Genomic DNA, 115,343 nt, shown 5'->3' on the forward strand with positions numbered 1-115,343 from the left:
CCGATCCACGACCCCCCGCGTCACATAACTCCACTTCGCATCCCCAAACTGCTGCATCACTCCGCCCTCCCCGAGGCACTGAACAAGATCTCCGTCCACACGGACCGAGGGTCCGCGCTCATCTCCGTACTCATCTGTCAGGCGGTAAAACCATCAGACCAGCGCCAGTCACGAGCCATACCGCCGAACGCCCGGACCAGGTCCGTTGCCGAGTAATCACGGCAACGACAGGTGAAATGTGGTGGAGGCGGCACGCTGACTACGTGCGCGCAGAAACCCGGTACAGGCAGGACACGATGTCCTTTTCATCATCTACTTCTTGTCGATGGGCGATGGCGTGAACCACCGCGAGCCGACCGTCGTGAGCAGCAGGTTCAGCGAGACCCGAAGGCCGGCCCGAGTAGGCGGAAAGCGGAGGGGGCCGAGTTCACTCCGACCAGCCCCCTGCGCCCCGGACTCCCCGACCGGAGCGGTCCCCACCAAGCATCTGGCGGTCTTGTCGCCGAATCCTCATGAACTCAGCCGACGGTCCTGCAACGGTGCTCGAGTCGGCCCCGTCGCCCGGTGCGCTCACGACCGGGCAGAGCGATCACGCGGTAGCCGCCGAACGAACTCGCCGAGCAAGCAGAGCACAGGGCGAACGATCCGACACCGATGATCTCCGTTTTCGGTGCAATCTCACACGGCTCGCTCCGTGCGATCGACTGGCAAGGCGGGGGCTGACATCCATGTCGTTCATTCCAACTGAGGGCGGGACGGAACCGCCGCAGTGTGGCGCGGGCGGTTTGCTGACACATCGCCCTCGCACACTACCTGCCCCCGAGTCAGCCGGATGCAAAGTCGAAGTATACGGAAATCAATGTCGAGAATCATAAGTTGCAATCAGTGGCACTTTTCTGCACAAACATCCCGACGATCGACCACGAATGGCAGTTCCGACCGATACCGGGTGCTCCGCATATCGGGAACGGAGGATCTTCGTCATGAGAGTCGGCCCACCGCAGTGTTAGCACCACCACCAAGGCGCCGGCACTCGACCATCGGAACGCCGGTCGACTCCGGAGCACAACCAGCGGATCCCCCTCGGCAGGGTCGGCGGCGTGGCCCAAAGCTCCGTACCGGAGGTGACGCGCCGAGCGGCCGCGCAAGCACAGCACCGCCCTCGGGCCCGCTACAGCGAGCGGCGCGCAGCACCCGTGCAGCCGCGAATGGAGGGCTCGGGGTCCTCCGGGTGCCGCTGCCCTGTCACGCACCGACGGGCCCCCTCCACGTGCGGCGGAGCGCTCACTACCCCGGTCAGCGGGTTTCCGGTCGGCGGCCTGCCGGTAACCCTCCTGACGTGCTCAAATGAGGCACGGAGGTGCGCAACGCAGGGGGCGCCATGGACGGAGAACCTGGCCGAGGCAAGACGCGTCGCGCCGAGCGGGGGCATCAGGTCCGAGCACGAAGACCCTCCCTCCCGCCTGTCTGAGCCGGGCGGCGGGAAGTACTCGATCCACCTCGAAAACGGGCGGGGGCGTGCATCTCCACGCCCACGACCAACAGTGACGTCTCGAGTCCGAGGGTGGTAGGGCGATGGTGAGAGCCGGTTCGGGTCGACGTGAGGCATCCCGGAAAGACTTTCGCCCCTGGCTGTGGCGAGACGCGGGCGAGCAGCCCGCCGGCGAAACCGGCACCGATACCGACGCGGACACCGACGCCGACGCGACGACGGAGCCCGAACCCGTCGCGCCGGATGCGGGCCTGGGTCTCGCGCGGCTGCTCTCCATCGCGCGCCTGACGCCCGTCCAAGCCGTCGCCCTGGCCACCGACGTATTCACCGAACTGGAGAAACGCCACGATGAACGTGGCGATGCAGGACCGATCCCGCTCCGGATCGAGTCCGTGCACGTCGGCGCAGACGGACGTGCCTATCTGGCCGAGGACGATGTGCCCGTTCCCGTGAAGGACTCCACCGCCGACGCGGTGCTCGAGGAGCTCACGGCGGCCGCATGGCGAACGACGACGGATTCGGAACGACCGACCACGGGCCCCATCGCAACCCTCGACCGGGCCACCGCTGAGGCACGCCGCCCCGACGCAAGCCTCGCAGCCGTCGCATCTCTTCTCCGGGAAGCGGACACGGCGAGCGGCACCGAGGCACGGACCGAGCTCGCCCGGATGGTGTCGGCGGTCAACGGCGGTGCGCTCGCACCACCGCATCCCCCGCTCACCAGCGCACCCCCGATCGCCCCCCGCCCACCGGACCCGGAGCGCCCACCCCGGTCGCTCGCGCGAGTCCTCGCGGGTCGCACCTGGAAGTGGGTGCTCTCCATCGTCGTGCTGGTCACGGTCGTCGTGATCGAGGTCGCCCTCCTGCGCGACACCATCGCCCGCGACATCGACGCCGTGCTCGAGGCCGGCCGCGCGGGGTCGGCGGCGCCGACCAGCACGCAGGTCTTCCTGCCCATAGCACCCGTGGCCCCCACGGCCGCGGGCACGGTGACCGGAGTGGATCTCCGCGCGGTCAACCAGTGCACACCCGACGCGGAGTGCGCGGTCCGGCTGCAGGTGGCGCTGCAGCCGACTGCCGCACCCCAGACCGTGACGTGGGGTTTCCAGGTCTTCGACCGCTGCACGGGCGCGACCACGACCGTTCCCGGTGGCGAAGTCACCGTACCGGCGGACGGCGACCGGGCCGTCGCCGTCGTCAGCGTCGCGCTGCCGCCCGGCGAGGCCCTGGCCGTGCTGGCCCGGACCGATCTTCCCTCCACCGCTGCGAGCGCGCCGGTGTTCGTTCCGTCCGATGCGAGTTGCGGGACCCCCGCGGCTGAACCGTCCGGCTGACCGAAGATGAGGAGGCTACGGCGTGCTGATCGTTGAGCATGGTGACAACCCGGCCGCAGACGAGCCGAACAACGGCCGCAAGCCGGCACGGCGGAAGGACAAGGGCGGCGTCACCTTCGACGTGCTGGCCATCATCGCCGCGCTCGTCCTGGTCGTCATCGGCCTGGCCAACCTCTGGGCCGTCGACGGTTTCGAGTTCGCCGCACGGCAGGCGGCGATCGCGGTCGCGGGTGTCGTGCTGCTGGCAGCCTTCTGGCGGTTCCGGGGCGCACTGCTCACGGCCTTGGGCTGGGTGACCTACCTCGGTGCCGTAGTCCTCCTGGCGGTGGTGCACGTCGCAGGCGAGACCTTCAACGGTGCGACCCGGTGGATCGGGATCGGCGACTTCACGTTCCAGCCCTCCGAGCTCGCGAAGCTCGGGGTGCTGCTCGTGCTCGCCGCGGTGCTCGGCTCACAGCGACCCTCGTGGCAACGCTTCGCCCTCGGGGTCGGGCTCGCCGTGGTACCGATCACCTTCACCGCGTTGCAACCGGACCTCAGCACCACGATGCTGCTGCTGGTTCTCACCGTCTCGATGCTGATCATCGGCCGGATCCCGGCACGCATCATCCTTCCCCTGTTCGCGGGCGTCATCGTCGTGGCGCCCCTGGTGGTCGGGTCGCTGCGGCCCTACCAGCTGCAGCGGCTCGGCAGCTTCCTCGTCGGCTCGCACGAGTCACCCACCGGCGCAGGCTGGGCGATCCGACAGGCGCACATCGCCGTCGGCTCGGGCTCGCTCTTCGGCCGCTCGGGCGACCCGCTGTCGGGCCTGCAAGCCCAGTACCTCCCCGAGAAGGAGACCGACCTCGCCCTGGCCAGCGTCGTCGGGCAGTTCGGGCTCGTCGCCGGCGGCGTGGTGATCATCGCGGCGATCGTGCTGGTATGGCGGCTCGCCCTCGCCAGCCGGGTGCCTCGGAGCCCGCACGGCGCCCTGGTCGCGGGCGGTCTCGCGATCCTGATCGGCGTCGAGATCGTCGTCTCGGTCGGCGGCAACCTGGGCCTGCTCCCGCTGGCCGGTGTGCCGTTCCCGCTGCTCAGCTTCGGCGGCACGGCGTTGCTGGTGCACCTCGCCGCGCTCGGCGTCGCCCTCGGCGTCCGGCGTCAGGGAGCACGTCGACGGCTGTGGACCATGCCCGGCTGGCGCAATCGCCGGCCGCGGCTCATGCGGACGATCGCACTCGCTTCGAGCGCGCTGCTCGTGCTGTTCGGGCTCTACGGGTGGAACCTGCAGATGACCCGCGGCCCCGAGCTTGCGGCGGCCGGGCACGAGCAGATGACACGGTGCATCCGGCTCCCCGCCCCCCGGGGGGCCATCACCGACCGGCACGGCGCACCGCTCGCGGTGAGTGCGTCGACGGCGGAGAACGCAATGGACCAGGTCCTCGCTGTGCCGGCCCTCGTGCGTTCCCGGCCCGACGACGTCGCCAAGCTCGCCTCTCTCATCGGCCAGCCCGTGGACGCCGTACGCACCAGCCTCGACAACGCGCCGGCGACCACGCTCTCCCTACCGCTGGCGGACGTCCCACGAGTGGCGGGCGACGCGGTCACGGCGGCCGGGATCACGGGGGTGATCGTCGTTCCGCAAGGCAGGCGGAGCTATCCCACCGGGGCCCTTCTCGGCCCCGTCCTCGGATTCGCGGGCATCGCGACCCCGACCGACATCGAGCGGTGGCCGGATCTGCCTGCAGGCGAGATCGTCGGGAGGGCCGGGCTGGAACAGCAGTACGACTCGGTGCTGCGCGGTGTGAACGGACGCCAGTGCGTGTACGTGTCCCCGCCCGGGATCCCGGTCGCGATGGGTGAGCGGGTGGAGCCGGTGCGCGGAGCCGACCTGCGGCTGTCGCTGGACCTCGGGCTGCAGGAGCGGCTCTCGGCCGGTCTCGTGAACGCGTTGCGGGGCCAGCGCAAGAGCCACGTCGGCGCCGCCCTGGCGATGGACCCCCGCAACGGCCAGATCCTCGCGCTCGCGAGCGCCCCGTCCTACGACAACAACGTGTACGGCCCGCCGGTCGACGTCGCCGGCGTGCAGGCAGCCGCGAACGCGCCGGGCCACCCCATGCTCGAGCACGCGACCCAGGCCGCACTACCGCCCGGTTCGACGTTCAAGCTGGTGGTGGCCGCGGCCCAGATGGTGAACCCGGTGATCCCGCCCGAGAAGGTCATCCCGACGGGCGGAAGCTACACGCTCGGCGGCCACACCTTCGGCAACTGGAAACCGATGGGACCCATGGACCTGGTCCAGTCCATCGCGTGGTCCAACGACGTGTACTTCTACAAGCTCGCCAACGCTCTCGGACCGGAGCCGATCATCGACGCGGCCCACGCCCTCGGGGTGGGCAAACGGACCGGGATCGACCTGCCCGGTGAGTCGCCCGGCTACATCGGCACTCCCGAGAGCGTGGCTGCGAACGGCGGCACCTGGTACGGCGGGTCGACCGTGATCCTCGGCATCGGGCAGGGCTATCTGACGGTCACGCCCCTGCAGAACGCCCTCTTCACCGCCGGTGTGGCCACCGGCCAGCTCGTCACACCGCGGCTGGGCCTGGCGACGGGGACGAACGGGGGCATCTTCACGACGCTGCCCACCCCGGCTCCGACGCCGGTGCCGTTCTCCGACAAGCTCGGCCCGGTCCGGGACGGGATGCGCGCCGTGGTGACCGGGGGTACCGCTACCGGGCTCTCCGGCCTGCCCTTCCCGGTGGGAGCCAAGACGGGCACGGCGCAGGACGGCAGCCTCTCCGACGTCCACTACGACAACTGGCTGTCGGCCGCGGCACCGATGCCCGACCCGAGGATCGTCATGACCGCGGTCGTGCAGGGTCCGGGCTCCGGAGGCAACAACGTGAAGACCCTGATCGCCGACGGCCTGCGCTACTTCCACGACAACGAGGCCCGCGTGATGTCCACCGACCCGATGCAGGACCCCGCCAGCGGGCGGTGACCGAACCCCACCGTCCTACGCGCCTGCCGCCGCGCGCGCTCGGCGCCCACGGGCCGAGATCGGCGAGTGGCGGCTCGGTTGTCCCCATGATCACCGGTTCGGGGTCGAGAACCGGGCCATGCCCTGCTCCGGGGCCTGCAGTGATGATCATGAACTCTCCGGCCACATCTCGGGCCGGACGACGACTGCCGGCTCCGTATCCCCTGCGGACGACGGGTCGCCGCCGATTTCTGACGGGCCGGGGCAGCGGGTTGCGCATGATCATCAGTTGGGGGCTGGGAGCCGGGTCATGCCCTGCCGCAGGGCCCGGAAAATTGATCAACGCCTGGGGCAGGCCGGCGAGAAGCCAGGTCCAGCGGCAATCGTCGCCTCCGCAGCACCCCGAGCAACGGAGGGCCGCCGAGTCCGGGACTCGACCGCCGAGGCCGAGGCCGGGGCCGGGGTCGGGGTCGGGGTCGGGGTCGGGGTCAGGGCGCCGGATTCCACATGATCACCGGTTCGGAACCAGCAGCCGGGCCATGCCCTGCCGCAAGGCCCGAAATGTCGATCAACGCCTGTGGCAGGCCGGCGAGAAGCCGGGTCCAGGAGCAATCGTCGCCTCCGCATCTCCCCGGGCAACGAAGGCCCGCCGATTCCGGACGCTCGACCGCCGAGGCCGGGATCGGGGTCGGGGTCGGGGCGCCGGATTCCACATGATCATCGGTCCGGAACCGGCAGCCGGGTCATGTCCTGCTGCGGGGCCTGAAACGTCGATCAACGCCGGCAGGGCGACCAGATGTCGGGGCCGGGGGCGAAGATCGGCTCGGACAACCGGTTGCCGCCGATTCAGGACGCTCGACCGCCGAGGCCGGGGTCAGGGACTGGCTTCCACATGATCACCGGTTCGGAACCGGTACCCGGGTCATGTCCTGCCGCAGGGCCCCGACCTCGTCGCCCGACCGTCGCGGTGCTTGCTCGCGATGGACGAACGCGGGTGGGGCCGCAGTTGTTACGGGACTTCGGTCAGCTCCAGCCGTAGGCATCGGTGACGCCCGGCGTGCGCAGGCAGCGCGCCGCGCCCTCGGCCACACATGTCAGCGGGTTCTCGGCCACCTTCACGGGGAAGCCGAAGGCCCGTTCGAGCCGCTGGCTGAACCCGCGGGTCAACGAGGCCCCGCCGAAGAGGTGGATGCCCTCGCCCAGCACGTCCCCCGCCGCCTCCGGCGGCAGGTCGTCGAGGCACGCCGCGAGCGTCTCGACGATCGAGTCCGTGATGGGCTCGACGACCTTGACGATCTCCGAGACCGGCACCGTCGCCAGCCGCGCGTGGCCGCTCGCGGCGTCGCGCCCCGGCACGACCGTGCTGGACTCGGTGGTGTGACCGATGCGGATCTTGAGGTCCTCCGCGGTCTGCTCACCCACGATGAGCTGGTGGTGCTCGCGGATGTGGCGGTAGATCGCCACGGTCATCTCGTCGCCTGCCACACGGCAGGACCGGGCCGTGAGCACCCCGCCGTAGCAGAACGCCGTGACCTCGGCCGTGCCACCGCCGACGTCGACGACCATGTGCACGCGGCGCTCCATGGGGTCGATACCGCACCCGACGGCACCGGCGATCGACTCGTCGATCGCGGTGGCGCTCTTGATGCCGGCCTCGTCCGCCGCCTCGAGCAGCGCCTGCCGTTCGAGATGCGTCGCCCCGGACGGAACGCCGATGGCGACCTTCGCGTAGCCGCGCTGCCACGAGCGCCGGACGGAACGCCGCACCACCGCACGCAGATAGGTGCGGGCCGTCTCCAGGTCGGTGATGACACCGTCCTGGAGCGGGCGCAGCGCCGTCATCCCTGCCGGGACGCGCCCGAGCAGGTCGAAGGCCTCACGGCCGATCGCTACGAGTCGAGTGCGGCGTCGTGCGGAATTTCGCCGCAACAACACCGACGGTTCGTCAAAGACGATGCCGCGCGTCTCGTCGCACACCACCGTATTCGCAGTACCGAGATCGATTCCGAACTGAGCCACGGACCCTCCCCGGGTGAGCGGCCCCCCTGTCATTGAGTCTGCGACCCCGCGCTCATCCGGTCCAGCCACCTATTGGCTGCGTTCGACGACACACTCCGTATCGATTCGACCGGGTAGCCCACGACCGAGCACCACTCCTGGTTCCGAGCGCTCGGATGGACCCGTGAGCCCGTACTCAAACCTCGTTAGGACAGGCAATCTTCTCGGAGAACGGGGCGGTCAGACAGTCGCCGGACCGGTGGCACGGGCCGGCCGCCCCTCCACGTTCGGCGCGAGGTCCGTGACCCCCCGACGGGGCATCAGCAGCAGTGCGACGAAGGAGACGACGCAGCAACCGATGATGTAGATGGAGATCCAGGTACTCGATCCGGTGCTCTGGAGGATTGCCGCCGCGATCAGAGGCGCTGGTCCACCCGCGATGACGGACGCGAGTTGGTAGCCGATGCCCGCACCGCTGTAGCGGATGTTGGCTCCGAAGCTCTCGGCGATCAATGCGGCCTGCGGCCCGTACTGCATGTCATGGAAGATCAACGACACGACGATCGCGAGCAGCACGAGACCCGCCACGCGCGTGTTCAGCAGCCCGAAATAGGGGAACGCGAACACGGCGGTGCACACGATGCCGATTCCGTACATCATCCGGCGCCCGATCAGATCGGACAGGTGGCCGAACAGCGGAACGCTCACGAATCCGACCGCCGCGGCGATGAGCGTGTCGTTGAGCAGCCCTGTGCGCGACAGCTGGAGCTGCTGGGTGCCGTAGGTGAGCACGAAGGTCACGAACAGATAGAACGGCGCTTGCTCCGACATCCGGACGAACGCGGACGTCAGGATCTCCCGCCACTGGTGCCGGAACGCCTCGAGCACCGGGACGCGCAGTACGGCCTGGGTCTTCTTCACCTCGGTGAAGGCCGGGCTCTCCAGCACCTTCAGCCGCACATAGAGCCCGATCCCGACGAGCACGATGCTGACCAGGAACGGCACCCGCCAGCCCCAGGTCAGGAAGCCATCGCCCGTCGTGGCCGACATCAGTTGGACCATGGCCGTGGAGAGCAGCAGCCCGATCGGGACGCCGAGCTGCGGCCAGCTCGCCATGAACCCCCGCCGCTTGTCCGATCCCCACTCCATGGACAGCAGCACCGAACCGCCCCACTCCCCACCGACCGCGACCCCCTGGAGCAGGCGCAGCACGGTCAGCAGGATCGGTGCAGCGATGCCGATCGACGCGAACCCCGGAAGGACACCGATGAGCGTGGTGCCCACGCCCATGATCATCAACGTGGTGATCAGCGTGGCCTTCCGGCCGATCCGGTCGCCGTAGTGGCCGAAGATGGCGGCGCCGATCGGCCGGGCCGCGAAACCGACGAACTGGGTGCCGAACGAGGCGATCACACCGGCATACGGTGTGGATCCCGGAAAGAAGACGTGTGGGAACACCAGTGCAGCGGCAGTACCGTAGAGGAAGAAGTCGTACCATTCGATCGAAGTGCCGACCGTACTGGCGACAACGGCGCGGCGCCGTTGCGACCGAAACAGCACCTCTGATTGCCCGGTGTTCATCACGCACTCCTATGGACGGTCGAACCGCGGCTCGATCGGCGGCGCCACCCGATCCCCGGGGCGGCCCACCGATCACCGAGAATGCTGCGATCCCACGGTTCAGGTGTCAAATCGCAAAAGTGACGAACAGAACAAAACAGATATTTCGGCCCAGTCGACACCGACTGATCAGTAAACCCGACGGTTTGTCCTCGCTATGCGCACAGGGCTGCGGGCGGTCGGCAATGCCCGGCCGATCGTTCCCGGGCCGGCCGTGCAGAGACGGTTCGGTCCGCCGCACGCATCCTGACTTATCCATGGAAAGTGGCGGGGTGCGGAGGTTTTCGGCGGGCAGTCTGGGTGTGGTCGATCCATTTCGGTGGAACGAACTCCGGGATCCCGTTGCGGATGTGGACCTGCCAGCCGGATTCGCGATGCAGCAGCCGATGGTGGAAGCGGCAGAGCATCACGCAGTTGTGCACTGCGGTCTCTCCACCCTTCTCCCAGGCCTCCAGGTGGTGGATCTCGCACCACGACGCGGGACGTCCGCAGCCTGGTTTGGCGCAACCACGATCGCGGGCAGCGATCGCCCGGCGAAGCACGTCGGGAATGGTGCGCCGGGCGCGTCCGACATCCAAGGGTTGCCCGGCCCCGCCGAACACCACCGGCACCACCCGGGCGTCGCAGGCCAGCATCCGGAGATCCGCCGGCTGCAGCCGGGCGCCGAAGTCCAGGCTCGCCGTTCGCGCTCGCTGTTCCAGTTCGGCGAGCGGGATGATGACGTTCAGGTGCGGGCGCTCCCCGCCGCACTGGGGCAACTGCCCGGAGTCCAACACGCGAGCGCAGATCTCGCCCAGGGCATCGGCTCGTCGCTGCCCGGCGGTGCGTTCGTCTTCCGGACCGCGGGGCAGGCACAAGGAGTCCAGAGCGGTGGCCAACGCTTCTCGGGTGAGTCCGTCGAGCCGGCCCTTCACCTTCCCCGTGCGCATCGACAGGTGGAGCTCGTTGACCTGCTCCGGCTCGTCCTCGCGTTCCCCGGGCCCGTCCTGGTCCAGCACGCTGATCAGGTCGTGGGCGAACACCGCCAGCTCCGCAGGACGATAGGAGGCCGCTTGCTCGGCCAGCTTCTCCTCCGCGGCCGCCCATACCTGCGGACCGAGCCGCCGCGCCGCGGGCGAGCGCAGCGCCTCGGAGATCACCTCGACATGCCGCAAGCCGATCTCGCCTGCTGCGAACACCGCCGCGGTGGCGGGAAGCCGCGCCGGCAATGTGCGCCCATCCAGCGATCTACCGGGGCAGGCGTCCTCGGCGACTCGGATCCGACGCCGCGCAATCGCGGTGTCACACCCGAGCAGGTCGGCTACCGCCTGCACCGGGCTGCGGTAGCCGCGGGCGGTGAACACCCCGTCGCGCACGAGGCCGGCGACCAGCTCGATCTGCAGGTGCTCCAATTGTCGGGACAGCGACTCGCACACGCTCACCGCGGCGACCCGCTGTTCTTCCGGCGCGCGGGAATCCGCGGCGGCGCGCAGCGATCCGACCCCGCGCTGCAGGGTTCGGCTCGCCAGCGCGACCGCGTTCTCCGACACACGAGAATCGTCCCCGGTGGCACCGACAGAATCGGCGGCTGAGGTTGTAGCGATGGCAAATAGTTCGCCAGACCCGCTACCCGGCCATCATTGCCGGCGGCAATACCGCATCACACCGAATTCCGCGATCGCGCGGCGGTTGGGTTCGTCGTAGAGCCTGCAGCTTTGCGAGGGTGCGGCACGGCGCGCAGCCCGCTCGCTCGATCTCGGCGTGACCGCAGTCCCGCGCGCCTATTCGTGGAGTCTTTCCAGCCAGTCTCCGGGCCGGAGCCTGGCCGTGCGATCCCCAGGATCGGCGGGGCATCCCCGGCCGGCCCGGTGCCCGCCAACACTCGTGAGGTGCGACCTGCACACGACGCCCGAGAAGGAGCCGACATGACTACGAGGACCCCCGGCGGCACCGTGACGCTCGCCGAGAACCTCACCCTCAGCCGGATGGGCTACGGCGCGATGCAACTCGCCGGGCCCGAGGCGTTCGGCCCACCGAAGGACCATGACGAAGCCGTCGCCGTGCTGCGCACAGCGGTGGAGATGGGCATCACCCACATCGACACCAGCGACTTCTACGGCCCGGCGAGCGTCAACGAGCTCATCAAGGAAGCCCTGCACCCCTACCCCGCCGGCCTGCACATCGTCACCAAGGTCGGTGCGCGGCGCGGCGCGAACGCCTCCTGGAAGGCGGCGCTGGAACCCGAGGATCTGAAGGCCCAGGTACGGGAGAACCTGCAGCACCTCGGCCTGGACGTGCTCGACGTGGTGAACCTGCGGGTCGGCTCGGCGATGGGCACGGGCGACGGATCGATCGCGGCGCAGTTCGGCGCCCTGGCCGAGCTGCGGGAGCAGGGTCTGATCCGCCACCTGGGGCTGAGCGGCGTCTCCTCGGCCCAGCTCACCGAGGCGCAGGCCATCGCGCCGGTCGTCACCGTGCAGAATCTCTACAACCTTGCGAACCGCCAGGACGACGCGCTGGTAGCGCGGTGCGCCGAGGACGGCATCGCTTTCGCGCCGTTCTTCCCGCTCGGCGGGTTCACGCGGCTGCAGTCCGATGAGCTCGACTCGGTCGCCGCACGCCTCGGGGCATCGCCTCAGCAGACCGCGCTCGCCTGGCTGTTGCAGCGATCGGAGACCATGACCCCGATCCCCGGCACGTCCTCCGTGGCCCACCTGCGGGAGAACGTCGCCGCCGCCGACCTCGCCCTCCCCCAGGACGCCGTGAAGGAGCTCGACGCCATCGCCGGCTGATCGACGCGCGACACCACGGGCCTCAGGCGTTGACAGCTTCGAGCCGCCGGCCCGTCGTGCGCGGCCCGAGCACCGACACGTCGACGGCCACCACGACCATCGCCACGCACATGATCGCGAGGAGCGGGGCGGCACCGTCGTCCTTCAGCACGGGGACGAGGACGAACGGCATGATCGCGATGACCAGGCGGGAAAGCGCGTAGGTCCCGCTCGCCCCGGTCGAACGCAAGGGCGTCGGGAAGATCTCGGCCTGGTAGATGTGGTACGCGTTCGAGAACACGTTGCTGACGGCGGTGTAGAGGAAGCCCCACGCGACGATCAGCAACATCGTGTTCGAGAAGCCGAACGCAAGCCCGAACGCCGCCATCGCCAAGCCCGACGAGACCACGAGGGTCTTGCGTTCGACGGCCTCCACGAGCGGCAGGGACAACGCCGATCCGATGGGGTAGCCGAGATAGGTCAAACCGGCGTACAGGAGCGACTCCGATATCGGATATCCCTTCGCCGTGAGCACCACCGGCACCATCGTGCCGAACCCGTAGTACCCGACGGTCTGGAACACGTGGAAGACGACCATCATGCCCGTGCGTTTGTTGTAGGGACGCGCGAACAGCGCGCCCATGCCCGTTCGCACGGCCGGAGCGGCCGGAGCCGGTACTGCCGCCGGGACGCGGTCCGGGATGGCGCGGGCAGGTTCGGGCGGCATGTCGTGTGCCTCGTCCTCGAGCCTGGCAGCGATCGCTTCCGCCTCCTCGGTACGCCCGACCGACTCGAGCCACCGCGGCGACTCCGGCAGGCCACGGCGCAGCAGCAACACGATGAACGCGCCGAGTGATCCGATCACGAACATCCATCGCCAGCCCGGTACGCCGACGAAACTCGTCGCGGTGATCCAGCGGGCGACGAAGCCCACCACGGGCACCCCCATGAATCCGACGGTGTAGGCACGGGCGATGTAGCGACCGCGATGGCGTGCCGGCAGCAGGTCGGTGAGGTACGTGTCGGCCAGCGGCAGCTCGGCCCCGAGCCCGACCCCGGCCATGAACCGGATGGCCACGAGCCACGCCGCGTTCATGCTGAACGCTCCGAGTAGCGAGAACGTCGAGTACACGGCCAGGTTGAGCAGGAACGCACTACGCCGGCCCAGACGGTCGGCGAGCGGGCCGAGGACCAGCGCGCCGACGAACATCCCGATGAACGTCGAGGCCAGCACAAGCGCGAGCTCCGCCTTCGTGAGCCCGAACTCCCCCAGGAGCACACTGCTGAGCACACCGGTCAGGAACAGCTCGTACAGCTCGAAGAACAGGCCGAGCCCCACGACGACAGTGGCCCGCCGGTGGGTGCGGGTCACCGGGAGCCTGTCGATCCGCTCGGCGACCCGCCGTGGCGGCGTCGGCCGTGGATCTGGGGGCTCCTCACCTGTCTCTGACACCCCATGCTCCTTAGAGATGGTCAGAAGGTCTGACAATCAATGTCGACAGGAGTCCACGGTGAAGATTCGGAGGTCGAGGCGCGAGGAAAGATGAGTGCTGTCACAAGATCGGACCGGACAGAGCAGACGAGCTGGTCAGAGCATCAGCGACACGGGCCGGGGCGTCGGGTCACGGGCCGCTTCGAGTCCGCGCGAATGTTTCGAAGGACTGGTGATTCTGCCTATCAGGGGCGTCGGCCCGGCAGCATCTCCCGCAGCTTGGTCTTCGCGCCCTGGACGGCGAGGTGCAGCGCGTCGGGATCTCCCTTGAGCACGGCCTGCACCACCGACTCGGCCTGCTCGAACGTGGCGTGCGGCGGGATCGGTGGCACCTCCGGGTCGCAGTGGACGTCGAGTACGGCGGGGCACTCGGCCGCGAGCGCCTGCTCCCATGCCGGGCCCAGCTCGTCGGGGGACGTGACGGTGAACGCCTCGAATCCCAGGCCGCGAGCGAAGTCGGCGTACGAGACGTCGGGCAGACTCTGCGACTCCACGAACTTCGGCGCCCCGCCCATCGCGCGCAGCTCCCAGGTCACCTGGTTGAGGTCGTTGTTGTGCAGCACGCAGACGATGCAGCGGGGGTCGGACCAGCGATCGGCGTAGCGGGCGACGGTGAGCAGTTCCGCCATGCCGTTCATCTGCATGGCGCCGTCGCCCGTGAGCGCGATCGCGGGCCGGTCGGGGTGGGCGAACTTGGCGCCGATCGCGTAGGGCACCGCCGAGCCCATGGTGGCGAGGCCACCTGACAACGACCCGCGGACATCTCCGCGGATACGCAGGTGCCGCGCGTACCAGTTGGCGACGGAACCGGAGTCGGCAGAGACGATCGCGTTCAGCGGGAGCAGTTCGGACAGCTCCCAGACGATCCGCATGGGGTTGACCGGGTTCGCGTCCAGCATCGCCTGGCGCTCCATGGTGCGCCACCAGCGGGCGACGTTCTCCTCGATCTTCTCCCGCCATGCGCGGTCCGTCGGGCCCGACAACATCGGCAGCAGGGCCTGCAACGTGCTACGGGCGTCGCCGAGGAGGTTCACCTCCGTCGGATAACGCATCCCGACCATGGCGCCGTCGATGTCGATCTGCACGCCCCTGGCCTGCCCGAACTCCGGCAGGAACTGGCTGTACGGGAAGTTGGAGCCGACGATGAGCAGGGTGTCGCAGCCGCGCATCAGCTCATAGCTCGGACGGGTGCCGAGGAGGCCGACCGCACCGGTCACGAACGGCAGCTCGTCGGACATCACGTCCTTGCCGACCAGAGCCTTGGCCACTCCGGCGCCGAGTATGTCGGCGACCTGCTCGACCTCCGCCGCGGCGCCCCGCGCGCCCTGCCCGATGAGGATCGCCACCCGCTGCCCGCGGTTGAGCACCTCGGCGGCACGCAGCAGCTCGGCCTCGTCCGGCACCACCACGGGCGCCACCAGGCCCGGCGGGCTGGACGGCACCTGCTTGAAGGCATGGGCGGGCGGTGAGTAGTCCTCGGTCTGGAGGTCGCTGGGGATGATGAGCGCTGTCGGGGCGCGTCGCGTGAGCGCAGTGCGGAACGCACGGTCGAGCGCGTTCGGCAGCTGCTCGGGGACGTTGACCTCGACGAGGTAGTCGCTCGCCACGTCCTTGAACAGGCTCTGGAGGTCCACCTCCTGCTGGTAGGACCCACCCATCGCGCTGCGCTCGGTCTGCCCGACGATCGCCACCACCGGCACATGGTCGAGCTTCGCGTCGTACAACCCGTTGAGCAGGTGGATCGCGCCAGGACCCGATGTGGCCATACAGACGCCCACCCGGCCGGAGAACTTCGCGTATCCGACGGCCTCGAAGGCCGCCATCTCCTCGTGCCGCGCCTGGATGAACCGCGGCCGGTCACCGGCCTTCTCGAAGGCCACGATGAGCCCGTTGATCCCGTCACCGGGATAACCGAAGACTTCTTCGACCCCCCACTCCTGCAACCTGCGCAGGACGTGGTCGCCCACCGTCTTCGCCACCCGCACGCACCTCCGCCGCCCGTCACTCCTGCCCGGCCTCCGGCTACCCGAACCAGGTGCGGAGCACCGACGGACTCCTATCTGTCACCCATCCGGTGCACACTCGGACGGTTACCCCGCGAGGAGGTGCCTCATGACGCGAGACGTCGACGACGTCAACTCCGACTCGAGTTGGAACCGTGATGCCCGCGACGAGGCCCCGATCGAGCGGCTGGACCGCAACTGGGGCGACCTCCTCCAGGAGCTGCGCGTGGTGCAGACCGGCGTGCAGCTGCTCACCGGCCTGCTGCTCACCGTGCCGTTCCAGTCGCGGTTCGACGATCTCTCCGGCTCGCAGCGCGTGCTGTACCTGGTGACTCTGTCGCTCTCGGCTGCAGCCACGGGCATGCTGATCGCGCCGGTTGCGATGCACCGCGTGCTGTTTCGCCAGCACGCCCGCGCGGAGCTGGTGGGGGCGGGTCAGCGCTTCGCGATCGGAGGACTGACGCTGCTGGGCCTCGCCGTCACGGGTGTCATCGTGCTCATCTTCGACGTCGTGGCCGGGACGACGGCTGCGATCATCGCGGGTGCGGTGTGCCTCGTGGTGTTCGGGCTGCTCTGGGCAGCGATTCCGCTGATCCTGCGCGCCAGAACCTGACCGTCACGTCACATGTCACGTCAGGTGGGCAGGGGTGGGGTCACCGGGGTCAGCGCCCCACCCGGGAGCCATGGGGCCGTGGTGCGATGGTCCGTCCCGCCGACCGCCGCCGGTATCACCGCGACCTGCACGGCGGTGAAGATCCGGGGACCGGCGATCGCCTCATCCCGATCGGTCGGCGCCGACCATTCGCGGAACCCGGCAGGCGAGGCGAGCAACGTCACCCCGGCCGCCCGCAGGTCGGCGAGGTAGCGCTGGGCGGGAACGGCCCGCGGGTCGAAGTCCAGGGTGGTGACGGCGCTGGTCCGGCGGCCCAGCACAGACCCCGTGGCCAGCCATGGCGCGGTGTAGGTGCCGCCGACGGTGGAGCGGCCGAACAGCTCATCGGTGAGCCTGCGCCGCCCGCCCTCCCAGCCGGCGACGACGACCACCGCGTCCGCGGGGTTCAGCCGGTCATCGACCCTGAGTCCGTGCGCAGCCGCCGCGTCCCTGACGACCGTCGCGGCCGCCTTCGACCGGCCCGACCCGTCGGAGACGAGGTACAGCGCCACGTCACGGTCGGCGAGGAACCGCACGGTGGCCCGCAGCGCAACGGCGTCCTGCGCGGATAGCTTGTCGGCCGGACACGCGGCCGGCAGGTCGCTGACCCCGCCGACCATGGCGCCCACCACGGCACTCAGGCACTCCGGCCCGTCCGGTCCCGCGAGTCCTGCCACCAGTGCGGGCGGCGCGGGATCGGATCCGAGGTCCAGGCGCAGCGGGACCTGTTCCCCGTCGGCCTCGACCGTGAGCACGTCCGTGCCGGCGGGGAGGTCGACCATAGCCCAGCCGCCGGGTGCGCCGGCCCGTTCGTCGGCGGACACACCGCCGACCAGCGCCCCGGGGACGCCGACATGGACGAGGTTGCGGCCGGGGCGCTGCGGGACGACCACCACCGGCACGTCCTGGCCTGCGAGCGCCACCGTCCGCAGGAGCGGGCGGCCGGTATCGGCAGGAACCGGGGCCGGGGTCTGCACAGCGATCACCGTGCCCGCGGTGAAGACCAGCCCTGCGGCGACCGCCACGACACGGCCCCCGATCGCACCGGGCCTGCACAACCCCGTGCTGATCGCCACGGTCATGCCCAGCGCCTGGACGATGACGAGCTGGCCCGTCAGCGATCCGAAGGTCACGCCGTCGAAACGCATCCCCTTGGCGACGGCCTCCAGCGCGGCAGCCGCGACCGCCACGGTGGCGGATATGGCGAAGACCAGGGTGTGGCGCCGCAGGACGGTGAAACGAGCACCACACGCGGGCGTGGCGACCGACACGGCGGAGCCGAGCCAGGTCACCGCGGCCACCATGTGCACAGCGGCGAGCCCCACATGCCAGCCGACGTGCCCGATCGTCGCGTTGTAGCCCAATGCACCGATGAGCAGCAGGCCTATCACCGCGGAGGAGGTCTGGCACCCGCGGGCGAACATCACCGCTGCCAGGAGAACCCCAGCTGCCTGCGGAAACGCGGCGAGCGCGGTGAGGCCTCCGATCAGCCAGTTGATCACCAGCACGGGCACCGCGACGGCGGCCCCGCCCTGGACGACGAGCACCGATCGGCGCGAGGGCGGGCTGAGGAAGCCCAGCGTCGCCGTCCCTGCCACCACGGCGCTGGCCACGACCGCCACGATGCCCAGCGAGATGGTCAGCGGATTCGTGAGGACGGCGCCGGCCGCCTCTCCGGTCCTGCCGTATCCACTCCCTGGGGTCTGCGCCCACGCGGGCACCGCAACGGCTAGGAACAGCACCGGGACCGCAAGGGCCGGTACGGCTGTGGCCGGTGTGACGAAGCGGCGGCGCCCGCGTGGGGTACGCAAGGCGTGGGGCGAGGACACGGTTCTCCTGACAAGCGATCTGGGTGGGGGGCCGATCGGCCGCGCGCACGGGTCACGCGGCCCAGCTACACCCCTGTGAGAACTGCCCGGCCCGGCGTCCGGTCCAGAACGGTTCGAGCACGCCGGACGGCCGGGACGGCGCGCTGTGGGAGAAGGGGGCCACGGGAGCTCCGGGATCCAGGGCTGGACGCGTTGCGCGCCCGGCGGGTCGGGGGACCGCATGCCGGTGGGTGGCCCGTGGGCCGCGGCGATCGGTCAGGGGAGAGCGGATGTCCCCGGACAGGACTGGTCGAAATCGTTCCGGCGCCGGGTCGGCCAGAACGACTCGAGGTCGACGATCAACACGAATGTGACTATGGCGACGGACCGTGTCGAGGATCAACCCATCCGTGGCGGATTGTGACGGGACTCACTGTAACACTAGTTGCACAGTCACCCTCCGTGATGTAGAGGCTTCAACGAAGTCAAGCCGGAGGACCGCTGGCCCATCCGGCTTCACCATACTGCGCTGATCGGCCTAACGGTTGGACGGAAGATCCGTTACGACCGACCGTCGCTTCACCCGGGTTCGCCCAGGCCCGGCCGGCTCGCTGCAACCACGGAGTTCGGGACCGCCAGGATGATGCCGGACAATCGCCACGTACCAGACCCCATCAATCGGCCGGACATTCTTTCCCGCCGCTGGAGCGCAGCCCTCGGAAATGTACTGACAATGGGGTGCGAATTACGCGAGATTCGCATCACAACAGCCCATGACATTTGATTTGCGGGAGCTGATGTCTATACCGTCGGCTTATTCGGGCGATCGCACCTCGGGCCGCCCGGCGACCGGCGGAAGGAGACGACGTGGAGCACAGCCGCGTCGACCCGTTCTACCGCCTGCGTCGTGCTGACGGCGGGACCGACGTGCTGTCCGTCGTCCGGCCCTTGCTGCTCGTTCGCCGCCGCTGCGTCGACCTGCTGAAGGTCGCCACCTGCCTCTGTCGCGGCTGAGTCCGCCGGCAGTCACCCGCGTAAGCAGGCGACGGTCGATGCCTCTCCCCTCTTTCGTCAGCGGCCGCCGCCCGGCGCGCGGTCCGCCCTTTCCGCGCCGAAAGGCAGCTTTCATATGTCCGAACCAGCCCGTCGGATGCATCTCGGTCTCACGATCTGGCCCACCGGTTTCCATCCAGGAGCCTGGCGCCTGCCCGGATCCCGCGATGACGGCAACTCCAACCCGCGCCTGCTGCAACACGCCGCCCGCACGGCCGAGCGCGGTCGTTTCGACTTCTTCTTCATCGGTGACCGGCTGGTCGGGCTCACCGCCTCCCAGTTCGCGGCACCCAACGAGGTGCTGCGACCCGAGGCGCTGACCCTCGCCGCGAACATCGCGGGGATCACCGAACACATCGGGCTGATCACCACGGTCAACACCACCTACTCCGACCCGTACAACGTCGCCCGGGCGGCGGCCACGATCGACCACCTCAGCGGCGGGCGCGTGGGCCTCAACATCGTCACCGGCAAGAACGTCGAGGCGGCGCGCAACTTCGGTCGTGAGCAGCACTGGGACAACGAGCACCGCTACGACTGGGCCACCGAGTACATCCAGGTCCTGCAACTGCTCTGGGACAGCTGGGAGGACGACGCTCGCGTCGCCGACCAGGTGACCGGCCAGTTCGTCGACCCGGACCGCGTGCACCACATCGACTTCGAGGGGAAGTTCTTCTCGGTGCGCGGGCCGCTGAACGTCGAGCGGCCGGTCCAGGGGCAGATCCCGATCATCAACGCAGGGGCCTCCGAACGCTCCCGCGACCTCGGTGCGCAGTACTCCGACCTGCGGTTCACCAACTCCTCGACCCTCGGTCTCGACGGGGCGCGGGAGTACTACGCCGACCTCAAGAACCGGCTTCCGCACTACGGGCGCTCGGCGTCCGACCAACTCGTCGTGCCAGGCATGGCGGTGTACGTCGAGGAGTCGCAGCGGGCGGCGCACGAGGCCTACGCGACCCTGCAGGGACTGCTCGAAACCAGCCCGGTGCACCGGGCGCGGCTCTCCGAAGCGCTCGGCGTCGCCGTCGTCGACGCGGCGCCGGACGCCCCCCTCGCCGAGGTGGCCGACCTCGCGCAGCTGTCGGAGGACGGGCGCCGGATCACCGACTCCGCCCGCGAGCTCTACGGACGCGAGCGCGTGACCGTTGCCGAGGTCAACGCCTCCTTCATCCGCGGCGGGATGTTCAAGGAGGTCGTCGGGTCGCCCTCCCGGGTGGCCGACGTGCTCGAGGAGTGGTTCTCCACGGGCGCCGCGGACGGATTCATGATCTTCCCGCCGACCGTGCCGCACGGGGTGGAGGCGTTCGTCGACCTCGTCGTCCCCGAGTTGCAGCGCCGTGGCCTGCACCACCGCGAGTACGCCGGGACGACCCTGCGCGAGCACTTCGGCCTTCCCCGACCACTCAGCCGGTTCGCCACAGCCGCGGCAACGGTGGGGAGCGGGCGATGACCGCACCCACGGTTCCGGTCTTCGTCGGCGTCGCGGAGCTCGACAAGTGGCTGCACGACAGCCCGGAGCAGATCCGCCTGCTGGAGATCCGCTACGACCAGAAGGGAACCGGAGGGGACCACGGCAGCGCAGGGCACCTGCCCGGAGCGGTGATCGTGGACCTCCCCACCGAGCTGTCCCGCACCGACGCGGCCCCGGCCGACGGGCGACGGCCCCTGCCGCACCCCGCCGACCTGCAGCGATCCGCCCGGCGGTGGGGCCTGCGCACGGACTCCACCGTGGTCGTCTACGACACGAGATCCGGGCTGTCCGCCGCGCGGGCCTGGTGGGTGCTGCGATGGGCGGGGCTGTCACGGGTGAGCATCCTCGATGGAGGGTTGCAGGCCTGGAGCGCGGCAGGCCACCCGCTCGATACCGACGAGCCGGACGTCGCGCCGGGCGACGTGGAACTCGGCTCGGGCGGCATGCCCGAACTCGACGCCGACGCGGCCGCGGCCCTCGCCGAGCGTGGCCTGCTCGTCGACGCCCGGGACGCGGCCGCGTACCGCGACGGGCACATCCCCGGCGCCCGCAACGTCCCGTCGCAGGGTGTGCTGGGTGCCGACGGGACTCTCGGCGACCGCGACGAGGTGCGCGCGCACTACGGGGTCACCACCGCGAATGCGCCCGTTCCCGGGCTCTCCTGCGGCGGCGGCGTGGCAGGTGCCTTCGCCGTGGCCGCCCTCGCCCACACCGGGGTGACCGCGCCCCTCTACGTCGGGTCGTTCTCGGCGTGGAGCGCCGACCCCGAACGGCCGGTCGCCACGGGAGCCGAGCCGGGAACCGCCGGGGAATCCCGGTGACGGAGAGCCTGTCGCTCTCGCGCGAGGGCCGGGCCGGGCGCGTGCCCGGCGACGAGGACGCCCGGCGTCCCTCCGATGCCGGGAGCGCACTGCTGGAGCAGGACCGCCGCGAGGCCATCCGCTTCCGGCGGGCCGTCCTGATCGGCCGCGTGGCCGTGGCGGTCGTCGTGCTCGGCGCCTGGCAGCTCGCCTCCGGCAGGCTCGTGTCGGAGTTCTTCGTCTCCTCCCCCAGCGACATCGTCGTCAGGCTGGTGCAGCTCGTCGCCACCGGGGAGCTGTGGCCGCACCTGACGCAGACGCTCGTCGAGGTGGGAGCCGGGCTCCTCATCGGTGTGCCGCTCGGGATCGCCCTCGGTGTGGCGCTCGGGACGTCACAGCTGCTCAGCGGATGGCTGCTCCCCTACGTGATGGCCCTCTACAGCCTGCCCCGGGTGGCGCTGGCGCCGCTGTTCATCGTCTGGTTCGGGATCGGGCTGCTCTCGAAGATCACCATGGTCGTGACGATGGTGATCTTCGTCATCTTCTACAACGTCTACCAGGGCGTTCGCGACATCGAGCAGGACCTGCTCGACGTGGCCCGCTCGTTCCGGGCGAGCCGCCTGCAGACCCTGCGCTGGATCGTGCTGCCGTCGCTGACCCCCTGGCTGGTCACCGCCCTGCGGCTGTCGATCGGCATCGCCCTCATCGGCGCGGTGATCGCCGAACTGATCGCCGCGAGCTCCGGCCTCGGCTACTACATCAAGCTCTCGTCCAACCTGCTCGACGTCACCGGCGTCTTCGCCGGTCTCGCCGTCATCACCGCCGTGGCGATCGTCCTCGACCAGGTACTGGGGCACGTTGAGCGCCGGGTCGTGCGGCACCACTGAGAACGTCTGCACCGGAGAAACGAGGACCTCGACCCCATGTCCCTTCCTCTACGCGCGCCACGGCGGTGGGCCGCCGCCCTGGTGCTGGCCGCGCTGCTCGCCGCCGGCTGCTCCTCCGAACCCGGCCCGCCGACGATCCGTGTCGGCCTCGTCTGCGGCGGTGTGGGCCTCGCCGCGCTCACGATCGACTCCGGCGGGCTCCCCGCCGGCCTGAACGCACAGAAGGTGTGCTTCGACAGCGGCTCCGACGCCGTGCAGGCACTGGTGGGCGGCAGCATCGACGCCTTCGTCGGCGCGGGCGAGCACGTGATCGACAACCGAGCCAAGGGTCTCGACGTCAAGGGCTACGCGGTCATCAGCGAAGCCCCGCCCTACTCCCTGGTGAGCGCCGCAGGCTCCGGCGTGCACACCGTGGGAGACCTCGCCGGCAAATCCGTGGCCGTCACCGCGCCGGGCAGCCTGTCGGACACCGAGCTCCAGAAGGCGACGGCCGAGGCGAACGTGCCGTACTCGGGCCTGCGTGTGGTGGGCGCGGGCACCGGCGCCACCATGCAGGCCGCGATCGAGAAGGGCGGCGCCGCGGCGGGGATGGTCAGTGACCCGTTGCTCACCACGATGCTGCAGTCCGGCGCCTTCACCCTCACCTGGAAGCCGGACTTCCGTTACATCGCGCTGGTCGTCATCGCGAAGCCGGACTGGGTGAACGACAACAAGCCCGCGATGCAGGCGTTCCTGCAGGCCCTGCGCGCCACGCAGGACCGGGCGAACGCCGACGTCGCGAGTGTGCTCACCGCCGCCAAGCAGCAGGCTCCGACGCTGGACCCGGCCACGCTGCGCACCGTGGTGACGGCGACGATGGCCCAGGCCCCACCGAAACTGACGATCGACGAGGGCCCCTACCGGGACACCACCCAGGTGCTCACGCAGGTCGGGCAGGTCCAGCCGGCCAAGGTCCCGTCGTTCACCGACTCGTTCGACTTCAGCCTGCTGGGGACGTCATGACCGCCGACGTGCTCCTTCCCGCGGAGGCGGCGTCGTGACCGCGAAGGTGGCGGTGCGCGATCTCCGGGTCGCCTATCGCACGCAGAAGGGGCGCCACCTCGCGCTCGACGGGGCCGACCTCCGCATCGGCCATGGGGAGTTCGTGGCGCTCGTCGGGCCCAGCGGCTGTGGCAAGTCGACGTTGCTCAAGGTCGTCGCCGGGCTGGTCGAGCGCTCCGGCGGCGAGGCGCTGATCGACGGCCGGCCGATCGACGGCACCCCCGCCGGAGTCGGGATGCTCTTCCAGAATGACGCCCTGCTCCCCTGGCGCACCGTGCACGAGAACGTCCGTCTCCCGCTTCAGGTGGCCGGAGGGGACCGCGCGGAGCAGGACGCCCGGATCACCGAACTGCTCGCCACGGTCGGGCTCGACGGGTTCGCGGGCTACCTGCCGCGCCAGCTCTCCGGGGGCATGCGCAAGCGCGTGGCGCTCGCGCGCACCCTCGCCTCCGACCCGGACCTCTTCCTGATGGACGAGCCCTTCGGTCCGCTCGACGCGCTCACCCGGCGTCGGATCGGGGCGGAGTTCCTGTCGCTCTGGGAGACCCTCGGGACGAGCGTGCTTTTCGTGACGCACGACGTCGACGAGGCCATCACGCTGGCCGACCGCGTGGTGGTGATGAGCGCGGCGCCCGGGCGCGTGCTCGACGAGTTCCCGGTGGCCCTCGACCGGCCCCGCGACGTGCGGGAGCTGCGCTTCACCCCCGCCTTTCGCGACCTGCACGACGCGATCTCCGACGCGCTGGTTGCGCAGGCGCATGTGCCCTGACGCCGGCCGCGCACGGCGTCACCAGGTGACGGGCAGCTCCGACACCCCACCGGTGATGCGGTCGGTGCGCACCACCAGGTCGTCCACTCCCACGGCGAGGCGCAGGCCGGGGAACCGGCGGAACAGGGCGGAGAAGACGGCCGTGAGCTCCGTGCGCGCGAGGCTCGCGCCGATGCAGAAGTGCGCGCCGTGGCCGAACGACAGGTGCGGGTTGGGGCTGCGGCTCGGGTCGAACTCGGTGGCGTCGGCGAACGCCGAGGGGTCGCGGTTCGCCGCGGCGGTGGAGAGCATCACCGCGTCGCCGCGGGCGATCGTGACGCCGCCGATCTCGATGTCCTCGTGGGCGTAGCGGAGCAGGCCGAGGCTCCCGGGCGCCGAGAGCCGCAGGATCTCCTCGACCGTGCGCTGCACCTGGCCGTCGGGGTCGGCGACGAAGGCATCACGCCGGTCGAGGTCGACCAGCAGCATGAGCACGCCCATGTCGATGCGGCCCACGGTGGTCTCGTGCCCGGCGAACAGCAGCCCCGCGGCCAGGCGGGCCAGCATCGCGTCGGTGAACCGGGGGTCGGCCTCCTGGGCCCGCACCAGGTCGGACACGACGTCCTCCTGGGGATCCGCGCGCTTGGCCGCGGCCAGCCCGCCCATGTACCGCTCGAACTCCACCATGGCCTCGGCCGCGTCGCCGCCGGTACCCATCCGCCCGACCCGGTCGGACAGCCCGTGGAAGTACTCCCGATCGCCGAACGGCACACCGAGCAGCTCGCAGATCACCAGCACCGGGAGCGGGAAGGCCAGCGTGGCGTGCAGGTCGACGGGCGCCTCCGGGTCGCGGGCCTTCGCCGCCTCCATCGCGTCGAGGCACCCGTCGACGAGCTCCCGCACGTGGTCGCCGAGCAGGCGCATCCGCTTGGCGGAGAACGCCGGGACGAGCATCGCCCGCATCCTGGCGTGGTCGGTCTGCTCGGTCTCGTAGTCACCGGAGGGGCCGTTGAGGATGGCGGCGTCGGACACCGTGGCGGCTTCTGCCGGGTTCGGGTGCGAGCGGCCCAGCCGGGAATCGCCGAAGAGCGCGCGCACCTCCTCGTACCGGGTGACCAGCCAGGCGGGATCTCCCGCGGGCGTCCGCACCGGGGTGATCGGCGCCTCGGCCCGCAGCACCGCGAGGAGCGGCGCGACCTCGAGCACGTTGGGGCGGTCGAAAGGGAGCTGCGGCGCTGGGGCGGTGGTGGTCATCGGGCGTCCTCCTCGGATGGCGGGGGCGAGCAGGCAGGTGGGGCGGTCGGCGCGGTGACGGCGCTGCCACGCACGGTGGCGATCCAGTGCGCCTCGGCATGAGAGCGGCGCAGGAGCTCGTCGAGCACGAGCAGACCCCAGCGGTTGCGCGACGCGTCTGCGGCGGACCGGGCCAGGGCCTGGATGCGGGCCCGGCGTGCGGTGATCGCGCGCTCCCGGGCGTCGAGCACGCCGAACCGCTCGGCAGGGGTGAGCCGCTCGAAATGGCCGACGCGGGACAGGAACTCCGCCTCGTCGGCCGCGAGTTCGTCGGGGAGCTCGGCCAGCATGTCGTGCAGCAGTTCCCGGCCCACGTCGGTGATCGCGTAGACATGCCGCGCCGGAGCGCCCTGGCTCTCCACGGCGGTCCGCGTCACCGCCCCGGCGTCGTAGAAGCGGCGCAGTGCTGGATACAGGGAGTTGTTCGACAGTGCGTAGCCGCTGTTCTGCTCGACCCGCCGGCGCAGCTCATAGCCGTGGGCGGGCTGCGCGGTGAGGTTCGCGAGCAGCAACAGGTCGACCCACACCTATGTCACGTTAACTTATTTGATAGCCCACGCCTACCGCGGCAAACCGGGCGAATCGGGCTATATGGGAGAATATCCGCAGTTGGGTGGCGTTCCGCGGAGAGGAATGGCAAGGGCTTTAGCCACACCAGGGGTTAAACTCTTTCAGGCACACTTCTTATAATTTACTGCCGGAGGACTCATGACCGTCGACAGTCGGTCCGAGAAAACCCGGCCGGACCGGGCCGCCGCCACCCGCGATCGCATCCTCGACGCCGCGGAACGACTCTTCGCCGAGCGTGGAGTGCTGGCGGTGTCGAACCGGCAGATCGGCGAAGCGGCGGGTCAGGGGAACAACTCCGTGGTCGGTTACCACTTCGGCGGCCGGTCCGAGCTGGTACTCGCCATCCTGCGGCGACACGCGGTGGCCGTGGAGCGGTTGCGTACGGATCTACTCACCCGCGTCGGCCCCGGATCCGCTCTGCACGACTGGGTCGGGTGCATCGTCCGGCCGCTCCCCGCCCATCTGGCAGAGCTGGGTGACCAGAGCTGGCATGCACGGTTCCTCGCCCAGGCGTCCAACGAGCCCACCTTGCGTGCGGTGATCCGGGCCGACGCCAAGGCGTCACTCAGCCTGAGACAGGCGCGGGAAGGGATGTTCCGGCTGCTCCCCGCCTTGCCGGCCGAGGTCCGCGCCGAGCGCGGCGAGATGAGCCGCCTGGTCGTCGTGCACATGTGTGCCGAATACGAACGGGCGCTGCAGAACGGCGCCGCGTCCCCGAACCGCACCTGGGAGATGGCCGCGGCCCGCCTCGTCGACGCCGTCGTCGGGCTCTGGCTGGCGCCCGTGACGCCTGCCGTGCTCGATCCCGACGCCGCTCACCGGTACCGGCAGCTGAGCGGGTGAAACGCAGCATCCACACCTCGACCACGCCGTCGAGGGGTGGGAGCGTGTCCTGTGGCGCCCGTGGAGGTGCCGGTTCCTTGAGCGACCCGCGGGGAAACCCTCACGCCTTCATGGGATGTGTCAGCCCCGGGCAGCCTGGACTCTGCTCTCGTTCGCCTCATCAAGCTACGAACGGTGATCCCGATGTGCCACCACAGCCTTGACGTGCTCCTCTTCGTCTTCCACGACGCTCGTCGCGCCGCCTCGGTACTGAGGCGAGCCCGCCGACTGCCCGAGATGCGCCACGTCGCGGTTGTCGCCCGCTCCGCGGACGGGGAGATCCGTGTCGAGGATCGAAGAGCGACGGGCGCGCGCCAGGAAGTGCTGACCCGGGTCATCGATGCGCTCAGCCGGCCGCTGCGTGACCTCGTGCCCTTCGGGAGCGACGGCGCCACGGCGGGACCGCCGATGACACTGCCCGACACCGGTCCCGGGCTCGCCGCGTTCGCCCGCCTCATCCAGCCCGGCCAGCCCGTGCTGCTCGTCGCGAGCTGCGCCGGCCTCGACAAGACCATGGACGAGGTCGCCCAGTATCTCGGAGCGGCGCTCTACCGGGTGCCGGCCGGGATGCTTCCCGGCTCCCGGTCCTACCGCATCCCGACGACCCCCTGGATGGCCTGACCACAGGTGACGCCGGCCGCACCGCCGGCGGATCGGAGAGCGAGATGACCGGAACGACGGCAGGGCGCGGCCGCCCCACCTCGTTGACCGGCGCGGACAACGCCCGATCCGAGCGGATCGCCCGGACCTGCGCCCTGGGCGATCCGCTTGCCGACACCGTCGCCGCCGAGCTGCACGACCGTGGGCGAACCGCCCGCCGGTCCCTCGCCGGGTTGCTGGCGGCAGGCGACACGGCCGGGACGCTGACGCATGCGCAGGCCGACCTGTGGCACGACGTGCAGGCCGCAGGGGTCGAGGACCTGCTCGGCCGCGGCGCGCTCGTCCACCACCGCGCCGACCCGGAGTTGGTCCGGATCGTGCACGGGGCCAGCTCCGTCGCCCATGTCGGGGCGGCGTCCGACAGCCCCTGGTCGACGAGCCGGCTGGTCCGCGACGGGCGACTGCGTCCCGTCGCGCACCGGCGTGTGGCAGACACCGTGCACTGGGCGGTGAGCGCGCTCGAACCGGGCAGCCTGCTCACCGGTGGCCCCGGCCATCGGGCCACCCTGCGGCTGCGCCTACGGGCCGCCGTTCTCCGCCACGCCCAGCTGCACGGGCTCGCGGCCCACGCCGACCCGGTGCTGCCCGGGACACCCATCACCCAGGTCGACCTCCTGCGCTGCTGGCTCGCCGCCACCGCACGCGCCCGCGCACTCCTCACCGAGTCGCGTGCCGCGGCAGCGCCCGTCCCTGCCGAGCTGCGCCGGATCTGGCAGCACCTGGGACGCCTGCTCGGGGTACACGCCGAGTTGCTGGACGCGCCGGGCCACCTCCTCGAACTCGCGGCGCCCGGCGGCGTCGACGTCCGGCGGGGCTGCACGCCCGCGCTCACCTCAGCCGTAGCCGTCGCTGTCGTCGACGCGCTCACCGGCGAGCAGCCGCTCGTCCGGTCCCCTCGCGAGCGCATCCTGCGCACCGTCAGGACGGTGCACAGGCGTGCGCAGAAACATCCGGAGGCGTTCGCAGGCTGAGCCACGTCCTCTCCCCGCAGCGCGCTCCACGTCACACAGTGAGCGGGGCGGAGAGAGTCATCTGACCGATGCCCACACTCGTCTCACCGTCAGACGATGTGGTGCAACGGGACGTTTGCGCGCCATCGGTGCCTGCGCATCGGGGTCCCCAGGCGGACATCGCGGCGTCTGCGATGCGCATGTGATCGGAGAAGACCATGGTTGCGAGTCACGGCGAGGTTCCCCTCCGCGGGCGGGCCGCGGAGCTGGCCGACGTCCGTGAGAGCCTCGAGGCGGTGCGCAGCGAAGGCGGTTCGATACTCGTCGTTCGCGGTGCAGCAGGCGCCGGCCGCTCCCGTCTCCTCGCCGAGGCCCGCCGGATGGCGGACGCCATGGGAATCCGGTCCCTGTCCGGGGCGGCCGACCCGCACTCACGGGCGGTGCCGCTCGCCCCGATCATGGAAGCGCTGCTGAACGGTCCGGACCCCGTCCTGGAACCCGATGCGCTGCCGGCGGCCCTTTTCACCAGCGCCGATCATCGTTTTCTGCTCCTGCAGACGATGCGCCAGCAGCTGGAGCAGGCATCCCTGCAGGTGCCGCTGCTCCTGACCTTCGACGACCTGCAATGGGCCGATGCCGCCACCCTGCTGGCGATGCGCAGCCTGCCCCGCCGGCTCGCGCAGCGCCCGTTGGTCTGGATGGTCGCGGTGCGCGACGGGGTGATGACCGATGCCCTGCGCACCACGCTCGACCAGCTCGCAGCCGCCGGAGCGCACACCATCACCTTGAAGCCGCTCGAAACCTCGTCGGTCGAGGCCATCACTCACGACGTTCTGGGGGACGACGTCGACGAGTCGGTGAGACGCCTGGCCGAACGTGCGGCGGACCGGCCGTTGCTGCTCGTCGAACTCCTGCGCGGGGTCGCCGAGCACACGGCCGGTCCGACAGGGGACGGCCACGACTCGCTCGGGGGGCTGCCGGAGCGGTTCCGCGACCTCGTGGCCCGCACGGTGGAGCGGCTGCCCGACCGGGTGCGCCGGACCGTGCAGATCGCGGCGGTGGTCGGGCCGCGCTTCACCGTCCGTCAGCTCGAGGCCCTGCTCGACGAGCCCGCGTCGGCGCTGCTCGAGCCACTGCGTTCGGCCATCGCCGAGGACCTGATCGTCGCGCACGCCGACCACTTCACCTTCCGTCACGATCTCGTGCGCGAGGCGATCGTGGCGAACCTGCCTGCCGACCTGGTCCGCGGGCTACGCCGGCAGGTGGTGGACGCCGACCTGCGGGCAGGACGGCCACTGCCCGAAGCGGCCACCCTCCTCGCCGCCGTGGCGCTGCCCGGCGACGCCGAGGCGGTCTCGCTGCTGCGGGAGGCCGCGCTGATGGTGGCGCCGTCCGACCCCGCGGCCGCGGCCGACCTGAGCGTGCGTGCCCTGGAGCTCACCTCGCCGAGGGCAGCCGACTGGGCCGACCTCGTCACCGAGACCATCCAGCTGCTGCTCGCCGCCGGGCGCGCGGGTCCTGCCGCCGCGCTCGCCGAGCAGTCCCTCGAGGTCCCGCTGGGTCCGGAGGCCGAAGCCCGGGTCCGCCTGGGCGGGGCGCTGGTCGGCCTGCAGTTCGCCTTCGTCGACGCGGTGCGGCACTGCCGCACGGCTCTCGAGCTGCGCAACTTGTCGCCGTCGCTGCGGGCCGACCTCCTCGCCGTGCTCGCCCTCGCAACGGCGCTCGACGGGGACCCGGAGGCTGCGGGTGAGTTCATCGCGCCGGCGATGTCCGCGGCGCGGGCGTGCGACAACACGCGGGCCGAGGCGGTCACCGTGTGCGTCGGATCCATCGTCGATCTCCATCGGGGCGACTGGCGCACGGCACTGGCCGGCGCCGACGCCGCGGTCGACCTGAGCAAGCGGGTGGAGGTTGCACACCGCCTGTGCGACCCGGAGATCTGGCGGGCGATGGCACTGGCCGGCGTGGGCCGGCTCGACGACGCACTGGCCGTCACGGAGACACAGCAGCGTCAGGCCGGTGTGGGGGCCGGCCTGGCGGAGACACGCCTCTGGAGCGCCACCCGCTCACGGCTGCTGCTCGAAGCCGGCCGACCGGCCGAGGCACGCGCCGCCGCCGAGGAGGCGCTCGCCATGGTCGACGAGATCGGCCACGGTGACTTCGCCGCAGTGACCGCGATCTGCGCTCTGGGCCGGGTGGCAGTGCTCACCGGCGACGAGGAGGCACTCGCCACCGCGGAACGCAACGCCCACGTCATGCAGGCGAGCAAGTCGACGTCCGTGCGCAACGCAGGAGCCTGGCTCGCCGCCCTCGTCGCCGCATCCGACGGCGATCCGGGCCGGGCGATCGCGAGCCTGACCGACGGGTCCGCCCGCTACAGCGACGCCGGACCATGGCGCTGCCACCCGCTCGACGTCGCCGAGGTGCCCTGGTTCGTGCGGGTCGCGCTCCAGGCCGGGCAGCACGACTTCGCCGAACGGGCGGCCGCCGCCGCGGAACGCCGGTCCGAGGCGAACCCGGACATGCCACTGTTCTGCGCCATCGACGCGCACGCCCGCGGGTTGCTCCTGCGGGACCACGAGGAGTTGGCCAGGGCGGCCTCGCTGTACGAGGCGGCGGGGCGGCCGCTGGCCCGTGCGGCCGCTCTGGAGGACGCCGGCAACGCAGCGACCCGTCACGACCGCGCGGAGGCCGTCCGGTTGCTCGAGACGGCGATGCGCATCGCGGACGAAGCGGGCGCGCAACGTGACGCGGCACGCGTCCGGTCCGCGTTGCGCGAGCTGGGCGTGTACCGGCGGCGCAGCACGCGGCCCTGCACGGGCCAGGGCTGGCAGGCGCTGACACCGAGCGAGCTGGAGGTCGTGCGGCTCATCGCCCGCGGGGCGACCAACAGGGCCGCCGCCGAGCGGCTCTACGTCTCGCCGCACACGGTGAGCACCCATCTCAAGCACGCGTTCACCAAGCTCGGCGTCACGTCGCGGCTCGAGCTGGCCCGCATCGCGTTGACCCGTGCGCAGTCGAACGTCGTTCCTTGACCTGATGGGCGCCAGGAGGTGCATCCGATGACCGGAGGCCGTGAGGCCGGCAGCTTCCGGCGCAGCAGATGGTGGGCGGGCGCAGGTGCCGCTGCCCTCACGGCGACCGCGCTCCTGGCAACGGCCTGCAGCACCGAGGACGCCACGTCGCCCGCAGCGCTGGCGCAGTCTCCGCCGCACGTGAAGGCGATGCCCCTGCCGGAGGCCGACGGCGCGCTGGTCGGGCCGCAACCCACCACCAACCTGGGCACGGTTCTCGTGGACGGAGAGGGCCGCACGCTCTACGAGTACGCGGGCGACACGGAGAACAAATCGGCCTGCACCGGGAACTGCGCGCAGAGCTGGCGGTTCGTCCCGGCGCCCTCCCCCTTACCCGCGTCCATGCCCGGGGTGATGGGCGCGCTCGGCAGCGCTGCCCGCCCCGAGGGCGGGCAGCAGCTCACGATCGCCGGTCATCCCGTCTACACGTTCGCCGGTGACGTCGCGCCCGGCCAGACCAACGGGCAGGGCAAAGTCGTCGACGGAAACGTGTGGTCGGCCGTGTCCGCCACCGGCACGCCCGTGCAGAGCTCTCCGGCGGCGGCAGGCCCGGTGACCACCTCGCTCGTCGGTATCCCGTACTGACCGACCGACCGGTCCCCCCTCCGGACGGCCGCTCACGGGTGACTCAGCAGTCGGTGAAGAAGCGGTCCATCCCCTCCAGGTCGTCGAGGTAGGTCTCCACCTGCACGATCCTGCCCGCCCGCACGGTGCAGACCGTGGCGATGTGCTCGTCGAGCACACGGTCGCCGCGGCGGGCCGTGGCGTGCAACCCGAGCGCGATGTTGTCGCGGCTCACGAGCACGCGCTCGAGCGTCGAGGTCATCCGGTACGTGCCGATCAGCTGTGCGCGCGCGATGACGTCGTCGATTCCGGCCGCGGTGCCCGAGATGGCGTTGTGGCCCGGCAGGCTCCACGTGGCGTCAGGACTCATGATCTCGCGGAGCAGCGCCCAGTTCTTCGTGCGCAACGCCCAGAAGAACGCCGTGCCGAGATCGACCTGGGGTGACGCGGTCATGGTCATCAGCTGCCTCCAAGGGGGGGTGGCACCTCATCTTCGAACCATGGTCAGGCCTACGCCGCATACACCACATCACGTGTTGATGGGAGGTCACTCGTCGACGCAATGGTGAGCCGGGGCGAAATCGGAGGATCATCCGGTGCGTGTCCCCTGCCGGGGAAGCTCGGTATCCAGTGGTACGGCGGCCGAGCGCACGAGCCCGAGCTGCACGGTCTGGCGGCCCGCGGCGACGTCGAGGATCCAGTCGACCGCGGTGCGCAGCCGGTTGCCCGGCATGCTGAGAAGGTGGTAGCCGCGGGTCACGGCCTTTGCCGGCAGCCCGGAGAGCGGAATGCGCAGCGGGTTGGCCGCCGCCTGCGTGCCACCGAGGTCGACCACGAAACCGAGGTCGTGGTGCTTGTAGCGGCGCATCCGCCCGTGGCCGAGCGACGCGGCCACGTTTCGCCCCGCGAGCTTGCCCTGGCGGGTCGCATGCTGGGCGGTCATCGCCGTCACCTCGCCGCGCCTGGTCAGGTCGGGAACCGCGGCGGCATCACCACAGGCGAAGACGTCGGGGTGACCGGGCACCACCAGCGTCGGGTCCACCACGAGCCGGCCCTTGACGGTGCGCAGGCCGGTTTCCTCGACCAGTGGGTCGGGACGGACCCCGACACACCAGACGAGGGTCCGCGTCGGGACGAACTCGCCGGTGGTGAGGTGCACGCCCTCGCAGGTCGCCTCCCGGACGGAGACGCCCGTCCCCACCTCGACACCCCGATGCCGCAGCACCCGGTCCGCCGCCCGGGACAGGCGTGGGTCCAGCTCGGGGAGCACCTTCGGCGCGAGGTCGAGCAGCAGCCAGCGCACCTTCTGATGGCGCAGGTGTGGGTGGCGCTCGACGATCCTGTCGGTGAACAGGGGGCCCTGCGCCGCCACCTCGGTGCCGGTGTAGCCGGCTCCCACCACGACGAAGGTGCACCGGGCGGTGCGCTCATCGGGGTCGTCGGTGGCGTCGGCGAGCTCGATCTGCCGGATGATGTGGTCGCGCAGGTAGAGCGCTTCGGCCACGTTGCGGAAGCCGTGGGCGTGCTCGGCGACCCCCGGGATCGGCAGCAGCTTGTTCACGCTCCCCGCGGCGAGGATCAGCCGGTCGTAGCCGAGGCCGTGCGCGCCACCCTCGGGATCTGTGTAGTGGACGGTCCGCTCGTCGAGCGACACCGAACGCACCTCGCCCAGAACGAGGCGCACCCCGGGCAGCGTCGCCGGGAGCGACACCGTGATCCGCCGCGGATCGATCACCGCCGCGGCCACCTCGGGCAGCAGCGGCAGGTACAGGAAGTAGTCCATCGGATTCACCAGCACGATCTCCACGCCGGAGTCCGGCGGGAGCGCCTTCGTGAGCGAGCGCGCGGCCTCGTACCCCGCGAAGCCTGCGCCGACGATCACCACGCGCTTAGGCGTCACATGAGGCGTGCGTCCGTCGGACCCGTCCGGCTGTTCCGCGCGCCCCGTCTGCGTTTCGCGCACCTGCGCCTCCTCGTACCGTCCCGCGGCTCGGATGACCCCCTACCGAAGTCTGCCTGCACATCGGGGGCTACCCGTGGTGGAATCGACACACACGACGCACGGGGGATACGACATGTGGCTGGTCAGCGGAATAGACGAGGAGCACCGGTTTCCGCAGTGGACCGATGCCGTCGAGTTCTACCGGCAGATCGTCGGCGACTGGGTGGCCGCCCACGGTGATCCGGACGCCGCAGCGGCCCGCGCCCTGACCACCTCCATCGCCGACCTGCCCATGGGTCAGCCCCACCAGGTGGGCTTCCCGGCGAATGGTGGCGACGCGGTCCATTTCGAGCTGACCTGGGAAGTTCCGTCCGTTGGGATGGATCACTTCACGGCGTGCTGAATGCGATGTCACCCACCGAAAGGTGGGCTTGCGGCTTGTGCCGCTGATCACGCTAGTCTCTTCGGCGCAAGCATCGGACGGGACTCGGCCGCTGGTGACCGGCCCCGCGAAGGAGGATCCGTGTCGGGTGGTCACTCCGGGTCCGGGCCGGACGGCCAGGGCGCGCGTAGCGGTGCGCGCCGCGACCTGAACTTCCGGAGGCCGTCGATCGCCCGCGTCTACGACTACGTGCTCGGCGGGCGCGACCACTTCGAGATCGACCGCAAGGCCGCCCACAGCTTCCTCAACGTGGTGCCGGAGGCGGGGCAGCTCGCCAAGGACAACCGCCACTTCATGCGCCGCAGCGTGCGCTTCATGGTTGCCGAGGCCGGCATCCGGCAGATCATCGACATCGGCTCCGGGCTGCCGACCGCAGGCAATGTGCACCAGGTGGCGCACGAGATCGACCCCTCGGTGCGCGTGGTCTACGTCGACAACGACCCGATGGTGCTGGCGCACGCCAGGGCGATGCTCGACGACAGCACCACCACGGTGATCACTTCCGACCTCCGCACGCCCGAGGCGATCTTCGACGACCCGGAGACCCACAAGCTCATCGACACGAGCCAGCCGTTCGGCGTGCTCATCGCGGGCATCCTGCACCACCTCTCCGACGAGGACGACCCCGCCGGCATCGCAACCGAGATCAGGGAGCGGCTCAGCCCGGGCAGCTACCTGGCGATATGCAACTTCCTCGGCGAGGAGCCACGAGCCAGAGACCTGGAGCGCGGGTTCCTGGACGGTCTCGGATCCGGGCGCTTCCGCACGTGGGAGGAGAACCGCGGCTACTTCGACGGGCTCGAGTTGGTGCCACCGGGCCTGGTGTACGCCAACAAATGGCGGCCGGACGAGGACACAGCCAAGGACCATCCGGTGGAGACCCTCTACGTCGGCGGGGTCGGCCGCAAACCCTGACGCGCGGTGCGGCGCTCCTCCACCCGGCCGAGCAGAGGTTCGACCACCCTGTTCAGCAACGAGCTGAACACGAGCAGCAGCAGCGCGAAGTAGGACGCCCCCGGGACCAGGGCCGTCAGCACGAACGCCACCACGAGGATCGCGGTGGTGGTCACCGCACCTGATGCGCCGACCGGCCCATGGATCATGAACGCCAGCACGGTCAGGCAGACGCTGCTCGCGAGGATCGTCCCGACGTAGAAGACGGCCGTGAACCACTCGTCGCCGTATCCGCCGATCATCTCGGTCGGGAAGGGCAGCACGACGATCGTGAGCAGCCACGCCATGCTCCAGAACAGCAGCGGCGTGGAGTCGGCCACCACCTTCTCGAACATGCGCCGGTGCACGATCCAGAGGCGCGCGATGACCGCGAAGCTGAGCAGGAAGCTGTAGATCTGCGGCTGGTGCTCGGTGATCACCTCGACCGGAGGCACCCGCGCAGCGACCGACTCTCCGACGGCATCGACCAGTGGCAGCACCAGCAGCGTGATCGCGATCGCGACCACCGCATCGGTGAAGGTGACAAGTCGGTCCAACGGTTTCAGCGCGCTCACGCGGACAAACGTAAAGCACCAGCCGTCACTCTCAGCTCACCTTCAGCTTCCTGGGCGCTTCTCAGCGTCACCACAGGGGCGCCTCCCTAGCGTTCGTTCCATGCCCACCGCACTTGTGACAGGCGCCAGCCGGGGTCTCGGAGCCGTCTTCGCCGACCGGCTCGCCCGACGCGGCATCGACCTCGTCCTCGTCGCCCGCGACCGCGACGGGCTGGAGCGCACCGCGGCGACGGTCCGCGGACACGGCGCGGTGGCCGAGGTCCTCGTCGCGGACCTCGCCGACCCCGACGCCAGAGCCTCGGTCGAGCTCCGGCTCTCCGATGCGGACCGGCCCGTCGACATGCTGGTGAACAACGCCGGCTTCGAGGTCAGCGACGAGTTCGTGAACAGCGAGCTCCGCGACCTGCAGACCCAGATCGACACGAACATCACTGCGGTCATGTCGCTGACCCATTCCGCGCTCCCGGGCATGATCGCGCGCGGCAGCGGATCGGTGATCAACGTCGCGAGCTTCGCCGGCTACCTCCCCTCGCCGGGCAGCTCCTACGCCTCGACCAAGGCGTGGGTGCTCGCGTTCACCGACACGATGGCAGCGTCACTCGCGGGCAGCGGTGTCGGCATGATCGCCCTGTGCCCGGGGCGGATGCTCACCGGCAAGCACAAGGCCCCGGACTCGCCCTCGCCGCTGTGGCTGGAGCCCGCCGCGGTGGTGGAGCAGTGCCTGCGCGACCTCGAGCGGGGCCGAACGCTCTGCACGCCCGGCTGGATCTACCGCACCGTGGTCGGCACGCTGGAGATGCCGCGCCGCTCGCTGCGTGCTGCCGCGAAGCTCGCAGGCCGCGGGCGCACGCAGGGACGCCGCCCGAAGGCCGGCACACAGCACGACACCCAGTCGCTCACCCGGTCACCCTCGCTCAACGGCGCCGCCTGACTGCGCGTCAGGCTCCGGCGGCCGGCTGGTCGTCGCGCCACATCCCGAGCGCCTGCAAGGCCGGCCGGTTGCTGTAGGAGAAGACGAACGTGTCCTCCGCGGTCGGGTTGACCAGCCGGTAGGGCTGCCAGCCGGGCAGCGCGAGCACGTCCTTGGGGCCGAAGTCGAAGCGCTCCTCGCCGATCTCGACATACCCATGGCCCTGCACGACGTGCAGGACGGCGCTCGCGGTGGTGCGGCGGGGCTGCCCGTGGAAATGCGGGCGCAACCGGCTGATCCGGCAGTCCATGGTCGGCAGTACCGAGCCTCCGGTCCACGGGTTCGTGTACTCCAGCACGATCCCTTCCGACTCGCTGCCCTCGGCGTCGTCGGCGATGGCCGCGAAGGCCCGCTCGGTCTCGCGCCACGGGTAGTTGCCCACCGGCGAGGACAACCGCTCGGGCTGCTCCCAGGCCGGGTTGAGCCTGCCGTGGATGAACCGGCGGCTCGACAGGTCGTCAGGCACGAGCGACTTCTGCACACGGTCCCCGAACAGCTCGAAGAATCCTGCTTCGAAAGCGTTCGTGAGCGGGAAGTCGAGACCATCCAGCCACATCATCGGGTCGTTTCCCTCGTGCCGGTGGTCGTGCCAGTGCCAGCCGGGGGTCAGCAACAGATCACCCGGATTCATGTGCAGTCGTTCACCGTCGACCGTGGTGTATGCCGAGGCACCCTCGATGATGAAGCGGAAAGCGTTGGCAGTGTGCCGGTGCGCCTGCGCCGTCTCGCCGGGAAGGATGATCTGAATCCCGGCGAACAGGCTGTTCACAGTGGCGGGCGGATCCTGCATGCCGGGATTGACCAGCATCAGCACCCGTCGCTCTGCCTCGTCGAGCGAGAGCGTGCGGGTGAAGTGCAACATCAACGGGCGCAGGGCGGCATAGTCCCACCGATGCGGCACGGCGACGCTGCGCGGTTCGGGCGAGAAGAGCGACCCGTAGTGCCTCCACAACGGTGCGGCCGCAAGTTCGTCGAGCGTCCGATATGCGGCTTCCGATGATTCGACGGTCAACTTCAGCTCCTTTACCGATAAGTGTTGCTCAGTACACTGAGCATCTATTCGAACTCTAGGTCGGGGCATAGCGCGGCGCAAGGACCGGCCGATCCACCGCACGGCCTCTAGACTCGCGGTATGTCCTCACGGGCCGACCACCAGCCCCCTGATGTGGACGAGGACGCGTTCGAGCTACGGACCGCCCCCGGCCACCTCCTACGCAGGCTGCAGCAGGTGCATCGGGAGATCTGGGCGCGGGAAGCGCCCCCAGAGCTCACCTCGGTGCAGTTCGCCGTGCTGAACATCCTCGCCGACAAACCCGGAATCGATCAGCGGATGCTCGGCGAACTCGGCGGAATGGACCGTTCGACCACCGCGGAGATCGTGCGGAGGCTCACAGCGAGGCGGTTGCTCGCCCGCTTCCCGGACGCTGCCGACGCCCGCCGCAACCTGCTGCGCCTGACCCCCGCAGGCCGCGAAGCGCGACGCGCTGCGCTTCCCTCTGCCGCCCGGGTGAGCGAGCAACTGACCCACGCCCTCGACAGCCAGGAACGCAAGGAGCTCGTCCGACTGCTCAACCTCGTGGTCGACAGCCACGACGAACCGTTCGACCGATGCCCACCCTCCGCGAGTCGCCCGAGATAAGCCCGCCGGTCGGGGCGCGGGGCGATCAGTCGGTGGTGGGCGTTCTGTCGTCGAATTGCTTCGTCATCCGGGCGACCTCGTGCTCGAGTTCGGTGATCCGTGCCCGGGCCGTGTCGAGATCGTCCTGTAATTCGACGACCCGGACGGCGGCATCGAGGGTGAACCCCTCATCGAACAGGGCCCGCATCCGCGCGGCCAGCACCAGCTGGCGGCGTGAATAGCGCCGGTGTCCGCCACTCGACCGTTGCGGCTTCAGCACGCCGGCCGCGTCCAGGCTGCGCAGGAAGGCCGGCTGGACCTCGAGCAGTTCGGCGGCCTGACCCATCGCGACAGCGGGATAGTCCTCGTCGTCGAGGCGGCCCACCCCCATGGCTTCCCTCCGCAGATGTGAAGTCAGTGGTGCAGATCCTATCAATCCGTCGCCACAAATTGCAGCGTCGGCGCTGGTCGGCGCCGTTGCGGCGCTGCTCGTCGCCGACTTAGGATCGATTCCTCGGTTGAGCGCACAGCCGGCCATTTCCTGTACGGCCGGCTGTCGCACAGGAAGACCTCCGCGGAGGGAGCACCCGTGACCGAGCTGGGCAACAGGCCCCCGACCACCCGGTGCGCCTGCGCGCCACCTCTGCACGTCGATCTCGTGTCCACGGGCACCGACACCGGGCTGCGAGTCGATGTCCGGCTCGACGGTGAGCTCGACCTCGCCACTGTCGATCTTGTGACCGATGCGCTCGCCTGTCTGCGCGACGAGCGGCCCGAGCTGGTCGTGATCGATCTCTCCGCTCTGCGTTTCGTCGACGCGCACGGGCTGCGCGTGGTCGACAGCATCCACCGCGAGCTGTGCGGCGCCGGGGGCCGCCTCGTCCTCGCCATGCCGAGCCCGCGCGTCGCCCGGGTCCTCGCCGTCGCCGAGCTCGACCCACAGATCTCCGTGTGGAGCCGCGGCGGGTGAGACCCCGCGTGGCGCAGCGATCGACGTCCCGGACATCCCGCGTGTGTAAACGGCGCCGCGATCGGCAAAACCTGGTCGGTGACGGTTTACGCAGGAGACGACGGTGCGCGCTCCGGCCGGACGGTCCGGTGGGCGGGGGCTGCCGCACCCGTTGTCGACACGCTCACGATGCACATGCTCGCCGAGCCGACCACGCCGTCGGTCGTGCGCGCCCGATTTCGCAAGTGGCTGGAGGGTCACGGCTGGCCCGCCGACGCCGTCGATGACGTCATCCTCTCCGTGCACGAGGCCGTGGCGAACGTGATCGACCACGCCTACCCGGCCGGATACACGGGCGACGTGGCCGTGACCGCGACCCTCCTTGCCGAGGCGGGCCGCCGGCGGGTCCGCATCGTCGTCCGGGACCGGGGCCGATGGCGCTCGCCGCCGACCGACCCGGGCTATCGCGGGCGCGGCCTCCAGATGGTGCGCAGCTGCATGGAGGACGTCGAGATCCTCCCGGGCGTGCACAGCCGGGACGGCACGGAGATCACGATGCTCAGTGCACCGGTCACACCGGCTGCGGGAGTCGGACGCAGCTCCCCAGCGCCCAGGAGCACCACCTGCCGTCCGCGGTCCATCGTCGCCACGCCCGGCGGCAAGGCGCGGTCGTGGGCGATCACCTGGCGCTGCCCACCCGTTCCCCCTGCACCCTGACGAGCTCGACCGTCACGGCGTCGATGCCAGCAGCACGTCGACCTCCGCACGGCCGGGGGCGGTCGCCGGCCCGCGGCGGGTGACCGCGAGCGCGGCGGCCGCGTTGGCGCGCACCGCGGCGGTGTGCAGGTCCGCACCGCGCAGCAGTTCGGCGGCGAACACCCCGCAGTGCGCGTCGCCTGCTCCCGTGGTGTCGACGGCCACGACGGGAAATCCGGGGATGTGTTCGGTGTGGCCGTCGCGAGTGAGCAGGCACCCGGCCGCTCCGTCGCGCACGACGACCACTCCTGGCTCGGCGAGCCGGCGCTTGAGCACCCGAGCGGCGGTGCGCAGGTCGTCGGCACCCGAGAGGGTGCGCGCCTCGGGGGCGCTGGCGCTGAGCATCGTGGTGCGCGCGAGCAGCCTGTCCCAGACCGGGCCGTCGACCTGGCCCGCGAGTGGCCCCGGGTCGACCAGCACGCCCGCGCCGTCGACCACATCGAGCCGATCCAGCACAGCACGGCCCTTCGCCTCCACGAGCAAGCTGTACCCACTCACGTAGACGAGATCCGCGCTGGTCACGGGCACAGCGGCGAGCGCTGCGGGATCGACCTCCGTCTCGATTCCGCTGCCGGTGACGAACGTCCGCTCGCCGGAGTCGTCGACGAGCACGACGCAGACGCCGGTGTCGCCATCGGCCGACGCCGGCAGCGCGGCGACGATGCCTTCGGCGGCCAGCGCGGCACGGACCATGTCGCCGAACCGGCCTGCGCCGTGCCCGCCGACGTAGACGACGGGTGCGCCCGCGCGAGCCGCGGCGGCCATCACGTTGAACCCGCCGCCGGGAAGCAGGTCCACGGCGGAAGCGACCACGTCACCACCGACGGGCGGCAACCCCGGCACCCGCATCACCAGGTCCAGCACGACCTGGCCGGTGTGCAGGAGCCGGCCGGGGCCGCCCCGATCAGGACCGTCGGCCACCGTCGCCCCCCGCACGGCGACGCAGCTCCAGCAGGCCGTCGGCCACAGGCGCCAGGTCGAGGCTGTTCACCCGGCAGACCGTGGCGACCAGGTCGGCGGGCAGACCGGCCACGCCGTGGTGCGCGCCCAGCACGGCGCCGCAGATCGCGGCGACCGTGTCGGTGTCACCGCCGAGTTCCGCCGCGAGCGTGAGTGCGTCGAGCGGTTCCGTTCCCAGGGCTTCCACCAGCGCGAACGCCGCAACCACCGACTCCTGCGCCGCGACCGAGGTGCCCACCACGTCGGCGACGGCGCCGGCGAGCGCCGCCCGGCCCATCCCTCGCACCCAGCCGCGCACCCAGCTGATCCGGGCGCCGACATCGCCGCCCGCCCTCCAGTGGCCCCGCCGCGCGCCGGCGGCAGCGGCCCCCTCGGCCGCGTCCAGGGCGTCGGCGAGACCTGCTCCCGCGACGCCGGCCGAGACCGCTGCTGCCACGGCGGCGGCAGCAGCGATCGCAATGCCCGTGTTGTGGGTGACCCTGCTGGCTGCCACCACCGCGTCCACCAGGGCAGCCGGGTCGGTGACCGGCACGGCGATCCCGACGGGCGTGATCCGCATCGCGGCGCCGTTGGTGGTGCCGTCGCGGCCGGTCTCGTCGGGCGACTCGCCGTCGTGGAGACGCTGGATCGCCCGTTTCGTCGACGGGCCGAGCAGATCGGCGGAGCCGCGCCGCACCATGTCGGCCTCCCACCGGCTGAGTGCGCAGGCGAACGCGACCGCGTCGATCTCGCCCGCGCCGTCGATGAGCAGGTGGGCGAGCAGCAAGGCCTGCTCGGTGTCGTCGGTGACCGTCCCGGCGGGCAGGCCAGGCGCGATCGGCTGGTCCGGGCCGGCGGCGCGGAGGCCGGTGATCAGCCCGTAGCGCTCGGCGATCCGCTCACGGGACATCGACTGCGTCGGCATCCCCAGCGCGTCACCGAGTGCCAGGCCGGCCAGAGCGCCGATCGCGCGGTCCCGGATCCCGTTCATGACCACCCGACGCTACTGCCCGCGCTCAGAGCTCCGGCAACCGCTGGGGCCGTCCGATCAACGGGGCCAACGGGTCGCCCTCACGCCGCATCCGGTCGATCACGGTCCGGATCGTCCAGCGGTCGGGTCGCAGGCCGGGGTCGTCCAGCTCGTCCCACCGAATGGGCACCGAGACCGGAGCCGCGGGGGCGGGTCGCGCGCTGAACGGCGCGATCAGCGTCTTGTTGATGGCGTTCTGCGTGTAGTCGAGCCGCGCGAGGCCGTCCCGCCGGTCCTTGTGCCACTCCCAGCTCACGAGGTCGGGCACGGTCCGCCCGACAGCCCGCGACAGCTTCTCCACCCATCCCCTGGTGTCCGCGAAGGTGTAGCCGAGCCCGACGGGCACCCAGATCTGGATCCCCCGCTTGCCGGTGACCTTCGGGGCGGCCGTGACCCCGAGATGCTCGAGCGCGGCGCGGTAAAGGCGGGCGAGCACGACCACGTCCGCGAAGTCCGTGCGGTCGCCGGGGTCGATGTCGATCATCGCCCAGGTGGGTTCGTGCACGTCGGGCAGCCGGGACGTCCAGGGGTTCAGCTCCACCGCCGCGAAGTTCGCCATCCAGACGAGCGACGCCGGCTTGTCGACCACGGCGTAGCACTCCGTCTCGCCCCGATCCGCCTCCGTGTTGCGCCATCGGGTCAGCCACTCCGGCGCGTGGGCCGGCACCTCCTTGTGCCAGAAGCCCGGCTTCTCGACCCCTTCGGGGTAGCGGTGCAGGTTCACGGGCCGGTCGCAGAGGTACGGGAGCATGTACGGCGCGATCAGCGCGTGGTAGCGGATGACGTCGCGCTTCGTCACCGGGCTCTCCCCCTTGTCGGCGGGGAACAGCACCTTGTCCAGGTTGGTGAGCCGGACCTCGACGCCCTGCACCTGCCACCGGCCCTGTCGCCCGAGCGCGTCGAGTGCGGCGAGCTCGTCCTCCGTGGGTGGGTCCCATGACGGGGGCACCCGGCGCTCCAGTGGGACGGCGGCCTCGGCCGGGGGCAGGTCGCTGCGCCAGAGCGTGTCGGGGGCGGCCGCCACCTCGTCGTTCGTGCGGCCGCTCTTCACCGACAGCGGGTGCTGTTCGGGATCCCACCCCGGCCGCGCGTGGTCGTCGTTCTTGTGGACGAGGATCCACTGTTCCTTGCCGGGTCGACCGGGCCCGCCGCGGCGGACCAGCGCGAAGCGTCCGGCCAGCTTCTCACCGTGCAGATCGAAGTGCAGCTCACCGTCCGCGACGGCCCGCAGGGGGTCGTCGGTGCCGGACGGTTCCCACGTCCCCCGGTCCCACACGATGACGTCGCCCCCGCCGTACTCGCCGCGCGGGATGACACCCTCGAAGTCGACGTAGTCGACCGGGTGGTCCTCGACGTGCACGGCCATCTGCCGGGCCTTCGGGTCGAGCGTCGGGCCCCTGGGCACCGCCCAGCTCGCCAGCACGCCGGCAACCTCGAGGCGCAGGTCGTAGTGCAGGCGGCGGGCTCGGTGCCGCTGCACCACGAACCTCCGCGAACCGATCGCGGGCTCCGATCCGGCGGGCTCCGGCGTGGCCGTGAAGTCACGCTTGGCCCGGTAGGTCGCGAGCCGCTCCTGCTGGTCGGACATGCGGCGGGGGTACCACCGCGGCCGGTTCGCGACTCGCCGTGCAGCGGGTCACTCGCAGGCGGTGCCGTCGTCGTCGCTGTCCAGGTCGTAGATGTCGGTGCCGGTCACACGCACGGGACCGCTCGCGTACGCCGGGCCGTTGCCGGAGCCTCCTTCGCAGTCGACGTCGCTGGCGATCGGCACGCACCCGCTGTAGTTCGGATCGCAGTCGTTCCTCGCCGGTGCGGGCTGCGGCTTCGCCACCGGCTTGGGTTCGGGCTTCGGCTCGGGCTTGGGTTCGGGCTTCGCTGGGGCTTGGACCAGTGGCCGGGGCTGTTGCTGGACCGCGGGCTGCGGAACCGACACCTGCTGCCGGACGACGGGCGCCGCCGCCACCGTGGTGGGGGTCGTGCTGGTCGGCGGTGCCGTGGTGGTGGGCGTGGCGACCGGCGCGGTGGTGCTGGTCTGCGCCGCGGCCAGGGGCTGCGCGGGAGGAGCGGCGGCCCCGCCGCAACCGGTGGCCATGAACAGGGTGGCGGCAGCGGCAGCGATCAAGTAGAGCCTGGCGCGACGGAACCGTCGTGTCTTCTCGCGGTCCGGACGGGACAGGGGCGGCGGGACGGCCATGTGATCTCCAGTGTGGCGTTGGGCACTGGGAGATCGTGAGCTTTCAACCATCGTTACCGGTTTCGGCGTGTCGTCCCCTGTCGTGACGCCGCCGATGCGTGGCGCACCAGGTCAGGCCGCCGCCTCGCAGTGGTTCTTGAGGCTGACGCCGAGCGTCTCGCCCCACGCGCAGTTGCAGAACGCGTACCACCGGGCGTCGCTCGACCAGCCCTCCTGACGGAACTCCAGCACCGTGAACTCCTCACCCCTCACGAGCGGCTCGAGAAGCGAGCCGACCCGGTCCCTCCGCACGGTGCGCAGGGCGAAGGTGAAGCGGTGGCCGAGCCAGTCGGATGCCGGGTTCGTGGGGTCCTGGAAGTCGGAGAGGCAGCGCCACTCCACCCACTCGCCCGGCACGAGGTCGACGATCCGCATGCGCAGCAGGTCGCCGAGACCGTGGTCGAACTCGACGACCGACCCGATCTCCGGCGCAGCCGTCAGCACCGTCCCCCACCAGGCGTCGAGGCCGTCCTTGCTGGTGATCGCCTCGAAGACCGCCTTGCGGTCCGCGTTGATCCACACCTCGTGATGGATGGTGCCCACAGTTCCTCCTCCGGCCCGGCTCATTGGTAGGTGTAAGCTTACGTAGGCGATCACCAACTCTTCAAGGCCTGCGCCCGCATGTCACCCGGCCAGGAACCGGGCGAGCACTGGGGCGAGGACCTCAGGGAGCAGCAGGGTAGGTCTCGACGTCACCTCCAACCGGTATCGTCGCGATTCTCGAATCCCTTCTTTCCCCGTGGCAGAACCGGAGCGCACCCATGACGGTGTCCCGCGCTGCGGGCACCGGTCCGGTGCTGGCCCGCGCGTTGCGGATCCTCGGCGCGTTCTCGGCCGACCACCCGGCCATGACGCTCAGCGAGCTGGCGCGCCGTACCCGCCTCCCGGTCTCGACGGTGCACCGCCTGCTCGCCGGCCTCGTGGAGTGGGGCGCCCTGGAACGCGGCGACGACGGGTACTACCGCGTCGGGCTGCGCCTGTGGGAGGTGGGCGCCCTCGCCCCGCGAGGCCAAGGCCTGCGCGAGCGGGCGCTCCCGTTCCTCGAGGACCTCTCCCAGATCACGCGGGAGAACGTGCAGCTCGCGGTGCGCGAGGGCAGCGAACTCGTGTTCGTCGAGCGGATCGCCGGCACGGGGGCGGTGCCGGTGCTCACCCGCGTCGGTTCCCGGTTCGCGCTCACCCTCACCGGCGTCGGGCTGGTGCTGCTCGCCCACGCCCCCGTCGAGCTGCAGGAGGAGGTGCTGGCTGCGCCGATCGACCGCTTCACCCCGTGCACCGTCACCGACCCCGCCACGTTGCGGCATATGCTCGCCGACGTCCGCAGGTCCGGCTTCGCGGTGAGCGACCGGCAGGTCACGATGGACGCGCTGTCGGTGGCCGTTCCCGTGCAGGACGGCCGTGGCACCGTCGTCGCGGCGGTGTCGCTCGTCGTCCGGCACGGAAGCGTTCAGCCGCACTCACTGGTGCCGCTGCTCCGCACCAGCGCGAGAGCCATCTCCCGATCCCTGGCACAGTCCTTCTGACCGCGGGCCCGCCGCGACATGGACACATGTCGCTCTTCCGGGAGCGCTCATTCCGCCTCAGGTGACCATGTCGCGCACATCGCCACCGAACGCCGGAACTACCGCTCGCGATCGGCCGGCTCGGCGAAGCGCAGGAGCGACCAGGAGGCGGCAGGCAGCTCCACCTGCACCACGCCGTCCCGCATCGCGGGCAGCTCCTGGTAGCGGACGCGCACGGCGTCGGGATCAGCGGCGCTGTTGACGCGCGGCTCGCCTGCGGCGATACCGAGGTGGCCCACAGGCACCCACCGGCCCCGCGGCAGCCGCACGGACGTGCGCAGCGGGGCATCGGGCGAGCGGTTGACGAGGAAGACCGACAGCGCTGCGCCCGCCGGGTCGGGAACGGCGGGGTCGAGGCTGGGGTCCGGAGCCGGCGCGAGGGTGGCGGTGGCATCGAGTTGGGCGACGTCCCCGTACCGACCCGTCGGCAGCATCGGCGAGGTGACAGCGGCCTGCAGCACGTCGCCGCGGGCGTGACGTGCGGTCAGCGCGAACGGATCGAAGATGCTCTGCCGCCAGGCCGGGCCGCCCGGCTCCGTGCGGATCGGTGCGATCACGTTCACCAGCTGTGCCTGGCAGGCGATGGCCACCCGATCGGAGTGCCGCAGCAGCGCCAGCAGCAGGTTGCCGACGACGACGGCGTCGAGTGCGCTGTAGTCGTCCTCGATCAGGGCGCGGGTGTCGGCGAACTCCAGGGAGTCCTCGCCGCCGAACCGGGACTGGTACCACACGTTCCACTCGTCGAACGACAGCTTGATCTTCTTGCGGCTGCGCCGGCGGGCACCCACGGCATCGGCGGTCGCGACGACGGCGTCGATCATGTGGTCCATGTCGACGGCGCTGGCCAGGAAGCTCGCGGCGTCACCGTCGTGCTCCTGGTAGTAGGCGTGCAGGGACACGTAGTCGACGAGGTCGTAGGTGTGCTCGAGGACCTCCGCCTCCCACGCACCGAAGGTCGGCATCCTGCTGTGCGAGCTGCCGCAGGCCACCAGCTCGATCCGAGGGTCCAGCCTGCGCATCCCCCGCGCCGCCTCGGCCGCGACCCGCCCGTACTCGGCAGCGGTCTTGTGCCCCATCTGCCACGGGCCGTCCATCTCGTTGCCCAGACACCAGAGCCGGACGTCGTGCGGCTCGCGGGCGCCGTTGCGGATCCGCAGGTCCGACCAGGCCGTCCCACCCGGGTGGTTGCAGTACTCGAGCAGCTCGCAGGCCTCCTGCATCCCCCGCGTCCCGAGGTTCACCGCGAGCATCGGCTCGGCACCGAGCCTGCGCACCCAGCGCAGGAACTCGTCAGTGCCCACCTGGTTGGTCTCCACGGCCTTCCACGCCCGGTCCAGCCGCACCGGCCGGTCACCGCGGGGCCCGACGCCGTCCTCCCAGCGGTAGCCGGAGACGAAGTTGCCCCCCGGATAGCGGACGACGGACGCACCCAGCTCGCCGGCCAGCTCCAGAACGTCTCGGCGGAAGCCGTCCTCGTCGGCCGTCCCGTGCCCTGGTTCGTGGATGCCGCCGTAGACACACCGCCCCATGTGCTCGACGAACGAACCGAAGAGCCTGCGCGGTACCGGTCCGACACGGAACGCCTCGTCCAGAACGACCTCGGCGGCGGCGTCGGTGAGCGGCATCGGCAGAACCTCGTTCCTCGGGGGCGGGACGAACCGTGTCGCCGTCCATCGTGATGCCGCCCCGGCACACCCCCGACGCGGGGGGCCACCCCCGCGCGTGCGCGCACCCGGACACGCGCACGTCCGCCCTCTCGCTCAGGCCGTGGCAACCGGCCTCTCGGGCCGGGCGACGCGCCCGACGTCCGTGGTCAGAGGCGGACACGGTAGAACGAAGCGACCGCGCGACTTACCTGCGGTCGTCGCGACCGGCACGCGGACGGCAAGCTCGCGTTCGGCGTGTTCGACCGTCGCGAACATCGAGAACCGGGCGAGTGCAGCGCGGATCCCGGAAGGCAGCAGGGCCTCCCGCCCGGCCAGCCCGCAGAGATGCAGCCGCAGTCCTACGGCGGCAGCCGCGTCCTCCACCGCGACCAGCGCGGTGAAGTCGTCGGTACCGAAGAATCGCACTTCGCCCAGGTCGATCACCACGTGCCCGGTGCACAGCCCCAGCTGCGCCCCTGCCACGTTCGACACTCTGGTGATCGTCGCGGGGTCGAGCACCCCCGCCAGCCGGACCACACGCAACCGCGACCCCCGGACCTCCACCGACACCTGCGCCCCATCGAAAGGCACCCGACACCTCCTGACCTCGACCCGAGTGATCGGGTCTGCCACTTCCGGCGCTGGGTCGATACCCGTTTCCGGGAACCGAAACCTCTCGAGGGACCGCCGTCACACTTTCTCGTGGTCCCCGAAGAGTGGCGTCGCCACTTCCTGTGCAAGCACGAGGTCGTGGGGATAGGTGATCTTGAAGTTACGGGCATCGCCCGCAACCCATCGGATCGGCACAGCCGGGGCGAACCGCTGCATGCAGGACGCCGTGTCGGTGCCGGCGAAGCCCTCCCGGGCGGCCTGCTCGTAGGCCGCCAGAAGCGGCGCGGCCGAGAACCCCTGAGGCGTCTGTACGGCCACGAGACCCTCCGGTGCCGGACCGGCGAGCCCGCTTCCACCTGGTCCCGCGGCAGCGAGATCGTCACGGGGCAGGCCCGGCACCGCGCCCCCGCACTCCCGCGCCACCCGCAGCACCTCGCGGACGAGCGGGCGGCCGGCGAACGGTCGGGCGCCGTCGTGGATGAGCACCGTGTCGATGCGCCCGTCACGGATGCGGTCCGCCAACTGTCGCAGACCGGCGAGCTCGGACTCCTGACGGGTCGAGCCCCCGGTCACGACCTCCACGGCGGCGTCCACCTCACGGTCGATCACCCGATCGGCGAGCTCACGGTCCTCGGCGCGCACGACGAGAACGAGCGGGCCGATCTCGGGCAGCGCCGCGAACGTGTTCAGCGAGATGCCGATCATGATGCGCCCCGCGACGGGCAGATAGACCTTGTTGCTCTCGCCTCCGACGCGCGTGCCGCTGCCGCCGGCGAGGACGACAGCCGCCGCGCGCCCGACGTGCCCGGCCACAACCCCACCGCGCTCGCCGGTGGCCGCATCCCCCTGCTGACCTGCGGCTGTATCGCCGCACCTGCCGGCGGGCGCACCGCCCCGCTGATCGGGCGCTGCGCGGCTGCGCTGATCGGGCACGCGGTCAGTGGAGCGCCAGTGGGGCCACCGGGTCAAGCGGGTCACGACGTGCGATAATTCTCAACTCGCACCGAATGACGCGCACTCTGACGGCCCCGCCGGCCACAGGTGCCGGGTTGCGGCTCGGGCTTTCGGCCCGCCCGCCCGGGAACCACGGCGGGGGTCCGAACGTCTCACCGGAATGGGGTACCAGCTGGTCGAATTTCCTCCCACCGAGGTGCGCCGTGGAGCTACTTGTCACGGGCAGTAGGCTCCGGCGGGCTCACCGCCGAGTCCTGGTTGTTCCCCTATTCGTTCGGATGCAGGGAGTGGGCACGGTGAACGATGAAAGCCGGCGCTCTCCCCGTGGCGGCGGTCAACCCCTGCCCCCGCAGCAGCCATGGCCGCGGCGCAGCGAGCGCGAACAGCGCCCCGCACCCCACCACGCCGAGCCTCCGCCGCGGCGTGCGCCGAGGTCCGCAGACGCCCCGCCCCGGCCCATGCCGCCCCGGCGCGTCGACCGCGCCAACGACTCCGAGATGCCGACGCGGCCTCAGCCCCGACTGGCCCACGAGCGCAAGTCGTCGGCGACGCCGCACCCCGGCAGCACCGCCCCGCCCAGGCCGAAGAGCCCTGGCACCAGGACCTCCGCTCCACGGACACACTCGGCGCGCTCGGGCGGCACGACGATCGGGCGGGCGACCCCCACCACGAAGTCCGACACAACGATGATCCCGGCCGCGAAGGGGTCCGGCGCCACGCGCTCCGCGGCGAAGGCGACGCCCACGTCGACGAGGAGCGGGTCCTCCCGGGTGGGTCCGAAACGTGCGTCCTCCGCGGACGGCTCGACCGCCGCGAGCGCCACCACGTCGCGGAGTGCCCGGCGCCGCAGCGGCACCGGCCGCCCTCGCCGCACGCTCGGCCGGGCGCTACTCGCCACCGCAGCGTCCACAGTGGCCCCGGGCTCGGGCCACCTGATGCTCCGCCGGCAACGCACCGGCGCACTGATCCTCGGCGTGTTCCTGCTGACCCTCGTCTTCCTCGTGGCGCTCGGTGTCAGTGCACGCCGGTCGGCCATCCTCGAGAACCTGCTGTCCACGCGCGTCCTCACGATCATCGCGATCGGCTGTGTGCTCGCCGCGCTGGCCTGGATGGCCGTGATCGTCCGCACGTACATGCTGGCCCGGCCGTCGCGACTGGCCGCAGGCCAGCAGGCACTCGGCGTCGGTGTGGTGGTTGTGCTCTGCCTCGTGGTCGCAGCGCCGCTCGGGTTCGGCGCCAACCTCGCCAACTCGCAGCGCTCCCTGCTCGACTCGCTGTTCACCGGCGGGGGCGGCACCGCTGTGGCCGAGGCCATCGCCAAGCCGCGGCTCAACATCCTGATGGTCGGGAGCGACGCGGGGCCGGACCGCAAGGGCACCCGCACCGACACGATGATGGTGGCGAGCATCGACACCAGAACGAGCCGCACCACGCTCTTCGCGCTCCCCCGCAACATCGGCCACGCCCAGTTCCCGCCCGGGTCGCCGATGGAGGAGAAGTTCCCCGACGGTTTCTACGACGAGTCCGATCCCCTGTCGGGCAACTACCTGCTCAACGCCGTGTACGCCTACGGGCTCGAGTACCCGGCGCTCGCACCGTCGGGGCCCACCGCCGATCCAGGGTTGAACCTGCTGCACCAGACCGTCTCGTACATGCTCGGCGTGCAGTTGGACTACTACGTCGAGGTCAACATGGCGGGCTTCGCGTCGATCATCGACGCGCTCGGCGGCCTGACCGTCGACGTCGGACCCAACCGGCTCCCGGTCGGCGGCATCACCCCGAGCGGCCAGCACGTGGCGCCCGACTACTACATCCCGGCGGGCGTGCAGAACCTCAACGGCGAGCAGGCACTCGCGTTCGCCCGCTCCCGCACCGGTTCCGACGACTACACGCGGATGGGCCGCCAGCGCTGCCTGCTCCAGTACATCCTCGAGCAGAAGAGCCCCGCCGACCTCCTGACGAACTTCCAGGGCGTCGCAAAGGCCACCACGAACAGCGTGGCGACGAACCTCCCGCAGCAGGTGCTGCCCCAGCTGGTGTCGCTCGCAGGCAACGGCAACCTGACGCTGGAGAGCGTGTCGTTCGACCCCAACCTGCCCGACCCCAATGAGGACGACGGCAAGTTCAACACACTGTGGCCGGACTTCGAGTACATGCGCGAGGTCGTGCAGAACTCGATCAACAAGCCGCCGCCACCGCCTGCCGCTACTGCGGCGCCGAACCCCTCGGCCGACCCGGGTACCGCACCGACCACCACCAAGGGCAGGTCGGGCAGCACAGCCACCACCAAGGCCGCCCCGGACTCGACCGAATCCCCGGACGCCTCGCAGCCACAGTCGCTCGCCGCGTCCTGCAACTGAGCGGCGGGGCGGGCAGCGCCACCGGTCAGGGCACCGCGCCACCGGGCGCTGCTCGCCCTCCGGGCACTCCCGCAGCCCGCCACCGGTACTCCACCTGTGGACGGCCGGTGCTCCCGTACCGGGAGTGCCGCTCGGCGAGCCCCGCCTCCGCCAGGTACTCGAGGTAGCGCCGAGCCGTCACGCGGGACGCCCCGAGGCCCTCGGCCACCTCGGCGGCGGTGAGCCCGGTATCCCCGGCCGCGGCCAGTCTGCGCGCCACGGCGTCGAGGGACTCGCGGCTCACGCCCTTCGGGAGGCCGCCGGCGGGAGCGGGCGCACGCAGGGTGTGGAACAGGCCGTCGACGTCCTCCTGCGCGACCATGGGGCCAGCGCCGAGCCGCGACCGGTACTCCAGGAAGCCCTCCAGCTTCGTGCGCACCGCACTGAACGTGAACGGCTTGACCAGGTACTGCGTGGCGCCGAAGGAGATCGCCGCCTGGACCACGGCGAGATCGCGCGCCCGCGTCACCATGATGACGTCGGTGGTGTGGCCCGCGGCCCGCATCCGGCGCAGCACCTCGAGCCCGCTGGTGTCGGGCAGGTGAACGTCGAGCAGGACGAGTTCCACCGTGCGGCTGTCGAGCAGCCGCAGCGCCTCGGCCCCCGATCCCGCGCTCCCCACCACCTCGAAGCCGCGCACGCGCCCGACGTAGCTGGCGTGGGCGGCGGCCGCGATGGGGTCGTCCTCGACGATCAGGGTGCGGATCATGCCCTCACCAGCGGAAGGTGCACAGCGAACTCGGCGCCCCGCGCGCGGTCCCCATCGGATCGGTCCACATCGGCACCGTCCGTTTCGGATGATCCCCGCTCGACCCCGTTCCGGCCGGGGGCGTCCCCATCGGACGTACGGAGCCGCACCCACCCGCCATGGCGCTGCGCCGCCTGCCGCGCCAGTGCCAGCCCCAGACCGCGGCCCAGCCCGTCGTGCGGCTTCGTGCTCCAACCCCGCTCGAAGGCGCGCTCGGCGTCGTCGGCCGCGATCCCGGGACCGCTGTCGGTCACGCACAGCTCCACGGCGTCGCCGGTGACGCGGGCGCTGATCCGGACCCAGCGAGGCGCAGGGGCGTCCTCGGCGGCGTCGATCGCGTTGTCGAGCAGGTTGCCCACGATCGTGACGAGGTCGCGGGGGTCGGCGATCCCGGCCGGCACCCGGGTGCCCTCGGCCACCTGCAGAGTGACGCCCCGCTCCCCTGCCGCAGCCGCCTTCCCGACCACGAGCGCCGCCAACTCGGGCACGGCGATCCCGGCCAGCACGGCGTCGGTGAGCTGCTGGGACACGGCGAGTTCGGACGCCGCGAACTCCAGCGCGTCGTCCGGGCGGCCGAGCTCGATCAGCGAGATCACGGTGTGCAGCTGGTTGGCCGCCTCATGGGCCTGGGCGCCCAGCGAGTCGGCGAAACCGCGGATCGTCTGCAGCTCGCTGACCAGGGCACGCAGCTCCGTGTGGTCGCGCAGCGTCACCACGGTGCCGAGGTGCCGCCCCGCCCACCGCGCAGCCCCTTGACTGACCACCACGATCCGGTCGGCCGTCAGATGGATCTCGTCCTCGCGCGCCTCACCGGCGGCGAGCGCGGCCCCCAGCTCGACCGGCAGCCCGATCTCGTCGACGCGGCGGCCCTGCGCGTCGGGGGGCAGCGCCAGCAGCCGCTGGGCCTCGTCGTTGACCAGCTGCACCCGCCCGGAGCGATCGAGCAGCAGCAGTCCCTCCCGCACGGCGTGCAGCACCGCGTCGTAGTACTCGTACATGCGCGCCAGCTCGGCCGGCCCGAGGTCATGGGTGCTGCGCCGCAGCCACCGGCTCACCAGCCACGAGCCGGCCGCGGCGAGCAGCAGCGCCACGCCCGCGGCCCCGAGCACCAGCGGCATCTCGCGCTGCAGCTCCCGTGACACCTTCGCGACCGTGCGCCCGACCGACACGAGCGCCACGACGTTCCCATGGTCGAGCACCGGGACGACGGCGCGCACCGACGGACCGAGGGTGCCGGTGTAGGTCTCCGTGAACTGCTGATCCCCGTGCTTGGCCGGCTCGATCGTGCCCTGGAAGACCTGCCCGATCTGGGCCGGGTTCGGGTGCGAGAGGCGGATGCCGTCCAGCCGCATGACGACGACGAAGTCGGTGGCGGTGTCGATCCGGATCTGCTCTGCGAGGGGCTGCAGCACGGCCACCGGGTCGCGCTCGCCGAGCGCGGCGCGCACGTCCGGCGAGGCGGCGAGGGTGTGCGCGATACCGAGCATCTCCTCCGCGGTCGCGTCGCGGTTGGTCTCGTCGAACTGGACGTACGTGGCCGCCGCGACCCCCGTCAGCACGATCACCACTATCGCCGCCTGGAGTGCGAAGAGCTGGCCTGCGAGGCTCCACCGGCTCCGTCGCCTGGCCACCGTCGTCACCGCCCGTCGTACGAAATGAACGAAATGGTGACGACCACCACATCGCGCCGCATAGTCGCCGCGATAGTTGCCGGTACACGGGTGCCGGCGCAACGCCCGACGTTGCCGTCGGCTCCCCGGAGGACACGTGTCAACCACCGCTACACCGCCCAAGAAGGACCGGACCCACTACCTCTACATCGCCGTGATCGCCGCGGTGGTACTGGGCGTCGTCATCGGTCTCGTCTCGCCCGCACTGGGCAAGGACCTCAAGCCCCTCGGCACTGCGTTCGTCAACCTGATCAAGATGATGATCTCCCCGGTCATCTTCTGCACGATCGTCCTCGGCATCGGATCGATCCGGAAGGCCGCCACGGTCGGCCGCGTCGGCGGCCTGGCTCTCGCCTACTTCATCGGCATGTCCACGTTCGCGCTGGCGATCGGGCTCGTCGTCGGCAACGTCCTCCAGCCCGGCACCGGGCTGCAGCTCGCCGAGGCCGCGCACTACAACGCGCCCGAGGCCGAGTCGCTGTCGGACTTCCTCGTCGGGATCATCCCGAACACGCTCTTCTCCCCGCTGGTCGGCGACAGCGTGCTCTCGACGCTCTTCGTCGCGCTGCTGGTCGGCTTCGGTGTGCAGGCCCTCGGGCGCTCGGGCGAGCCGATCCTGCGCGGCGTGAAGCACATCGAGCGGCTCGTCTTCCGGGTGCTCGCGATGGTCATGTGGGCGGCCCCGATCGGCGCGTTCGGCGCGATCGCTGCGGTGGTCGGCGAGACCGGCTGGTCCGCGGTGATCGCACTGTTCCAGATGATGGCCGCCTTCTACCTGACCTGCGCGATCTTCGTGTTCGTGGTGCTCGGGCTCGTGCTGCGGCTCGGCGCCGGGATCAACATCTTCTCGCTGCTGCGCTACCTGAGCAGGGAGTTCCTGCTCATCGTCTCCACCTCGTCGTCCGAGTCGGCGCTGCCGCGGCTGATCGCCAAGATGGAGCACGTCGGCATCTCCCGTCCCGTCGTCGGAATCACGGTCCCGACCGGCTACTCGTTCAACCTCGACGGCACCGCGATCTACCTGACGATGGCGTCGATCTTCATCGCCGACGCGCTCGGCAGGCCCATGTCGATCGGTGAGCAGATCGCCCTCCTGCTCTTCATGATCATCGCCTCCAAGGGCGCTGCCGGCGTTTCCGGCGCCGGGCTCGCCACGCTCGCGGGCGGGCTGGCCTCGCACCGTCCGGACCTCGTCGACGGCGTCGGCCTCATCGTCGGGATCGACCGGTTCATGTCGGAGGCCCGCGCGGTCACGAACTTCGCAGGCAACGCCGTCGCCACCGTCCTGATCGGCAACTGGGTCGGCGAGTTCGACCGCGAGCGCGCCGACCGCGTCCTGAGCGGTGCCGAGCCGTTCGACGAGGCCACGATGCTCGACGACGACCACGGCTCGGCCGAGCCCGCCGCCCGGGACGCGGAGACCGCCGCGCCGACGCCGCAGAAGCGAGCCGAGGACGCCACGGTCTGACCCGAACGGACGTATCTCCCGGGCCGGGACGTACCCGCAGGCGTTTCGCCGAGGTCAGGGCGGGTACTCCCGGCGGCCTCCACCGTCGACGCGGACGGCGAGGTGTGGGTCGCGCGCCACGTGGCTCCACCCCCTCTCGTACCTGGGCCGGTACGCCCGTTCGAGTGACACACGAGGGCCCGCCGCGAGGGGTGGTTGTGCGTGGCGTTGCACGGTTCTGTCAGGCTGAGCAGTGAAGATGACCTGCGGACATCCGATTCGCGGTGTCCGCACGGAGAGGAGAACCACGACATGGCACTGCCCACGCTTACGCCAGAGCAGCGCGCTGAGGCCCTGAAGAAGGCCGCCGCTGCCCGCACTGCCCGCAAGGAGCTGCGCGACGCGATCGCCCGCGGGGAGCAGACCATCCCGGCGGTGCTCGACCGCGCGAAGTCCGACACGGTCGTCGGGAAGACGAAGGTGGCCGACCTGCTCAAGAGCCTCCCGGGCTACGGGCCGGCCAAGGTCTCCGCGCTGCTCGAGCAGACCGGCATCGACGCCTCCCGCCGCGCCGCCGGGCTCGGCGAGCGCCAGCGCCAGGCGCTGCTCGACGCCCTGAAGTAGACCCGCACCACCACCTGCGTCAGGTGCCGTGAGAGCGGCCCCGACGCTTCGGCCCGTGACTGGTACCCGGCGTTCGCGCCGGGACCGGCCACGGCGGGCGAGCTCGTCTGCGCTCCGGATCGACACGCACCACTGCCGACCGGCAGGCTGTGCGCGTGGAACGCTACGTCGATGTCGCCCCGGGGGTCCGGCTCTGGGCGGAGGACATCCCTTCGACAGGCCCGCAACCCGCTGAGCCGCTGCTGCTCGTGATGGGAGCCGGTTCGTCCGGCGTGGCCTGGCCAGACGCCCTGATCGAACTGCTCGCCGAACACCACCGGGTCATTCGCTACGACCATCGCGACACCGGCCGCTCCTCCGCCATGTTCGAGGAGGAGCCCTACGGCATCACCGATCTCGCGAGTGACGCCGTCGCCGTCCTCGACGCCTTCGAGGTTCCACGTGCCCACGTCGTGGGCATGTCGATGGGTGGCCTGCTCGTGCAGCTGATGCTGCTCGACCACCCCGAGCGGCTCGCCTCCGCCACCCTGTTCTGCACCGGCGCCCTGGCGATGCAGGGCGCGCCGGAGCTCCCCGAGCCCGATACCGCCCTGCTGCGGCTGTGGGGAGAGCTCGACGACCCCCGCGACGCCGAGGGCGAGCTTCGCTGGCGTGTGGAGCACTGGCGGCTGCTCAACGGCTCCGGTACCCCGTTCGACCCTGCCGAGTTCCGTGCGCTCGAGGAGCGCGTCGTCGAGCACGCCGGCCGGACCGAGGCCGTTGTCGCCCACGCCCGCATGGACACCAGCGGGCTGGACCGCGGGGCCGAGCTCGCCACCGTCACGGTGCCGACGCTTGTCATCGAGGCACCGGAGGACCCCGCGTACCCGCCGCCGCACTCCGGTCACCTCGCCCGGACCCTCGGCCAGGCCCGGCTGGTCCGGATTCCGGGAATGGGCCATGCCATCAACCACACGGTCGTCTCGCCACTCGCCGCGGCGATCCTCACCCAGACCACCCAGACCGCCACTCCGGCAGCCTGACCGGCCGCCCCGCCCCGACGACCGAGACGACGAGAGGTACGGAGCATGGGAATCGAGGATCCGGACGCCGACGTGGCCGAGCAGCACCAGCCCGTCGATGACGACGACAGAGCCGACATCGTCGAGGACCCCGACAGCCTGCCGCTGGAGGCCGACCCGGCCGACGTCGCCGAGCAGCGCGAGATCGTGCCCGAGTACGACGACGACGCGAGGTAACGCCCGGGCGACAGGTTCCGATGTATGACGCCGAGCCGGTCACCGGGCGTCCCTGGTGTCACAGGAGACCCGACTGCCGCCCGCTCGATCCCATACGGTGGACAGCCACTGTCATCCGACCGGGTGGTTTATCGAAGGTTCCCATCGGCGTGGATGGCCGGACACGCCGGTCGACCCCTCGGCTCGGGCCCGCTCGGCGATGCGGAACGACAGGTACCGCCACCCGGTTCGGGCGTCCTCTCCTTCGTTTCTCACACCCGCGCGACGGCGAACCGATCGACGGCGAGGAGCGCCTCCGATCCACACCGTAGCCGTGTGATCACCCAGTGCTTCCGCGACGAGAGTTGCTGATGTTGCTCCCGATCATCGCCACCGACCCGGACGGCACGCCCGTACGGGAGCAACGGGCCTCTCACCTGCACCTCCGGCAGAAGCCGGGCACGTCGAGCAACTCCGGCGACGAGCGCTCGCGAAGCGATGGCGCTCCGGCGCGTCGGACCGCCCCCCGATCGGTTCGCAACGTCCGTCCGTAGCGCACCACAGCGCCGTGGAACGCGAGCGCGATTTCGCGTCAGAACGACACTCCTGCGCGCGGCCCCGCCCGGCCCCCCAACAGCCCGTCGTCGCCCACCGAATGGGTTACACGACACGCAGTGACCTAGGAGCGGGGCGGTTCGGGCCATATGGCATCGTTCCCGCCGCGTGACGCGGGGAGGAGAACGGTGAAGGTCATCTCGATCATCAACCACAAAGGCGGAGTGGGTAAAACCACCCTCACCGCCAACCTCGGCGCCGGGCTCGCAGCCCGGGGTCAGAAGGTGCTGCTCGTCGATCTGGACGCACAGGCCAGCCTGACGGTCTCGTTCTTCACCCAGAGCGAGTGGACGGCCGACCTGCTGCCGAGCAGGACCATCAAGCACTGGTTCGACGGCATCGGCACGACGGAGGCGATGGCAGATCCATCGTCCCTCGTCTCGTCGCCGCCGCGTGTCCACGACAAGCTCGCTCGCAGCAGCGGGACGCTCAGCCTGATCGCCGCGCACCGCGACCTCTCCGACGTCGAGACCGAGCTGGCCGCGGAGCTCCTGGGCGAGCCCAAGCGCTTCGCGGAACTGCACGGGCGGCTGCGCGACGGCCTCGTCCACCCGGCCTTCGCCGACTACGACGTCGTACTGATCGACTGCGCGCCGAACTTCGGCCTCATCGCGAAGAACGCCGTGGCGGCGAGCGACCTGCTGTTGATCCCCACCAAGCCGGACTACCTGTCGACCAACGGCATCGACTCGCTCGGACTGAAGATCCGGTCCTTCATCGAGGAGTACAACGACTACTCCCCGGTGCCTGTCGAGCGCCCCGCAGCCGCGGTCGTCTTCACCATGGTCCAGAACCACGACGGAGCGCCCATCGAGGCCCAGCGCAGCGTCATCAGCCGCATCGTTGCTCGCGAGGTCCCGACCTTCGCCACGACCATGCGGGACAGCAAGTCGGTCTACGGGCCCGCGCCCGAGCACGGGGTGCCGGTGATCCTCGGCGGCACCGGCCGCGCCCAGACGCGCGAGCTGCGCGACATGGTTTCCGAGCTCTCAGGCCGCCTCGAAGGGATCGCTGCATGACAGGCACGACCACCACCCCCCCACTCACCGCGGCCCTTCAGCAGGCCACTGAGATGGTCAGGACGCTCAGCCCGCAGCAGCTCGACGACCTCGCCGCCGGACGCGGTGAGCTCGTCTTCCGTCGCGCCCCGCACGCCGCCAGCACCCGTTCCGGCACCCCCACCCGCAGGCCCCGCCCCGAGGTGGACGTCAGCGCGGACGTGGCGGAGATCAACCGCCTCGGCACGCCCGGCGAGGTGGACGACTACCTGCACCAGCACGACGCCCGGTTCACCGTGCCCGTCCTGAGGCAGATCGCCAGGGCGCTCGGCCCGACGGTCCTGACCACGGGACGCACCAAGGCCGAGATCCGGCGCGACATCGTCGCGGGTACCGCAGGCTTCCGCACGCGGTCGGCCGCGATGTCCGGCGGAGCCTGGGCCAAGTAGAACAGCGCGAGAAAACTGCGAGCCGCACCTCAGCGCCCTCGGCGGGGCGTTGACGTGCGGCTCGCAGTGGTCACAGGGCCGATACGCGGCTACGCGCGATCTGGCCGCAGCGGGCTGCGCTCCCCCGCCTCCACGGCCACCGGCAGCACATTGCCTGCGGGTGGCAGCGGGCAGGTGGCGAAGTCCGTGAACGCGCACGGCAGGTTGACCACCCGGTTCAGATCCAGGGTCAGCGTGCCGTCGGCTGCCGGGTTGTCCGTGCGCACGACCCGGCCGCCCGGGTAGGTGGAGTCGCCCGAGGTGGCATCGCGGAAGTGCAGCGACAGGCCACCGGCCTTCCCCGCCATCGCGACGAGCACGTGCTCCTGCCCGTAGAGCTCGAAGCGCACCTCACCCACGGCCGCCAGGTAGTGATGGAGCCCCTCCACCACGGCGTCCACGGTGACCGGGCGCGGATCGGCGTAGGGCTCGAACCGTGCGTCCAGCACCCAGCACTCGTCCACGGGGAACGTCGGCACGCCCGTGAAGGCCGTGCGCGTGATCGCCTCGGGGTCACGCACGCGGATCGCGTGGGAGTCGGTGCGGCGGACGACCTCGATGACGGCGTCGCCCCTCTCGACGAGGGAGCCGGGCAGGCCGTCCACGGGGTGCAGGGTGACGGTGCCGTCGATCCGGCGGGGCTCCCGTACCGAGCGGACCACGAGCCCGTCGGCGGCGGCGGCCGTGACCACCACGCCATCCGGAGTGGCGCTCCACAGGCCCGGGATCCCGTCGAAGCCTGCGGGCTCCGGCGTGAGCCAGTGCAGGGCGGTGAGGCTCAGCCAACCGTGCGGAGCGCGCAGCTCCTCCTCGCGCTCGCGGTGCCAGCTGCTCCAGCCGCGCACCAGGTCCGGCAACGTGCTCGTCATACCGGTTCCAACGCCCGTCGATCTCGGTTCATGCCAGGATCATGCCTCCTCATCCAGTGGCCCAGGCCTTCGCGAGCAGCTCGTAGCTGCGCACCCGGTCGGTGTGCTCGGTGGTGATCGTGGTGACGATCAGCTCGTCGGCCCCGGTCACCCGCGCCAGCGTCCACAGCTTCTCCACCACCGTGGACGGCGAGCCGACGATCTGTGTGGACACCCGGTCGGCCACCGCGGCCCGTTCCTCGTCCGTCCACACACGCGCTCTCGCCTGCTCCGGCGTCACGTACGGCTCGGCGCCCATGCCCCTCCGGATGCCGAGAACCCACTGCCCGTAGGGCGCCGCGAGCTCCTCGGCGGTGGCGTCGTCATCTGCCACCACGACGTCGGCCGAGACGGCGACGTAGGGCCGTTCCAGGCGGCGCGGACCCGTCCCGGGCCGGAACGCCGCGCGGTACGCCTCGACCGTGTCCAGCACGGTCGACGGCACGACGTGGTACGCGGCAGCGAGCGGCAGGCCGGCCGCACCCGCCGTCGTCGCGCTGTCGCCACTGCCGGCCGCGAGCACCCAGACCTCGAGATCCGCTCCCTCGGCCACGGCCACGTGCAGCGGGAGGCCGTCGGCGGCGATCGCCGTGCCGTCCAGGTAGGACAGGATGTCGGTCACCTGCTGCGCGTAGTCGGCCGATGCGGTGTCGAAGCTGATGCCGAGCAGGGGTGCGAGCACGGTCACCCGCGCCGGGAGCCCGCCGCCGGGGGCCGGGGCCGGGATCAGGAGGCCGTCGACGACACGGTCCTGCGGCGGGTTGCCTCCCGAAGCGGGAGAAGCCGCCTGCGCAGCGGGCGGCCGGCGCCGGGACGGCCCGGTGCGCCCGAGGCCCAGGTCGATCCGTCCGGGGTGCAGGGCGGCGATCTCCCCCATCTGCTCGGCGGCCACCATCGGCAGTGCGGGAGGCATCAGCACCGCGCCGGAACCGACCCGGATCCGCTCGGTCGCCCCGGCGATCATCGCGACCAGCACCGGCGCCGACGACGACGCGACTCCGGTGACCCCGTGATGCTCGGCCACCCAGAACCGGTTGTAGCCCGCTCGATCTGCGGCCCTGGCGAGGTCGATCGAGTTGCGGATCGCGTCGGCCGCGGTGCCGCCCGCGGGCACCGGCGCGAGGTCCAGGATCGACAGGGGAAGCTCCGGGTGACTCGTCATCCCAGCGTCTCCTCCCGGGAGGTCGTGCGGCCGGGATGGATCGCGGTGCGCTCCACGGCTCGCGTCGGAACGGTCGTCACAGTCGTCATGTGCCCACTTCCAGGGTCGGTGCGCCGCGGCGCCGCCCGGCGATGGCGGCGAGCAACTCTCGGGTGTAGTCCTCACCCGGGGCGTCGAACAGCTCAGCGGTCGGGCGCAGCTCCACGAGCCGCCCGTCCTGCATGACGCCCACGCGATGCGCGACCCTGCGCACCACGGCGAGATCGTGGGAGATGAACAGGTACGCCAAGCCGGCACCTGCCTGTAGCTCCGTGAGCAGGTCGAGCACCTGTGCCTGCACCGAGACGTCGAGCGCCGACACCGGCTCGTCACAGACTACGAGGTCGGGTGAGAGCGCGAGCGCTCTCGCGATCGCGACACGCTGGCGCTGGCCGCCGGAGAGCTCGACGGGCCTGCGCACCAGCACCGACGCCGGCAACGCCACCTTCTCCACCAGCTCGGCGGCTCGTCGCCGCTGCTCGGTGGCCGATCCGACCCGGAAGGCCCGCAGGGGCTCGGTGACGACGTCCTCGACGCTGAATCTCGGGTCCAGCGAGGCGTAGGGGTTCTGGTAGACCAGCTGTGCGCGCCGGCGCAGCTCCCGCCAGTCCTTCCCCTTCGCTCTCGTGATGTCCGTCCCGTCGAAGATCACCTCTCCGGCCGTCGGGTCGGCGAGCCGCAGCACGAGCCGCGCCGTGGTCGACTTGCCCGACCCCGACTCGCCCACCAGCGCGAGCGTCTCCCCGCGGGTGATGGTGAAGCTGACGTCGTCGACGGCGCGCAGCACGCCTCGGCTGCCGTTCACCCGGGGCAGCGGGAAGTCCTTGACCAGGTTGCGCACCTCGACGAGCGGCTCGCCCGCGGGGGCCGGTGCCGGGGCCGTGGAGGCGGGTCGCAGGCCGGGTGCGCTCGCCAGCAGCGTGCGCGTGTACGGGTCGGACGGGGCGGCGAGTATCGAGCCGACCGGCCCTTCCTCGACGATCCTGCCGCCCGACATCACGAGGATCCGGTCCGCCCGGTCGGCGGCGACCCCCAGGTCGTGGGTGATGAGCAGCACCGCGGTGCCGGACTCGCGGGTGAGCTCCTCGAGGTGGTCGAGGATGCGGCGCTGCACGGTCGCGTCGAGCGCGCTGGTCGGTTCGTCGGCGATGAGGAGCCCGGGGTTCGCCGCCACCGCGATCGCGATCAGCACCCGCTGCCGCATCCCACCGGACAGCTCGTGCGGGTACTGCCCGGCCCGAACCCGCGGGTCGGGCAGCCCGGCCCTGGCCAGGAGCTCGACCGCGTCGATCGCCGCCCGCCGCCGGTCGGCCAGCCCATGAACGCGCAGCGCCTCGGCCACCTGCGTGCCGATCTTCTGCACGGGGTTCAGCGACACCGTCGGGTCCTGCGGGACGAGCCCGATCCGGCGTCCCCTGATCGACCGCATCGCCTTCTCCGGCAAGCCCGCCAGCTCCTCGACCGGCCCATGTCCGGTGGCGAGCCGAATGCTTCCCCGCGCCACCGTTCCGTTGGGTGGCAACAACCCGATCACGGCCTGGGCCAGCGTGGACTTGCCCGATCCCGACTCCCCCACGACCGCCACCACCTCGCCGGGCGCCACGGTCAACGACGCACCGCGAACGGCGTGCAGCAGCCCGCCGCCCGTCCGGTAGGAGACGTCGAGGCCCTCGACCCGCAGCAACGGCTCGGCTGACGCGGAGCGTTCGGTCGACCCGCTCATGACGCCCGGCTCCATTCCCCGTCCAGGGCGCGGGAGATCCGGTTGACCGACAGCACGGTCGCGGCGATCGCGAACCCCGGCATCGCGCACAGCCACCAGGAGGCGGCGATGTAGTTGCGGCCCTCCGCGATGAGCGACCCCCATTCCGGAGCCGGCGGCGGCGCCCCGTAGCCGAGGAAGCTCAGCGACGACACCGCGAGAATCGCCAGGCCGAACTCCAGCACCGCGAGCACCAGCACGGGCCCGGCCGCGTTGGGCAGCACGTGGCGCACCAGTGTGACGTGCCACCGCGTCCCCACCGAGCGCGCCGCCTCCACGTAGGTCGACTGCCGGATCCGCAGCGTCTCCGCCCGCATCACCCTGGCGAAGTTCGCCACGCTCGCGATGCCGACGGCGATCGCCACCTTGATCGTGCCGTAGCCCAGCGCCGTGATCAGGGCCAGCGACAGCAGGATCGCCGGGATCGCCATCAGCACGTCGACCACGCGCATCAGGCCCTCGTCGACCCACCGCCCGACGAACCCGGCGAGCAGGCCGATGAGTCCACCCACCACCAGCGCCACGGCGACCGCGATCACCGTGGCCTGCAACGAGAGCGCCGCCCCGTGGACGACCCTGGTGTAGACGTCGCGGCCCAGGTAGTCGGTGCCGAACACGTGGGCGGCGCTGGGCGGCTGGAGCTTGTCCGCCGGCACGCCCGCTGCCGGGTCGCCGCCGGCCAGCACCGTGGGCGCGAACGCCGCGATCAGCACCAGCACGACGAACACGATCGACACGACGAGCCCGGGCCTGCGCACGAAGAAGCGCAGCGCACGGGCCACCCGCTCCCGCGGCGTCGCGGCGACGGGCTGTGCGGTGGTCGAACCCGGGGGGATCTCGCCCAGGGGTTCTGTGATCAGCAGTTGGGTCATACCGCCGCTCCCGTCGCGATCCTGGGGTCGAGCACCGGATAGATGAGGTCGACGAGCAGGTTGACCGCGACGAACACCGCGGCGGCGAAGACGACGATCCCCTGCACCAGCGGGATGTCCTGGACGCTCACGGCCGAGACCGTCAGCCTGCCCAGCCCTGGCCGGGTGAACACCGTCTCCACCACCACCGAGCCGGCCAGCAGGTTGCCGACCACGTACCCGAGCACGGTGAGCGCCGGGAGTGCCGCGTTGCGCAGCGCGTGCCGCAGGTGGATCGCCACGCGTCCGGCGCCCTTGGCCCGTGCGGTGACGACGTAGGGCTCGTCGAGGGCGGCCGAGAGGCTCTTCGCGAGCACCTGCGCCACGAGCGCGCCGGTCGGCAGGCCGAGTGTGATCGCCGGGAGCACCAGCGACTCCAGCCCCTTCGCCCCCACCGAGGGCAACAGCCGCAGCTGGAAGGAGAAGACCTGCACCAGCATCAGCCCGACCCAGAACACCGGCAGCGACACGGCCAGCGACGGCAGGGCCATGAGCAGCTGCCGCAGCCAGCGGGCCGACGTGTAGGTCGCGACGAGCACCACCGCCCCGCCGAAGACGATCGCGAAGGCCAGGCCGGCCACCGAGATCTGGATCGTCGGTGGCAGGGCCTCCCGGATCGCTTCCCCGACGTCCTTGCCCGACTGGATGGACGTGCCGAAGTCGCCGTGCAGGGCGTCCCACAGGCGGGTGCCGTACTGCACGATCAACGGCTGGTCGAGGCCGTAGCGGGCGCGCAGCGCGTCGAGCGCCTCCGGGGTGAGCGGCTCGCCGTCGAGCCCGCCGCTGGCCATGGTGGCCACCGGGTCGCCGGGCAGCAGGTAGAGGACGACGAACGAGACCGTGAACGCCGCCCAGAGCACCCCGATCGCGAGTGCGACGCGTCTGACGAGATAGATCGCCATCGCGCTACTCCGCCTTCCAGGCATCGTGCAGGACGATCCGCGACGACGCGTCGAACGTGACGTCGTGGGTGTTCTCCGCGACGCCGAGCACCGTGGTCAGCTCCACCACCGGCACCGCGTAGTCGCGCTGCAACAGCAGGCCCTGTGCCTGGCCGACGAGCCCGGCTCGCTCGGCCGCGTCGGGCTGCGCTGCCTGCGCGGCCAGCACCTGGTCGAGCGGCCCCGGCGGGAGCCGGTAGAAGTTGGCGCTCTGCGTGGAGTAGGAGGTACGCAGGACGTCCGGGTCGGGGCGGGTCGTGTTGCCCCAGGTCGCCTCGAAGTCACCGCTCTGCTGCACCGGCGTCAGGTCGGAGATCGGCCGCTCCCGCAGCCGCAGGTCGATCCCGACCTTCCTGACCTGTTGCTGGATGAGCTCCAGCGCAGGCTTGTTCGTGGCCGCATTGGCGAAGAACGTCAGCTCGATCGAGAGCGGCTCCCCCGCCTTGGCCCGGATGCCGTCCGGCCCGGGGACCCAGCCCGCCGCATCGAGGGTGGTGGCCGCCTCCGCCGCGTTGAACCCGAGCTGCGCCGACGCGTCGGCGTACGACGGCGTGCTGGATGCCAGCACACCGGTCGCCGGCCTGGTCTGGGAGGTGTAGACCGCGGCGGCCACCTCCGGCCGGTCGATCGCGAGCGACAACGCGTCCCGCACGGCCGGGTCCGACACGATCGGCTTCTGCAGGTTGAAGAAGATCCCGAAGGGGATGCCGGGGTTCGCCCTGGCCAGCAGCTTGACTCCCACCGCCGTGAGCGGGGCCTCGTCCTGGGGGCCGATGCTACTGATCGCGTCGACCTCGCCGGACTGCAGGCTCCCGGTCCGGACGCCCGACTCGGGGACGACGCGGAACTCGATGCTGTCCAGGTAGGCCTCGCCGGGGTGCTTCCACAGTGCGGAGCCCCAGTCGTAGGCGGCCCGCTTGGTGAGCACCGTCGACTGGTTCATGGTGTAGCTCTCGAGCACGAACGGACCCGACCCCACCACCCCCGCGCAGCGCTCGTCATCGCTCTGGGCGACCGAGGCGGGCGAGAGGATCCCGAGGCTGAACGTCGAGGTGCCCTGCAGGAACTGCACGTTGGGGTGGCTGAAGGACACCGTGAACGTCGTCGGGCTGGTCACGGTCGTGGCCTGGTAGCTCGCCAGATAGCTCTTCGCCAGCGGGGCACGGGCACCCAGGTGCGGCACCCTGTCGAGGTTGGCCGCCACGGCGTCGGCGTCCAGCGGGGTGCCGTCGCTGAAGGTCACCCCCTCGCGCAGCGTGAACGTGTACGAGGTGGCGTCAGCGCTGATCTGCCAGGCGGTGGCGAGCCACGGCTTGATCTCCCCCGTCACGGGGTCCTGGTCGGTGAGCGAGTCGACGATCTGGCGCATCGGGTAGATCGAGTCGTTGCTGGTCACCTGCTGCGGATCGACGCAGCCCTGGTCACTGCCCACCGCGAAGCGCAGCGTGCCGCCGGGCTGTGGTGGCCCCGCGGCGGCAGGGCCGCCGGGCGCCGCGCCACCGCTCCCGCACGCGGCCAGCACGAGCGCCGCGACCGCACCGAGCACGGGCATGGCGAGCCGGCGGCGGGGAGCAGGCCGGGAGATCGATGTCGTCGGGGAAGAACTGACGTCCGATGCGGACATGAGGGTGTGCCACTTTCCGCGGCGACGGCCGCGACAGTCGGGGAGAGAGCAGAGGGGCCGGGCGGGCTCAGGCCCGACAGCAGGCTCCGGCGACGCGCAGCAGGTCGATGTGCAAGCGGTGGCGGCAGCCGGTCCCGCGGTAGAACGAGCTCACGTGCCCCCCTCGACTCCGGCCAGGGCACCCGATCGCAGGGCGAGGGTGCTACGGCGCCGTCGAACCACGTCTCTCGGACGGATGGATCGGACGGTACGTAATGGCTCGCGGACGATCAACCCGGCAGAACGAGCCGCTCCTGTGACGTGGAGCGCTTCCGGCGCACGACATCGCTCGCCGGGTGCACCGCAGCCGGGTGTCACGGTCCTCAGCCGGCCACCTCGCGGTCGAGCACGGCGGCGACCCGTCCGGCCCACCGCTCGTGCGCGGACTGCCGGGTGACACCGGCGGCGTGCGCGATCTCCTCCCAGGTGGCGCCGTGACGCCGCAACCCGATGAGCACGGGCAGCGGGTCCATCCCCGCTCCGAGCCCGATGCGCAGCTGCAGCAGTTGCCAGGCCCGCTCGCGCCGGAGGGGAATGTCGGTGCCCTCCTCCGCATGCCATTCCACGCTGCCTGGCAAGGGCGGCTCCCCGAGAAGCGCGTCGGCCTGCCGGCCCGCCTCGGTGACCGCCGCGACCTGCACCGCGCCTGCCGCTGCCGTGACGTCGACGGTGAGGGCGATGGCCACGGGATCGTCCGCGTCGAGATCGAACATCGCGTCAGGATGATCCTGACAAATCACGCTGTCAACCACCTGGGGCGTTGCGTTGGCCCCGGACACGATCCTTGGTGTACCAATGGGCTATGAGCGCGCCGCCCAGCGAGACCGACAAACAAAGGCGGCTGCGCGCGCACCTGGGCGAGCTGATCGCCGCCATGGCGCCCGGTGAACCACTCCCGGCCGAGCGCGACCTGGCACGCGACCTGGGCGTCGCCCGGATGACGCTGCGCCGCGCGGTCGACGGAATGGTCGCCGACTCACTCCTGGTGCGCCGCCAAGGTGCGGGCACGTTCGTCGCTCCGGCGAAGGTGGCCCACCGCCTCTCGGCCAACTCGTTCTCCGCCGACATGCGCGCCAGGGGCCTGCGCCCGGGCAGCCGCACGCTCTCGAGCAGCCGCGAACCCGCCGGCGTCATGCTGGCTGCGCTGCTGGAGGTGCCCGCGGGCTCCCCGGTGCTGCACGTCCGCAGGCTCCGGCTCGCCGACGACGAACCCATGGCCGTGGAGGACCTGCACGTCCCGGGCGACCTCGTGCCGGGCCTCACCGGTGCCGATCTCGAGGACCGCTCCTACTACGAACTGCTCGCGCAGCGCTTCGGCCACCGCATCGTCTCGGGCACGCAGACCGCCGAGGCGGCACTGACCGGCGCGGAGGACGCCGCCGCGCTCGGCATCGCGCCGGGTGCTCCGGCCTTCTGCTTCGAACGCACCTGCCGCGTGGACGGCGGGCGCGTGGCGGAGTTCGTGCGATCGGTCTACCGCGGCGACCGCTACCGGATCATGGTCGACATCTTCCCGTCCTGACCCCCGGCCCGCGCCCGCGATTCGCCCGGGAACCGAGCGCGCCCGCCGTGGCCTGCGGTGTCATCCGATCTTCGCCCTCATGATTGCCCAGCGCGGTCTTGACGCCGCAGGGGTGACGAGCGCTACAGTTCCGGACATTTAGACCTCTGGTCTCAATGAGCGGTCTGCTCTGCTGCACCCATCGGAAGGGGAACCCATGTGGTCGATGCCCGGATCCCGGGGGGCGCGGCGTAGCACCGTCCGCGTCGCCGCCCTCCTCGCCGCCTCGGCGCTGGCCCTCACCGCCTGCGGCGGTTCAGGGGGCGGCGAGGCTGCCGACGCGGGCGGCGATCGCACCCTCACCGTCTGGATCATGGAAGGCACCAACCCCGACGCCCGTCCCTTCTTCGACGAGCTGGCCACCGCCTTCCGCAACCAGACCGGCGCCGCGCTCGACGTTCAGTACGTGCCGTGGGCGTCGGCCCACGACAAGTTCGTCACCGCGATCGCCGGAGGCACCACGCCCGACGTGGCCGAGGTGGGCACCACCTGGACCGGCGAGTTCGGCGACGCGGGCGCGCTGGCCGACCTCACCGCGCGGGTCCAGCAGGCGGGCCTGTCCGACGGCCTGGTCACGGGCCTGACCGAGGCAGGCACCGTCGGCGACGCCCTCTACGGGATGCCCTGGTACGCGGGCGTCCGCTCGATCGTCTACCGCACCGACGTCTTCACCGAGGCCGGCGTCACCCCGCCCACCACGTGGGACGAGCTGGCTGCGGTGGGAGAGAAGATCAAGGCCGCCCGCCCGGACATGATCCCGTTCCCGGTCGCGGGCGACAACGAGTACGGCGTCTACCCGTTCATCTGGGGAGCGGGCGGTGAGATCGCCACCCAGAACGGCGGCAACTGGACGAGCGCCCTCGACACCCCCCAGGCGCGCCAGGGCATCCAGGCCTACGCCGACCTCGCGCTGAAGCACGGGCTCTCCACTCCTGCCGCGGCCACCTGGAAGGAGACCGACCTGCAGGACGCGTTCGCCAAGGGCCAGGCCGCGATGATCATCTCGGGGAGCTGGACGCCGAAGGCGATCATCGAGGCGGCGCCGGACCTCCAGGGCAAGATCGGCGCGTTCCCGATCCCCGGCCCGACCGGCGGCCTCGCCCCGTCGTTCCTGGGCGGCTCACACCTGTCGATCTTCGAGGCCAGCCCGAACCAGGATCTCGCCTGGCAGCTCGTGCAGCTGATGAGCACCGGTGACTTCGCCGAGAAGTGGGGCACGGAGTCGAGCTTCTTCCCCGGCACCACCGCGCTGCTGCAGGAGGCCGCGCAGTCGTCCGATCCGCTCGTGGCACCGTTCGCGAAGCAGATGGTGGAGGCCGGCCGCAGCGTGCCGGTGACTCCGCTCTACGGGCAGGTCCAGGGCAAGAAGACGGTCCAGGCGATGATGGCCGCCATCCTCAACGGCACGCCCGTCGACCAGGCCACCTCGTCCGCCGCCGCGGAGATGAACCAGATCTTCGCCGGCGGAGCGTGACCGACGTCGTGACGACGCTCCGGGAGCGCACCCGTCCGGGACGCGGGACGGCCACCGCCGGCCCGCGCCCCCGACGCTCCCGCCACACCGGGGCCCGGGCTGCCCGGCCCTGGCTGCTGCTCGCGCCCGCTCTGCTCGTGATGGGCGGGCTGCTGCTCTACCCGCTGGTGCAGGTCGTGGTGATCTCGCTGCAGGACTTCGGCCTGCGGCAGCTCGTGTCCGGCCGCACCAGCTGGGTGGGCTTCGACAACTACGTCGAGCTACTCGGCGACGGCGACCTGTGGCGCACGGTCCTGCCCAACACGGTCGTGTTCGCGGTGGTGGCGGTGGCGCTGACGGTGGTGGTCGGCACCCTCGTGGCGCTGCTGCTTGCGCGGCTGCGCCCGTTCACCCGTGGCGTCGTCACCACGGCGATCATGCTGGCCTGGGCCGTGCCAGCCGTCACCGGAACCTACGTCTGGGTCTTCCTGTTCACCCCGGGCGACGGGCTCGCGGTGCAGGTCCTCGACGCACTCGGCCTGGCCGACGCCGCCACCACCAACCCGTTCGCCTCCCGCTTCTCCTTCTACACGGTGGCCGCCCTCAACGTCGTGCACCACGGCTTCCCGTTCGTAGCGCTCACCGTGCTGGCCGGGCTGCTCACCGTGCCGCAGGAGGTGACCGAGGCCGCGATCGTGGACGGCGCCGGCGCGTGGCGGCGCTTCTGGTCGGTCACCTTCCCGATGCTGCGGCCGGTGTTCGCCGTGGTGACGGTGCTGTCGACGATCTGGGACTTCAAGGTGTTCACCCAGATCTACCTGATGCCCGGCGGCGACGGCGTCAACCGCGACGTGCTGAACCTCGGCACGTGGTCCTACGTCGAGTCGTTCGCACAGAACCGCTACGGGCTCGGCGCGGCGATCGCCGTGGTGCTCACCGCGCTGCTGCTGATCATCACCGTGGGCTATCTGCGGCTGCTGTTCCGTGAGGAGGAGCTGTGACGGGTCATGCCTCGCCGACGAGACGCGCACTGCGCGGGCTCGGGGTGGCCGCGGTGCTCGTCTTCACGCTCTTCCCGGTCTGGCTCATGGTCGCAACGGCGCTCAACGGGCGGGCGAACGCGGGGTCGCGTTCACTGTGGCCGCAGGAGTGGACGCTCGAGAACTTCACGTTCGTGATCGGTGAGGGCGGCTTCGGCCGGTATCTCATGAACTCGCTGCTCGTGGGGCTCGGCACCGTGCTCGCCGGCGCCCTGCTCGCGCTGCTGGCGGCCGTTGCCGTCTCCCGGTTCCGCTTCCGGTTCCGCACATCGGTGCTGGTGATGATCCTGATCATCCAGATGGTGCCGGTGGAGGCGCTGGTCATCCCGCTCTTCATCCAGGCACGGAGCCTCGGGGCGCTCGACACGCTGCTCGGGCTCGTCGTCGTCTACCTCGCGTTCTCCCTGCCGTTCGCGATCTGGACGCTGCGCGGGTTCGTCGCCGCGGTGCCCGTGGAGCTGGAGGAAGCGGCCTACCTCGACGGGGCGTCGTGGGGCCGGATGTTCTGGTCCGTTCTGCTGCCGCTGGTGGCCCCGGGCCTCGTGGCCACCAGCGTGTTCTCCTTCATCACGGCGTGGAACGAGTTCATCTTCGCCCTGACGTTCATGGCCAACCAGGACAACTACACCGTCGCCGTCGGGCTGCGCCGCTTCTTCGGGCAGTACGGCACCGACTGGGGCGCGGTGATGGCGGCCTCCACGCTGATCACGGTTCCGGTCATGGTGTTCTTCGTGATCGCACAGAAGCGGCTGACCGACGGGCTCGTGGCCGGGGCGGTGAAGGGGTGACCCCCGACGCGGCCGGCGCGGACGGGCGGCTGGTCGACGCCGTGCTGCTGCCCGGATTCAGCGGCGAGACGGTGCCCGACTGGCTCGCGCGAGCCGTCGACGGCGGGCTCGCGGGTGTGTGCGTCTTCGCCTCGAACGTCGGACCGGCGTTCACCGAGCTCACCGCCGCTCTGCACGACCGGCGCGCCGGGATGCTCATCGCGTCCGACGAGGAGGGCGGGGCCGTCACCCGGCTCGAGCACCTCGGCGGTTCGTCCTGGCCGGGCGCCGTCGCGCTGGGCCGCCTCGACGACGTCGGCGTGACGGAGGCGGTCGCCGCGGCGATGGGGCGTCAGTGCCGGGCGGCGGGCGTGGACATCGCACTCGCGCCGGTGGTCGACGTCAACGCCGAGCCGGAGAACCCGGTGATCGGCATCCGGTCCTTCGGAGCCACCCCGGACCTCGTGGCACGGCACACCGGGGCGTTCGTGCGGGGGCTGCAGGGCGCCGGCACGGCGGCCACGGCGAAGCACTTTCCCGGCCACGGCTCCACAACCGTCGACTCGCACCGGGCGCTCCCCGTGGTCGACGCCGACCTGGCGACGCTGCGGTCGCGCGACCTGCCCCCGTTCGCAGCGGCCGTCGAGGCCGGGGTGCGCTGCGTGCTCACTGCACATGTGCTCTTCCCGGCCCTGGACGACCGACCGGCCACGATGAGCGCGGCATTGCTCGGGCTGCTGCGCCGCGAACTCGGTTTCGACGGCGTGGTGATCAGCGACGCCGTCGACATGGAGGCGATCGCCGGCACCGTCGGACGCGGGCCGGGTGCGGTCGCCGCGGTGGCGGCGGGCGTCGACCTCGTGTGCATCGGCAACCCCGCCAACGGCTACGACGACGAAGCCGTCTACCTCGAGGTACGCCACGCCCTGCTCACCGCGCTGGCCGACGGCACGCTCACCCGCCACCGCCTCGCCGATGCCGGGCGGCGGGTGGCGCAGCTGGCGGAGTGGGTGCGCGGGGCGGCGGTCTCGGCGGACGGACCCGCCGACGGCCTCGGCAGGCAGATCGTCCGGCGCGTCGTGGAGGTGCGCGGGGACGTGCGGGTCGGGGCGGCCCCGTATCTGCTCGATCTCACGGGTCCGGCGAACGTGGCGGCCGGGCGGCGCCGGGAGCCGTGGCTGGCTGCGGCTTTGCGCCGACACGACCCGGGGACCACCGCGGGCGGGCGGGACCTTCCCGAAGCCGGGAGGCCACTCGTCGCCGTCGTCGCCGGCCCGTCGGCGACGCTGGACGCCGTGCGCGACGCCCGGCCCGACGCGGTGGTCGTCCATGTCGGGATGCCGGACCGCTGGCGACCCCCGGCCCCATCCGTGACGGTGTGGGGCGACGGGCGCGCGCAGGCCGATGTCGCTGCAGAACTGCTGATGGGAAGGTGAGGAGAGCAGGGGTGACCGGCAGGATTTTCGTGCGGTTTCCCAGACACTCCTCAGGCAGTTCCCAGGTTCCGGGCGCATCGTCGTTCTCATGAGCGACGAGCAGAGGGAGCAGGGCCGGGACGCGAGCGCCTCGACCGATGGCCCCCGCACCGACCAGCACCCCGCGCAGTCGTACGCGCCCGGTCCGGAGAACACCGTACCTGCCATGGGCCCGAGCCCCGCGGGAGCGAGCGGAATGGGATCGAACTACGCGGGCGCGGGGCAGCCGGCGGGCAACCCGTATCAGCACTCCACGGCCGCATACCCGCCGCCGACCGGTGGCTTCCCGTACGGACCGCCGCCGCCCACGCCGGGACACCAGCCGCGCAAGCCGCGCGCGATGGTCGGCATCGTCGCGGCCGCGCTGATCGCCGGACTCGTCGGTGGCGGGGCCGCCTTCGGCGGGGCCTACGCCCTGACGGGCAACCAGCCGGTCAACACCGTCCTCACCTCCTCCCCCGCCAGCCCCGCGTCCACCAACGCCACACCGGGCACGGTGGCGGCGGCCGCCCAGAAGGCCATGCCCAGCACGGTCGACATCCGCGTCGAGCTTCCTCAGGGTTCGGCCGAGGGCAGCGGCGTGATCCTCACCGCCGACGGCGACGTGCTCACGAACAACCACGTCGTGGCGGGCTCCACCGGGCAGATCGTCGTGACGCTCGCCGACGGCAGCCAGCACAACGCCACGGTGGTCGGCACCGCGCCGAGCTACGACCTCGCCGTGATCAAGCTGCAGGGCGTCTCCGGTCTCACGCCGGCCACGCTGGGCCAGAGTTCGAGCCTGCAGGTGGGCCAGCAGGTCGTCGCGATCGGGTCGCCGCAGGGCCTGACCGGCACCGTCACCACCGGCATCGTCAGCGCCTTCAACCGCACCGTCCAGGTTCAGGGCGAGAACGGCACCGGCGTCGTCTACAACGGCCTACAGACCGACGCCCCGATCAACCCGGGCAACTCCGGCGGCCCGCTCGTGAACCTCGACGGCCAGGTCATCGGCATCAACTCCGCCATCGCGACCGGCGGCGGGCAGAGCGAGGGCAGCGTCGGCCTGGGCTTCGCGATCCCGGTCGACCAGGCCAAGCGCGTGGCGCAGGAGCTCATCAACACCGGCACGGCGACCAAGCCGGTGCTCGGCGTGCAGGGCAACGCGTCGGCCACGGCGTCGGACGCCAGCGGGGGCGCACCGATCGCCGCCGTGCAGGCCGACTCACCGGCCGCACAGGCAGGGCTCGCCGCCGGCGACGTCGTCACCAAGGTCGGCAACGCCCAGGTCCAGGACTTCGCCGACCTCATCGCCCGGATCGGCTCCTACGCCCCCGGCCAGCAGGTGCCCCTCACGATCTCCAACGGCAGCGGCAACACCCGCACCGTCAACGTGACTCTGGGCAGCCAGCCCGACAAGAGCCCCACCACCGCCGGCGGGCAGAACGAGGGCGGCAACCAGAACCCCTTCGGCGGCCAGAACCCCTTCGGCGGCCAGAACCCCTTCGGCGGCAACCCCTTCGGCGGCAACGGCGGCGGGAACGGCAACGGCGGCGGCGGCAACGGCGGGGGTAACGACAACCCCTTCGGCAACTGACCGGCGCACCCCACACACGGCGACGCCACCTTCACGCAGCTGCGTGGAGGTGGCGTCGCCGTGTGTGGGGTGTCAGGAGTCGCCGAGCAGCCAGTCGCGGATCTCGGCCCCGTGTTCGCCGAGCGCGGGTGGCGGCAGGCGGTAGGACGGTGGGGTGGCGGAGTACGTCACCGGGTTGCGGACGCTCGGCACGCCTCCGGGTGCGACCACGGGGTCGAGTCCGAGCCGCTCGGCAAGCGCCAGCCCGTCGTCGATGGTGTTGATCGGGCCACACGGCACCCCGGCAGGCGCGAGGATGTCGAACCACTCCTGCGCCGACTTGGTGGCGAGGCGGGCCAGCAGCAACGGACGTAGCTCGTCGCGGTGGGCGTTGCGCTCCCCCATCGACCCGAAGCGGGGGTCCTCGAGCAGCTCGGGTGCACCGATCGCGATCGCGAGCCTGCGGAACTGACCGTCGTTCGCCGCGATGACGATCAGCTCCCCGTCGCCGGTGGGAAGCGGCTCGTAGGGGAACAGGCTCAGGTGGGCGTTGCCGAGCCGTCCGGGCACGACGTCGCCGGTCAGCACGGCCGACGTCTGGTTGACCAGCCCCGACAGCGCGGCGGAGAGCAGGTTCGTCTCCAGCTTCTGCCCCTCGCCGGTGCGCTCGCGGTGTTGCAGCGCGGCGAGGATCGCGACGGCTGCGTGCAGCCCTGTGATCACGTCGAACACGGCCACGCCGGCGCGGTAGGGCGGACCGTCGGCAGCTCCCGTGAGACTCATCAGCCCGGACGTGGCCTGCACGAGCAGGTCGTAGCCCGGCAGCGCGGCCCCGGCAGCGGTGCCGAAGCCGGAGATCGAGCAGTAGATGATCCGCGGGTTCCCCGCCGCCACGGTCTCGTGGTCGAGCCCGAACCGCGCCAGACCGCCCGGTTTGAAGTTCTCGATCATCACGTCGGCGCGCGCGGCGAGCCGCTGTGCCACGTCGATGTCGGCAGGGTCGGCGAGGTCGAGCACGATGGAGCGCTTGCCCCGGTTGATCGCCAGGTAGTAGGTGGCCGTGCCGTCCGCCGACCTGGGTGGCACCCACGTCCGCGTGTCGTCGCCCGTGCCGGGGCCCTCCACCTTGATCACCGTGGCACCGAGGTCGGCGAGCAGCATCGTGGCGTAGGGCCCGGCGAGAATGCGGGAGAAGTCGGCGACGACCACGCCGGCCAGGGGTCCGGTTGCCGGGTGGTCCTCATCGAGCACGCACCGACCCTATGCCAGCCACGCGGCGTGCCCTCGCCGTCACACCGAGAAGCCGGTGACCTTGCGCGGTGTCACGCGGACGATCAGCCGGCGCACGGTGTCGGGCTCGGCAGGCGGGTCCTCACCGAGGTACTTCTGCGAGAGCCTGCGTGGCAGCGCCTTCCCCGGATCCTCGACGAGCTCCGCTGTGCCTGCGATGTCGATGGACCGGTAGGGGTTCGCGGTGTCGAAGACGGTGAGGCTGATCCGCGGGTCGCGGGCGAGGTTGCGTGCCTTCCGGCGCGCCGCCGTGACGGAGAACAGCACGGTGTCGCCGTCCCTCATGATCCAGACCACCGACGTGTGCGGATCGCCGTCCGCGTTCAGCGTCGCGACCGTGGCGAAGTTCCGGCCGTCCAGCAATGCGCGCGTCTCGTCGTCGAACGTCATGGGAACGACCTCACTTCCTGTTCAGCACGGTCAGTGCGATCAGCGCGGAGACGGCCACGGAGGCCGCGGCGGCCGCGAAGGCCAAGTGGTAGCCGGCCGCGAGAGCCTCCTGCAGCGGCGCACCGGCGGCCGTCGCCCCGTCGGTACGGGCGGTGGCGAGCGCGGCCAGCGCCGCGATGCCGAGCGCACCGCCCACCTGCTGGCTGGTGTTGGCGAGCCCCGAGGCCAGCCCGGCGTCGGCGGGCGTGGCGTCGGACATCATCACGGTCGTCACGGCCGGGAGGCTGAGCCCGGCGCCGACACCGAGCACCAGCATCGACGGCAGCACGTCCGTCACGTAGCTGCCGACCGGATCACGGGTCAGCAGCAGCAGGCCCGCGACGAGAAGCACCTCGCCGGTGAGCAGCACCGTGCGCGGCCCGAACCGCCCGATCAGCCGTCCCGACCAGGCGAGCGAGACCACCGCGATCGTCACCGGGATCGGCAGGATCGCCATGCCGGTCTGCGCCGGTGGGTAGCCGAGGGCGCGCTGCAGGTACAGCGTCGCCGTGAACTGGAAGCCGAGCATGCCGGCGACCATGAGCATCTGGACGAGGTTGCCGCCGGACACCGCGCGCGAACCGAAGATGCCGAGCCGCACGAGTGGCTCCGCGGCCACCCGCTGGCGGACGACGAACCCGGCGAGCAGGGCCGCTGCCAGCACGCCGAGCCCGAGCCGCATCCCGGACCCCGACTCGTCGACGATCGCGAACACCGCGAGCATCAGCCCGGCCGTGACGAGCGCACCCCCGAGCACGTCGGGCCGCGCGGCACCGCCGAGTGGGCGGTCCCGCTCGATGAGGCGCATCGACAGCAGCGCGGCGACCACCCCGATCGGGACGTTGACCAGGAAGATCCAGCGCCAGCCGACCGTCTCGGTGAGCACGCCACCGAGCAGCGTGCCGATCGACGCCCCGGCCGCGCCCACGAACGCGTACACGCCCATCGCCTTCGCCCGCTCCGCCGGCTCGGGAAAGAGCCCGACGATCATGCCGAGCACCACGGCCGACGCCATCGCCGCGGCCACCCCTTGCAGGAACCGGGCCGCGACGAGCATCCCGGCGCCGGTGGCGAGCCCGCAGAGCAGCGAGGCGAGGACGAAGAGCACGAGGCCGGAGACGAGCATCCGGCGCCTGCCCAGGAGGTCGCCGAGCTTGCCGGCGAGCAGGAGCAGCCCGCCCAGGGGAACGAGGTAGGCGTTGACGGTCCAGGCCAGGCCGGAGGCGGTGAAGCCCAGGTCGGCCTGGACCGCCGGAAGCGCCACGCTGACGATGGTGCCGTCGAGAATGATCATGAGCATGCCCGCGCACAGGACCGTGAGGGCGGCCCAGCGGGAGCGGGTCGTGCGTTCGGCGCGTTGCGTGCCGAGTGACGTCATGTCGGGAACCTCCTGGATCGTGAACCAGGAGGGACCGTAACAGATAGTTTTTTTCTAGACTATCTAGATCGGCATCATGCGCTTCGGGATGAACGCTGGGACCGCCGCCGGGGCGCGTTCGGGGTGGGCTCCACGGCGGACAGGGGGCCGCCGGCCCCGACCAGCGCGACCAAGGCGTCCAGGAAGGCGGCGCGCTGCTTCTCGGGCAGGACGGCGAGCACGTCCTCGTAGACCCCGTCGATCACCGTGCGAGCCTTGTCGACGACCTCCCGGCCCTCGTCGGTGGTCTGCACGATCCGCGCCCTGCGGTCCTCGGGGGAGGGCGTGCGCCGGGCCAGGCCGGCACCCTCGAGGTTGTCCATCGTGACGACCATGGTCGTCTTGTCGAGCAGCGCGATCTCGGCCAACTCGCCCTGGGTCAGCTCGCCCGGCGCCGCCTTGGTGAGCACGCAGTAGTCCCGCGGCGTGATGTCGAGACCGGCGAGCGCAGTGGTCATGCGAGCGGCGAGCGCCTGGCTCGCCTTGTCGAAGAGGTAGCTGAGGTCGCCACGGATCTCGTCGTTGCTGCGCTGGACCATGCGGTCATGGTATCGACGTTCTGTGGCGGGATCATCCCGCAGCGGAACGATCCAGAACCGAAGCAGTGGTCAGCGGAGCAGCTCGGCCGCCGTCGCCTCCGGGGCCATGATCATGGCGTCGTGCCCGGTGGCGAGCTCCCGCCACTCCCAGCCCGCCCGGCGCACGATCGCGTGGCCCGAGCGCAGCGCGAGATAGGGCGGGTCGGTGCAGCAGATGTAGGTGACCGGCACGCCGTTGCCCAGCGGGTCGCGGAGCCCGAACGACTCGGTGTAGGACCGCAGCGGGTGCGGGGTGAGCCGCCGGTCCACCCACGCCAGGTCGTCCGGATCGGACAGACCGAACACGGTGGCGGACGACGGCCCGAACGCCAACCCGGTCGGGGACGCCTTCGCCGACGCGACGCGCTCCTCGATCACGTCGGGAGGCACACCGTCGAACCCGGACGCGCCCGGTTCCACCACCAGCCCGTCGAGCAGGACGATCCGGCGCAGCCGATGCGGCACCCGGTCGGCGACGCCCAGCGCAACCAGCGCGCCGAAGCTGTGCCCGACCAGCACGACGTCGCGCAGTTCCTCGTTCTCCAGCACCGCGACGACGTCCTGCACCATCGTGGCCGGGCCGACGTCCTCGGTCAGGAGGTGGGCCCGCTCGCCCAGGCCCGTGAGCGTCGGCGTGAAGACCTCGTGGCCCGCCGCGCGGAGCAGGCGCGCGACCCGCACCCAGCACCATCCGCCGTGGCCTGCGCCGTGCACCAGCACGAAGGGATCGCGATGTGCAGCCTGATCGCCCGCGGCCTCGCTCATGACCGACAGTCTGTCAGGGAACCTGCGAGCCACGTGTGACGTCGTTCACGGGCACGCCGCGCGTCGCCGGCACGCCGACCGCGGGCTCCGGATGCCCGAGGTGGGTCAGCCAGCCGCGCAGCACCCGGTGCAGCGCCTCCGCGCCCACGATCTCCCCGGGCGCCGGGAGGTCCGCTGGATGGATCAGGAAACCCCTCGACTGCGGGCCGCCCATCCCCCCGTGCGAGCCGACGTGCGGTTCGAACGGTGAGGCGTCGCCCGTGACGGGGTCGTAGCGACTGTTGATCATGATGTCGGGGCAGTGGTCGAACTCGTCCACGCGCCGGACGAGGTCGGCGGCGTGCGGCCCGTAGCCATCGAGCGGGTCCTCGCCGATCACCCGTCCTGTGGCCAGCCGGTGCAGTCCGTCGCGGCCGAGCACCACCGGCCCGAACTCCGCGCTGCGCACCAGCAGGAAGCCGACCCCCGGGTGGTCGACGAGGGACGGCAGCAGGTCGGGGAACTCACGCTCGATCGTCTCCAGCCCGACCCGGCCCTCGTGCTCGGTGAACGACACCATCGCCACGTGGCCCGACGCGACCACGACCACGCCGGGCGCGACGCGGGTGACCGCACCGGGCGCACCGCTCACGGTCCGCGGCCGGTCGGCCTCCGAGCCCGTCTGTTCCACGCGCGCCCGGAGCCTCCGTGCGATCGGCCCGCTGCCCGTGGACGCCGCGGCCAGGGCGGCCCCCACCTGCCAGCCCTCCGCAGGCCTGCGGGCATCCGAGTTCACGCCGCGGCGCGGCTCCGGCTGGGGAGCCCCGCACAGGCGCCCGACCAGCGCCTCGACCGACTCCCCGAACCGGTGCGTGAACGCCCAGCCCTGCGTCTGGCCGTGGTCCGACAGCGCCACGATGTGATACCGCCGCGGTGCGAGCTGGGTGGCCCGGAACAGCCTGCCGATCTGCTGGTCGATCGCGCGAAGCACCGCGAGCGCGTCGAACCGCTCCACACCCGAGTGGTGGGCCACCTCGTCGTACCCGAGGAAGTCGGCGTAGACCACGGCCCGGCCGGCGAGCATGTCCTCGATGATCGCCGAGACGACCACATCGCGGACGATCACCGTGGTGGCGCTGCGCGCGAACGGATAGAAACCACCCCGGTTCACGCGCGGCAACACGCCCGCGCGCCGCTGCCGGGTGGACGCGGAGATCTCGCGGACGACGTCGACCAGCGCACCGGCGAGCGTCCGGAGCGTGTTGGCCGGGTTGGCGAAGTAGGTGTAGTAACCGGCCCCCACCCCGTCCGACCCGCGGTGCCGGCGGGCGGCCCCGGCCAGGAGCGGCAGCGCGCTCATCGTCAGGCTCACGTGCTCGGCGTCGCCGGTGAAGAGGTTGCCGTGGCCCGCGCCGTCGACACTGAGCAGCCCACCGCCGTCGGAGTGACGCCGCTCGATCTCGGCGGCGTCCTCGGGATGCGAGCACGCCATGACATGGTCGCGGTCCTTCTCGTACCAGCGGAACCCGAGGATGTCGGAGTTGTCGCCGTGCAGGATGCCGCAGACGCTCGCGCCGGTCTGGGAGCTCCAATCCGTGTGCCAGTCGGTGAGCCGGTGGCTCCCGTCGGCCAGCCAGCGCGCGAAGGTCGGCATGTCCCCGTCACGCACCGCGCGGCGAACCGTGTCCATGCCCAGCCCGTCGACCTGCAGGAACAGCACACCGGGCGGCATCTCGGCGTCCCCGCCCGTACCCCGGCGCGCCCTGCGCCGCGCGGCCCGGCGGAAGAACAGCTCGTCCTCGTCGAGTGCCAGCAGGCTCGACCCGAGCGCTCCGAGCGCGGACACCGCGACCGCGACGACCACCGCCGTCTCGAAGTCGGCGATCACCACACCCGGCACGGCGAAGGAGATCGCCAGCACCCCGGCGCCGAGCAGCAGGAACGACCCGATCCCGAGCGTGAACACCGCGATCGGCAGCGCGACCCGCAGGATCAGCGGCCACACCACCCCGCTGAGCACCCCGAACAGCAGCGCGCACACCGTCGGCTGCCACCAGTCCGCCATCGAGAAGCCCGACAGCCACACGTCGAGCAGCCGCAACGCCGCCGCCGCCAGCACCCAGACGAGAAGCACCCGCGCGGCGACACGCCCGCCCCGCAGCAGCCGTCCGGCACCGTTCCGCGGCCCGGTCCGTGCTCCCCCGCTCATCGCTCGCCCTCGCTGCGCTCGGTCGGCGCTGCGCGAAGGCGCTCTATCGATGATTCACTCGCAAGCTCGCTCATCGGTCCGCCTCATGGCGCCGGCGCCGTACGTACGTGGCCACCAGCGAGCTGAGGCCGCCGACCACCAGCACGAGCAGCGCGGCCAGGAGCGTCGCGATCAACGGGTTGTCGAACAGCCCGCCGCTGACGATCCCCAGCGCGGCGTACGCAATGGCCCACAGCAGGCACGCCGCCACCGCGGCCGGCACCAGCCGGCGCCACGGGTAGCCCAGCGTGCCCGCGGCGAGCAGCACCGGGATCCGGCCTGCCGGCACGAGCCTGCCCACCACGACGAGCTGCCAGCCCCGTGTGGCGAACCGCGTGCGGGCGGCGGCGAGCCGCTCCGGCGGCTGGCCCCGTGCCACCCAACGCAGCGCAGCGTCGCTGCCGACCCTGGCCACGCCGAACGTCGTCAGATCACCGAGCAACGCCCCCACCGTGGCCAGCAGCACGACGATCGGAAGCGACAGGTGATCCGTGGTCGTCGCGATCGCGGCCGCGGCTCCGACCACCGCGCCGGTCGGCACGACGGGCACCAGCGAGCCGAGCAGAACGCCGCCGAAGACGGCGGGATAGCCGATCGTGGAAGGGTCCGTGAAACTGCCCGCCAGTGCGATCACCGCGCATCCGGTGCCGGCGGCGTGCCGGACAGCGACGACGGGTGCGGAAGGGCGACCGTGGCGCCCGGCTCGGTGATCGCCACGCAGGTTGCCTCGCCCGTGGCCGTCACCGCGGCGGCGAACGTCCTCGGCGGCTCCACGAGCAGCCTGCGCATCCGCGCACCGGCGCGCCCGGGGGCACCCACCAGCCCGGCGATCGCAAGGGTGCCCCAGTGCACCGGCACCGCCACGCGAGGACGCAGCAACTGCACCGCCGCGGCGGCACGAGCCGGGTCGAGGTGGCCGGGACCGAGCGTCGGCCCCCATCCCCACACCGGCAGCAGCGCGACGTCCAACGTGGGCCCGGCGAGCTCGGCCATGCCGGGGAACAGATCCGTGTCGCCCGCCGCGTAGACCCGCACGTCCCGGCTCGTCAGCAGATGGCCCATGGCCAGGGCCTGCGGACCACGCGTGGAACGGGGCCCCCAGCGGTGCCCGCTGTGCACGGCCGGCACGCCGGTCACCCGCAGGTCGCCGTCCTCGAGGTCCTCGCCGGGAGCGAGCTCCTCGACCCGGGCGATCCCGCGCCCGCGCAGCCAGTCGCCGGCACCCCGCGGGACCACCACCCGCGCGCTGCGCGGCAACCGGCGAAGCGACGGCAGGTGCAGGTGGTCGCCGTGCAGGTGGGAGATCAGGACGAGGTCGACGTCGTCCTGGTCGCCCGGTGCCGGGGTCGGCCCTCCGACCCGGCGCAGCGGCCCGATCCCCGACGTCAGGACGGGGTCGGTGAGCACCACCCGGCCGGCCAGCTCCATCCTCACCGTGGAGTGACCGAGGAACCGCATAGCCAGGCCGCGCACCGGATCAGTATCGCGGGCGAGCCGCCGGCTCCGCCTCGCGAGGTGAAGATCGTCGCGAGATCAGGGTTTGCGCCCCCGCCGACGCGGGGGCCGATCCCCGGATCTCGCGGCGATCATGACGCTCAGCCGAAGCGGACGGGTTGCCCCGTGGACTCCAGCACCGCCATCCACAGGTCGCCGTGGGGGTCGACCTGGTTGCGCCGGCTCACCGCCACCCCCATCGGGATGTGGACGAACCGGCGCCGGTAGCGGCCCACCACCATCGCCGTGCGCCCCGACATCGCCGCGTGCACGGCCGCCTGGGAGAGGCGCACGCAGTAGACGGAGTCGTAGGGATTGGCCGGCACGCTGCGGATGGCGTAGCTCGGGTCGATGTAGCGGATGGAGGTCTCCACCCCGGCGTCGGCGAAGTGGTCGCCGATCCGCCGCCGCAGGTAGGGCCCGATGTCCTGCAGGCGGGCGTTGCCGGAGGCGTCGCTCCCCGCGCCCGCGTCCGGGAGCAGTTCCTGCCCCGCCCCCTCGGCCACCACCACGACGGCGTGCCCCCGCTCCGCGACGCGGCGGCGCAGGTGCGCGAGCAGTCCCTCCTCGCCGTCGAGCGCGAAGGGCACCTCGGGGATCAGGACGGCGTCGGCACCGCTTCTGGCGAGCGCGGCGTAGCAGGCGATGAAGCCGGAGTGCCGGCCCATGAGCTTGACCAGCCCGATCCCGTTGGCCGTGGACTTCGCCTCCACCTGAGCGGCGCGGATCGCGTCGCTCGCGAGGCTGAAGGCGGTCTGGAAGCCGAAGCTCTGGTCGATGTAGGGGATGTCGTTGTCGATGGTCTTCGGGATGCCCACCACGGCGATCAGCAGGCCGCGCTCGGCCACGGTGCGCGCGATCTCCATCGCCCCGCGCATCGAGCCGTCCCCGCCCACGACGAACAGCACGTTGATGTGCAGCCGCTCCAGGCAGTCGACGATCTCCTCGGGGTCCTGCGGCCCGCGGGACGTGCCGAGCACCGTGCCGCCGTCGGTGGCGATGTCCCGCACGGACTCCGGGGTCAGCTCGACGACGTCGTGCCCGTAGCCGGCGACGAAGCCCTGGTAGCCGTTGCGGATGCCCACCACGCGGCGCACGCGGTAGTGGTAGGTCAGCGTGCGGACGAGCCCGGCGATCACGTCGTTCAGGCCGGGACACAGGCCCCCGCACGTGACGATCGCGGCCCGGGTCTTCGACGGGTCGAAGAAGATCTTCCGCCGTGGCCCGCAGGGCTCCATCCCGGGCAGCTCAGTGGCAGGCACCCCGCGGGAGCTGATGCCCGCGAGGGTGTCGTCGAGCAGCACGCGGTCCAGTTCGTCGACGTAGTGCTCGGTGGTCTGGCGGGCGTCCAGCAGCGGCGCCATCGGCGAGGTGATCCGGCACGCGCCGAGGCTCGTGATGGACAGGTCGGGTGTGGGACGGATGCGCGACAGCTCGACGACGGTGCCCTGCTGGTCGCCGGAGGAGGAGAAGGCAGTGCTCACGAGCGCTCCCCTGATCGACGGGACGACCACGCCGCGGCACCGGGGACGCTGGTCTTCTTGACCGTTCCAGGATGCCGGGTCCTCCCGGGCGGTGGCTAGTCGGTACCGGTGCTACCGGCACTTCGGCGGGGACGATCCGGACTGTCCTGCATCGACGTGATGTTCCTCCCGGATCGGGGCAAAAAGCTTGCTTATGGCAACGATCGCGTGCTCATGTGGAGAGGTGGTCACACCGTCAGCCCGCCCGGCACTCGTGATCGGCGTTCTCGCTTCGTGTGGGCTGGCGGTCTCGGTGATGCAGACCCTCGTGGTGCCGCTCCTGCCGCAGTTCCCGCGGCTGCTCTCGGCCTCCCCCGCGACGGTGGGATGGCTCGTCACGGCCACGCTGGTCGCAGGCGCGGTCTGCGCGCCCGTGCTCGGCAGGCTCGGGGACATGTACGGGAAGCGGCGCCTGATGCTCGTGGCGCTCGCGATGGTGACCGCCGGATCGACGCTCGGCGCACTCGCCCCGAACATCGGCGTGCTGATCGCGGCCCGCGCGCTGCAAGGTGCGGCGATGGGCGTGATCGCGCTGGGGATCAGCATCATGCGCGACCTGCTGCCCCCCGACCGCGTCGGAAGCGGGATCGCCCTGATGAGCTCCTCGCTCGGCATCGGAGGGGCGATCAGCCTCCCGATCACCGGCCTCGTCGCGCAGCAGGCGAGCTGGCGGTGGCTCTTCGGGGCGGCAGCGGTGCTGAGCGCGCTGCAGTTCTTCCTGGTCCGAGCGGTGGTACGGGAGTCGCCGCAGCGCTCCGGCGGCCGCTTCGACCTCCCGGGAGCCGTCGGGCTCGGCCTCGCGCTGGTCTGTGTGCTGCTCGCGATCTCGAAGGGCGCCGAATGGGGCTGGAGCAGCCCGCGCGTGCTCGGCCTGCTGGCCGCGGCCGTGGTGCTGTTCGCGGCCTGGGGCCGGCTCGAGCTGCGGGTGCGATCGCCGCTGGTGGACCTGCGCGTCTCGGCCAGGCCCACGGTCCTGTGGACGAACATCGCATCGGTCCTCATCGGCTTCGGGATGTTCGCGGGCTTCCTCCTGACCACCCAGGTGCTGCAGGCCCCCACGGCGAGCGGCTACGGGTTCGGGCTCTCCCTCGTCGCCGCCGGTGTGGTGCTGCTCCCGATCGGCGGGGCCATGACGATCTTCTCGCCGGTCTCGGCACGTGTGTCGCGCCGCCGGGGCGCCCGCACCACGCTGGTGCTCGGCACCTCCGTGCTCGCCATCGGGAACGTCGCGATGGCGACGCTGCCCGGATCGATCCCGCTGGTGATGGCGGCGTCCACCGTCACGGCCATCGGGGCCGCGCTCGCCTACTCGGCGCTGCCGCTGCTCATCATGGATGCGGTACCCGCGTCCGAGACCGCGGCGGCCAACAGCCTCAACACGCTGATGCGCATGCTCGGCACCTCCTCCTGCAGCGCGGTCGTCGCCGCTGTCACCACCAGCCTGACCATGGCGGTCGACGGGCAGGTGCTGCCCTCGGCAGCCGCCTACACGGTGGTGTTCCTCGCTGCGGCGGTCGCGGCGGTGGGCGGGGCCGTGATCGCCGCCGTCACGCCGGCGAGGCAGGCCGGCACGGTGGCACCGGAGCCGGTGGCGGCGGCAGCACGGGCCTGACGAGGTCGCCGAGTGCCCGGGCTACTGCTGGTGGCGGGAGTCCCTGCGGATCGGGTGATCGGCCGGAACCTGCACCAGCACGATCCGGGTGCCGTCGGGGTCGGTGATCCACATCTCGTGCAGGCCCCACGGCTCCTGGCGCGGTTCGCGGACCACGTGGGCGGCGAGCTTCCGGTGCGCGGCGGCCAGGTCGCGCACCTGGAGCCAGAGCGCGATCGCCTCGCCCGCCGGTGCCTGCGCGCTCCCGGAGAGCTCCAGAAAGCCGCCTCCGAGGAAGAACACGGTGCCACCGGGGAACTCGCGGAAGATGGCGAGCCCGAGCACGTCCCGGTAGAAGTGCAGGCTTCGTTCCAGGTCGACCGGGTGCAGGAGCACCCGGGAGGCGAGGACCTCCATCAGCACCACCGGTCGCAGGCCATGGCGGACGACCCTAACGCACGTCAGCCCGGATGCTCCCGGAACTGCTCGAGAAGGAGCTCGGCGAGCTGATCGGGCGCTTCCTCCAGGATCCAGTGGCTCACGCCCCGCATCTCGACGTAGCGGAAGGGCCCGGCGACCTCGGTGTGCGTCAGCTCCGTGGACTGTCGGGTGATGGCCGTGTCGCCGTCGCTCCAGACGAACAGGGTGGGCACCTGCACGGGCGGGGTGCGGTCGGAGAAGGGGCCGGTCAGCAAGGCTCGGTACCAGTTGATCGCGGCGGTCAGCGCCCCCGGGTCGGCGAGTGCCGCCGCGTCCCGCTCCGCGGCGGGCCGGGACTGGCCGGAGCGCCGCAGGGCGGCCACGAGCCGCGGGGAGAACGGACGCCCGCCCGCGCCGAGGAAACGCTCCGGCAGGAACGGAAGCTGCAGCGCGTAGATGTACCAGGACGCGAGCGCCTGCCTGGTGGTGAACAGAGAGCGGACGTACACGGTGGGCGGCGGCACCGAGATGGCGGTGAGCGAACGGACGCGGCCGGGGTGGCGCGCGGCCAGTGACCAGGCGACCGCGGCGCCCCAGTCGTGCCCGACGAGGTGCACGCGGCCCGCCGGGCCGACCAGGGAGTCGACGACGGCCAGCGCGTCGAGGACGAGACCGGACATCCGGTAAGCACGCCTGCCCCGCGGGCGGGCGCACGGCGAATAGCCGCGCTGGTCGGGCGCGAGCGTCCGGAAGCCTGCCGAGGCGAGCCGGTCCGCGACGGCGTCCCATGCCGTGCCACGCTGTGGGAATCCGTGCAGCAGCAGAACCGGGACACCATCGGCCGAACCGTGCTCGTGGACGTCGAAGGTCAGGTCACCGTGGGTCACCGTCAGCACCCGAGCATCATGCAATGCCGCTCACTCGGGGGGTTACCCGCTCGTCGGTTGTGCGACAGCGGGAGGTCGAGTTGGGTGGGCCCGGGCCGGGAGTTCCAGGCGCTACGGTCCCCGCCGGTACTGCCGCGGGAGGGGCCGTGGCACCAGTGACGAGAGTGAGCAGATGTGACGGATCAGTCGTTCCACCGGGTCGTCATCGTCAACCGCGGGGAACCGGCAATGCGGTTGATCAATGCGGTACGGGAGTGGAACGCAGAGGTCTCATCACCCGGATCTCCCGAATCCCTAGGCGACCGGCGGGCGCTGCGCACGATCGCGCTGTACACGGCGGTGGACCGGCACGCGATGTTCGTCCGCGAGGCCGATGAGGCGGTGCTGATCGGGCCGGACGATCCGGACCAGGCCTTCGCCGCGAGCCCGTACCTCGACCACGCGGAGCTGGAGCGTGCGCTGCGGGAGGCGCGGGCCGACGCGGTGTGGCCGGGCTGGGGCTTCGTGTCGGAGAAGGCCGACTTCGCACGCCTGTGCCGCGAGCTGGGCATCGTGTTCATCGGCCCGTCGCCCGAGGTGATGGAGCGGCTCGGCGACAAGATCGCCGCGAAGAAGCTGGCCGAGGAGGTCGGCGTGCCGCTGGCCGCGTGGAGCGGCGGCGCGGTGGCCGACGTCGCCGCCGCGCGGGAGCACGCGGAGCGGATCGGCTACCCGCTGATGGTCAAGGCCACCGCCGGAGGTGGTGGCCGCGGCATCCGCCGCGTCGACTCGCCCGAGCAGCTCGAGGAGGCCTTCGAGCGGGCGAGCTCCGAGGCGTCGAAGACGGCAGGAGATGCCACGGTCTTCCTGGAGCGCGCGATCCGCGGCGGGCGGCACGTCGAGGTGCAGGTGATCGCCGACGCCGACGGGGACGTGTGGACGCTCGGGGTCCGCGACTGTTCGGTGCAGCGGCGCAACCAGAAGGTGATCGAGGAGTCCGCCTCCACCGCGCTCGACGCGGAGCAGGAGGCGATCCTGCGCGCGTCCGCGGCCGAGCTCGTCCGGGCGGCGGGCTACGTGAACGCCGGCACCGTCGAGTTCCTCTACGAGCCCGGGGAGCGGCTGCTGTCGTTCCTCGAGGTCAACACGCGGCTGCAGGTAGAGCACCCGGTCACCGAGGCCACCACGGGCATGGACATCGTCAAGCTGCAGCTGCACGTCGCCGCGGGCGGCAGGCTCGCCGACATCGCGCCGGAGGCCCCACCCGCCCGTGGGCACGCGATCGAGGCGCGGCTGACGGCGGAGGACCCGGAGCAGGGCTTCGCACCGGCGCCGGGGCGCATCGAGCACCTGGCCCTGCCCAGCGGGCCCGGGATCCGGGTGGACACCGGCGTCTGCTCCGGCGACCTGATCCCGCCGCAGTTCGACTCGATGATCGCCAAGGTGATCGCGTGGGGCCGCGACCGGGGCGAGGCGCGGGCCCGGCTGTCGCGGGCGCTGCGCCAGACCGCCGCCGTGATCGACGGCGGCACCACCAACAAGGCGTTCCTGCTCGACCTGCTGGACCGCCCCGAGATCCTCTCCGGCGACACCGACACCACCTGGCTCGACGCCATGATGGCGAACGGCTACTCCCCGCCTCGGCGGCTCGATGTCGCACTGCTCGCCACGGCCGTGGAGGCGCAGGACGCGCACGTGGCACGCCAGCGCGACCGGCTCTTCGCCTCCGCCGAGCGCGGCCGCCCCGAGGTGGGGCACGAGACCTGGCACCAGGTGGACGTGCGCGCCGCGGGCCAGTCCTACCGGCTGCGCGTGGCCCAGGCCCGGGGCAACCGCTATCGCGTGGAGCTCGACGGCCATGTCGTGGACGTCGACGCGGACCGCACCGGACGCTTCGAGCGCAAGCTCACGGTCGCCGGGCAGACGTTCGCGGTGCTGTCGGTGCCGCAGGGCTCCGACTACCTCGTCGAGGTCGACGGCGCGGTGCACCGCATCTCCGGCGGCGAGGCCGGACTGGTCCGCGCGCCCGCGCCTGCGATGGTGGTGTCGATCCCGATCAAGCCCGGCGACGTCGTCGAGGCGGGTGACGTCGTGGCGGTCGTGGAGAGCATGAAGCTCGAGACGGCCCTGCGCGCGCCCGTGGCCGGACGGGTCTGCGAGATCCTCGTCGCCCCGAACACGCAGGTGGAGGGCGGCACGAAGCTCGTCCGCCTGGAGCCCGACGCCGACGCGGCGGGCGCGGGCGACGGTGAGCGCGCCGACCTCTCCGGGCTGGCCGGGCCGCCCGCGGTCGGGGCCGACGCCGCCGCTGTGGCCGCGGACGCGCTGATGTCGCTGCGGTTCCTCGTGCTCGGCTTCGACATCGACGAGCGCGATGCCCGCCCGCTGCTGGCGGCCCTCTCCTCGGCCCGGAACGCGCTCCCCCCGGACGACGCCCGCGTGCTCGCAGGCGAGACGGCCGTGCTGCGCATCTTCGCCGACCTGTGCGCGCTGTCGCGCAACCGCCGGGGCCCCGAGGACGAGACGCAGCAGATCGACCCCGCGGGCGAGGAGGCCCGCAACCCGCAGGAGTTCCTGCACGCCTACCTGCGCTCGCGCGACGCCGACGCCGAGGGCCTGCCGGAGTCGTTCCGGGAGAAGCTGCGCCGCGCGCTCGCGCACTACGGCGTGCCGGACCTGACGCCGGCCGCCCCGGTCTCCGCCGACGCCCTGAACAGCGCGCTGTACCGGATGTTCCTCGCCCACCGCCGGGCCACCGCCCACGTCCCGGTGGTGCTGGAGCTGCTGCAGTGGCGGCTGCTGCACCCGGGCTCGCTGCCGGAGTCGACGCGTGAGGAGTACCAGCACACCCTCGACCGCCTGGTCCGCGCCACCCAGCTGCGGCACCCCGTCGTCGGCGGGTTCGCCCGCCGCGTCCGCTACACCTGCTTCGACGAGCCGGTGATCGCCGCCGAGCGCGCGGCGGGCCAGGCGAAAGTGCGCGCCGAGCTCGACCGGCTGTCCGACGACCCCGCCGTGCGCGCGGGGCAGATCGACACGATCGTCGCGGCAGCAGAACCGATCCTCGGTGTGTTCGGCGAACAGCACCACGCGGCGATGCTCGAGGTGATGACGCGGCGGTACTACCGCGGGCGGACGCTGACCGACGTGCGGCTCGAGGACCGCGGCGGACGGCCGCTGCTCACCGCCACCTACTCGCTCAAGGACGGCGCGCGACCCCTCGACCGGGTGGACGACCTCGGCCCCGACCAGGCCGCGCATCTCGAGCAGATGGTGCTCGCCACCACGGTGCACACCGCGCCGGACGCACCACCCGCGGGCGATCCGATGGCCGTGCAGGGCGACCTGCGGCGGATCATCTCGCAGCTGCCCGACAGCTGCACCGTGCTGCTCGACCTCTACGTCATCGCAGGCGAGGCGCCCGACGCCGACCCCGAGCGGTCCGCGGAGAAGATCAGCGCGATGCTGGGCAGGCTGCCCAACCGGCTCGCGCGCGTGGCCGTCGCGGTGCGCAGGCCCGGTGGCGACGAGCGCTCGGCGTGGTTCACGTTCCGGCCCGACCCCACCGACCGCCGTCCCGTCGAGGACCGCACACTGCGCGGGCTGCACCCGATGGTCGCCGAGCGGCTCGGCCTCTGGAGGCTCTCCGGGTTCGAGCTGACCAGGCTGCCCTCGCCGATCGACGTGCACCTCTTCCGCGCGGTCGGCAAGGACGTGCCCGGTGACCGCAGGCTGATCGCGCTGTCCGACGTCCGCGAGCTGACGGTGCTGCGCGACGAGCGGGGCCGCATTCGCGCGCTGCCGCAGCTGGAACACGTGCTCGACGCCTGCCTGGACGCCATGCGCTCGGCGCGGGCCACCGATCCCGGCGACGCCAGGGTGGACTGGAACCGGGTGCTGCTCTACGTCTGGCCCGTGGTCGAGGTGCCCGTCGACGAGGTGGACTCGGTGATCCGGGTGCTGGCCCCGCGCACCGAGGGGCTCGGCCTGGAGCAGGTGCTGGTGCAGTTCCGCCACTCCGGCGGGGACGGCGACAGCGAGCCGCGCGACCTCCTGCTGCGGATGTCCCGCCCACCGGGCGCCGGCCTCACCGTCCAGGTCACCGAGCCGCCGACCGCTCCGCTGCGGGAGCTGGACGCCTACGCACAGAAGGTGATCCGGGCCCGGCGCCGCGGGGCGGTCTACCCATACGAGCTGGTCCCGATGCTGCTGCGTGATCCCGACCGCCGCGGTGCCGACGCACGAGCGGCCGAAGCCGTGCGGGGGGTGTTCACCGAGTACGACCTCGATCCCGACGGTGCCCCGGTCGTGGTCGACCGCGCTCCCGGCGGCAACACCGCCAACATCGTGCTCGGCACCGTCACCACCCCGTCGCAGCGCTACCCCGAGGGCATGACCAGGGTGGTCCTGATCGGCGACCCGACCAAGGCGCTCGGTGCGCTCGCCGAACCGGAGTGCCGGCGCGTGCTCGCCGCGATCGAGCTGGCCCGTCGTTTCGACGCGCCCATCGAGTGGTTCGCGGTGTCGGCCGGGGCCAAGATCGCGATGGACTCCGGCACGGAGAACATGGACTGGATCTCCCGGGTGCTGCGCGGGATCATCGAGTTCACGCAGGACGGCGGCGAGATCAACGTCGTCGTCACGGGCATCAACGTGGGCGCCCAGCCGTACTGGAACGCCGAGGCCACGATGCTCATGCACACCAAGGGCATCCTCGTGATGACGCCGGACAGCGCGATGGTGCTCACCGGCAAGCAGTCCCTCGACTACTCGGGCGGCGTGAGCGCCGAGGACAACTTCGGGATCGGCGGCTACGACCGGATCATGGGCCCGAACGGGCAGGCGCAGTACTGGGCGCCCGACCTGTCCGGCGCGGTGGACGTGCTGCTCACGCACTACGCCCACACCTACCGGGCGCCCGGCGAGCGGTTCCCCCGCCCCGCACTCACGGCCGACCCGGTGGACCGCGACATCAGCGACTCTCCGCACTCCGGTCCCGGCTGCGACTTCACCAGCGTGGGCGAGGTGTTCACGGCCAACCCGGGGCGCAAGAAGCCGTTCGACATCCGCTCGCTGCTCTACGCGGTGGCCGACTCCGACCACCCGACGCTGGAGCGCTGGGTCGACATGATCGACGCCGAGGGCGTGGTGGTGCTCGACGCGCACCTGGGCGGGCAGCCGATCGCGCTGCTCGGCATCGAGTCGCGTCCACTCCCCCGCCGCGGGCGCCCGCCGGTGGACGGGCCCACGACGTTCACAGCCGGCACGCTGTTCCCGAAGTCGTCGAAGAAGACCGCCAGGGCGATCAACGCGGCCAGCGGGAACCGGCCGCTGGTGATCCTGGCCAACCTCTCCGGCTTCGACGGGTCACCGGAGTCGTTGCGCCAGCTGCAGCTGGAGTACGGCGCCGAGATCGGCCGGGCCGTGGTCAACTTCGACGGCCCGATCGTGTTCTGCGTGGTCTCCCGCTACCACGGCGGTGCCTTCGTCGTGTTCTCCGGAACGCTGAACGACAGCATGGAGATCGCCGCCGTCGAGGGGTCCTACGCATCGGTGCTCGGCGGGGCGCCCGCCGCAGCCGTCGTGTTCGCGGGCGAGGTGAACAAGCGGACCGCCGCCGACCGGCGCATCTCCGATCTCGAGGGGCGCATCGCGGAGGCCCGGCAGGCCGGCGCCGAGTCCGAGGCCGCCCGGCTCACCTCGGAGCTCGCGGCCCTGCGTCCCGGCGTGCGGTCGGAGATGCTCGGGCAGGTGGCCGACGAGTTCGACACCGCGCACAGCGTGGAGCGGGCGCAGCGGGTCGGGTCGGTGCACTCGATCATCGACCCCACGCGCCTGCGCCCCTACCTCGCCGACGCCGTGCAGCGCGGTATGGCGAAGACGGGATCGCACCGCTAGCGAGCAGCCGGCGACTCGGCCCGTCGTGCGACGGGCCGAGTCGTACGGGGCGCTCCGATCAGGAGCAGACCTGCTTGGCCTTCAGCACCCGCGTCACCGCGGCATCGTTCGCCGCGGGGTCGATGCGGCCCGCCTGCAGGTCCTGTTCCAGCCGGTCCAGCACCGGGGTGACGCGCCCGCCGCTCGACCACAACGCCATGTCGGCGCCCGCGGTCAGGGCTCGTTCGACGGCCGTGGGCAGGTCGAAGGTGTCGGTGATGGCCTTCATGGCGCCCAGGTCGTCGGTGAGCACGAGACCGTCGAACCCGTAGTCGGTGCGCAGGAGGTGGTAGGCCGCGGGCGTGAGCGTGGCGGGCAGGTCGGTGGTGAGCCCCGGCACGTCCAGGTGCCCGACGAGCACGCCCGTGCGGCCGTCGGCGAGCGGTCCCCCGGGGCCCAGGAGGGTGGCGTAGGGGCGCAGGTCGTCGGTCCGCAGCTGGTCGAGCGGCGGGGTGGTGGCCTTGCCCTTGTGCGAGTCTCCGACGGCACGGCCGTGGCCGGGGAAGTGCTTGAGCACGGTGAACACACCCGCCTCGCGCTCGCCCTCGGCGAAGGCGGCCGCGTACGTCGCGACCGTGTCGGGGTCGGTGCTGAAGGAGCGGTCCCCGATCACCGCGTTCGCCGGCTGGTTACCCATGTCGACGACCGGGGCGAGATCCATCGTGATCCCGCGGGCGAGCTGCTCACGACCCCGCTCGAGGCCCTGTTCCTTCACCTGCGCCGGCGTCATCTGCGCGGCCATCACCCGGGCGCTGGGCATGTTGCCGTCCAGGGCGTCGATGCGCTGCACGCGCCCGCCCTCGTCGTCCACGGAGACGGCGAGCGGGATCCGGGCCATCGCCTGCACCCCGCGCAGAGCCTGGTTGGTGAGCAGCTGGGTGGGGTTGTCGCCGACGAAGATGCCGCCCACCTGTGTGGCGCGCACGGTCTCGGCGGTGGTGGCCGGGTCGGAGGCGTCGACGCCCACCATGAGCCGCTGCGCGAGCTTGTCGCGCGGGCTCATCGCGTCGACGACGGCAGCGCAGCGTGGCAGCCGGTCTGCGCCCAGGTTCGCGCCGGTGAGCGGCGGCGCCGGGGCGGGCGGTGCTGCGGCGGCGGGCAGCGCGGTGACTGCGGCCATCGTGGCGGCCAGCAGTGCGGCGAGGGAACAGGCCCGGGCGCGCCCGGGCCTCGCGGGCAGGAGGAAGCGTGATCGGCTCGGCATCGCACGCCATCCTTCCCCCGCGAGCCGCCGCGCGGGGGGCGGGGGACAGCGAGGCCAATCACAGGCCCACCACGAATGGTAGATTCCTACCATGCGCACTACCATCGACGGAGCCGGCCGCGTGGTGATCCCGAAGCAGCTGCGCCAGGCAGCCGCACTCGAGCCCGGTCAGGAACTGGAGATCGTCGAGCGCGACGGGCGGATCGTGATCGAACCGGTCTCCGCGCCGATGGAGCTCGTCGAGCGCGACGGTTTCCTGGCGGCCGAGGTTCCGGGGGACGATGCCCCGTCCCTGACGCCCGACGAGGTGCGCCACGTCCTCGAACGCACCCGTCGGTGATCACGTGTGACACCTCGGTCCTGGTCGCCGCATTCGCCAGGTGGCACACCGAGCATCCGCTCGCCGTGGCAGCGATCGGCCGAGTCGACGCCGTGGTCGAGCATGTGCTGATCGAGACCTTCTCGGTCCTGACGAGGCTGCCGCCGCCGCGGCGGGTTCCCGCGCGGCTCGTCACGTCGTTTCTCGACGGGCACTTTCCCCCGTCGACGTCACGGCTCGCCGGCGCTCGTTCCGCCGATGTCCTGCAGGTGGCGGAGAACACCGCCGTGCTCGGCGGCGCCGTCTACGACCTCGTGGTCGCTCTGTCCGCCGCGCGGGCCGGCGCCGTGTTGCTGACCCTCGATCGGCGCGCCGCCACCACCTACGACGCCGCGGGCGTCGATTACGAGTTGCTCAGCTGATCGCAGGCACCCGCTCGCCCTCCGGCGGCGGACCGGGCGGGGTGCCGTCGCCGAACGGGCGGCCGCCGAGCGCTTCGCGCCCGTGCGGGGTGAGCCAGTTCCGGACGTCCGGGCCGAGGGGCACCACCCGGGTCGGGTTGATGTCCGTGTGCACGCCGTAGTAGTGCTGCTTGATCTGCTCGAAGTCGATCGTGTCGCCGAAGCCCGGCGTCTGGAACAGGTCGCGCGCGTAGGCCCACAGCACCGGCATCTCGGTGAGCTTCTGCCGGTTGCACTTGAAATGGCCGTGGTAGACGGCGTCGAAACGCACGAGCGTGACCCAGAGCCGGATGTCGGCCTCGGTGATCGTGTCGCCGACGAGGAAGCGACGCGCCTCGAGCCGCTCCGACAGGACGTCGAGCCGGGCGAACAACGCCCGGTAGGCCTGCGCGTAGGCGTCCTGGCTGTTCGTGAAGCCGCACTTGTAGACGCCGATGTTGACGTCCTCGTACACCGCCTGGTTGATCTCGTCGATCTCGGCCCGGTGCTCCACGGGGTAGAGATCCGGCGCGCCGTCGCGGTGGAAGGCGGTCCACTGGGTGGAGAAGTCGAGGGTGAGCTGCTGGAACCCGTTGGTCACCACCTTCCCGGTGGCGATCTCCACCACGGCGGGGACGGTGATGCCGGCGTCGAAGCCGGGGTCGGCCTTGCGGTAGGCCTCACCGAGGTACTCGATGCCCAGCACCGGGTCCCGGTTGTCCGGGTCGAGGTGGAACCGCCAACTGCGCTCGTCGTGCAATGGACCTGCCAGACCGATCGACAGCACGGGCTCCAGCCCCAGCAACCGGCGGACGATCACGCTGCGGTTCGCCCACGGGCATGCCCGAGCGACGACCAGGCGGTAACGACCGGCCTCCACCGGCCATCGGGACGAGCCGTCGGACGTGATCCGCTCGTCCAGTGCCACGGGCTTGTACTCGAATGCCTCGCCGCTGGTCTGTGTGGCAGTCATACCTGCAATCTAGGCCGCGCCGCCGTTCACGCAGAGGACCTTTGACGGACCGTGTGTGACGAGGGAGGGCGACGCCGTGAACGCCGCCACCCCTCGTCCGCCCGCGGCGTCCCTCGGGACCGGTCCCCTCGCCCCTCCCGTCCGCAAGCACGCCGAGTCTCGACCGGGAGTGCGCCGCTCGCGCCCGGGGTGACCACGGGCTCGACCACTGCGCAGGCCCGTGGGGCACGACCCGGGGCCGCTTCCCACGGCCCGATTCTCAGGACCGGACGAGCTCCGCTGCACGTTCGGCGATCGCGTACACAGTGGCGTTGGTGTTGGCGTTGACCGGTGTGGGCATCACCGAGGCGTCCGCCACCCGCAGCCCCTCGACGCCGCGCACTCGCAACTCCGGGTCGACCACGGCGTCGTCGTCGGTGCCCATGCGGCACGTTCCGGCGTAGTGGTAGTAGCTGTGCAGGCTTCGGCGCAGGTAGGCACGCAGCTCGGCGTCGCCCTGTACGTCGGTGCCCGGCTGGGCCTCCTCACCCCGCCAGGACGCGAAGGCGGGGGCGTTGCCGAGCTCACGGGCGGCGCGCAGTCCCTCCACCGCGGCGTCGAGGTCGCGGCTGTCGGTGTAGTAGCCCGGATCGATCACCGGGGCGCTGCCCGGCACGGCCCCGGCCAGCCGCACCGAACCGCGGCTGAACGGCGCCATCAGCGAGACGGTGATCGTGTAGCCCGCTCCCCGCTCCGGGCCCGGCACCTTGTCGTTCAACAGGGGCGCGATCGCGCAGAAGAGCTGCAGGTCGGGCCAGGGAGCTGCGGCGGCACTGCGCATCGTGCCCTTGGCCTCGCCCCCGCCGTTGCTCGTCGAGGCGACGACCGGCTGGACGGAGCGGTAGACGATGCCGCTCATGGGGTGGTCGTGGAAGTTGGCGCCCACCCCGGGGAGGTCGGCGAGCACGTCGATCCCGAACTCACGCAGGTGGGCCTGCGGACCGATGCCGGAGAGCATCAGCAGTTGCGGCGTGCCGATCGCGCCGGCCGTCAGGACGACCTCGCCCCCGCTCTGCACGGTCACGGTGTCGCCGCCCACGCTGTACTCGACCCCGGTACAGCGCTCGGCGCTGAACAGCAGCCGGTGCACCAGCGCGTCGGTGACCACGTCGAGGTTGGGGCGATCGAGCGCCGGCCGCAGATAGGCGTCGGCGGCGCTCTCCCGCCTGCCGTCGACGATGGTGTACTCGGCCCAGCCGAACCCCTCCTCCAGGCCGCTGTCGATGTCGTCCGCGATCGGATGCCCGACCTGGCGAGCTGCCTCCAGTGCGGCCTCGGTGAGCGGGTGCGGCGAGGTCGGTGACCACAGCCTCAACGGCCCGTTCCGGCCGCGCACCGCAGGATCGCGGCCCGCGGCGTGCTCGCTGCGCATGAAGTAGGGCAGCAGGTCGGTGAACCCCCAGCCGTTCGCCCCGGCCGTGACCCACGCGTCGTAGCTCGCCCGGTGGCCGCGGATGAAGGACAGCGCGTTGATGGCCGAGGAGCCGCCGAGGGCACGGCCTCGCGTCAGCGCCACCCGTCCGATGCCGGGCGCGTCCACCGACTCGTTCCCCCAGTCCATGGAGGTACCCGCGAGGCTGGGCCACGCCCGGGGGTCGGCCGCGGCGGCCAACGGCTCCCGGCCGCCTGCCTCGAGAAGGAGAACCCGGGCATCGGCGTCCTCGGACAGCCGGGAGGCGAGCACGCAGCCCGCAGTACCGGCACCGACGACGATGACGTCATAACGGCGTACAGGAGCCCCCACAACCAGCCCTTCTTCCGAATGCATCGGCACACGTCCCGCTCGAACGCTGCCACGCGCGGCAAGCCGATCACCCTGTGATTCCCACCGGTGCGGCTGGGAACCGGCAGTCGGCCGGGACGAGCGACGGTGCACCGACGTCCGGGAAAGCTGCCGTGGATGACCGGCGGGACCGTCAGCCCAGCTGTTCGGATCCGCGCTCCGCCCGGTGCGACGCCGCGGAGCCTTCCGATCGCGAATCGTCGCGGGCCTCCGGTTCGAACACCCAGTACCGCAGCACGAGGAACCGGCCCAGACCACCGAGAACGCTGGCCACGGCCACCGCCACGGTCTGTTCCCAGGCTGTCGGGGAGTCGATCGTGGCCGCGAGCAGCATCAGCACCGCGGAGCTGTAGAAAACGTAGAACAACACCGTGCCGCCGCTCTGCACGTGGGAGCGCAGCCAGTGGACCCGGGCGCCCTCGAAGGTGAACCGGCGGTTCGCCTCGGTGCTCACCACGGTGCTCAGGACGAGGGCCACCAGGTTGGCCGGGATGGTGTCCCACCACGTCCGCAACAGCAGGAAGATCACAGCGTTCACGAGCGTGCCCAGGCCGCCGATCACCGCGTACCGGGCCAGCTGCACGAGCAGCGGATGGCGCTGCTCGTGCCCCGACGGCCCTCGCCCGGACGGCATGCCGCCCAGCGGAGCGCCCACCGGGAGCGCTGCGCCCGCCACTTCGACCACGTCCCCCCACAGCTGCGCGAACCTCGTGGTCCCCGTTATCGCAGGGGCGTCGATGACCACGCTGTTCGTCACCTGTGGCAACGATGTGGACGATCTCCGATTCCCGAGATACCTACATCGTGCAGTGATCGTCGCCACCTGGCGCAACCGGGGGTCGCGGACGTCGTCAGACGGAGAGGAAGACGGTCTCCCCGGCGCCCTGTAGGCGGATGTCGAAGCGCAGCTCGTCCGGGCCCGCATCCCGAGCCACCAGCGTGCCCGCCCGCTCCGGCGGGAGCGAGGCGAGCAGTGGGTCAGCGGCGTTGGCCGCGGCCTCGTCCGGGAAGTAGATCCTCGTCACTACCCGGTCGAGCAGGCCGCGCGCGAGCACGGTGACGTCGATGTGGGGCGCCTGGCCGTCACCGATCGCGCCGGGCTTGACGGTGAGGATCTCGAAGCGGCCCTCCCCGTCCGTCGCGCAGCGCCCGAAGCCGCGGAACCCGGAGCCCGTCGCGCCCCGCGGGTCGTCCGGGTGGTCGAAGCGACCGTCGGCGTCGGCCTGCCACGTCTCGACGAGCCCGTCCACGACCGGTGCGCCTGCTCCGTCGGTGAGAACCCCGGAGATCCGGATCGCCCCGGGCGTGCCCTGCGGCACGACGAGGTGCCCCTCCAGCCAGGTGAGCCCGAGGCTCAGGAACGGACCGACGGTCTGCGACGGGGTCAGCAGCTCACTCATGGGGCTCCTCGAAGGGGGTCTGCTCGCGGCCGCGGAGGACGATGTCGAATCGGTACGCCAGCGCCCATTCCGGGCGCGTGGCCGACAGGTCGAACGTCGAGACCATCCGCTGGCGGGCAGCGGGGTCGGGCACGGAGTTGAAGATCGGGTCCTGGTCGAACAGCGGGTCGTCCGGGAAGTACATCTGCGTCACCAACCGCTGGGTGAACGACCGGCCGAACAGCGAGAAGTGGATGTGCGCAGGGCGCCAGGCGTTGTGGTGGTTGCCCCACGGGTAGGCGCCGGGCCTGATCGTGGTGAACGAGTAGTTGCCCTGGGCGTCGGTCACGACGCGACCGCCGCCGGTGAAGTTGGGGTCCAGCGGTGCGGGCCAGTTGTCCACGACGTGGGCGTAGCGGCCGGCCGCGTTGGCCTGCCACACCTCGACGAGTGTGTTCGGCACCGCACGGCCGTCGCTGTCGAGCACCCGGCCGAAGACGACGATCCGCTGCCCGATCGCCTCACCGGCGTGCTGCGTGGTCAGGTCGTTGTCGTTCGGGCCGATGTCGCCGGTGAGCAGCGGTCCGGTCACCTCGGTGAGCCGGTGGCGCAGCACCACGGGCGCCTGGGACGGCGCCCGCAGACCGGTGCTCCGGTAGCCCCCGAACGACAGTGACGGGTGGTTCCCCTCCGCGGCCGGGCGGTAGCCGGCGGGATGCGGGGTCGACGTGGTGGGTTGGGATTTCGCGAGTTCGGTCAACGGTTCTCTCCATGGGGCAGGCCGACGTAGTTCTCGGCGAGGGAGGTGGCCGCCGCGCGGGAGGTCACCGTGTAGTGCAGCTGAGACAGCTGCAGGCGGCGGGCGAACGGGTCGGTGTCCGGGGAGACGTGCAGCATCGAGGTCATCCACCAGGAGAAGTGCTCGGCCCGCCACACCCGGCGCAGGCAGGTGTCGGAGTAGGCGTCCACCCCGGACTCGTCGCCGCGGCGGAGGTAGTCGGTCAGGGCCTCGGCGAGCACGCGCACGTCGGCGATGGCGAGGTTCATCCCCTTCGCGCCTGTGGGCGGCACGATGTGTGCGGCATCGCCCGCCAGGAAGAGCCGGCCGTGGCGCATCGGCTCCGCCACGACGCTGCGCATGCCGGTGACGCTCTTCTCGATGAGCGGCCCCTCGTTGAGGGTGAAGCCGTCGGCGGCGAGCCGGACGCCCAGCTCGTCCCAGATCCGCGCGTCCGACCAGGCACCCGCGTCCGTGTCCGGCGGCACCTGCAGGTAGAGCCGGGTGATCTCGGGGCTGCGCATCGAATACAGCGCGAACCCGCGCGGGTGGTTGGCGTAGGCGAGCTCGTGCTGCGTCGGAGCGGCCTTCGCGAGGATCCCCAGCCAGGCGTACGGGTACTCGCGGTCGAACATCTGCGGCTCGAACGTGCCGCGACTGATGCCGTGGAAGCCGTCGCAGCCGGCCACGGCGTCGCACCGCAGTTCCTGCCGCTGTCCGTCGGCATCGGTGAAGCCGATCACGGGTGCGTCGGCGAGCCCGTCGAGCGTCACGTCCGACACCTCGAACCGGAGGTCCCCGCCGTCGCGTAGCCGGGCGGCGATGAGGTCCTTCACGACCTCCTGCTGGCCGTAGACGGTGATGCCGCGCCCGACCAGGTCGGCGAAGTCGATGCGGTGGTCACCGCCGTCGAAGCGCAGGGAGATGCCGTCGTGAGGCATCCCCTCCCGGTCGAGGCGCTCGGCGAGCCCGACCTCGCGCAACAGCTCCACCGTGGGGTGCTCCAGCACGCCCGCCCGCACCCGGCGCTCGACGTAGTCGCGGCTGCGCGCCTCCAGCACCACCGAGTCGATCCCGGCCCGGGCCAGGAGGTGGGACAGCAGTAGCCCTGCCGGTCCGGCTCCGATGATCCCGACCTGCGTTCGCATACGGGCAAGACTGGCCTACCGACCTGCAGGCGCTCGACTCCGCTTCCGCTCACCGGAAGCCCGAGGCAGACTGGCACGCGATGGCACAGTCGGTCACCGCCCGTGTTCTCCAGGTGCTCGCCGCGTTCAGCGCCGAGCGCCCCGAGCTCACGCTCACCGAGATCAGCAGACGCACGGCGCTCCCGCTGACCACCACGCACCGCATCGTCGGCGAGCTCGCCGAGTGGGGTGCTCTGGAACGCGCCACCGATGGCCGCTACCGCGTCGGGCTGCGGCTCTGGGAGGTGGGCGCGCTCGCCCCCCGCGGACTGGGGCTGCGCGAGACGGCCATGCCGTTCCTGGAGGACCTCTACGAGGTGACCAGGCAGAACGTGCAGCTCGCGGTGCTCGACGGCGACGAGGCGGTGTTCCTGGAACGGCTGTCGGGGCGCGGCGCCGTGCGCGTCCTCACGCGCGTCGGAGGCCGGCTTCCGCTGCACGCCACGGGCGTCGGGCAGGTCCTGCTCGCCTTCGGCGGGGCCGAACTGCAGGAGAGGGTGCTCGCCGGTGCCCTCAAGCGCTACACGGATCGCACGCTGTGCGACCCCGAGGACCTGCGCCGGGCGCTCGCCGAAGTCCGCCGCACGGGCGTGGCGGTCACCGCCGGCCACGTCGAGCTGGTCGCCACCTCGGTCGCGGCGCCGGTGCGAGGCCCGCGAGGCGACGTGGTGGCCGCCCTGTCGGTGGTGGTGCCCTCCGCCAACTCCGACACCATGGCGTTCGTCCCGGTCGTCCGAGCTGCCGCAATGGGGATCTCCCGGCGGCTCGGCGCCCCCGACTGATCCTCCCGGGCATATGGAGGACATTGCGCGCACACTCGTCGACCTCGGCGCCGCCCGTGGACAACGATGAGAACAGACGGCACGGGTGCGAGGAAGGTCCTGTTCGCCCGGTGCCGGCGCGGGGTGGTCCCGTCGGGTACCGAGGAGGTGGAATGGCGAGCGCCGGGTCGCGGCTGTGGACCGAGCTCGCGCGCCACGAGACGGACGGCCCGCTGCCGCTGCTCTTGCTGGTGCTCACCCTGACGACGGGCGTGCTGGACGCGGTCAGCCTGCTCGGCCTCGGCAGGATCTTCGTCGCCAACATGACCGGCAACGTGCTGATCGTGGGGTTCGCGATCGCGGGGGCGCCGGGGTTCTCGCTGGCTGCCTCCGTGGCGGCCCTGGTGGGGTTTCTCCTCGCGGTGTTCGTCGGACGGCGGCACGTCGAGCGGTGGTACGGCCACCGTGGCCGGCTGGTGCGCAATACCGCGGCGATCGAGTTCGGGCTGCTCCTGGCCGCCCTCGTCGTCGCAATCGTGCGTCCCGGCGCCCCCGACACGCCGAGCGCCGTGGTCGTCGCCGCGATCCTGGCCATCGCCATGGGCCTCCAGAACACGACCGTGCGCCGTCTCGGGGTCCCGGACCTGACCACCACCGTGATCACGATGACGATGGTCGGCATCGTGGCGGACCGCGGCACGACCGGCCGGGTCAGGGCCGCGCGCCGGATCCTCGCCGTCGCGATGCTGCTCGTCGGGGCGATCGCGGGGGCGCTACTGATGCTGTATGCCGGTATCGTCCCGGCGATCGCGGTCGCGACCGCGCTGCTCGGGATCGTGTTCCTGATCGCCGCTTTGCGCAGCCGCCGCCTCGCGACCTGGCAGCTCGGACAGAACTGAGACGTCACCGGTGAGGCCGGGGACGCCGCCGTTGCGTCTGCTTCCGGCCCAGCCGTGACGGTCGTGCCCTGCCGGCCGCTCCGTAACCTCCTGGGACTTGCGCGTCAGTAGTCGTTGACACGACGATCACCCCTCGTGGACGTCGTCGAGTTCCGCCCCGAGCCCGAGCAGTACGCATGGACATTCGGTGGGGTTGCACCCACCCACCGCATCACGCCCGGCACCGTGCTGCGGCTGTGGACGGAGGACGCCTTCTCCGGACGGCTGCAGCGCACCTCTGACAAGCCGTCGCAGGTGCTGGACATGACCCAGGTGAACCCGCAGACGGGGCCGTTTTACGTCGAGGGCGCGGAGCCGGGCGACACGCTCGCGCTACACATCGTCGACCTCACCCCGGCACGGGACTGGGGGGCGTCGACCACCATCCCGTTCTTCGGCGCGCTCACCGGCACCGACCGCACCGCCCTGCTGAACGAGCCGCTCCCCGAGCAGACCTGGATCTACCAGCTCGACCGCGCCCGGGGCACCGTGCTCTTCGAGGCCCAGCGCTCGCAGCTCGAGATCGAGCTGCCGCTCGCACCGATGCTCGGCACCGTCGGCGTGGCGCCGCCCGGGCGGGAGGTCCGCTCGAGCCTGGTGCCCGACACCTTCGGCGGCAACATGGACACCCCCGAGATGCGGGCAGGCACCACCTGCTTCCTCGGCGTGAACGTCGAAGGTGCCCTGTTCTCCGTCGGCGACGGCCACTACCGCCAGGGCGAGGGCGAGAGCTGCGGCACCGCGGTCGAGGGCGCCATGAACGTCACGCTGATCGTGGAGCTGATCAAGGGCGGGCAGCGCAGCGCCGGCGGAGCGCCCATCAACACCGCGCCGGCGTGGCCCCGGCTGGAGCACGACGACCACTACGCCGTCGTCGGCTCGTCCCGGCCGCTGGAGGACGCCTGGCGGGCCAGCCAGGTCGGCATGGTCGGTTGGCTCGGCGAGCTCTACGGGCTCGACCCGCTCGACGCCTACCAGCTGCTCACCCAGGTCAGCCGGTCACCGCTGGCGAACGTCTGCGACACCAACTACAGCGCGGTCACCAAGATCGAGAAGGCGCTGCTGCCCGGCGCAGAGGCGTACGGGGGCATGCACCGCCATCTGCGTGACCAGGCCCGCGGCCTTTAGTGCCGCGACACTGAGGAAGGACCTCCGATGGATCTACAGCTGACAGGCCGGATCGCACTGGTCACCGGCGGCACGAAGGGCATCGGCCGCGCCGTCGTCGAGGGCCTGGCCACCGAGGGCGCCAAGGTCGCCTTCTGCGCGCGCACCGAAGCCGATGTCGCCAAGGTCGAGGCGGAACTGCGCGGCGCGGGCCACGACGTCACCGGCACCGCACTCGACGTCGCCGACGCCGACGCCCTCACCGCATGGGTGGCCGCATCGGCGCAGCACTACGGCGGCATCGACATCGTCGTGGCCAACGTGAGCGCCCTCTCGATCGGCCCCGGCCCGGAGCACTGGAAGCCGAGCTTCGAGGTCGATCTCATGCACACCGTGCGCACGGTCGACGCGGCCCTCCCGCACCTCGAGGCGAGCGGCGTCGGCTCCATCGTCGCGGTGTCGAGCGTCTCCGGCCGGGAGGTCGACTTCGCGGCGGGCGCGTACGGCGTGATGAAGGCGGCGCTCGTGCACTACACGTCCGGGCTCGCGTTCCAGCTCGCCGGGAAGGTGCGCGCCAACGCCGTCTCGCCCGGCAACACGTACTTCGAGGGCGGCGTCTGGCACAGCCTCGACCAGAACGACCCGGAGTTCTTCGCCCAGGCGCTCGGGCTCAACCCCACCGGCCGGATGGCCACCCCGGAGGAGATCGCCTACGGCGTCATCATGCTGGCGAGCCCCCGGGCAAGTTTCATCACCGGTACGCATCTCGTCGTCGACGGCGCCCTCACCCGTGGGGTACAGCTCTAGGCATGCGCGAGTTCCGAGTCGAGGTCCCCGAGACCGAGCTGGACGACCTGCGGGAGCGGATAGCCCGCACCCGCTGGCCCGAACCGGCCACCTCGCCGGGCTGGACTCAGGGCGTGCCGCTGGACTACGCCCGCGAACTCTGTAGCTACTGGGCCCGCGAGTACGACTGGCGGCGCTGCGAGGCCGAGCTCAACGCGCTCCCGCAGTTTCGCACCGGACTCGACGGCGGCGGTGACGACACCGTCGAGGTGCACCTGATCCATGCTCGCTCCCCGCATCCCGGCGCGTTGCCGCTGCTGCTAACCCACGGCTGGCCCGGCTCGGTCGTCGAGTTCCTGGACGTGATCGAGGCCCTGACCAGCCCGCCCGACCCCCGCGACGCGTTCCACCTCGTCGTGCCGTCGCTGCCGGGCTACGGCTTCAGCGCCAAGCCCACGGTTCCCGGGTGGGGCATCGAGCGGATCGCCACGGCGTGGGCGCAGCTCATGGACCGGCTCGGCTACGACCGTTACGGCGCTCAGGGCGGCGACTGGGGCTCGCTGATCACCTCTGCCCTGGGCACGGGCGCCCCGGAGAGCCTCGTCGGCATCCACCTGACGATGCCGCTCGCGGAGCGCCCGCCGGACGCCGAGGCCCAGCCGCTCACGGTCGCGGAGAAAGAGGCCTTCGCCGCGCGCGAGAGCTTCCAGAAGCTCGGCACGGGCTACTCCAGCGAGCAGTCCACCCGGCCGCAGACGATCGGCTACGGCCTGCTCGACTCGCCGTCGGCGCAGTGCACCTGGATCGTGGAGAAGTTCTGGGACTGGACGGACTGCGCGGGCCATCCCGAGAACGTCATCTCACGCAACCGGCTGCTCGACAACGTCATGCTCTACTGGCTTCCCGGCAACGGCGCGTCCTCGGCGCGGCTGTACTGGGAGAGCTTCAAACGGCGGCGGTTGGACGAGGTGCCGGTGCCTACCGGCGTCACCCAGTTCCCGCAGGAGCTCGTGCGGCTGCCCCGGCACTGGATCGAGCGGCGCTACACCGACCTGCGGCACTGGAGCGAACCGAAGACGGGCGGCCACTTCGCCTCGCTGGAACAGCCCGAGGTCTTCGTGGACGAGCTGCGCACGTTCTTCCGCCCGCTGCGCTGACGCCCCGTGGGCTGATCCCTGCCTCAGGTCCGGTCGCCGCCGACGACGACGGCGGCCGGACCGACCCCCGACGGGCCGGGCTGCCAGAGCGATCACCACCGGGAAGTTGCAATGTAGGTGCGGAGAGACCGGTCGGCCACTCGGAGCGCGATCACTCCGCCCGGCGCGGGGCGGCCGCTCGCAGCAACAGGTGCATCCCGAGGTCCGTCGAGCGCTCCCGCACGTCGGAACGCCCGCCCGGAAGGCGCGGATCGCGCGCCAGCACGAGACCGTCGCCGGTGGTGACGCAGAAGCAGACATAGCCGACCGGCTTCGCCTCCGTGCCGCCGTCGGGGCCGGCGACACCGGTGATCCCGACGCCGACGTCGGCTCCGAACCGCTCCCGTGCGCCGTCGGCGAGAGCCCGCGCCACCTCGGGCGACACCGCTCCGTGCTCCTCGATCATCTCCGCCGGCACGCCGAGCAACTGCGTCTTCGCGGTGTTCGAGTAGGCCACGACACCGCCGGCGACGTACGCGGAGGAGCCGGGCCGGTCGACCAGCCGCGACGCGAGCATCCCGCCCGTGCACGACTCGCCCGTCGCGACGGTCCAGCCACGCTCCAGCAGCGCACGGGCGAGCAGCTCGTCGGTGGTGGAGCCGTCGTCGCTGACCAGGTGCTTCGCGTGCCGGGCCGCGAGAGCGCCGTGCAGCTCGGACGCGAAGACCGCGGCACCAGGCTTCGGCCGCAGGTCCACCTCCAACTCCCCGCGGCGCAGACAGGTGGTGACCTCCACCCCGGACAGATCCATCTCGGCGTCGAACTCGCGCAGCGTCGCCGCGATCTCGGACTCGGGGAGCCCGAAGAACCGCAACGACCGGGTCTCCGCCGCAGGCACGCCGGCGAGCAGCTCCCGGAACGGCGGCGCTTCGAGCGCGGTCGGCCACATCCCCTGCAGCTCGCGGGGCGGCCCGGGCAGCACCACCACGAGGGGCCCGCCCGGCCGGGGCACCACCAGCCCCGGCGCCGTGCCCACCGGGGGCAGCGCCAGGGCACCGCGCGGCACCATCGCCTGCTTGCGGTTGGCCTCCTCGATCGCCGTCGCGGAGAACTCGGTACGGGCCGCCCAGCCGCGTCGAAGGATGCCGGCGATGTGCTCGCGCATGTCGTCGTCCAGCACCAGGTCGACACCCGCGAAGGACGCCACCACCTCGGCGGTCAGGTCGTCGGCCGTGGGCCCGAGGCCCCCGCTCGTGACGACCAGCACGCAGCCCGAGTTGACGGCGAACCGCAGTGCGGCGTCGAGATCGTCGGGACGGTCGCCGACGAGCAGCACGTGCGCAACCTGGAAGCCGAGCTCGCCCAGCTCACGAGCGAGCCACGGGCCGTTGCGGTCGGTGATCGATCCCGTCAGAAGCTCGCTGCCCGTGACGATGACGGCCGCGCGCGGCCGCTCCCCTGACTCCATGCCACCGACGTTATCCGCCGGAAGCGGATCAGGCGGGGTCGAGGTCGCGCCTCTGTGCCGCGACCGACTCGATAGCCGCGACGACGGACTCGTCTCCGACCCGCACCGCCTCCCCCACCAGCGCCGGATCGACGCACAGGGAGCCCATGCCGACCGACCGGGAAGGCCCGATCGCCGCCAGGTGCCCGGGGCCACGGTCGGGATGGGCGGCATCGGTGACCAGCCGCAGGTCGGCGCCGTAGCGGCGGGATCCCTGCGCGACCGTGCCCAGCCCCGGCACCACCCTGTCGAGGGCACGGGCCCAGAGCGACAGCCCCGCGTCGGCGTCGGGGTGCAGGTCGTCGGTGCCGCGGCAGAGCACGACGAGCACGTGGGTGGCCCCGCCGCGCAGCGCCCGCGCCATCGCCAGCGGTTCGCCCACCGACCCGTCCACCCAGCGGCGCCCCCCGTAGGAGACCGGTGGGCCGCAGAGCAGCGGGATCGACGCGCTCGCCCGCAGCGCCAGCCGCCAGTCCGCGACCGTCTCCATCCCCTCCAGGGTGTGCGGGCTGAGGTCACCCGCGTCCGTCGCCACGATCCGCAGCGACGCCGGGGTCTTCCCCAGCTCGTGCCACGCCATCGGCTTGCGGTCGTCGAGCACCTCGTGGATCAGGTGGTCGAGCGCCACGACGGGACGCCTGCTGCCGAGCCTGCGCATGTTGATGAACACGTCGGTGCAGAGGTCCTCGGGGTAGCTGGCCGCGCAGGCCGCGGCGTCGCCCGTGAGGAAGGCCGCCGCGCTGAAGGCCCCCGACGACGCGCCGTACACCTCGTCGAACGCCGGGACCAGACCCGCGCGGTCCAGCGCCCGCAGCATGCCGGCGACGTAGGCGCCCCGCATCCCCCCGCCGCCGATGACCAGGGCGACCCGATGATCGTCCGAACGCTCTCCTGGCTCACTCCCCTCGGCTCTGCGATCCAGCAGGACGCTGATCACATCCCGGTCGCCATGGAGGAAGGGGACGAGAGCCGCCGATGCCACGGCAGAAGGGTACGTGCCGCCTGGCGCATTTCTGAGGGTGGCCACCGACGTTTGGCAGACCAATCCCGACCGATCGACGCGAAAAGGACACACCTCACCCATCGGACTGTCCGATTCGCCTTAGCGTTCCTGCCGCCCCCCATAGCCCAAACTTTGGAAGGCCCCGGTTGTCCCCCTGGAACGCTCCTCATTCGCCGACCTGGGTCGGCGAGCTGGACCGCCGTGCCGCCGTCTCCAATCTCGTGGTGGCCCCCCACTTCACCGCGGCCCGGCTGCTCATCACCTCGAGCGGCGCCCCCGTCGGCATCGCCGAACTTCCGCTCGTCGGCGGCATCGCCCGCGCCTCCGCCGTCCGTGCCGCCATCGACGTCCAGCTCGGCGAGGTACCCGACCCACCCCTCCCCCCGTGGTCCGACGAACCGCTCACCGTCGTGGTGGCAACAAGAGGACGCGCGAGCAGCCTCGAACGTTGCGTGCGCGCCGTGCTCGCGGGCGACCACCCCGACATCACCGTGCTCGTCGTGGACAACGACCCCACCGACGACCGCACGGCCGCCGCAGTGCGCGCTATCGGCGACCCCCGCGTCCGGTACGTGCTCGAGCCGCGCCGGGGTGCGTCCGTCGGCCGCAACCGCGGCCTGCAAGAGGCCGACACGGAGATCGTCGCCTTCACCGACGACGACACCGAGCCGGACCGCGGCTGGGCCGGACGCATTGCAGGCGCGTTCGCGGCCGACCCCGCGCTCGCCTGCGTGAGCGGCCCCGTGCTCGCCGCGAGCCTCACCTCCGCCGAGGAGGTGGCCGCCGACAGCGCGCTGGCCTGGAACAAGGGCTTCGAGCGACGGCACTACTCGCTCGACGAACCGCCTGCCGACTCCGCGATCTTCCCGTTCTCCCCCGGGCTGTTCGGAATCGGCGCCAACCTCGCGGTGCGCGCCGAGGCGGCGAGGGCCGTCGGCGGTTTCGACGAGGCACTCGGCCCGGGCTCCCTCACCTACGGCGGCGAGGACTGCGAGTTCATGGTGCGGCTCATCCTCGCAGGCCACGTCCTCGGCTACGAGCCTTCGGCCTGGGTCTGGCACCACCACCGCACCAGTCCGGCGGCCCTGCGCGCCCAGCTGGAGGGCTACGCGGTCGGGCTCGGCGGCTTCCTCACGAAGATCGCGCTGGACCGCCGGGCCCGTGCGGTCGCGGCCCGGCGGATCCCCGCTGCGCTCGCGCAGCTGCGCCGCATCTCCGAGCGGGAGAGCGAGGCGGGCCCCGCGATGCCTGCCGGCGCCACCGGCGTGCGCCTGCGCGGTCTCGTGACGGGTCCGGTCGCGTACCTCTGGGGCAGGCGGGTCGCCAGGCGCGCAGGCGGCCGGGTGCCACCCCTCGTGGCACCGCGCCGGCCCGCGCCGTCGGAGTCCCTCGACCTCACACCCACCGGGCTGCTCCTCTGACCCCTCGGCCACAGCGGCGCCGCAGCGGCGGGCTACCCCAGCCCGAGTCGCTCCGGCGCCGTGGCGATCTCCGCCAGTCGCGCCCAGGGCTCCGGCACCAGACGCCGGACGGCTGAGTCCAGCACACCCATGCGACAGGTGATCTCGGCCGCTACGGTCTCGGCGTCCGCGCCGTCGGTGCCCGTTGCGCCCTCCGCGGCGCGGCGGCGAATCGTGTGGGCCATCTCGAACGTCTTGCCCGTCCCGAACGTCATCCGGGAGTCGACATCAACAAGGTCACCGTGACGCAGCTCGCGGAGGAACCGCACGTGTGTCTCCAGGAGCACGATCCCCAGACCGTGCTCCTGGAGCCGGGCCATCGAGCAGCCCGCCGCGGTGAGGTGCTCTGTGCGCGCGTGCTCCCCGTACTGGTGGTAGACGGCGTGGTTGACGTGGCCGTTCGCGTCGATCTCGTAGCTGCGGACGTTCACGCGAACGGAGAACCGGTCAGACATCCCGGCAGCATCTCTCAGCCTGCACGGCCATGGCGCCCCGCCCCGACGAGATCACCTCGATCCCGCCGTGGCCGCGATCCGCTGCGGGGGGACGCAGCGGAGGGGGTGTTGTCGACGCCCGCGAGGGGCGCCCGTAAGGTTGAAGCGCGGTTGAGACAACAGCCCGCCCCACCAGTCCACGACGTCATTTCGAGGAGCCGGTGCGCATGAGCGGCGATTTCCCCGTCGAGTCCGGAGGCTCAGCAGCTTCCGACGACATCGGCGAGGTCGTCCGGTTCGACGTCGTCGGCCACGGTGACGGCGTCAGGGTGATGCACGTGGTCGGTGAGATCGACACCCTCACCGCTCCGGTGCTGCGCGACCGCGTCACAGAGCAGCTCGCCGAGGTCACGCTGCTGGTCCTCGACCTCACCGATGTCTCGTTCCTCGGTTCGGCCGGACTCGCCGTGCTCGTCGCGGCCAAGGACGAGGCCGAGCAGCGGAAGTGCCGTCTCCGGCTGGTACCGGGCTCGCGCATCGTCACCCGCGCGTTGGAGGCCACCGGCCTGCTCGGGCTGTTCGAGGTCGCCGACGGCGTCCCGCAGGCGCTCGAGGTCAATCGCTGACGTCGGATGTCCAGAGCAGGAACAGGCGCCGTCACCGCCGCAGCCGAGGCCCGATAGCCTGCCGCATGGAGGTGTAAGGGCGCCTGGTGGCCCCCGCGGTCTTCAAAACCGACGTGGCCGAGCATCTCGGTCAGGCGGGTTCGATTCCCGTCCGCCTCCGCCATTTCCTGCCTCGACCTGGAGCGACGAGCCGCCTCCCCGGCCCTGAACGGGACCCGCGCCAACACCTCGACCGAACGCCTCGGCGGGTCGTCCGCGGATAACCGCTGATCAGTGCGATTGTGGGGGGATGGCCCTCGACCTGACTGCGCTCACCGCGGCCGAGATCGTCGAGCGCGTGCACGACGGGCGGCTCAGCGCCGTCGAGGTCGCCCGAGCCCACCTCGCCCGGATCGCCGAACGCGAGCCCTGGGTAGGTGCGTTCCAGGAGCACGACCCCGAGCGTGTGCTCGCAGAGGCGGGGGCCGTCGACTCCCGGCCCGACCGCTTCGCCCTGCCGCTGGCGGGGGTTCCGGTGGCGGTGACGGACAACGTGGACGTCGCCGGTTACCCGACGCGGCACGGCTCGGCGGCCACCTCCGGCGAACCGGCCCGGCGCGACGACGAGCTGGTCAAGCGGCTGCGCGGCGCCGGGGCCGTGATGATCGGCAAGACCCGGATGTCCGAGCTCGGGATCTGGGGCTTCACGCACTCGGCGCTCGGTGTCACGCGCAACCCGCTGGACCTCGAACTGGATCCCGGCGGGTCGAGCGGCGGCAGCGCGGCGGCGGTGGCGGCAGGGATGGCGGTGATCGCGTTGGGCACCGACGGCGGCGGGTCCATCCGCATTCCGGCGGCGTACTGCGGGGTCGTGGGGCTCAAGCCGGGCACCGGCGTCGTGCCACTGCCCGGGGGCGCGCCGGAGCACTGGTGCGGACTCACCGCCGCCGGGCCGATCGCCCGCACGGCCGCGGACGCCGCTCTGATGCTCGGCGTGCTGAGCGGGCGCGGTGATGCCGGGCAGCGGGACATCGACTCGGGTGACCTCTGGCCGGCGCGCATCGCCCTGTCGTTGCGCGATCCGTCGCCCTCACCGATCGGGCGCCTGCATGCCGACAACCGGGCCGCCGCGGTGGGGGCCGCGGCTCGGCTGCGCGCGGAACCGGGCGGCGCGACCGTCGCCGTGGCGGACCCGCCCTACCCGCGGAACCTGGCTTCGCTCTGGACGCGGCGGTGGCAGGCGGGGGTGGCCGCTGATCTCGCCGACCTCGGCCTCGACGACACGGACGTGGAGCACCGCACCGCCACGCTGGCACGCAAGGGCCGCCGGGTGCTGCGGTTCCGGCCGCCGTACCCGGAGGCCGCCGCCGTCTGGCGCGAGCGGTTCCTCGACTGGCTCGACGCGGGCGGCCACGACATGCTGCTGACCCCCGCGGTGGCAGGCCCATCGCTGCGCGCCGGCGCCCTGCTCGGCCGCCGGTACCTACCGACGCTGCTGGTCTCGGCCGTCCGCGCCCCGTACACGCAGGCGTGGAACCTGGCCGGGCTGCCCGCGGTGGTCGCCCCGGTGACGGTTCGGGGCGCGCCGGTGGGTGTGCAGCTCGTGGGCCGGCCGGGCGACGAGCCGAAGCTGCTCGCCGCCGCGGCACGGCTGGAGTGGCGCGCGGTGCCTGCGCTGGCCGCCTCCGCCAGGGGCCGGTGATCGGGGGACCCGGCCCCTGGCTCTGAGCGCGGCTGGTTAGTTCTGCTTCTTCCAGGGACCGGTGATCGCGAACATGATCCCCGGGGTCTGGATGTTGCCGAACAGAACCTTCTTGTCGTTCGAGTAGACCGGGCCGGTGAACTCGCTGCCGTTGCCGAGCTCGTTGCGGGCCATCGGGAACGACTCGCCCTTCTCAGAGATGCCGAGGAGGTGCTGCACACCCTCGCCGTCCTCGGCCACGATCAGGCCGCCCCACGGGGAGACGGCGATGTTGTCCGGGCCGTCGAACGCGCCGTCCTGATCCGGGTTCGGGTTGACACCGAAGCGCACCTTCAGGGTGAACGTCTCGCGCTTGGGGTCGTAGAACCACACCTGGCCGTCGTGCTCAGCCGGGCTGTCCTCGCTGCGCGCGAAGCTCGTGGCGATGTACGCGCCGTTGTCGCCCCACCAGGCACCCTCGAGCTTGTGCCCGCGGGTCACCTGGTCGCCGGTGAACTGCTTGCGCGTGGAGGTGGTGCGGGCGTCACGGTCGGGCACCTCGGTCCAGGTGACGCTGTAGGTGGTGCCGATCTCGGTGGCGCGGGACAGGTCGTCGACGAAGGCGCCGCCCTTGTCCGTGCAGCGCATGGCGGCGAGCACACCGTCGGTCGGGCCGAGCTCCTTCAGGCCGCCCTTCTTCGGCTTGAAGCCCTTCGGCGCCTCCCAGCGGTAGAGCAGGCCGTTCGGGCCACCCGCGTCCTCGGTGAGCAGGATGTTGCCCGACTTCGGGTCCACGACCGCGGCCTCGTGGGCGAACCGGCCGAGAGCCTTGATCGGCTGCGGGTTCTTGTTGGCCTCCTGGTCGAACGGGTCGACCTCGAAGACGTAGCCGTGGTCCTTGGTGCGGCCGCCGGAGCCGGCGAGCCCCTCGGTCTCCTCGCAGGTCAGCCAGGTGTCCCACGGCGTGATGCCACCGGCGCAGTTGGTGGCGGTGCCCGCGATCCCGACGAACTCGCGGACCCGGTTGCCGTCCTTGTCGGTCTCGATGATCGTGCAGCCGCCCGCGCTGCCCTCGTCGTAGGTGAGGTCCTTGAGGTGCGGCACCGGCAGCTTCGTCTTGTCGAAGGGGTCGCCCAGCTCGTGGTTGTTGACCAGAACCGTGCCGCCGCCCTTCGCCTTGAAGGCGCCGGTCCCGTCGTGGTTGCTCGGCGTGAACTCGCCGGACTCCAGCTTCGTCACACCGGCCTCGGTGACGACCGTGTACTTGAAGCCCTCCGGGAGGGCGAGGCGCTTCGCGGGGTCGGCCACCAGCGGGCCGTACCCCACGCCCGCCGGCGCCGGAGCGGCGGCCGCGTTGGGCGCGGTGAGCAGGACCTCGCTCGCACCCAGCAGCACGACACCGGCACCGGCAGCGGCAGTCCCGCGCAGGAACCCGCGGCGGGACATTCCGTTCGTCATCGATGTTCTCCCTGTCACGTACGTGGCCGATCGAGTTCACCCGACCGGGTGGTGGCCGGGCGTCACGTTCGCCGATCTACACGGCCGGGAGATGAACGGGGAGCGACGCTCACAGGACGCACACAGGACGGTCATCAGCGTCGTGGCGTGTCACAACGGACGAAGCTGGTGTGGGCAGCGGGAACGGCCCGGAAGGCGCGGACGGGTCAAGAACGTGGCGGTGCCCACACCCCCGTCGCAAGGAACCGCTCGATCGCGGCCGTGTACGGCGCGAGATCCATCCCCTGAGCAGCCACCCAGCCGTCGTCGTAGTAGCTGTGCCGGTAGCGCTCACCGCCGTCACAGATCAGCGTGACGATGCTGCCGCGCACCCCGGCGTCGAGCATCCGGGCCACCAGCTGCCACACCCCCCAGAGGTTGGTGCCCGTGGAGCCGCCACCCCACCGTCCGGTGACGGCATGCAGGTGCCGCACCGCGGCGACGCTGGCCGCGTCCGGCACCGGGATCATCAGGTCGATCAGGGAAGGGATGAAGCTCGGCTCCATCCGCGGCCTGCCGATGCCCTCGATCCGGGAGGGCATGCCGGTGGCGTAGTCCGGGGCGCCCGTGGTCCAGCCGGGAAAGAACGCCGAGTTCTCGGGATCGACCACGGCGAGACGCGTCGTGTGGCGCCGGTAGCGGAGGTAGCGGCCGAGGGTCGCGGACGTCCCGCCGGTGCCGGCTCCCATCACGATCCATTCCGGTACCGGATAACGCTCCAGCGCGAGCTGACTGAAGATCGACTCGGCGATGTTGTTGTTGCCCCGCCAGTCGGTGGCGCGCTCGGCGTAGGTGAACTGGTCGATGTAGTGCCCGTCGCACTCCGCGGCGAGCCGCTGCGCCTCCGCGTACATGTCCGGCGCGCGGTCCACGTAGTGGCAGCGCCCGCCGTACCGTTCGATCAGCGCGATCTTCTCCGGGCTCGTCGACCTCGGCATCACCGCGACGAACGGCACCCCGATCAGCCGGGCGAAGTAGGCCTCCGAGACGGCGGTGGACCCCGAACTCGCCTCGACGACGGTGGTGCCCTCGACGATCCATCCGTTCACCAGCGCGTAGAGGAAGAGCGAACGGGCGAGCCGAT

At 71.6% G+C, this 115,343-nt stretch carries 101 protein-coding genes and 1 tRNA gene (1 of these 102 running past the window's edge); 48 read left to right on the top strand and 54 right to left on the bottom strand.

Annotated elements, in window-relative coordinates; all coding sequences use genetic code 11:
* Window positions 1-1,575: 1,575 nt before the first annotated feature.
* A complete protein-coding gene (locus MMF94_RS02885; RefSeq protein ID WP_241034655.1) occupies window positions 1,576-2,826 on the top strand; it encodes a hypothetical protein in 1,251 nt (416 codons plus the stop codon).
* 22 nt (window positions 2,827-2,848) lie between these two features.
* Entirely contained in the window at window positions 2,849-5,806 is a 2,958-nt protein-coding gene (locus tag MMF94_RS02890) for an FtsW/RodA/SpoVE family cell cycle protein (RefSeq protein WP_241034656.1), read from the top strand.
* A 1,002-nt stretch (window positions 5,807-6,808) separates the two neighbouring features.
* On the opposite strand, the gene mreB is transcribed toward MMF94_RS02890, so the two are convergent.
* The 3 genes from mreB to MMF94_RS02905 form a co-directional block, all read right to left on the bottom strand.
* Window positions 6,809-7,804 (bottom strand): rod shape-determining protein, encoded by a 996-nt coding sequence (mreB, locus tag MMF94_RS02895; RefSeq protein ID WP_241034657.1) that lies wholly within the window; start codon window positions 7,802-7,804, stop codon window positions 6,809-6,811.
* A 219-nt stretch (window positions 7,805-8,023) separates the two neighbouring features.
* The gene (locus MMF94_RS02900; protein ID WP_241034658.1) at window positions 8,024-9,364 is read right to left on the bottom strand and encodes an MFS transporter; all 1,341 of its coding nucleotides are present in this window, start codon (window positions 9,362-9,364) and stop codon (window positions 8,024-8,026) included.
* 290 nt (window positions 9,365-9,654) lie between these two features.
* On the bottom strand, window positions 9,655-10,932 hold the full coding sequence (locus MMF94_RS02905; protein WP_241034659.1) for an HNH endonuclease signature motif containing protein: 1,278 nt from the start codon (window positions 10,930-10,932) through the stop codon (window positions 9,655-9,657).
* Window positions 10,933-11,307: 375 nt separating this feature from the next.
* Here MMF94_RS02905 and MMF94_RS02910 point away from each other — a divergent pair, with 375 nt between their 5' ends.
* Window positions 11,308-12,174 (top strand): oxidoreductase, encoded by an 867-nt coding sequence (locus MMF94_RS02910; RefSeq protein WP_241034660.1) that lies wholly within the window; start codon window positions 11,308-11,310, stop codon window positions 12,172-12,174.
* A 22-nt stretch (window positions 12,175-12,196) separates the two neighbouring features.
* Here MMF94_RS02910 and MMF94_RS02915 read toward each other — a convergent pair whose 3' ends face one another.
* Window positions 12,197-13,606 (bottom strand): MFS transporter, encoded by a 1,410-nt coding sequence (locus MMF94_RS02915; protein ID WP_241034661.1) that lies wholly within the window; start codon window positions 13,604-13,606, stop codon window positions 12,197-12,199.
* A gap of 224 nt (window positions 13,607-13,830) precedes the next feature.
* Window positions 13,831-15,624, bottom strand: a complete 1,794-nt coding sequence (locus MMF94_RS02920; RefSeq protein WP_241034662.1) for a thiamine pyrophosphate-requiring protein — start codon at window positions 15,622-15,624, stop codon at window positions 13,831-13,833.
* Window positions 15,625-15,757: 133 nt separating this feature from the next.
* Here MMF94_RS02920 and MMF94_RS02925 point away from each other — a divergent pair, with 133 nt between their 5' ends.
* Window positions 15,758-16,261, top strand: coding sequence for a DUF6328 family protein (locus MMF94_RS02925; RefSeq protein ID WP_241034663.1), 504 nt, complete (start codon window positions 15,758-15,760; stop codon window positions 16,259-16,261).
* A 20-nt stretch (window positions 16,262-16,281) separates the two neighbouring features.
* On the opposite strand, the gene MMF94_RS02930 is transcribed toward MMF94_RS02925, so the two are convergent.
* A complete protein-coding gene (locus tag MMF94_RS02930) occupies window positions 16,282-18,129 on the bottom strand; it encodes a hypothetical protein (protein ID WP_241034664.1) in 1,848 nt (615 codons plus the stop codon).
* Window positions 18,130-18,975: 846 nt separating this feature from the next.
* On the opposite strand from MMF94_RS02930, the gene MMF94_RS02935 reads away from it, so the two are divergent.
* The 6 genes from MMF94_RS02935 to MMF94_RS02960 all read left to right on the top strand — a co-directional run bounded on the left by MMF94_RS02935 (window position 18,976) and on the right by MMF94_RS02960 (window position 24,129).
* Window positions 18,976-19,122 (top strand): hypothetical protein, encoded by a 147-nt coding sequence (locus tag MMF94_RS02935; protein WP_241034665.1) that lies wholly within the window; start codon window positions 18,976-18,978, stop codon window positions 19,120-19,122.
* A 115-nt stretch (window positions 19,123-19,237) separates the two neighbouring features.
* A complete protein-coding gene (locus tag MMF94_RS02940) occupies window positions 19,238-20,611 on the top strand; it encodes an NtaA/DmoA family FMN-dependent monooxygenase (protein WP_241034666.1) in 1,374 nt (457 codons plus the stop codon).
* Window positions 20,608-21,453 carry a sulfurtransferase gene (locus MMF94_RS02945; protein ID WP_241034667.1) on the top strand — a complete coding sequence of 282 codons (846 nt, stop codon included), beginning with the start codon at window positions 20,608-20,610 and terminating at the stop codon, window positions 21,451-21,453. The genes MMF94_RS02940 and MMF94_RS02945 overlap by 4 nt, the downstream gene beginning before the upstream one ends.
* A complete protein-coding gene (locus tag MMF94_RS02950; RefSeq protein ID WP_241034668.1) occupies window positions 21,450-22,319 on the top strand; it encodes an ABC transporter permease in 870 nt (289 codons plus the stop codon). Before MMF94_RS02945 ends, MMF94_RS02950 begins: the two co-directional genes overlap by 4 nt.
* A 36-nt stretch (window positions 22,320-22,355) precedes the next feature.
* Window positions 22,356-23,321, top strand: a complete 966-nt coding sequence (locus MMF94_RS02955; RefSeq protein WP_241034669.1) for an ABC transporter substrate-binding protein — start codon at window positions 22,356-22,358, stop codon at window positions 23,319-23,321.
* Between the two features lie 34 nt (window positions 23,322-23,355).
* Complete coding sequence (locus MMF94_RS02960) at window positions 23,356-24,129, top strand: ABC transporter ATP-binding protein (protein ID WP_241034670.1); 774 nt, start codon at window positions 23,356-23,358, stop codon at window positions 24,127-24,129.
* Between the two features lie 18 nt (window positions 24,130-24,147).
* Here MMF94_RS02960 and MMF94_RS02965 read toward each other — a convergent pair whose 3' ends face one another.
* Complete coding sequence (locus tag MMF94_RS02965; protein ID WP_241034671.1) at window positions 24,148-25,362, bottom strand: cytochrome P450; 1,215 nt, start codon at window positions 25,360-25,362, stop codon at window positions 24,148-24,150.
* A complete protein-coding gene (locus tag MMF94_RS02970; RefSeq protein ID WP_241034672.1) occupies window positions 25,359-25,928 on the bottom strand; it encodes a PadR family transcriptional regulator in 570 nt (189 codons plus the stop codon). The genes MMF94_RS02965 and MMF94_RS02970 overlap by 4 nt, the downstream gene beginning before the upstream one ends.
* A 181-nt stretch (window positions 25,929-26,109) precedes the next feature.
* On the opposite strand from MMF94_RS02970, the gene MMF94_RS02975 reads away from it, so the two are divergent.
* From MMF94_RS02975 to MMF94_RS02995, 5 genes are all read left to right on the top strand, one after another.
* Window positions 26,110-26,814: a TetR/AcrR family transcriptional regulator gene (locus MMF94_RS02975; RefSeq protein ID WP_241034673.1), complete on the top strand. Its 705-nt coding sequence runs from the start codon at window positions 26,110-26,112 to the stop codon at window positions 26,812-26,814.
* Window positions 26,815-26,988: 174 nt separating this feature from the next.
* On the top strand, window positions 26,989-27,474 hold the full coding sequence (locus tag MMF94_RS02980; protein WP_241034674.1) for a hypothetical protein: 486 nt from the start codon (window positions 26,989-26,991) through the stop codon (window positions 27,472-27,474).
* 44 nt (window positions 27,475-27,518) lie between these two features.
* Window positions 27,519-28,484: a hypothetical protein gene (locus MMF94_RS02985; protein WP_241034675.1), complete on the top strand. Its 966-nt coding sequence runs from the start codon at window positions 27,519-27,521 to the stop codon at window positions 28,482-28,484.
* A gap of 197 nt (window positions 28,485-28,681) precedes the next feature.
* Complete coding sequence (locus tag MMF94_RS02990; protein ID WP_241034676.1) at window positions 28,682-31,498, top strand: ATP-binding protein; 2,817 nt, start codon at window positions 28,682-28,684, stop codon at window positions 31,496-31,498.
* A gap of 27 nt (window positions 31,499-31,525) precedes the next feature.
* Window positions 31,526-32,122: a COG4315 family predicted lipoprotein gene (locus MMF94_RS02995; protein WP_241034677.1), complete on the top strand. Its 597-nt coding sequence runs from the start codon at window positions 31,526-31,528 to the stop codon at window positions 32,120-32,122.
* Window positions 32,123-32,165: 43 nt separating this feature from the next.
* Here the strand turns inward: MMF94_RS02995 and MMF94_RS03000 are convergent, their stop codons facing one another.
* Window positions 32,166-32,561 (bottom strand): nuclear transport factor 2 family protein, encoded by a 396-nt coding sequence (locus MMF94_RS03000; protein WP_241034678.1) that lies wholly within the window; start codon window positions 32,559-32,561, stop codon window positions 32,166-32,168.
* Between the two features lie 129 nt (window positions 32,562-32,690).
* Window positions 32,691-34,001 (bottom strand): NAD(P)/FAD-dependent oxidoreductase, encoded by a 1,311-nt coding sequence (locus MMF94_RS03005; protein WP_241035028.1) that lies wholly within the window; start codon window positions 33,999-34,001, stop codon window positions 32,691-32,693.
* 175 nt (window positions 34,002-34,176) lie between these two features.
* On the opposite strand from MMF94_RS03005, the gene MMF94_RS03010 reads away from it, so the two are divergent.
* Together MMF94_RS03010 and MMF94_RS03015 are read left to right on the top strand one after the other, a co-directional pair.
* Window positions 34,177-34,446: a hypothetical protein gene (locus tag MMF94_RS03010; protein ID WP_241034679.1), complete on the top strand. Its 270-nt coding sequence runs from the start codon at window positions 34,177-34,179 to the stop codon at window positions 34,444-34,446.
* Window positions 34,447-34,566: 120 nt separating this feature from the next.
* A complete protein-coding gene (locus MMF94_RS03015; protein ID WP_241034680.1) occupies window positions 34,567-35,400 on the top strand; it encodes an SAM-dependent methyltransferase in 834 nt (277 codons plus the stop codon).
* Here MMF94_RS03015 and MMF94_RS03020 read toward each other — a convergent pair.
* Window positions 35,370-35,993, bottom strand: coding sequence for a TMEM175 family protein (locus MMF94_RS03020; RefSeq protein ID WP_241034681.1), 624 nt, complete (start codon window positions 35,991-35,993; stop codon window positions 35,370-35,372). The genes MMF94_RS03015 and MMF94_RS03020 overlap by 31 nt on opposite strands.
* A gap of 100 nt (window positions 35,994-36,093) precedes the next feature.
* Here MMF94_RS03020 and MMF94_RS03025 point away from each other — a divergent pair, with 100 nt between their 5' ends.
* Complete coding sequence (locus MMF94_RS03025; RefSeq protein ID WP_241034682.1) at window positions 36,094-36,924, top strand: SDR family NAD(P)-dependent oxidoreductase; 831 nt, start codon at window positions 36,094-36,096, stop codon at window positions 36,922-36,924.
* A gap of 7 nt (window positions 36,925-36,931) precedes the next feature.
* On the opposite strand, the gene MMF94_RS03030 is transcribed toward MMF94_RS03025, so the two are convergent.
* On the bottom strand, window positions 36,932-37,975 hold the full coding sequence (locus tag MMF94_RS03030; RefSeq protein ID WP_241034683.1) for a cupin domain-containing protein: 1,044 nt from the start codon (window positions 37,973-37,975) through the stop codon (window positions 36,932-36,934).
* A 120-nt stretch (window positions 37,976-38,095) separates the two neighbouring features.
* Between MMF94_RS03030 and MMF94_RS03035 the strand changes: the two genes are divergently transcribed.
* Window positions 38,096-38,602, top strand: a complete 507-nt coding sequence (locus tag MMF94_RS03035) for a MarR family winged helix-turn-helix transcriptional regulator (protein WP_241034684.1) — start codon at window positions 38,096-38,098, stop codon at window positions 38,600-38,602.
* Between the two features lie 25 nt (window positions 38,603-38,627).
* Here the strand turns inward: MMF94_RS03035 and MMF94_RS03040 are convergent, their stop codons facing one another.
* Entirely contained in the window at window positions 38,628-38,972 is a 345-nt protein-coding gene (locus MMF94_RS03040) for a helix-turn-helix domain-containing protein (protein ID WP_241035029.1), read from the bottom strand.
* Between the two features lie 198 nt (window positions 38,973-39,170).
* Between MMF94_RS03040 and MMF94_RS03045 the strand changes: the two genes are divergently transcribed.
* Both MMF94_RS03045 and MMF94_RS03050 read left to right on the top strand, forming a co-directional pair.
* Window positions 39,171-39,551 carry an STAS domain-containing protein gene (locus MMF94_RS03045; RefSeq protein WP_241034685.1) on the top strand — a complete coding sequence of 127 codons (381 nt, stop codon included), beginning with the start codon at window positions 39,171-39,173 and terminating at the stop codon, window positions 39,549-39,551.
* Between the two features lie 78 nt (window positions 39,552-39,629).
* A complete protein-coding gene (locus MMF94_RS03050) occupies window positions 39,630-40,247 on the top strand; it encodes an ATP-binding protein (protein ID WP_241034686.1) in 618 nt (205 codons plus the stop codon).
* A 12-nt stretch (window positions 40,248-40,259) separates the two neighbouring features.
* Here the strand turns inward: MMF94_RS03050 and MMF94_RS03055 are convergent, their stop codons facing one another.
* The 5 genes from MMF94_RS03055 to MMF94_RS03075 all read right to left on the bottom strand — a co-directional run bounded on the left by MMF94_RS03055 (window position 40,260) and on the right by MMF94_RS03075 (window position 45,031).
* Window positions 40,260-41,207, bottom strand: coding sequence for a PfkB family carbohydrate kinase (locus MMF94_RS03055; protein ID WP_277398636.1), 948 nt, complete (start codon window positions 41,205-41,207; stop codon window positions 40,260-40,262).
* Window positions 41,191-42,216 (bottom strand): ADP-ribosylglycohydrolase family protein, encoded by a 1,026-nt coding sequence (locus MMF94_RS03060; protein WP_241034687.1) that lies wholly within the window; start codon window positions 42,214-42,216, stop codon window positions 41,191-41,193. Before MMF94_RS03060 ends, MMF94_RS03055 begins: the two co-directional genes overlap by 17 nt.
* A 25-nt stretch (window positions 42,217-42,241) precedes the next feature.
* Window positions 42,242-43,843, bottom strand: a complete 1,602-nt coding sequence (locus MMF94_RS03065; protein WP_241034688.1) for a non-homologous end-joining DNA ligase LigD — start codon at window positions 43,841-43,843, stop codon at window positions 42,242-42,244.
* A gap of 48 nt (window positions 43,844-43,891) precedes the next feature.
* Window positions 43,892-44,449 carry a hypothetical protein gene (locus MMF94_RS03070; protein ID WP_241034689.1) on the bottom strand — a complete coding sequence of 186 codons (558 nt, stop codon included), beginning with the start codon at window positions 44,447-44,449 and terminating at the stop codon, window positions 43,892-43,894.
* A gap of 111 nt (window positions 44,450-44,560) precedes the next feature.
* Window positions 44,561-45,031 (bottom strand): SRPBCC family protein, encoded by a 471-nt coding sequence (locus MMF94_RS03075; protein WP_241034690.1) that lies wholly within the window; start codon window positions 45,029-45,031, stop codon window positions 44,561-44,563.
* A gap of 218 nt (window positions 45,032-45,249) precedes the next feature.
* Between MMF94_RS03075 and MMF94_RS03080 the strand changes: the two genes are divergently transcribed.
* Window positions 45,250-46,011 carry an IclR family transcriptional regulator gene (locus MMF94_RS03080; protein ID WP_241034691.1) on the top strand — a complete coding sequence of 254 codons (762 nt, stop codon included), beginning with the start codon at window positions 45,250-45,252 and terminating at the stop codon, window positions 46,009-46,011.
* 98 nt (window positions 46,012-46,109) lie between these two features.
* Here MMF94_RS03080 and arfA read toward each other — a convergent pair whose 3' ends face one another.
* The 4 genes from arfA to MMF94_RS03100 all read right to left on the bottom strand — a co-directional run bounded on the left by arfA (window position 46,110) and on the right by MMF94_RS03100 (window position 50,160).
* Entirely contained in the window at window positions 46,110-47,675 is a 1,566-nt protein-coding gene (arfA, locus tag MMF94_RS03085) for an arabinosylfuranosidase ArfA (protein ID WP_241034692.1), read from the bottom strand.
* A 135-nt stretch (window positions 47,676-47,810) separates the two neighbouring features.
* The gene (locus MMF94_RS03090) at window positions 47,811-48,287 is read right to left on the bottom strand and encodes a hypothetical protein (RefSeq protein ID WP_241034693.1); all 477 of its coding nucleotides are present in this window, start codon (window positions 48,285-48,287) and stop codon (window positions 47,811-47,813) included.
* A 99-nt stretch (window positions 48,288-48,386) separates the two neighbouring features.
* Window positions 48,387-49,241, bottom strand: a complete 855-nt coding sequence (locus MMF94_RS03095; RefSeq protein WP_338104153.1) for an IspD/TarI family cytidylyltransferase — start codon at window positions 49,239-49,241, stop codon at window positions 48,387-48,389.
* A 532-nt stretch (window positions 49,242-49,773) separates the two neighbouring features.
* Window positions 49,774-50,160, bottom strand: coding sequence for a hypothetical protein (locus MMF94_RS03100; RefSeq protein WP_241034694.1), 387 nt, complete (start codon window positions 50,158-50,160; stop codon window positions 49,774-49,776).
* Window positions 50,161-50,173: 13 nt separating this feature from the next.
* Between MMF94_RS03100 and MMF94_RS03105 the strand changes: the two genes are divergently transcribed.
* Window positions 50,174-51,622 carry an LCP family protein gene (locus MMF94_RS03105; RefSeq protein WP_241034695.1) on the top strand — a complete coding sequence of 483 codons (1,449 nt, stop codon included), beginning with the start codon at window positions 50,174-50,176 and terminating at the stop codon, window positions 51,620-51,622.
* Window positions 51,623-51,647: 25 nt separating this feature from the next.
* Here the strand turns inward: MMF94_RS03105 and MMF94_RS03110 are convergent, their stop codons facing one another.
* Together MMF94_RS03110 and MMF94_RS03115 are read right to left on the bottom strand one after the other, a co-directional pair.
* Window positions 51,648-52,370 (bottom strand): response regulator, encoded by a 723-nt coding sequence (locus MMF94_RS03110; protein ID WP_241034696.1) that lies wholly within the window; start codon window positions 52,368-52,370, stop codon window positions 51,648-51,650.
* On the bottom strand, window positions 52,367-54,040 hold the full coding sequence (locus tag MMF94_RS03115) for an ATP-binding protein (RefSeq protein WP_241034697.1): 1,674 nt from the start codon (window positions 54,038-54,040) through the stop codon (window positions 52,367-52,369). The genes MMF94_RS03110 and MMF94_RS03115 overlap by 4 nt, the downstream gene beginning before the upstream one ends.
* Window positions 54,041-54,176: 136 nt before the next feature.
* Between MMF94_RS03115 and MMF94_RS03120 the strand changes: the two genes are divergently transcribed.
* From MMF94_RS03120 to MMF94_RS03145, 6 genes are all read left to right on the top strand, one after another.
* A complete protein-coding gene (locus MMF94_RS03120; RefSeq protein ID WP_241034698.1) occupies window positions 54,177-55,547 on the top strand; it encodes a cation:dicarboxylate symporter family transporter in 1,371 nt (456 codons plus the stop codon).
* Window positions 55,548-55,838: 291 nt separating this feature from the next.
* Window positions 55,839-56,150, top strand: a complete 312-nt coding sequence (mihF, locus tag MMF94_RS03125) for an integration host factor, actinobacterial type (protein WP_241034699.1) — start codon at window positions 55,839-55,841, stop codon at window positions 56,148-56,150.
* A gap of 155 nt (window positions 56,151-56,305) precedes the next feature.
* Window positions 56,306-57,172: an alpha/beta fold hydrolase gene (locus MMF94_RS03130; RefSeq protein ID WP_241034700.1), complete on the top strand. Its 867-nt coding sequence runs from the start codon at window positions 56,306-56,308 to the stop codon at window positions 57,170-57,172.
* 45 nt (window positions 57,173-57,217) lie between these two features.
* Window positions 57,218-57,388 carry a hypothetical protein gene (locus MMF94_RS03135; protein ID WP_241034701.1) on the top strand — a complete coding sequence of 57 codons (171 nt, stop codon included), beginning with the start codon at window positions 57,218-57,220 and terminating at the stop codon, window positions 57,386-57,388.
* A gap of 722 nt (window positions 57,389-58,110) precedes the next feature.
* Complete coding sequence (locus tag MMF94_RS03140) at window positions 58,111-59,001, top strand: ParA family protein (RefSeq protein WP_241034702.1); 891 nt, start codon at window positions 58,111-58,113, stop codon at window positions 58,999-59,001.
* Window positions 58,998-59,429, top strand: coding sequence for a hypothetical protein (locus MMF94_RS03145; RefSeq protein WP_241034703.1), 432 nt, complete (start codon window positions 58,998-59,000; stop codon window positions 59,427-59,429). The genes MMF94_RS03140 and MMF94_RS03145 overlap by 4 nt, the downstream gene beginning before the upstream one ends.
* An 89-nt stretch (window positions 59,430-59,518) precedes the next feature.
* Here the strand turns inward: MMF94_RS03145 and MMF94_RS03150 are convergent, their stop codons facing one another.
* The 7 genes from MMF94_RS03150 to MMF94_RS03180 form a co-directional block, all read right to left on the bottom strand.
* Window positions 59,519-60,337 carry a DUF1684 domain-containing protein gene (locus tag MMF94_RS03150; RefSeq protein WP_241034704.1) on the bottom strand — a complete coding sequence of 273 codons (819 nt, stop codon included), beginning with the start codon at window positions 60,335-60,337 and terminating at the stop codon, window positions 59,519-59,521.
* Window positions 60,338-60,386: 49 nt separating this feature from the next.
* A complete protein-coding gene (locus MMF94_RS03155; RefSeq protein ID WP_241034705.1) occupies window positions 60,387-61,538 on the bottom strand; it encodes an LLM class flavin-dependent oxidoreductase in 1,152 nt (383 codons plus the stop codon).
* Between the two features lie 85 nt (window positions 61,539-61,623).
* On the bottom strand, window positions 61,624-63,300 hold the full coding sequence (locus MMF94_RS03160) for a dipeptide ABC transporter ATP-binding protein (protein WP_241034706.1): 1,677 nt from the start codon (window positions 63,298-63,300) through the stop codon (window positions 61,624-61,626).
* Window positions 63,297-64,211 carry an ABC transporter permease gene (locus MMF94_RS03165; RefSeq protein WP_241034707.1) on the bottom strand — a complete coding sequence of 305 codons (915 nt, stop codon included), beginning with the start codon at window positions 64,209-64,211 and terminating at the stop codon, window positions 63,297-63,299. The genes MMF94_RS03160 and MMF94_RS03165 overlap by 4 nt, the downstream gene beginning before the upstream one ends.
* On the bottom strand, window positions 64,208-65,152 hold the full coding sequence (locus MMF94_RS03170) for an ABC transporter permease (RefSeq protein ID WP_241034708.1): 945 nt from the start codon (window positions 65,150-65,152) through the stop codon (window positions 64,208-64,210). Before MMF94_RS03170 ends, MMF94_RS03165 begins: the two co-directional genes overlap by 4 nt.
* A 4-nt stretch (window positions 65,153-65,156) precedes the next feature.
* On the bottom strand, window positions 65,157-66,815 hold the full coding sequence (locus MMF94_RS03175; protein ID WP_241034709.1) for an ABC transporter substrate-binding protein: 1,659 nt from the start codon (window positions 66,813-66,815) through the stop codon (window positions 65,157-65,159).
* Window positions 66,816-67,177: 362 nt separating this feature from the next.
* Window positions 67,178-67,567 carry a hypothetical protein gene (locus MMF94_RS03180; protein WP_241034710.1) on the bottom strand — a complete coding sequence of 130 codons (390 nt, stop codon included), beginning with the start codon at window positions 67,565-67,567 and terminating at the stop codon, window positions 67,178-67,180.
* An 89-nt stretch (window positions 67,568-67,656) separates the two neighbouring features.
* On the opposite strand from MMF94_RS03180, the gene MMF94_RS03185 reads away from it, so the two are divergent.
* The 6 genes from MMF94_RS03185 to MMF94_RS03210 all read left to right on the top strand — a co-directional run bounded on the left by MMF94_RS03185 (window position 67,657) and on the right by MMF94_RS03210 (window position 74,726).
* A complete protein-coding gene (locus MMF94_RS03185) occupies window positions 67,657-68,376 on the top strand; it encodes a GntR family transcriptional regulator (protein ID WP_241034711.1) in 720 nt (239 codons plus the stop codon).
* Between the two features lie 205 nt (window positions 68,377-68,581).
* Window positions 68,582-69,889: a sugar ABC transporter substrate-binding protein gene (locus MMF94_RS03190; protein WP_241034712.1), complete on the top strand. Its 1,308-nt coding sequence runs from the start codon at window positions 68,582-68,584 to the stop codon at window positions 69,887-69,889.
* Window positions 69,886-70,869 carry a carbohydrate ABC transporter permease gene (locus MMF94_RS03195; protein WP_241034713.1) on the top strand — a complete coding sequence of 328 codons (984 nt, stop codon included), beginning with the start codon at window positions 69,886-69,888 and terminating at the stop codon, window positions 70,867-70,869. Before MMF94_RS03190 ends, MMF94_RS03195 begins: the two co-directional genes overlap by 4 nt.
* Window positions 70,866-71,696: a carbohydrate ABC transporter permease gene (locus tag MMF94_RS03200; RefSeq protein WP_241034714.1), complete on the top strand. Its 831-nt coding sequence runs from the start codon at window positions 70,866-70,868 to the stop codon at window positions 71,694-71,696. Before MMF94_RS03195 ends, MMF94_RS03200 begins: the two co-directional genes overlap by 4 nt.
* A complete protein-coding gene (locus tag MMF94_RS03205; protein WP_241034715.1) occupies window positions 71,693-73,111 on the top strand; it encodes a glycoside hydrolase family 3 N-terminal domain-containing protein in 1,419 nt (472 codons plus the stop codon). Before MMF94_RS03200 ends, MMF94_RS03205 begins: the two co-directional genes overlap by 4 nt.
* An 88-nt stretch (window positions 73,112-73,199) precedes the next feature.
* Window positions 73,200-74,726: a S1C family serine protease gene (locus MMF94_RS03210; RefSeq protein WP_241034716.1), complete on the top strand. Its 1,527-nt coding sequence runs from the start codon at window positions 73,200-73,202 to the stop codon at window positions 74,724-74,726.
* 72 nt (window positions 74,727-74,798) lie between these two features.
* Here the strand turns inward: MMF94_RS03210 and MMF94_RS03215 are convergent, their stop codons facing one another.
* From MMF94_RS03215 to MMF94_RS03255, 9 genes are all read right to left on the bottom strand, one after another.
* Window positions 74,799-75,956, bottom strand: coding sequence for a CaiB/BaiF CoA transferase family protein (locus MMF94_RS03215; protein WP_241034717.1), 1,158 nt, complete (start codon window positions 75,954-75,956; stop codon window positions 74,799-74,801).
* 39 nt (window positions 75,957-75,995) lie between these two features.
* Window positions 75,996-76,385, bottom strand: coding sequence for a PPOX class F420-dependent oxidoreductase (locus tag MMF94_RS03220; protein ID WP_241034718.1), 390 nt, complete (start codon window positions 76,383-76,385; stop codon window positions 75,996-75,998).
* Between the two features lie 10 nt (window positions 76,386-76,395).
* Window positions 76,396-77,802, bottom strand: coding sequence for an MFS transporter (locus MMF94_RS03225; RefSeq protein ID WP_241034719.1), 1,407 nt, complete (start codon window positions 77,800-77,802; stop codon window positions 76,396-76,398).
* 74 nt (window positions 77,803-77,876) lie between these two features.
* Complete coding sequence (locus tag MMF94_RS03230; protein WP_241034720.1) at window positions 77,877-78,380, bottom strand: MarR family winged helix-turn-helix transcriptional regulator; 504 nt, start codon at window positions 78,378-78,380, stop codon at window positions 77,877-77,879.
* A 69-nt stretch (window positions 78,381-78,449) separates the two neighbouring features.
* On the bottom strand, window positions 78,450-79,184 hold the full coding sequence (locus MMF94_RS03235) for an alpha/beta fold hydrolase (protein WP_241034721.1): 735 nt from the start codon (window positions 79,182-79,184) through the stop codon (window positions 78,450-78,452).
* 13 nt (window positions 79,185-79,197) lie between these two features.
* A complete protein-coding gene (locus MMF94_RS03240; RefSeq protein ID WP_241034722.1) occupies window positions 79,198-81,372 on the bottom strand; it encodes a phage holin family protein in 2,175 nt (724 codons plus the stop codon).
* Between the two features lie 70 nt (window positions 81,373-81,442).
* Complete coding sequence (locus MMF94_RS03245; protein WP_241034723.1) at window positions 81,443-82,045, bottom strand: DedA family protein; 603 nt, start codon at window positions 82,043-82,045, stop codon at window positions 81,443-81,445.
* Complete coding sequence (locus MMF94_RS03250) at window positions 82,042-82,884, bottom strand: MBL fold metallo-hydrolase (protein WP_241034724.1); 843 nt, start codon at window positions 82,882-82,884, stop codon at window positions 82,042-82,044. Before MMF94_RS03250 ends, MMF94_RS03245 begins: the two co-directional genes overlap by 4 nt.
* 122 nt (window positions 82,885-83,006) lie before the next feature.
* A complete protein-coding gene (locus MMF94_RS03255; RefSeq protein WP_379660405.1) occupies window positions 83,007-84,338 on the bottom strand; it encodes an ATP-dependent 6-phosphofructokinase in 1,332 nt (443 codons plus the stop codon).
* 274 nt (window positions 84,339-84,612) lie between these two features.
* Here MMF94_RS03255 and MMF94_RS03260 point away from each other — a divergent pair, with 274 nt between their 5' ends.
* Window positions 84,613-86,040 carry an MFS transporter gene (locus tag MMF94_RS03260; protein WP_241034725.1) on the top strand — a complete coding sequence of 476 codons (1,428 nt, stop codon included), beginning with the start codon at window positions 84,613-84,615 and terminating at the stop codon, window positions 86,038-86,040.
* A gap of 21 nt (window positions 86,041-86,061) precedes the next feature.
* Here the strand turns inward: MMF94_RS03260 and MMF94_RS03265 are convergent, their stop codons facing one another.
* Complete coding sequence (locus tag MMF94_RS03265; RefSeq protein ID WP_241035033.1) at window positions 86,062-86,436, bottom strand: VOC family protein; 375 nt, start codon at window positions 86,434-86,436, stop codon at window positions 86,062-86,064.
* A 44-nt stretch (window positions 86,437-86,480) separates the two neighbouring features.
* Window positions 86,481-87,335, bottom strand: coding sequence for an alpha/beta fold hydrolase (locus tag MMF94_RS03270; protein ID WP_241034726.1), 855 nt, complete (start codon window positions 87,333-87,335; stop codon window positions 86,481-86,483).
* A 165-nt stretch (window positions 87,336-87,500) separates the two neighbouring features.
* Here MMF94_RS03270 and MMF94_RS03275 point away from each other — a divergent pair, with 165 nt between their 5' ends.
* A complete protein-coding gene (locus MMF94_RS03275; protein WP_277398637.1) occupies window positions 87,501-93,203 on the top strand; it encodes an ATP-binding protein in 5,703 nt (1,900 codons plus the stop codon).
* A gap of 58 nt (window positions 93,204-93,261) precedes the next feature.
* Here the strand turns inward: MMF94_RS03275 and MMF94_RS03280 are convergent, their stop codons facing one another.
* Complete coding sequence (locus tag MMF94_RS03280) at window positions 93,262-94,446, bottom strand: glycoside hydrolase family 3 N-terminal domain-containing protein (protein WP_241034727.1); 1,185 nt, start codon at window positions 94,444-94,446, stop codon at window positions 93,262-93,264.
* Between the two features lie 91 nt (window positions 94,447-94,537).
* Here MMF94_RS03280 and MMF94_RS03285 point away from each other — a divergent pair, with 91 nt between their 5' ends.
* Both MMF94_RS03285 and MMF94_RS03290 read left to right on the top strand, forming a co-directional pair.
* Window positions 94,538-94,786 (top strand): AbrB/MazE/SpoVT family DNA-binding domain-containing protein, encoded by a 249-nt coding sequence (locus MMF94_RS03285; RefSeq protein WP_241034728.1) that lies wholly within the window; start codon window positions 94,538-94,540, stop codon window positions 94,784-94,786.
* Window positions 94,783-95,187 (top strand): PIN domain-containing protein, encoded by a 405-nt coding sequence (locus tag MMF94_RS03290; protein WP_241034729.1) that lies wholly within the window; start codon window positions 94,783-94,785, stop codon window positions 95,185-95,187. Before MMF94_RS03285 ends, MMF94_RS03290 begins: the two co-directional genes overlap by 4 nt.
* Here the strand turns inward: MMF94_RS03290 and MMF94_RS03295 are convergent.
* The 6 genes from MMF94_RS03295 to MMF94_RS03320 form a co-directional block, all read right to left on the bottom strand.
* Window positions 95,180-96,178, bottom strand: coding sequence for a glutathione S-transferase family protein (locus tag MMF94_RS03295; protein WP_241034730.1), 999 nt, complete (start codon window positions 96,176-96,178; stop codon window positions 95,180-95,182). The two genes, MMF94_RS03290 and MMF94_RS03295, sit on opposite strands and share 8 nt — an antisense overlap.
* A 259-nt stretch (window positions 96,179-96,437) precedes the next feature.
* Window positions 96,438-97,985 carry a GMC family oxidoreductase gene (locus MMF94_RS03300; RefSeq protein ID WP_241034731.1) on the bottom strand — a complete coding sequence of 516 codons (1,548 nt, stop codon included), beginning with the start codon at window positions 97,983-97,985 and terminating at the stop codon, window positions 96,438-96,440.
* A 148-nt stretch (window positions 97,986-98,133) separates the two neighbouring features.
* The gene (locus MMF94_RS03305; protein WP_241034732.1) at window positions 98,134-98,757 is read right to left on the bottom strand and encodes a GtrA family protein; all 624 of its coding nucleotides are present in this window, start codon (window positions 98,755-98,757) and stop codon (window positions 98,134-98,136) included.
* A gap of 94 nt (window positions 98,758-98,851) precedes the next feature.
* Window positions 98,852-99,400, bottom strand: a complete 549-nt coding sequence (gene pcaG, locus MMF94_RS03310) for a protocatechuate 3,4-dioxygenase subunit alpha (protein ID WP_241034733.1) — start codon at window positions 99,398-99,400, stop codon at window positions 98,852-98,854.
* Window positions 99,393-100,139: a protocatechuate 3,4-dioxygenase subunit beta gene (gene pcaH, locus MMF94_RS03315; protein WP_277398638.1), complete on the bottom strand. Its 747-nt coding sequence runs from the start codon at window positions 100,137-100,139 to the stop codon at window positions 99,393-99,395. Before pcaH ends, pcaG begins: the two co-directional genes overlap by 8 nt.
* Window positions 100,136-101,305 (bottom strand): 4-hydroxybenzoate 3-monooxygenase, encoded by a 1,170-nt coding sequence (locus MMF94_RS03320; protein WP_241034734.1) that lies wholly within the window; start codon window positions 101,303-101,305, stop codon window positions 100,136-100,138. Before MMF94_RS03320 ends, pcaH begins: the two co-directional genes overlap by 4 nt.
* Before the next feature lie 80 nt (window positions 101,306-101,385).
* Here MMF94_RS03320 and MMF94_RS03325 point away from each other — a divergent pair, with 80 nt between their 5' ends.
* From MMF94_RS03325 to MMF94_RS03345, 5 genes are all read left to right on the top strand, one after another.
* Entirely contained in the window at window positions 101,386-102,126 is a 741-nt protein-coding gene (locus MMF94_RS03325) for an IclR family transcriptional regulator (RefSeq protein WP_241034735.1), read from the top strand.
* Window positions 102,127-102,278: 152 nt separating this feature from the next.
* Window positions 102,279-103,004, top strand: a complete 726-nt coding sequence (locus MMF94_RS03330; RefSeq protein ID WP_241034736.1) for a YoaK family protein — start codon at window positions 102,279-102,281, stop codon at window positions 103,002-103,004.
* 135 nt (window positions 103,005-103,139) lie between these two features.
* Complete coding sequence (locus MMF94_RS03335) at window positions 103,140-104,171, top strand: acetamidase/formamidase family protein (protein ID WP_241034737.1); 1,032 nt, start codon at window positions 103,140-103,142, stop codon at window positions 104,169-104,171.
* A 27-nt stretch (window positions 104,172-104,198) separates the two neighbouring features.
* Window positions 104,199-104,957, top strand: a complete 759-nt coding sequence (locus MMF94_RS03340; RefSeq protein ID WP_241034738.1) for an SDR family NAD(P)-dependent oxidoreductase — start codon at window positions 104,199-104,201, stop codon at window positions 104,955-104,957.
* A gap of 2 nt (window positions 104,958-104,959) precedes the next feature.
* Window positions 104,960-106,093, top strand: coding sequence for an epoxide hydrolase family protein (locus tag MMF94_RS03345; RefSeq protein ID WP_241034739.1), 1,134 nt, complete (start codon window positions 104,960-104,962; stop codon window positions 106,091-106,093).
* Window positions 106,094-106,244: 151 nt separating this feature from the next.
* Here MMF94_RS03345 and MMF94_RS03350 read toward each other — a convergent pair whose 3' ends face one another.
* A complete protein-coding gene (locus MMF94_RS03350; RefSeq protein ID WP_241034740.1) occupies window positions 106,245-107,540 on the bottom strand; it encodes a competence/damage-inducible protein A in 1,296 nt (431 codons plus the stop codon).
* A 28-nt stretch (window positions 107,541-107,568) separates the two neighbouring features.
* Window positions 107,569-108,561 (bottom strand): patatin-like phospholipase family protein, encoded by a 993-nt coding sequence (locus MMF94_RS03355; protein WP_241034741.1) that lies wholly within the window; start codon window positions 108,559-108,561, stop codon window positions 107,569-107,571.
* A gap of 167 nt (window positions 108,562-108,728) precedes the next feature.
* On the opposite strand from MMF94_RS03355, the gene MMF94_RS03360 reads away from it, so the two are divergent.
* Window positions 108,729-110,003, top strand: a complete 1,275-nt coding sequence (locus MMF94_RS03360; RefSeq protein WP_241034742.1) for a glycosyltransferase family 2 protein — start codon at window positions 108,729-108,731, stop codon at window positions 110,001-110,003.
* 32 nt (window positions 110,004-110,035) lie between these two features.
* On the opposite strand, the gene MMF94_RS03365 is transcribed toward MMF94_RS03360, so the two are convergent.
* Window positions 110,036-110,497, bottom strand: a complete 462-nt coding sequence (locus tag MMF94_RS03365; protein ID WP_241034743.1) for an acyl-CoA thioesterase — start codon at window positions 110,495-110,497, stop codon at window positions 110,036-110,038.
* Between the two features lie 206 nt (window positions 110,498-110,703).
* Between MMF94_RS03365 and MMF94_RS03370 the strand changes: the two genes are divergently transcribed.
* From MMF94_RS03370 to MMF94_RS03380, 3 genes are all read left to right on the top strand, one after another.
* Window positions 110,704-111,102, top strand: coding sequence for an STAS domain-containing protein (locus MMF94_RS03370; protein ID WP_241034744.1), 399 nt, complete (start codon window positions 110,704-110,706; stop codon window positions 111,100-111,102).
* A gap of 67 nt (window positions 111,103-111,169) precedes the next feature.
* Window positions 111,170-111,265: transfer RNA gene (locus MMF94_RS03375), tRNA-Sec, on the top strand.
* A 126-nt stretch (window positions 111,266-111,391) separates the two neighbouring features.
* A complete protein-coding gene (locus MMF94_RS03380; protein ID WP_241034745.1) occupies window positions 111,392-112,783 on the top strand; it encodes an amidase in 1,392 nt (463 codons plus the stop codon).
* A 36-nt stretch (window positions 112,784-112,819) separates the two neighbouring features.
* Here MMF94_RS03380 and MMF94_RS03385 read toward each other — a convergent pair whose 3' ends face one another.
* Both MMF94_RS03385 and cds1 read right to left on the bottom strand, forming a co-directional pair.
* On the bottom strand, window positions 112,820-114,220 hold the full coding sequence (locus MMF94_RS03385) for an alkaline phosphatase PhoX (protein WP_241034746.1): 1,401 nt from the start codon (window positions 114,218-114,220) through the stop codon (window positions 112,820-112,822).
* Between the two features lie 206 nt (window positions 114,221-114,426).
* On the bottom strand, window positions 114,427-115,343 hold the 3' portion of the coding sequence (gene cds1, locus MMF94_RS03390) for an L-cysteine desulfhydrase Cds1 (protein ID WP_241034747.1). It continues 187 nt past the right edge of the window; 917 of the gene's 1,104 nt are visible here — the last part of the coding sequence; its start codon lies off the right edge, out of view; its stop codon occupies window positions 114,427-114,429.

It is taken from the genome of Pseudonocardia alaniniphila (genome assembly GCF_022524485.1).
GTDB classification, from domain to species: Bacteria; Actinomycetota; Actinomycetes; order Mycobacteriales; family Pseudonocardiaceae; genus Pseudonocardia; species Pseudonocardia alaniniphila.

Bases quoted from the DNA above. Each gene is read 5' to 3' on its own strand.
- MMF94_RS02885 (WP_241034655.1), top strand. From the start codon at position 1,576: ATGGTGAGAGCCGGTTCGGGTCGACGTGAGGCATCCCGGAAAGACTTT.
- MMF94_RS02900 (WP_241034658.1), bottom strand. From the start codon at position 9,364: ATGAACACCGGGCAATCAGAGGTGCTGTTTCGGTCGCAACGGCGCCGC.
- MMF94_RS02910 (WP_241034660.1), top strand. From the start codon at position 11,308: ATGACTACGAGGACCCCCGGCGGCACCGTGACGCTCGCCGAGAACCTC.
- MMF94_RS02925 (WP_241034663.1), top strand. From the start codon at position 15,758: ATGACGCGAGACGTCGACGACGTCAACTCCGACTCGAGTTGGAACCGT.
- MMF94_RS02940 (WP_241034666.1), top strand. From the start codon at position 19,238: ATGTCCGAACCAGCCCGTCGGATGCATCTCGGTCTCACGATCTGGCCC.
- MMF94_RS02945 (WP_241034667.1), top strand. From the start codon at position 20,608: ATGACCGCACCCACGGTTCCGGTCTTCGTCGGCGTCGCGGAGCTCGAC.
- MMF94_RS02955 (WP_241034669.1), top strand. From the start codon at position 22,356: ATGTCCCTTCCTCTACGCGCGCCACGGCGGTGGGCCGCCGCCCTGGTG.
- MMF94_RS02965 (WP_241034671.1), bottom strand. From the start codon at position 25,362: ATGACCACCACCGCCCCAGCGCCGCAGCTCCCTTTCGACCGCCCCAAC.
- MMF94_RS02975 (WP_241034673.1), top strand. From the start codon at position 26,110: ATGACCGTCGACAGTCGGTCCGAGAAAACCCGGCCGGACCGGGCCGCC.
- MMF94_RS02985 (WP_241034675.1), top strand. From the start codon at position 27,519: ATGACCGGAACGACGGCAGGGCGCGGCCGCCCCACCTCGTTGACCGGC.
- MMF94_RS02990 (WP_241034676.1), top strand. From the start codon at position 28,682: ATGGTTGCGAGTCACGGCGAGGTTCCCCTCCGCGGGCGGGCCGCGGAG.
- MMF94_RS02995 (WP_241034677.1), top strand. From the start codon at position 31,526: ATGACCGGAGGCCGTGAGGCCGGCAGCTTCCGGCGCAGCAGATGGTGG.
- MMF94_RS03000 (WP_241034678.1), bottom strand. From the start codon at position 32,561: ATGACCATGACCGCGTCACCCCAGGTCGATCTCGGCACGGCGTTCTTC.
- MMF94_RS03010 (WP_241034679.1), top strand. From the start codon at position 34,177: ATGTGGCTGGTCAGCGGAATAGACGAGGAGCACCGGTTTCCGCAGTGG.
- MMF94_RS03025 (WP_241034682.1), top strand. From the start codon at position 36,094: ATGCCCACCGCACTTGTGACAGGCGCCAGCCGGGGTCTCGGAGCCGTC.
- MMF94_RS03035 (WP_241034684.1), top strand. From the start codon at position 38,096: ATGTCCTCACGGGCCGACCACCAGCCCCCTGATGTGGACGAGGACGCG.
- MMF94_RS03040 (WP_241035029.1), bottom strand. From the start codon at position 38,972: ATGGGGGTGGGCCGCCTCGACGACGAGGACTATCCCGCTGTCGCGATG.
- MMF94_RS03060 (WP_241034687.1), bottom strand. From the start codon at position 42,216: ATGAACGGGATCCGGGACCGCGCGATCGGCGCTCTGGCCGGCCTGGCA.
- MMF94_RS03065 (WP_241034688.1), bottom strand. From the start codon at position 43,843: ATGTCCGACCAGCAGGAGCGGCTCGCGACCTACCGGGCCAAGCGTGAC.
- MMF94_RS03070 (WP_241034689.1), bottom strand. From the start codon at position 44,449: ATGGCCGTCCCGCCGCCCCTGTCCCGTCCGGACCGCGAGAAGACACGA.
- MMF94_RS03080 (WP_241034691.1), top strand. From the start codon at position 45,250: ATGACGGTGTCCCGCGCTGCGGGCACCGGTCCGGTGCTGGCCCGCGCG.
- arfA (WP_241034692.1), bottom strand. From the start codon at position 47,675: ATGCCGCTCACCGACGCCGCCGCCGAGGTCGTTCTGGACGAGGCGTTC.
- MMF94_RS03110 (WP_241034696.1), bottom strand. From the start codon at position 52,370: ATGATCCGCACCCTGATCGTCGAGGACGACCCCATCGCGGCCGCCGCC.
- mihF (WP_241034699.1), top strand. From the start codon at position 55,839: ATGGCACTGCCCACGCTTACGCCAGAGCAGCGCGCTGAGGCCCTGAAG.
- MMF94_RS03135 (WP_241034701.1), top strand. From the start codon at position 57,218: ATGGGAATCGAGGATCCGGACGCCGACGTGGCCGAGCAGCACCAGCCC.
- MMF94_RS03145 (WP_241034703.1), top strand. From the start codon at position 58,998: ATGACAGGCACGACCACCACCCCCCCACTCACCGCGGCCCTTCAGCAG.
- MMF94_RS03150 (WP_241034704.1), bottom strand. From the start codon at position 60,337: ATGACGAGCACGTTGCCGGACCTGGTGCGCGGCTGGAGCAGCTGGCAC.
- MMF94_RS03155 (WP_241034705.1), bottom strand. From the start codon at position 61,538: ATGACGAGTCACCCGGAGCTTCCCCTGTCGATCCTGGACCTCGCGCCG.
- MMF94_RS03160 (WP_241034706.1), bottom strand. From the start codon at position 63,300: ATGAGCGGGTCGACCGAACGCTCCGCGTCAGCCGAGCCGTTGCTGCGG.
- MMF94_RS03165 (WP_241034707.1), bottom strand. From the start codon at position 64,211: ATGACCCAACTGCTGATCACAGAACCCCTGGGCGAGATCCCCCCGGGT.
- MMF94_RS03170 (WP_241034708.1), bottom strand. From the start codon at position 65,152: ATGGCGATCTATCTCGTCAGACGCGTCGCACTCGCGATCGGGGTGCTC.
- MMF94_RS03175 (WP_241034709.1), bottom strand. From the start codon at position 66,815: ATGTCCGCATCGGACGTCAGTTCTTCCCCGACGACATCGATCTCCCGG.
- MMF94_RS03180 (WP_241034710.1), bottom strand. From the start codon at position 67,567: ATGTTCGATCTCGACGCGGACGATCCCGTGGCCATCGCCCTCACCGTC.
- MMF94_RS03185 (WP_241034711.1), top strand. From the start codon at position 67,657: ATGAGCGCGCCGCCCAGCGAGACCGACAAACAAAGGCGGCTGCGCGCG.
- MMF94_RS03190 (WP_241034712.1), top strand. From the start codon at position 68,582: ATGCCCGGATCCCGGGGGGCGCGGCGTAGCACCGTCCGCGTCGCCGCC.
- MMF94_RS03210 (WP_241034716.1), top strand. From the start codon at position 73,200: ATGAGCGACGAGCAGAGGGAGCAGGGCCGGGACGCGAGCGCCTCGACC.
- MMF94_RS03220 (WP_241034718.1), bottom strand. From the start codon at position 76,385: ATGACGTTCGACGACGAGACGCGCGCATTGCTGGACGGCCGGAACTTC.
- MMF94_RS03225 (WP_241034719.1), bottom strand. From the start codon at position 77,802: ATGACGTCACTCGGCACGCAACGCGCCGAACGCACGACCCGCTCCCGC.
- MMF94_RS03230 (WP_241034720.1), bottom strand. From the start codon at position 78,380: ATGGTCCAGCGCAGCAACGACGAGATCCGTGGCGACCTCAGCTACCTC.
- MMF94_RS03235 (WP_241034721.1), bottom strand. From the start codon at position 79,184: ATGAGCGAGGCCGCGGGCGATCAGGCTGCACATCGCGATCCCTTCGTG.
- MMF94_RS03240 (WP_241034722.1), bottom strand. From the start codon at position 81,372: ATGAGCGGGGGAGCACGGACCGGGCCGCGGAACGGTGCCGGACGGCTG.
- MMF94_RS03265 (WP_241035033.1), bottom strand. From the start codon at position 86,436: ATGGAGGTCCTCGCCTCCCGGGTGCTCCTGCACCCGGTCGACCTGGAA.
- MMF94_RS03280 (WP_241034727.1), bottom strand. From the start codon at position 94,446: ATGCCGAGCCGATCACGCTTCCTCCTGCCCGCGAGGCCCGGGCGCGCC.
- MMF94_RS03285 (WP_241034728.1), top strand. From the start codon at position 94,538: ATGCGCACTACCATCGACGGAGCCGGCCGCGTGGTGATCCCGAAGCAG.
- MMF94_RS03295 (WP_241034730.1), bottom strand. From the start codon at position 96,178: ATGACTGCCACACAGACCAGCGGCGAGGCATTCGAGTACAAGCCCGTG.
- MMF94_RS03300 (WP_241034731.1), bottom strand. From the start codon at position 97,985: ATGCATTCGGAAGAAGGGCTGGTTGTGGGGGCTCCTGTACGCCGTTAT.
- pcaG (WP_241034733.1), bottom strand. From the start codon at position 99,400: ATGAGTGAGCTGCTGACCCCGTCGCAGACCGTCGGTCCGTTCCTGAGC.
- MMF94_RS03320 (WP_241034734.1), bottom strand. From the start codon at position 101,305: ATGCGAACGCAGGTCGGGATCATCGGAGCCGGACCGGCAGGGCTACTG.
- MMF94_RS03325 (WP_241034735.1), top strand. From the start codon at position 101,386: ATGGCACAGTCGGTCACCGCCCGTGTTCTCCAGGTGCTCGCCGCGTTC.
- MMF94_RS03330 (WP_241034736.1), top strand. From the start codon at position 102,279: ATGGCGAGCGCCGGGTCGCGGCTGTGGACCGAGCTCGCGCGCCACGAG.
- MMF94_RS03340 (WP_241034738.1), top strand. From the start codon at position 104,199: ATGGATCTACAGCTGACAGGCCGGATCGCACTGGTCACCGGCGGCACG.
- MMF94_RS03345 (WP_241034739.1), top strand. From the start codon at position 104,960: ATGCGCGAGTTCCGAGTCGAGGTCCCCGAGACCGAGCTGGACGACCTG.
- MMF94_RS03350 (WP_241034740.1), bottom strand. From the start codon at position 107,540: ATGGAGTCAGGGGAGCGGCCGCGCGCGGCCGTCATCGTCACGGGCAGC.
- MMF94_RS03365 (WP_241034743.1), bottom strand. From the start codon at position 110,497: ATGTCTGACCGGTTCTCCGTTCGCGTGAACGTCCGCAGCTACGAGATC.
- MMF94_RS03370 (WP_241034744.1), top strand. From the start codon at position 110,704: ATGAGCGGCGATTTCCCCGTCGAGTCCGGAGGCTCAGCAGCTTCCGAC.
- MMF94_RS03380 (WP_241034745.1), top strand. From the start codon at position 111,392: ATGGCCCTCGACCTGACTGCGCTCACCGCGGCCGAGATCGTCGAGCGC.
- MMF94_RS03385 (WP_241034746.1), bottom strand. From the start codon at position 114,220: ATGACGAACGGAATGTCCCGCCGCGGGTTCCTGCGCGGGACTGCCGCT.